This window comes from Phaeobacter sp. S60 (assembly GCF_000826845.1).
In the GTDB taxonomy this organism is placed as follows: Bacteria; Pseudomonadota; Alphaproteobacteria; order Rhodobacterales; family Rhodobacteraceae; genus Phaeobacter; species Phaeobacter piscinae.
The window spans coordinates 1-86,324 of sequence record NZ_JSWJ01000018.1 but is presented as its reverse complement, the minus strand read 5'-3'; the positions used below and the strand labels follow the sequence as shown (position 1 = coordinate 86,324).

Annotated in this window: 83 protein-coding genes and 4 pseudogenes; 36 read left to right on the top strand and 51 right to left on the bottom strand. The window is 61.6% G+C overall.

Annotation, left to right across the window (positions count from 1 at the left end; translation table 11 throughout):
• Positions 1-51: 51 nt before the first annotated feature.
• From OO25_RS16855 to istB, 5 genes and pseudogenes are all read left to right on the top strand, one after another.
• Positions 52-1,710 (top strand): Mu transposase C-terminal domain-containing protein, encoded by a 1,659-nt coding sequence (locus OO25_RS16855; protein WP_242407065.1) that lies wholly within the window; start codon positions 52-54, stop codon positions 1,708-1,710.
• Between the two features lies 1 nt (position 1,711).
• Entirely contained in the window at positions 1,712-2,593 is an 882-nt protein-coding gene (locus OO25_RS16850; protein ID WP_040181363.1) for a TniB family NTP-binding protein, read from the top strand.
• Positions 2,590-3,381 (top strand): TniQ family protein, encoded by a 792-nt coding sequence (locus OO25_RS16845; RefSeq protein WP_040181362.1) that lies wholly within the window; start codon positions 2,590-2,592, stop codon positions 3,379-3,381. Before OO25_RS16850 ends, OO25_RS16845 begins: the two co-directional genes overlap by 4 nt.
• 50 nt (positions 3,382-3,431) lie before the next feature.
• A pseudogene (istA, locus tag OO25_RS16840) lies at positions 3,432-4,916 on the top strand (IS21 family transposase); the annotation flags it as partial.
• 48 nt (positions 4,917-4,964) lie between these two features.
• Complete coding sequence (istB, locus tag OO25_RS16835; RefSeq protein WP_139044796.1) at positions 4,965-5,714, top strand: IS21-like element helper ATPase IstB; 750 nt, start codon at positions 4,965-4,967, stop codon at positions 5,712-5,714.
• A 278-nt stretch (positions 5,715-5,992) separates the two neighbouring features.
• Here the strand turns inward: istB and OO25_RS16830 are convergent, their stop codons facing one another.
• From OO25_RS16830 to OO25_RS16780, 11 genes are all read right to left on the bottom strand, one after another.
• On the bottom strand, positions 5,993-6,850 hold the full coding sequence (locus OO25_RS16830; protein ID WP_040181357.1) for an SMP-30/gluconolactonase/LRE family protein: 858 nt from the start codon (positions 6,848-6,850) through the stop codon (positions 5,993-5,995).
• Positions 6,847-7,455, bottom strand: a complete 609-nt coding sequence (locus tag OO25_RS16825; RefSeq protein ID WP_040181354.1) for a 2-dehydro-3-deoxy-6-phosphogalactonate aldolase — start codon at positions 7,453-7,455, stop codon at positions 6,847-6,849. Before OO25_RS16825 ends, OO25_RS16830 begins: the two co-directional genes overlap by 4 nt.
• Complete coding sequence (locus tag OO25_RS16820; RefSeq protein ID WP_040181352.1) at positions 7,452-8,357, bottom strand: 2-dehydro-3-deoxygalactonokinase; 906 nt, start codon at positions 8,355-8,357, stop codon at positions 7,452-7,454. Before OO25_RS16820 ends, OO25_RS16825 begins: the two co-directional genes overlap by 4 nt.
• A gap of 3 nt (positions 8,358-8,360) precedes the next feature.
• Entirely contained in the window at positions 8,361-9,131 is a 771-nt protein-coding gene (locus OO25_RS16815) for an SDR family NAD(P)-dependent oxidoreductase (RefSeq protein ID WP_040181347.1), read from the bottom strand.
• Positions 9,131-10,840 (bottom strand): IlvD/Edd family dehydratase, encoded by a 1,710-nt coding sequence (locus OO25_RS16810; protein ID WP_040181345.1) that lies wholly within the window; start codon positions 10,838-10,840, stop codon positions 9,131-9,133. Before OO25_RS16810 ends, OO25_RS16815 begins: the two co-directional genes overlap by 1 nt.
• 317 nt (positions 10,841-11,157) lie before the next feature.
• Positions 11,158-12,222, bottom strand: coding sequence for an ABC transporter ATP-binding protein (locus OO25_RS16805; protein WP_040181342.1), 1,065 nt, complete (start codon positions 12,220-12,222; stop codon positions 11,158-11,160).
• Positions 12,219-14,471 carry a glycoside hydrolase family 2 protein gene (locus OO25_RS16800; protein ID WP_040181339.1) on the bottom strand — a complete coding sequence of 751 codons (2,253 nt, stop codon included), beginning with the start codon at positions 14,469-14,471 and terminating at the stop codon, positions 12,219-12,221. The genes OO25_RS16805 and OO25_RS16800 overlap by 4 nt, the downstream gene beginning before the upstream one ends.
• A gap of 9 nt (positions 14,472-14,480) precedes the next feature.
• Positions 14,481-15,296 carry a carbohydrate ABC transporter permease gene (locus OO25_RS16795; protein WP_040181336.1) on the bottom strand — a complete coding sequence of 272 codons (816 nt, stop codon included), beginning with the start codon at positions 15,294-15,296 and terminating at the stop codon, positions 14,481-14,483.
• Positions 15,293-16,147, bottom strand: a complete 855-nt coding sequence (locus OO25_RS16790; RefSeq protein WP_139044795.1) for a carbohydrate ABC transporter permease — start codon at positions 16,145-16,147, stop codon at positions 15,293-15,295. Before OO25_RS16790 ends, OO25_RS16795 begins: the two co-directional genes overlap by 4 nt.
• A 79-nt stretch (positions 16,148-16,226) precedes the next feature.
• Positions 16,227-17,510 (bottom strand): ABC transporter substrate-binding protein, encoded by a 1,284-nt coding sequence (locus OO25_RS16785; RefSeq protein WP_040181333.1) that lies wholly within the window; start codon positions 17,508-17,510, stop codon positions 16,227-16,229.
• A gap of 399 nt (positions 17,511-17,909) precedes the next feature.
• Positions 17,910-18,926, bottom strand: coding sequence for a LacI family DNA-binding transcriptional regulator (locus OO25_RS16780; RefSeq protein WP_040181329.1), 1,017 nt, complete (start codon positions 18,924-18,926; stop codon positions 17,910-17,912).
• Positions 18,927-19,448: 522 nt separating this feature from the next.
• Between OO25_RS16780 and OO25_RS16775 the strand changes: the two are divergent.
• Both OO25_RS16775 and purU read left to right on the top strand, forming a co-directional pair.
• A pseudogene (locus OO25_RS16775) lies at positions 19,449-20,039 on the top strand (L-serine ammonia-lyase, iron-sulfur-dependent, subunit alpha); the annotation flags it as partial.
• The gene (purU, locus tag OO25_RS16770) at positions 20,017-20,913 is read left to right on the top strand and encodes a formyltetrahydrofolate deformylase (RefSeq protein ID WP_052465695.1); all 897 of its coding nucleotides are present in this window, start codon (positions 20,017-20,019) and stop codon (positions 20,911-20,913) included. The pseudogene OO25_RS16775 and the gene purU, both read left to right, overlap by 23 nt.
• Positions 20,914-21,021: 108 nt before the next feature.
• Here purU and OO25_RS16765 read toward each other — a convergent pair whose 3' ends face one another.
• Complete coding sequence (locus OO25_RS16765; protein ID WP_040181328.1) at positions 21,022-21,951, bottom strand: pseudouridine-5'-phosphate glycosidase; 930 nt, start codon at positions 21,949-21,951, stop codon at positions 21,022-21,024.
• 150 nt (positions 21,952-22,101) lie between these two features.
• Between OO25_RS16765 and OO25_RS16760 the strand changes: the two genes are divergently transcribed.
• The 3 genes from OO25_RS16760 (at position 22,102) to OO25_RS16750 (ending at position 24,078) form a co-directional block, all read left to right on the top strand.
• Complete coding sequence (locus tag OO25_RS16760; protein WP_040181325.1) at positions 22,102-23,244, top strand: DSD1 family PLP-dependent enzyme; 1,143 nt, start codon at positions 22,102-22,104, stop codon at positions 23,242-23,244.
• Between the two features lie 371 nt (positions 23,245-23,615).
• Positions 23,616-23,801, top strand: a complete 186-nt coding sequence (locus tag OO25_RS16755) for a helix-turn-helix transcriptional regulator (protein WP_227513933.1) — start codon at positions 23,616-23,618, stop codon at positions 23,799-23,801.
• A gap of 76 nt (positions 23,802-23,877) precedes the next feature.
• Entirely contained in the window at positions 23,878-24,078 is a 201-nt protein-coding gene (locus OO25_RS16750) for a hypothetical protein (RefSeq protein ID WP_037210192.1), read from the top strand.
• On the opposite strand, the gene OO25_RS16745 is transcribed toward OO25_RS16750, so the two are convergent.
• On the bottom strand, positions 24,072-24,650 hold the full coding sequence (locus tag OO25_RS16745) for a hypothetical protein (protein WP_040181322.1): 579 nt from the start codon (positions 24,648-24,650) through the stop codon (positions 24,072-24,074). The two genes, OO25_RS16750 and OO25_RS16745, sit on opposite strands and share 7 nt — an antisense overlap.
• 132 nt (positions 24,651-24,782) lie before the next feature.
• Here OO25_RS16745 and OO25_RS16740 point away from each other — a divergent pair, with 132 nt between their 5' ends.
• The 14 genes from OO25_RS16740 (at position 24,783) to OO25_RS16675 (ending at position 36,072) form a co-directional block, all read left to right on the top strand.
• A complete protein-coding gene (locus tag OO25_RS16740; protein ID WP_040181319.1) occupies positions 24,783-25,097 on the top strand; it encodes a hypothetical protein in 315 nt (104 codons plus the stop codon).
• Positions 25,098-25,200: 103 nt separating this feature from the next.
• Positions 25,201-25,734, top strand: a complete 534-nt coding sequence (locus tag OO25_RS16735; RefSeq protein ID WP_052465693.1) for a lytic transglycosylase domain-containing protein — start codon at positions 25,201-25,203, stop codon at positions 25,732-25,734.
• Positions 25,735-25,750: 16 nt separating this feature from the next.
• Complete coding sequence (locus OO25_RS16730) at positions 25,751-26,032, top strand: TrbC/VirB2 family protein (protein ID WP_040181317.1); 282 nt, start codon at positions 25,751-25,753, stop codon at positions 26,030-26,032.
• 15 nt (positions 26,033-26,047) lie between these two features.
• On the top strand, positions 26,048-26,326 hold the full coding sequence (locus OO25_RS16725; protein ID WP_040181315.1) for a type IV secretion system protein VirB3: 279 nt from the start codon (positions 26,048-26,050) through the stop codon (positions 26,324-26,326).
• Positions 26,316-28,694 (top strand): type IV secretion system protein B4, encoded by a 2,379-nt coding sequence (locus OO25_RS16720; RefSeq protein ID WP_040181314.1) that lies wholly within the window; start codon positions 26,316-26,318, stop codon positions 28,692-28,694. The genes OO25_RS16725 and OO25_RS16720 overlap by 11 nt, the downstream gene beginning before the upstream one ends.
• Entirely contained in the window at positions 28,691-28,900 is a 210-nt protein-coding gene (locus OO25_RS16715) for a hypothetical protein (protein ID WP_040181311.1), read from the top strand. Before OO25_RS16720 ends, OO25_RS16715 begins: the two co-directional genes overlap by 4 nt.
• Positions 28,897-30,009 carry a transglycosylase SLT domain-containing protein gene (locus OO25_RS16710; protein WP_040181309.1) on the top strand — a complete coding sequence of 371 codons (1,113 nt, stop codon included), beginning with the start codon at positions 28,897-28,899 and terminating at the stop codon, positions 30,007-30,009. Before OO25_RS16715 ends, OO25_RS16710 begins: the two co-directional genes overlap by 4 nt.
• The gene (locus OO25_RS16705) at positions 30,006-30,773 is read left to right on the top strand and encodes a type IV secretion system protein (protein ID WP_040181306.1); all 768 of its coding nucleotides are present in this window, start codon (positions 30,006-30,008) and stop codon (positions 30,771-30,773) included. Before OO25_RS16710 ends, OO25_RS16705 begins: the two co-directional genes overlap by 4 nt.
• An 8-nt stretch (positions 30,774-30,781) precedes the next feature.
• On the top strand, positions 30,782-31,207 hold the full coding sequence (locus tag OO25_RS16700) for a hypothetical protein (protein ID WP_081855478.1): 426 nt from the start codon (positions 30,782-30,784) through the stop codon (positions 31,205-31,207).
• Complete coding sequence (locus OO25_RS16695; protein WP_040181303.1) at positions 31,208-32,221, top strand: type IV secretion system protein; 1,014 nt, start codon at positions 31,208-31,210, stop codon at positions 32,219-32,221.
• Between the two features lie 17 nt (positions 32,222-32,238).
• Positions 32,239-32,919, top strand: coding sequence for a virB8 family protein (locus tag OO25_RS16690; RefSeq protein WP_040181300.1), 681 nt, complete (start codon positions 32,239-32,241; stop codon positions 32,917-32,919).
• 5 nt (positions 32,920-32,924) lie between these two features.
• Positions 32,925-33,647: a TrbG/VirB9 family P-type conjugative transfer protein gene (locus OO25_RS16685; RefSeq protein WP_040181297.1), complete on the top strand. Its 723-nt coding sequence runs from the start codon at positions 32,925-32,927 to the stop codon at positions 33,645-33,647.
• A 2-nt stretch (positions 33,648-33,649) separates the two neighbouring features.
• A complete protein-coding gene (locus tag OO25_RS16680) occupies positions 33,650-35,074 on the top strand; it encodes a TrbI/VirB10 family protein (protein ID WP_040181294.1) in 1,425 nt (474 codons plus the stop codon).
• Positions 35,074-36,072 carry an ATPase, T2SS/T4P/T4SS family gene (locus tag OO25_RS16675; RefSeq protein WP_040181292.1) on the top strand — a complete coding sequence of 333 codons (999 nt, stop codon included), beginning with the start codon at positions 35,074-35,076 and terminating at the stop codon, positions 36,070-36,072. The genes OO25_RS16680 and OO25_RS16675 overlap by 1 nt, the downstream gene beginning before the upstream one ends.
• Before the next feature lie 271 nt (positions 36,073-36,343).
• Here the strand turns inward: OO25_RS16675 and OO25_RS23465 are convergent.
• From OO25_RS23465 to OO25_RS16645, 6 genes and pseudogenes are all read right to left on the bottom strand, one after another.
• Positions 36,344-36,961, bottom strand: a pseudogene (locus OO25_RS23465) (uracil-DNA glycosylase family protein).
• Positions 36,942-37,331: a VOC family protein gene (locus OO25_RS16665; protein ID WP_040181290.1), complete on the bottom strand. Its 390-nt coding sequence runs from the start codon at positions 37,329-37,331 to the stop codon at positions 36,942-36,944. The pseudogene OO25_RS23465 and the gene OO25_RS16665 overlap by 20 nt, the downstream one beginning before the upstream one ends.
• Entirely contained in the window at positions 37,328-37,843 is a 516-nt protein-coding gene (locus OO25_RS16660) for a GNAT family N-acetyltransferase (protein ID WP_040181288.1), read from the bottom strand. Before OO25_RS16660 ends, OO25_RS16665 begins: the two co-directional genes overlap by 4 nt.
• The gene (locus OO25_RS16655; RefSeq protein ID WP_040181286.1) at positions 37,840-38,532 is read right to left on the bottom strand and encodes a glutathione S-transferase family protein; all 693 of its coding nucleotides are present in this window, start codon (positions 38,530-38,532) and stop codon (positions 37,840-37,842) included. The genes OO25_RS16660 and OO25_RS16655 overlap by 4 nt, the downstream gene beginning before the upstream one ends.
• 65 nt (positions 38,533-38,597) lie before the next feature.
• Positions 38,598-38,966, bottom strand: a complete 369-nt coding sequence (locus tag OO25_RS16650; protein WP_052465692.1) for a cupredoxin family copper-binding protein — start codon at positions 38,964-38,966, stop codon at positions 38,598-38,600.
• A complete protein-coding gene (locus OO25_RS16645) occupies positions 38,954-39,481 on the bottom strand; it encodes a DUF4142 domain-containing protein (RefSeq protein WP_040181284.1) in 528 nt (175 codons plus the stop codon). Before OO25_RS16645 ends, OO25_RS16650 begins: the two co-directional genes overlap by 13 nt.
• Positions 39,482-39,621: 140 nt before the next feature.
• Between OO25_RS16645 and OO25_RS16640 the strand changes: the two genes are divergently transcribed.
• From OO25_RS16640 to OO25_RS16630, 3 genes are all read left to right on the top strand, one after another.
• Complete coding sequence (locus OO25_RS16640; protein WP_040181367.1) at positions 39,622-40,578, top strand: AraC family transcriptional regulator; 957 nt, start codon at positions 39,622-39,624, stop codon at positions 40,576-40,578.
• Between the two features lie 137 nt (positions 40,579-40,715).
• A complete protein-coding gene (locus OO25_RS16635; RefSeq protein WP_027238656.1) occupies positions 40,716-41,078 on the top strand; it encodes a hypothetical protein in 363 nt (120 codons plus the stop codon).
• Between the two features lie 29 nt (positions 41,079-41,107).
• Positions 41,108-41,650, top strand: a complete 543-nt coding sequence (locus tag OO25_RS16630; protein WP_040181281.1) for a carboxymuconolactone decarboxylase family protein — start codon at positions 41,108-41,110, stop codon at positions 41,648-41,650.
• Positions 41,651-41,970: 320 nt separating this feature from the next.
• On the opposite strand, the gene merA is transcribed toward OO25_RS16630, so the two are convergent.
• The 4 genes from merA to OO25_RS16610 are packed head-to-tail and all read right to left on the bottom strand — an operon-like array spanning position 41,971 to position 44,351.
• The gene (gene merA, locus OO25_RS16625) at positions 41,971-43,395 is read right to left on the bottom strand and encodes a mercury(II) reductase (RefSeq protein WP_242407061.1); all 1,425 of its coding nucleotides are present in this window, start codon (positions 43,393-43,395) and stop codon (positions 41,971-41,973) included.
• 4 nt (positions 43,396-43,399) lie between these two features.
• Complete coding sequence (gene merF, locus OO25_RS16620) at positions 43,400-43,633, bottom strand: mercury resistance system transport protein MerF (RefSeq protein ID WP_082035345.1); 234 nt, start codon at positions 43,631-43,633, stop codon at positions 43,400-43,402.
• 4 nt (positions 43,634-43,637) lie between these two features.
• Positions 43,638-43,943 (bottom strand): heavy-metal-associated domain-containing protein, encoded by a 306-nt coding sequence (locus tag OO25_RS16615; RefSeq protein WP_040181275.1) that lies wholly within the window; start codon positions 43,941-43,943, stop codon positions 43,638-43,640.
• 18 nt (positions 43,944-43,961) lie between these two features.
• The gene (locus tag OO25_RS16610) at positions 43,962-44,351 is read right to left on the bottom strand and encodes a mercuric transporter MerT family protein (protein ID WP_040181274.1); all 390 of its coding nucleotides are present in this window, start codon (positions 44,349-44,351) and stop codon (positions 43,962-43,964) included.
• A gap of 76 nt (positions 44,352-44,427) precedes the next feature.
• On the opposite strand from OO25_RS16610, the gene OO25_RS16605 reads away from it, so the two are divergent.
• Entirely contained in the window at positions 44,428-44,844 is a 417-nt protein-coding gene (locus tag OO25_RS16605; RefSeq protein WP_040181272.1) for a helix-turn-helix domain-containing protein, read from the top strand.
• Positions 44,845-44,917: 73 nt separating this feature from the next.
• Here the strand turns inward: OO25_RS16605 and OO25_RS16600 are convergent, their stop codons facing one another.
• From OO25_RS16600 to OO25_RS16580, 5 genes are all read right to left on the bottom strand, one after another.
• Entirely contained in the window at positions 44,918-46,831 is a 1,914-nt protein-coding gene (locus tag OO25_RS16600) for a type IV secretory system conjugative DNA transfer family protein (RefSeq protein ID WP_040181365.1), read from the bottom strand.
• A gap of 15 nt (positions 46,832-46,846) precedes the next feature.
• A complete protein-coding gene (locus tag OO25_RS16595; RefSeq protein ID WP_040181271.1) occupies positions 46,847-48,787 on the bottom strand; it encodes a relaxase/mobilization nuclease domain-containing protein in 1,941 nt (646 codons plus the stop codon).
• Positions 48,780-49,400, bottom strand: a complete 621-nt coding sequence (locus OO25_RS16590) for a helix-turn-helix domain-containing protein (protein WP_040181269.1) — start codon at positions 49,398-49,400, stop codon at positions 48,780-48,782. The genes OO25_RS16595 and OO25_RS16590 overlap by 8 nt, the downstream gene beginning before the upstream one ends.
• A 411-nt stretch (positions 49,401-49,811) precedes the next feature.
• A complete protein-coding gene (locus OO25_RS23005) occupies positions 49,812-49,988 on the bottom strand; it encodes a hypothetical protein (RefSeq protein ID WP_169741859.1) in 177 nt (58 codons plus the stop codon).
• A gap of 633 nt (positions 49,989-50,621) precedes the next feature.
• A complete protein-coding gene (locus tag OO25_RS16580) occupies positions 50,622-50,960 on the bottom strand; it encodes a DUF736 family protein (RefSeq protein ID WP_008335621.1) in 339 nt (112 codons plus the stop codon).
• Between the two features lie 957 nt (positions 50,961-51,917).
• Between OO25_RS16580 and OO25_RS16575 the strand changes: the two genes are divergently transcribed.
• The 3 genes from OO25_RS16575 to OO25_RS16565 all read left to right on the top strand — a co-directional run bounded on the left by OO25_RS16575 (position 51,918) and on the right by OO25_RS16565 (position 57,677).
• Positions 51,918-53,438: a Fic family protein gene (locus OO25_RS16575; RefSeq protein WP_009827239.1), complete on the top strand. Its 1,521-nt coding sequence runs from the start codon at positions 51,918-51,920 to the stop codon at positions 53,436-53,438.
• Positions 53,439-53,731: 293 nt separating this feature from the next.
• Positions 53,732-54,385: a hypothetical protein gene (locus OO25_RS16570; protein WP_224769587.1), complete on the top strand. Its 654-nt coding sequence runs from the start codon at positions 53,732-53,734 to the stop codon at positions 54,383-54,385.
• A complete protein-coding gene (locus OO25_RS16565) occupies positions 54,378-57,677 on the top strand; it encodes a DEAD/DEAH box helicase (RefSeq protein WP_037930934.1) in 3,300 nt (1,099 codons plus the stop codon). Before OO25_RS16570 ends, OO25_RS16565 begins: the two co-directional genes overlap by 8 nt.
• Here OO25_RS16565 and OO25_RS16560 read toward each other — a convergent pair.
• Positions 57,674-58,288, bottom strand: coding sequence for an SMC-Scp complex subunit ScpB (locus tag OO25_RS16560; RefSeq protein WP_037930937.1), 615 nt, complete (start codon positions 58,286-58,288; stop codon positions 57,674-57,676). The two genes, OO25_RS16565 and OO25_RS16560, sit on opposite strands and share 4 nt — an antisense overlap.
• Entirely contained in the window at positions 58,285-59,229 is a 945-nt protein-coding gene (locus tag OO25_RS16555) for a DUF1403 family protein (protein ID WP_040181263.1), read from the bottom strand. Before OO25_RS16555 ends, OO25_RS16560 begins: the two co-directional genes overlap by 4 nt.
• Before the next feature lie 113 nt (positions 59,230-59,342).
• On the opposite strand from OO25_RS16555, the gene OO25_RS16550 reads away from it, so the two are divergent.
• Positions 59,343-60,452 carry a tyrosine-type recombinase/integrase gene (locus OO25_RS16550; protein ID WP_008335646.1) on the top strand — a complete coding sequence of 370 codons (1,110 nt, stop codon included), beginning with the start codon at positions 59,343-59,345 and terminating at the stop codon, positions 60,450-60,452.
• 12 nt (positions 60,453-60,464) lie between these two features.
• On the opposite strand, the gene repC is transcribed toward OO25_RS16550, so the two are convergent.
• From repC to OO25_RS16525, 5 genes are all read right to left on the bottom strand, one after another.
• Positions 60,465-61,745: a plasmid replication protein RepC gene (repC, locus tag OO25_RS16545; RefSeq protein ID WP_081940158.1), complete on the bottom strand. Its 1,281-nt coding sequence runs from the start codon at positions 61,743-61,745 to the stop codon at positions 60,465-60,467.
• A gap of 226 nt (positions 61,746-61,971) precedes the next feature.
• The gene (locus OO25_RS16540) at positions 61,972-62,994 is read right to left on the bottom strand and encodes a ParB N-terminal domain-containing protein (protein WP_037207731.1); all 1,023 of its coding nucleotides are present in this window, start codon (positions 62,992-62,994) and stop codon (positions 61,972-61,974) included.
• Entirely contained in the window at positions 62,991-64,346 is a 1,356-nt protein-coding gene (locus OO25_RS16535) for a ParA family protein (protein ID WP_009804235.1), read from the bottom strand. Before OO25_RS16535 ends, OO25_RS16540 begins: the two co-directional genes overlap by 4 nt.
• 209 nt (positions 64,347-64,555) lie before the next feature.
• Positions 64,556-64,894, bottom strand: a complete 339-nt coding sequence (locus OO25_RS16530; RefSeq protein ID WP_008335659.1) for a DUF736 family protein — start codon at positions 64,892-64,894, stop codon at positions 64,556-64,558.
• A 555-nt stretch (positions 64,895-65,449) separates the two neighbouring features.
• Positions 65,450-66,613, bottom strand: a complete 1,164-nt coding sequence (locus OO25_RS16525; protein WP_008335662.1) for an ATP-binding protein — start codon at positions 66,611-66,613, stop codon at positions 65,450-65,452.
• Between the two features lie 129 nt (positions 66,614-66,742).
• Here OO25_RS16525 and OO25_RS16520 point away from each other — a divergent pair, with 129 nt between their 5' ends.
• Entirely contained in the window at positions 66,743-67,036 is a 294-nt protein-coding gene (locus OO25_RS16520) for a DNA-binding transcriptional regulator (protein WP_008335665.1), read from the top strand.
• 8 nt (positions 67,037-67,044) lie between these two features.
• Here the strand turns inward: OO25_RS16520 and OO25_RS16515 are convergent, their stop codons facing one another.
• The 11 genes from OO25_RS16515 to OO25_RS16465 all read right to left on the bottom strand — a co-directional run bounded on the left by OO25_RS16515 (position 67,045) and on the right by OO25_RS16465 (position 79,197).
• On the bottom strand, positions 67,045-67,956 hold the full coding sequence (locus OO25_RS16515; RefSeq protein WP_008335666.1) for a DUF2493 domain-containing protein: 912 nt from the start codon (positions 67,954-67,956) through the stop codon (positions 67,045-67,047).
• 298 nt (positions 67,957-68,254) lie between these two features.
• A complete protein-coding gene (locus OO25_RS16510) occupies positions 68,255-69,301 on the bottom strand; it encodes a toprim domain-containing protein (RefSeq protein ID WP_008335668.1) in 1,047 nt (348 codons plus the stop codon).
• Complete coding sequence (locus OO25_RS16505) at positions 69,298-73,695, bottom strand: strawberry notch-like NTP hydrolase domain-containing protein (RefSeq protein WP_040181261.1); 4,398 nt, start codon at positions 73,693-73,695, stop codon at positions 69,298-69,300. Before OO25_RS16505 ends, OO25_RS16510 begins: the two co-directional genes overlap by 4 nt.
• 126 nt (positions 73,696-73,821) lie before the next feature.
• Entirely contained in the window at positions 73,822-74,121 is a 300-nt protein-coding gene (locus tag OO25_RS16500; RefSeq protein ID WP_008335672.1) for a type II toxin-antitoxin system RelE/ParE family toxin, read from the bottom strand.
• Positions 74,114-74,365 (bottom strand): type II toxin-antitoxin system ParD family antitoxin, encoded by a 252-nt coding sequence (locus OO25_RS16495; RefSeq protein WP_037207773.1) that lies wholly within the window; start codon positions 74,363-74,365, stop codon positions 74,114-74,116. The genes OO25_RS16500 and OO25_RS16495 overlap by 8 nt, the downstream gene beginning before the upstream one ends.
• Before the next feature lie 50 nt (positions 74,366-74,415).
• Positions 74,416-75,060, bottom strand: a complete 645-nt coding sequence (locus tag OO25_RS16490) for a hypothetical protein (protein ID WP_008335676.1) — start codon at positions 75,058-75,060, stop codon at positions 74,416-74,418.
• 106 nt (positions 75,061-75,166) lie between these two features.
• Positions 75,167-75,643, bottom strand: coding sequence for a hypothetical protein (locus OO25_RS16485; protein ID WP_008335678.1), 477 nt, complete (start codon positions 75,641-75,643; stop codon positions 75,167-75,169).
• 1 nt (position 75,644) lies between these two features.
• On the bottom strand, positions 75,645-76,028 hold the full coding sequence (locus OO25_RS16480) for a DUF6878 family protein (protein ID WP_008335679.1): 384 nt from the start codon (positions 76,026-76,028) through the stop codon (positions 75,645-75,647).
• 77 nt (positions 76,029-76,105) lie between these two features.
• The gene (locus OO25_RS16475; RefSeq protein ID WP_008335680.1) at positions 76,106-76,402 is read right to left on the bottom strand and encodes a hypothetical protein; all 297 of its coding nucleotides are present in this window, start codon (positions 76,400-76,402) and stop codon (positions 76,106-76,108) included.
• Between the two features lie 116 nt (positions 76,403-76,518).
• The gene (locus tag OO25_RS16470) at positions 76,519-76,899 is read right to left on the bottom strand and encodes a DUF3768 domain-containing protein (RefSeq protein WP_008335689.1); all 381 of its coding nucleotides are present in this window, start codon (positions 76,897-76,899) and stop codon (positions 76,519-76,521) included.
• A gap of 126 nt (positions 76,900-77,025) precedes the next feature.
• Positions 77,026-79,197, bottom strand: coding sequence for a ParB/RepB/Spo0J family partition protein (locus tag OO25_RS16465; protein WP_008335691.1), 2,172 nt, complete (start codon positions 79,195-79,197; stop codon positions 77,026-77,028).
• Positions 79,198-79,496: 299 nt separating this feature from the next.
• On the opposite strand from OO25_RS16465, the gene OO25_RS16460 reads away from it, so the two are divergent.
• Complete coding sequence (locus tag OO25_RS16460; RefSeq protein ID WP_040181256.1) at positions 79,497-80,564, top strand: hypothetical protein; 1,068 nt, start codon at positions 79,497-79,499, stop codon at positions 80,562-80,564.
• Between the two features lie 137 nt (positions 80,565-80,701).
• Here OO25_RS16460 and OO25_RS22835 read toward each other — a convergent pair whose 3' ends face one another.
• From OO25_RS22835 to OO25_RS16450, 3 genes are all read right to left on the bottom strand, one after another.
• The gene (locus tag OO25_RS22835; protein ID WP_139044791.1) at positions 80,702-80,869 is read right to left on the bottom strand and encodes an amidohydrolase; all 168 of its coding nucleotides are present in this window, start codon (positions 80,867-80,869) and stop codon (positions 80,702-80,704) included.
• A 6-nt stretch (positions 80,870-80,875) separates the two neighbouring features.
• Complete coding sequence (locus OO25_RS16455) at positions 80,876-81,628, bottom strand: alpha/beta hydrolase (protein WP_040181255.1); 753 nt, start codon at positions 81,626-81,628, stop codon at positions 80,876-80,878.
• Positions 81,629-81,779: 151 nt separating this feature from the next.
• Complete coding sequence (locus OO25_RS16450) at positions 81,780-82,577, bottom strand: phytanoyl-CoA dioxygenase family protein (protein ID WP_071233286.1); 798 nt, start codon at positions 82,575-82,577, stop codon at positions 81,780-81,782.
• 80 nt (positions 82,578-82,657) lie between these two features.
• Between OO25_RS16450 and OO25_RS16445 the strand changes: the two genes are divergently transcribed.
• Entirely contained in the window at positions 82,658-83,536 is an 879-nt protein-coding gene (locus OO25_RS16445; RefSeq protein WP_040181364.1) for a LysR family transcriptional regulator, read from the top strand.
• A gap of 154 nt (positions 83,537-83,690) precedes the next feature.
• Here OO25_RS16445 and OO25_RS16440 read toward each other — a convergent pair whose 3' ends face one another.
• Complete coding sequence (locus OO25_RS16440; protein WP_040181251.1) at positions 83,691-84,827, bottom strand: P1 family peptidase; 1,137 nt, start codon at positions 84,825-84,827, stop codon at positions 83,691-83,693.
• A 182-nt stretch (positions 84,828-85,009) separates the two neighbouring features.
• On the opposite strand from OO25_RS16440, the gene OO25_RS16435 reads away from it, so the two are divergent.
• Positions 85,010-85,876, top strand: a complete 867-nt coding sequence (locus OO25_RS16435; RefSeq protein WP_082035343.1) for a MurR/RpiR family transcriptional regulator — start codon at positions 85,010-85,012, stop codon at positions 85,874-85,876.
• A gap of 104 nt (positions 85,877-85,980) precedes the next feature.
• Here the strand turns inward: OO25_RS16435 and OO25_RS16430 are convergent.
• Positions 85,981-86,316, bottom strand: a pseudogene (locus OO25_RS16430) (transketolase); the annotation flags it as partial.
• Positions 86,317-86,324: the final 8 nt, after the last annotated feature.

Genomic DNA, 86,324 nt, shown 5'->3' with positions numbered 1-86,324 from the left:
CGTGGTTTTGAACGGTCCCTAGCCGAGACTTTTGCCCCTAAAGCTGAGACAGTGTTTGCAGCGCGGGCGGGACCGGTGGACAGGGCAGGGGAGCACGACGGGACAATCGGCGCGGAGGCCTCGCGCAGGCTTGCTGTTCTGCGTCCGCTCGTCGAGGCCCATCTTGCGGGCGCTGGCGGTCTGGAAAGCGGTATCCGCGACGCCGTCTGGGAACTCGGCGTCAGCAGGGCGACCGTCTGGCGCTGGATACGGAGACTGGCAGAGGAGGGCGGGCGCACCAGCGCGCTGGTGCCGCGGAAGCGCGGACGGCGCGAGGGCACAAGGGCAATTTCCGATGAGGTCGAGGCGCTGATCGCGGATCAGCTTCGCCGCTATTATCTGCGGCGGGAACGCGCCAGCCTGTCGCGCGTGGTGACGGAGATCCGCATCGCCTGCAGGGAACGCGGATGGCAGGCGCCGACGCGCCGGACAATTCAGCGCCGGCTTGATGCTCTGGATGAGCGAGAAGTCATGCTGGCCAGGGAGGGAGCGAAGGCGGCGGGACGACGGTTCGCTCCGGTGCCGGGCAGAAAGCAGGCGAAGCTTTCCCTCGATGTCGTGCAGATCGACCACACGCTCGCGGACATCATTCTTGTCGACAGTTTCGAGCGCAAACCGATCGGGCGGCCCTGGGTCACGCTGGCGATCGATATCGCCACGCGGATGGTGACCGGATATCATGTCAGCCTGGAGGCCCCGTCGCGCCTCTCCGTGGCGCTCTGTCTGACCCGGGCCGTTGCGCCGAAGGCGGAGCTTCTCGCCGATCTGGGCAGTAGCGCTCCCTGGCCCGCGCAGGGCAGGCCGCGCAGCATTCATGTCGACAACGGCCGGGATTTCCGGTCGCACTCCTTTCAGGAGGCCTGCGCGGAATGGGGGATCGATCTTGAGTACCGGCCGCCGGGACGCCCGCATTTCGGGGGCCATATCGAGCGGCTGATCGGCACGATGATGGGGGCGGTGCACCTCCTGCCCGGAACGACGCAATCTTCCGTCGCGGCCAAGGGCGCCTATGATGCCGAAGCCAGGGCCACGATGAGCCTGAGCGAGTTCGACCTCTGGTTCGCCCTGGAAATCTGCCGCTACAACAACAGCGTTCATTCGAGCCTCGGCTGCACGCCGGTTGCACGATGGGAGGCGTTGTCAGTGGAGATGTCCGGCGACATTCCCTTCGACATTGATGCGTTCCGGGTGAGCTTCCTTCCCAGCGAAAAGCGCCAGATCCGGCGGGACGGCATCCATCTGTTCGCCATCCGGTACTGGTCGGACGCCCTGGCGGGGCGGGTTGGCCGCAAGGATGACAAGGTGGTCGTGCGCTACGACCCGCGCGATCTTTCCGCGATCTGGGTCGAACTTGATGGCGGCCGCTGCGTCGAGGCGCGGTACCGCAACCTGGAGATTCCGCCCGTGTCGCTGTGGGACTATCGCGAGGCGATGAGGATGGCACGAGCCCTGGGCAAGACAGGGTCAAATGAACTGGTCCTTGCCGAGCTGATCCGGAGGCAGCGCCAGATCGAGGGGGAAAGCCGGGTGCTGACCAAAGCAGAACGCAGATCCCGGGAAAGGCGCAATGCCGGGAAAGACACTCTTCCTGCGGAGGAGCCTTCTGAGGGGCTGCGCCCGGTCGATACCGGTGATACATCGCGCCCGTTGTTCAAGGTGGAGAGATGGTGAATTGAGGGCAGGGGAAACCGAAAACGACGGCCGCGTCGCCCTCATTCAATCGGACATCTGGATCGGCTTTCCCCGCGCTGAGCGTGTGCTGGACAGGCTGCAAAGCCTGATCGACGCGCCGCGGCAGACCCGGATGCCCGGGCTTCTCGTGCACGGCGCATCAGGCATCGGCAAGACGATGATCGCCCGGAATCTCTCGCGCCGCTATGCGCCGGAATACGACCCGGTCGCGGGTATCACCCGCACGCCGCTGCTCCTCCTGCAGGCGCCGCCGGCCCCGGACGAGCGGCGGTTCTACCTGCACATTCTGGCGGCCGTCGGCGCGCCGTCCTCGACGCTGAGCCTGCGTGCGCAAAGTGTGGCGTCGCTCGAGGTCCGCGTTGTCGGGTTGCTTCGTGATCTTGGTTTGCGGATGATCATGATCGACGAGGTCCACAACCTGCTTGCCGGAACCCACCGCGAGCAGCGCCGCTTCCTCAATGTCCTGCGCTATCTCAGCAACGAGTTGGAGGCGTCGCTGGTCTGCTTCGGGGTCAGCGAGGCGGTCGATGCGATCCGTGGCGACGTCCAGCTTGCGCGGCGGCTGGACGAGCATCACCTTGCGAACTGGCGCGATGATGCCGAGTTCTCCGACATGATCCAGACCCTCATCGCCGCGATGCCGCTGGCGAAGAAATCCAACCTGCAGGTCAAATCGCTCCGGCAAATCCTGGCGTTGACGGGCGGGGTGACCTCGCGCATCTTCGCCCTGGTCAAGGACCTGGCCATCGATGCCATTCTCTCCGGTGAGGAGCGCATCACCGACGAGGCGGTCGCGAACTGGACACCGCTCTGGTCGCGCCACGCTCCGTCCCAGCGGCGCCTTGAAAAGTCGGGGGCGTGAGGCTGCGCCCTCTGCCCATAACCCTCGCACCTTACCCGGACGAGTTGCTCTCCGGCTGGCTGGCGCGGCTGGCGGCGGCCAATCATTGCGCGTTCACCGAACTGCTGGCGCATATCGGCATAGACGGCCGATATGCCGACATCCTCGACTTCGAACTCGAGACCGGCGCCGCGGACAGCATCGCGTCGGTCGCGCGCATGCCGACCGCGCTGGTGAAATCGCTGACCTTTCCGGCATTGTCCCCGATCGAAGCTGCGCTGACGGCACGAACCTCGTTCCAGTCGTGCCCCAACTGTTCCCGAAGCGGCCGCGCCCTGAAACATTGGCGGCAGGCCTGGGCGTTCGACTGCAAGAGTTGCGGGTCAAGACTTCGTCCCATCCTCACCAAATCCGATGATCCGCCTGTACCCGAAAAGCTGCTGCGCCGCGCCCGTGGCGGGGCAGGGCTGCTCGAGCAAGCCATCAAAGCCGACCGCTCCATGCACCTTCGTCGGGCCATGCGGGCGGTTACCTTCGCGATGGCGCTCCGCGCTGTCCGCGGCGATCCAGTGCACGCGCTTCAGAGTCCGAGACCAGAAGTGAGGCTGTTCAGCCTCGCCGCCATCGCGGTTGCCCAGTCACGTCCACTGCTCAAAGCAGCAATGTTCAGCACCGGCATCGACGACTTCGCGTATGCCGCCCTGCTTCGAACCTACGAAAAGGAGCCTCGACTCCTCGCCACGATTGGTCGGATCGCTGGCCGACATCGGAAAAGTGGATTCCCGTTGGCAATCGAATCTCATGATTAGAGGCAAGAAATACCGCTAAGCGCGCCGTGTCTCACCTATAAGGGCAACGCGACAAGGGGCTTTCCGTGCGCGAGATCGCCCTGCGTCTGAAGCTCAGCAAGACAACCGTGTCGACCTACCTGCTCCGGGCGCGGGAGGCCGGGCTGAACTGTTGGCCGCTGCCCGCCGATCGGGACGACGACACCACCCTGAAGCAGGCGCTGTTTCAACGCGTCGGGCGTCCGCCGAGAGACCTCACGGAGCCTGACTGGCCCAGGGTTTCCGCCGAGATGAAGCGCAAGGGCGTGACGCTGGTGCTGCTGTGGGAAGAATACCGTGCCGCCCATCCGGACGGCTATGGGTACACCTGGTTCTGTCAAAGTTACCGGGCGTTCGAAAGCCGCCTCAGCCCGCGCTATCGCAACCGGCACGAGGCCGGAGCGACGATGCAGACGGATTACGCCGGGCAGACGGTTCCGATCGTCGATCCGGCCACGGGCGCCGAGTACCGTGCGCAAATCTTCGTCGCGGTGCTTGGCGCGTCGAACTACACCTTCGCTTGGGCGAGCCTCAGCCAGAAGCTGCCCGACTGGATCGAGGCGCAGGCGCGCGCGCTGAAGTTTTTCCACGGGGTCCCCAAGGCAATTGTCTGCGACAATCTCCGGGCGGCCGTAGCCAAGCCGCTCTGGTTCGAGCCGTCGCTCACCCGAACCTTTTCCGACATGGCCACGCATTACGACACCACGGTGCTGCCCACCCGCCCGGCCAAGCCCCGCGACAAGGGCAAAGTGGAAGGGGCCGTGCTGATCGTGGAGCGCTGGATCCTGGCCCGTCTGCGCAACCGGCAGTTCTTTTCCATCGAGGCGCTGAACGTCGCCATCGCGGAGCTGGTCGATGATCTGAACGCCCGGACCATGCGGCGTGTCGGACGATCCCGCCGGGAGTTGTTCGAGGAGATCGAGCGCCCCGCGCTGCAGCCCTTGCCCGACGCCCCTTTCGAATACGCCGAATGGAAGCGCGCTAAGGTGCATCCCGACTATCACATCGAGGTGCTGCACAGCTTCTATTCCGTGCCGCACCGGTTGATCGGCCGGCAGGTCGATGTCCGGCTCACCCACCGCACCCTCGAGATTTTCTATAATCATGAAAGGGTTGCGGTCCACCATCGCCGGGGGCCGCGCGGCGGTCACACGACGATCAGGGAACACATGCCCAAGGCGCATCAGCGGTACGGCGGCATGACACCGGAAAGCCTGATCGAACGCGCCGCCAGAACCGGCTATCACACCGCCGCCCTCGTGGAGCGGCTGATGCGCGACCGGCCCCATCCCGAACAGGGCTACCGCTCCGCCCTCGGCGTCCTGAACCTCCGGCGGCAATTCACCCCGGACAGGCTGGAAGCCGCCTGCGAACGCGCGCTGACCACCGGCACCATCAGCTACGGATCGGTGCGCTCCATTCTTATCACCGGCCTCGACCGGGCCCCGGGTCCGCCGGAGCCCGTCACCGCCCCGCCGCGCCACGACAATATCCGTGGCCCCGGATACTACCAATAACCCCGGAAAGGAGAGAGACACGTGCTCACACATCCCACCCTCGATCAGATGGCCGCGCTCGGGCTCACCGGCATGGCCGATGCCTGGAAAGCGCTCAACGACCAGGACGCCGACCAGGGCCTCGACCGCAATGAATGGCTCGGGCTCATGCTCGACCGCGAGGCCACCTATCGGGCCGACAAGCGCTTTGCCAACCGGCTGAGAAACGCCAAGATGCGCTTCCCCAATGCCTGCATCGAAGATATCGACTTCCGCGCCAGCCGCGGCCTCGACCGGCGCCAGGTCCTGTCGCTCGCCCAGGGCGACTGGATCAAGGCCCACGAACAGATCGTTCTCACCGGCCAAACCGGCACCGGAAAGACATGGCTGTCCTGTGCCTTCGCGCACCAGGCCGCGCGCCTTGATCACTCCGTCTCCTATGTCCGCGTGCCCCGGCTGTTCGAGGACATGGCCATGGCCCGCCTGGACGGCCGGTTTCCCCGTCTGGTCGATAAGCTCGCCCGCGTCCAGCTGCTGGTCCTCGATGACTGGGGCACGCACGGGCTGAGCGACCAGCAACGCCTCGACCTGCTGGAGCTCTTCGAAGAACGCTACCAGCGCCGATCCACCATCATCACCGCCCAGCTTCCCGTGTCCGGGTGGCACGCCATGATCGGGGAACCCACCATCGCCGACGCGATCCTCGACCGGATCGTGCACAACGCCCATCGCATCGAACTCAAGGGAGACAGCATGCGCAGAAAAGACCGCACACCAGACTTGACCGAAAATCAAAAGACCGAAACCATGGCTTCCTGAACATGATTGCAGGCAGCTGACCAGTCGTGCCCGAACTGTCCGGGATTTACTGAAACGGCTGTCCGGGAATTAGCGGAATCGCTGTCCGGTATTTCTGAAATCCGCAGCCGATCACAAGATCAACCGCATCGACGAACTCGCACCCTGGCACTGGCACCAACGCTGAAAGTCAACGCCCGGTCACACCGGACGCATACGCAAGGGCACAGCAAGTCCCGGAAAAAAAGAGAAAAATCTGACACTATTCTCTTTAATTGGGGCATAAGGACAACGCTGTATCATACCAATTTCACACGATGCTCAGCTTGTCCGACTACGGCCACAGGCAGGCTAAGAACACGACCATCAGCGTCATTCGCTTCGGACAGGCTTTCTGTTGCCGATGTGACATAGAGATTGGTAAGGTCTTGGCCACCAAAGGCAGGACAGCTTGGTTGCGAAGCCGCTAAATTCACAGTGCTATCTACACGTCCTTCGGGCGCATATCGGGTCACGCGATGAGCCCCCCATTGCGCGTTCCAAAGGTAGCCCTCAGAATCCACAACGGCACCATCCGGGTTCAACCCTTCAGCGTTCAGATCAACAAACACCGTCGCTGGCCCCGTGGGCCACCCCTCGCTGTCCAGCGTCTGCCGCATGATCTGGCGCGTTGGAGTATCAGCATAATAGGCAAAATTGCGATCTGGAGAGAAACAGATGGCATTCGATATGGTAATGTCGTGATAGAGTGGCTCAAGCTTACCCTGATAGAAGCGATAAATCGCTCCTGCGCAATCTTCAGCCTGTTTCCCCATCGTCCCGATCCAGAACCCGCCCCAAGGGTCCGCACGGCCGTCGTTTGAGCGTGTGACCGGATTGTCAGCTTCCAAATCGATGACGTGTTCACTGGTACCCGTAGCAATATCGAACCTGAAGAGCGCCGTTTCAGAGGCGATCAAAAGCGTATCGTGATCCAGCCAGCCAGCGGCAGAGACGTGCTCGTCGAATTGCCACATCAACGGGCCCGATGCCTCGCGGGTCAGCAATTGTTTGGCGTTAATATCAAACCAGAAGAGCTGACCCCGCTCTGGATGCCAAAGTGGCCCCTCGCCCAGATGACAAACGCGCTCATCAATAATTTGAACGGCACCGCTCATATTTGGAATGCCTCGTCATAGGCTACGACGATCGCGTCAGCTTTGGCCCTAACGGCCGTGGCATCATCACCCGGCTTGTAAAGCGCTGACCCGATGCCAAACCCGTCAACGCCTGCCTGCTTCCATGCTGCAAAGTTGTCCGGTCCGGCTCCGCCCACCGCAAGCACCTTGGTTACCTTTGGCAAGACTGCCCGAATGGCTTTCAACCCGTCCGGTCCGATCGACAATCCCGGGAAAAGCTTCAGCCCGTCCGCGCCTGCTCGTAATGCAGCAAAACATTCAGTCGGCGTCATGACACCGGGATAGGATGCCATCCCCAACCGTTTCGTTTCCGAAATAACTTCGGGGTTGCAGTCTGGAGAAACGATCAAAGCGCCACCAGCAGCTTTGACGGCTTGCACGTCTTCTGTGGTCAAAACTGTCCCTGCTCCGATCAGCGCTTGCAGCCCAAGCGCCTTGGCCAAAACAGCAATGCTCTCAAGTGGATCGGGTGAGTTCAGCGGGACCTCGATCTTTGTGATACCGGCTGCAACAAGCGCTTCACCGATACCCTCAACCTCGTTCGGGGTCACGCCTCTAAGGATCGCGACTAAATTCCGGCTCATTCTGTGCCCCCTGTTTGGTATTTGTATGCTGCGCCCAATCCGGCCAGTGTCATAGCCGTTGCGTCTGCAAGCGTGGCTGCCATGCCCTGAGCTCCCAACCCTTTTTGGTAAAGCGCGCTTAGACGTGCATCGCCAATCAAGACAACCTGTTGGCCAAGCCAATAGGCTTTGGCGGACGCCAGCTCCAATCCGATCAGCATTCCCGAAAGTCGCGCTTTTGCGTCCGCTGCGGCCTGCCCCTGCAACAGGTCGGCTGCTCGCAATTCGAAAAGCCGCGCACCAAAAGATGCCGGGCGTGTCAGGCACTCTGACAAGGCGGCGTCGAAAGCATCGTCGCTCCAGCCGTCACCGCTCAAGCTATGACGCAGGACCGATTGCTTTGACAGCAGCGCGAAGAGTTCTCCGGTCATGCAGGTTTGAAAGCTGTCGACCTTTCCCGCGCTCACATTCACCCATTTGGTATGCGTTCCCGGCATGCAGATCACCCCGTCAAAACGGGGATTGGCAGCAAGGTAGCCTGCGATCTGCGTTTCCTCGCCACGCATGACATTTGCACTTGGGGTGATTTGGCTCAGCCCCGGCAGAATAGTGACCGACAGCCTTGGATCGGTGACAGGGGCTTGCACCCCATCGGTCTGTTCCGGTTTGCACGGCACCGCCGCATAAGGCGCCTCGATCCAGCCTTTTCGTGCTCCCACCATGCCACAAGCCACCGCTTGTGTGACCTCGCCTTCGCTAAGCCAGTCGTCGATCAGCGCGATGAGCGCAGGCTCAAAACCCGCAGGTTCAAGCTGTCCCATGCCCTTGTCGGACAGGCGATGATCCCGGACCTCTCCGCTCTCGCTGACAAGCCAAACCCGCAGGTTGCTGGTACCCCAGTCTATCGCGATCCAGTCAGACATTGCCTACCCCGTCACCACGACGCCGCCATCAATGACCATCGTCTGACCCGTCATCATACGACTGACATCCGAGGCCAGAAACAGGACGCCCCCGACGATATCTTCCGGCACCAGATGTTCTTTAAGGCACAGACGCTCAAGATGCGATGCTAAGGAAATCGGGTCTGCCCAAAGGTCCAGTTGCTTTTGCGTCAGAACCCATCCCGGCGCCAAGGCGTTGACGCGGATGTTCGACGCGCCCAAGTCGCGCGCAAGGCTTCGGGTCATGCCGTTCAGTCCGGCGTTGGCCGTCGTGTATAGCGGATAGCCTGCGTTCCCCATCATATAGCTGATCGAGGTGAAGTTAATGATCGTACCTTTACCGGCCGCCTTCATTGCCGGAACAACCGCCTGCGCCGCAAAGAAGTAGGCTTTCAGGTTGATCGCCTGCATCCAGTCCCAGAACTCTTCGGTGACGTCCTCGACTGCGTGGCGTTTGTCATTGGCGGCGTTGTTGACCAACACCTCAATCGCGCCATGCGTCTCAGCCGCATGGTCAATAGCAGACTTCAAAGCCGCCATATCGGTAATGTCACACGGTATGAACAAGGGTCGGACACCATGCTTGGCTTCCATCTCGTCGCAGAACTCTGATGCGTCCGAGCGCTGCACAAAGGCAACCTTCGCACCTTGCGCCAGGAATCCGTCTGTCAAAGACGCACCGATCCCCGAGCCGCCGCCGGTGATAAAAACGCTCTTGCCGTTCAGGTCGTGGAATGTTGCTGGAATACTCATCAGTGGCTTTCTCGTGTCACGGGGCGGGTGTCTTTGCCGACAAGGAAATCAAGGTCTGCGCCTTGATCCGCTTGCAGCACATGGTCGATATACATCTTGGCATAGCCACGTGTGTAATGCGGTGGCTCAGGCTGCCAGTTGGCGCGACGCGCCTCCAGCTCTTTGTCCGACACCAACAATTCCAACACACCGTTTGACGCAGAAACCTTGATCCGATCCCCCGTTTTGACCAGAGCTAAGGTGCCGCCATCATTGGCCTCGGGGCTGACATGCAGGATCACGGTCCCGAAGGCCGTGCCCGACATACGCGCGTCGCTGACGCGGATCATGTCGCGCACGCCCTCTTTCACCAACTTTGCAGGGATCGGCATGTTGCCCACTTCCGGCATGCCGGGATAGCCCTTGGGACCGCAGCCCTTGAGAACCAGAATGGTGTCCGGGGTTACGGGCAGATCATCGCGGTCAATATTGGCTTTCAGGTCTTCGATGCTTTCGAACACATAGGCCTCTGCCTCATGCTCAAGCAGCGCATCGGTTGCGGCCGACGGCTTCACGATGGCGCCACGTGGTGCAAGATTGCCCCGTAAAACGCGCAACCCTGCGGCCGGCTTGAGCGGTTCGTCGAATGAGCGGATCACGTCGCGGTTCCAGCACTCGGCCCCTTCGGCATAGGCTGAGATATCTCCGCCCAACACCGTTTTAGCCGCGCGCAGCTTGGCCGAAAGTTCTTTCAGCACCACCGGCATACCGCCCGCGTAGCAGAAGTCTTCCATGAGATATTTGCCGGATGGCATACAGTTCACCAGCAAAGGCACATCTGATCCGATCTCGAAATCACTGAGCGTCAGGTCCACCCCGACCCGTCCGGCCAAAGCCAGCAGGTGCACCACCGCGTTCGTCGATCCTCCAACCGCAGCATTGGCCAGAATGGCGTTCTCGAACGCTTCTTTGGTAAGGATATCGGACGGCTTCAGGTCTTCCTCGACCATTTCGACAATTCGTTTGCCGGTTAGATGCGCCAAGGCCATGCGGCGGGCATCTACAGCAGGCAAAGCCGCGTTTGTTGGCAAGCTCATCCCCATCGCTTCGACAAGCGAGGCCATGGTCGAGGCCGTGCCCATCGTCATGCAAACGCCCTTAGACCTGCTCATGCCGGATTCAGCCGCCATGAAGTCGTGAAGCGTCATTTCGCCCGCGCGCACGGCTTCCGAGAACTTCCACACATCCGTGCCAGAACCAATATCTTTGCCCTGCCATTTGCCGTTGAGCATCGGGCCAGAACTGACGACGATTGTCGGCAGGTCAACTGAAGCCGCGCCCATCAATTGCCCCGGCGTGGTCTTGTCGCAGCCACCCAGCAGGACGACTCCGTCCATTCCGTAAGCACGGATTGACTCTTCGACGTCCATTGCCAGCAGGTTGCGAAACAACATGGCGGTCGGCTTCATCTGTGTCTCGCCAAGCGACATCACAGGGAACTCAACCGGAAAGCCACCCGCCTCCCAAACGCCGCGCTTCACACCCTCGGCCAGTTCGCGCAGGCCCGAATTGCATGGGGTCAATTCGGACCATGTATTACAAATCCCGATCACCGGTCTCCCGTCAAAGGCGTGATCCGGGAACCCCTGGTTTTTCATCCAACTGCGATGGATAAAGCCGTCCTTGTCCAACTTGCCATACCAGGCCCGATTGCGTCTGTCGTTCGCCATGTCTTTGTTTCCAGTGCCGAAAGTGGTATAAATGTTAATCCGCTAAGTGGCTGCAAGCTCTTCTAGCCACTCGCGATGCGGCAGCGCTTTTGAGGCCACCTTGCGCGTCTGCCTTAACTATCGCTTTCAATCTCCGATGATCGCTGGACGAAGCGGCAAAACGGATGCCACTTCGCGTGATCGCAGATACATGCGACGGCGGGAACCCCGAAGCGGACGTGTCCGTTGCACTCAATTCAACCAGGCCGCAGTTGAAAACACGATTGCGCGTGGGCCAAACTCACGATTTTCCGGCAGCAGACCCAGTCCCCCGCATCTCATCGAAGACGAACTCCGTTGTCGTCAAACAGGAGCGCCGACGCCGTCGAGAAACTGGCGCTGCGGCGCTGTCCCTGTGCAAAGCTGCGGTCGTCGGATTTGATCGTCACCAGCGGACCCCCGTTGCTGCGACCATAGACGAAAACCTCGCCGCCAAGGTTTTCGACCATCTCGACGTCGACCTGCAGTTCGGCGTCGCCGTCGGCCGCGAAATGCTCCGGCCTCAGGCCGACCGTCACTCCGGTTCCGACTTCGGGCGAGGCAGCAAGCCGCGGCAGCGGAATGACCTGATCGCCGTGTTCGGTCAGTTTCACGCCGTCGGCGGTGACCTCGCCGGTGAGAAAGTTCATCTTCGGGGATCCGATGAACCCGGCGACGAAGACGTTGTCAGGGTCGTCGTAGAGCGCCAGCGGACTGCCGACCTGCTCCACCAGACCTGCGCGCAGCACGACGATCTTGTCGGCAAGGGTCATCGCCTCGACCTGGTCATGGGTGACATAGATCATTGTCGACGCCAGTGATTTGTGCAGGCCCGCGATCTCGAGCCGGGTCTGGACACGCAGCTCCGCGTCCAGGTTGGACAGCGGCTCGTCGAACAGGAAGACCTCGGGATGGCGGACGATCGCGCGACCGATCGCCACCCGCTGGCGCTGGCCGCCCGACAGCTGGCCGGGCTTGCGGTCGAGCAACCGATCGAGCTCGAGGATGCGCGCGGCCTCCTTGACCTGGCTGTCGATCTCCGCCTTCGACGTTCCCGAATACTTGAGCGCGAAACCCATGTTCTCGGCGACCGTGAGATGCGGGTAAAGCGCATAGGTCTGGAAGACCATCGCGATTCCGCGTTGCGCCGGATCGAGTTTCTCGACCCGCCTGTTTCCGATCTCGATCATGCCGTCGCTGATGTCTTCCAGCCCGGCGATCAGGCGCAGCAAGGTGGATTTGCCGCAACCCGACGGGCCGACGAAGACCACGAATTCCCCGGGCTCGATGTCGAGATCGATCCCCTTGATCACATTCGCAACGCCAAAAGACTTCTTGACGCCGCGCAGTTTGAGCCCACTCATCCCGCATCCTCCTTCGAAAGCAGCCCGACCGATTGCCGGCCGAAACGCTGGCTGGTGATCTGAAGTTCGACCGGTCCCTCCCGGCCGCTTGATTCGATCCAGAACCCGACGCTGCCGCCCTGCATGGCAAGCAGGGCCGGCCCGAGACGGCGTGCCGCGCCCGAGACCTCGACCTCGATCGGTTCGGAGAAATACGGCAGTTTCCGCCCGGCCTGATCCAGGGCGCGGACCATGACGCGCAGGCAGTCGCCTTTCGGCGCCATGGCGGTCCGGTCGGGGGCGATCTCCAGCGCGCTGGGGATCTTCCTCTCCGGCAGCAGACACTCCGCAACCGCAGCGCCGTCCAGATACCCGGTCAGCGCGGTCGTCTCCCAGCGTTCGCCCCATTCGCCGAGTTCCGCGTCGGTGAAATGTTTGCGATCGATGATCACCGGCGGGTGCGGCAGATGCGGGAAGGCTTCCCGGTCCGGCTTGATCCGCCGCGGCGCGGTGCCGGCATAGCGGATCTCGACCTCGTCGCAATTGGTCAGGACGATCAGGGGAAAGATCCCGCCGATATTGCGTTCGCCCCGGGCGTAGTGGGTCACCGGTTCCATGACCACCCGTTCCGACGGCTCCGTCTGGCTGGCATAGGCATAGGCCGCGAATTTCGGTTCGCGGTACATGTCCATCACGCCGTGATAGCAGATGCCGTCGCCCGAGCCGAAATCCGCATGTGTGTTGTAGTCGAAGGCGCACCATCCGATGCAGCCCGCGACCGCGCTGTCGCCATAGGCCGCGTCCATGACCTCGAGATGGCGCAGGACATGTTCGTTCTGGCGCAATTCGTTGTCGGTGCTCTTGGTCGGGAACATGTGGCCGTTGTATTCCGTCACCAGATAGGGGACGTCGTGCCCCAGCCCGGTCACTTCCCGTTGCGGCCGCAACGGCGTCCGGCCGCGGTTGCCACCGAGTTCATGCGACCCCAGGACGAAGTCGTTCATCGTATAGACGTCTTCCAGAAACTCGCTTTCGGCGATGCAGCGGATCCCGCCGGTGGGCCGGGTGGTGTCGAGAGCGCGCGCCACGCGGTTTGTTTTGGCGTAGAACGCGTGATCGTCCGGGCTTTCATTGATCCGCACACCCCACATGATGACCGAGGGATGGTTCCAGTCGCGACGGATCATGCGTTCGACATTGCGCACCGATTCCGCCTTCCATACGCTGCCGCCGATGTGTTGCCAGCCAGGGATCTCCTCGAGCACCAGCAAGCCGATGCGATCGCAATGGTCGAGAAACCAGGGCGACGGCGGATAGTGCGAGCTGCGCACGGTATTGCAGCCGAGCTCGTACCTGAGGATCTCCGCGTCGCGCTCCTGGGCGGCGCGGGGCAGCGCATAGCCGACATGGGGAAAGGACTGGTGCCGGTTCAATCCACGAATTTTCAGGGGCTTGCCGTTCAACCGGAAGCCGTCGGTGGTGAAATCGACGCTGCGAAACCCGAACTGCGTCGACCAGCCATCCCGGCCATGCGCCGTTTCAAGGACCAGGGACAGCGTGTAGAGCGCGGGGTCCTTGACATCCCACAGCGCGATGTCCTTCAGGCCGGCAAGGTCGATGGCAACCCGGGCCTCGGACACCGGCACCGTGGCGGTTGCGACGGTCCTGCCGCCGCGGTCGATCAGCTCCGCGGTGATCCGCCCCTCGATCTCCTGGTCGCAAGCATTGGCCAGCGTGACGACGGCATGTACAGTTTTTTCCGCCGCCAGGACATCGGGCGTTTCGACCTTGGCGCCCGCGATCGAGAGGGCCGGCGCGACCTCGATCCAGGCGTCCCGGTAGATGCCGGCATAGGTCAGATAGTCGATCTGCCCTCCGAAGGGCGGGATTTCGGGGTTTTCCGTCCCGTCCAGAACGACCGTCAACAGGTTGTCACCGGGGCGGAGCCGGTCGGTCAGCCGGGCGTGGATCGGCGTATATCCGTCCTTGTGGGCGGCAATTTCCGTGCCGTTCAGGTAGATCCGGGCATCCGCCATCACCGCGTCGAACCGCAGCGTCACCTCCTGGCCGTCCCAGGCGGGATCGGGGCGGATCAGCTTCTGATAGGTGTACCGGCGCTGGTAGGCCGTTTGATCCGCATGGTTGTAGGGCAGATCGACCGCGTTATGGGGCAGAGTGACCGCCCGCCCGCGGCGGGCCTGCTGCCTCAGTTCGGGCGCATCGCCCTCGTGGAACTGCCAGTCGGTATTGATGTTCGTTGTGTGCGGCATCGTGCTTTCCTATTTGACTGCACCCAGCATGCCCTGGACGAATTGGCGCTGGAGGACGAAGAAGATGAGAAGCGTGGGCAGGGTGGCCAGGATCGTCGCGACCATCAGAGCGCCATAGTCGGGCAATTGCTGCGTCCCCAGAGACGAGATGGCGAGCGTGATGGTTTTCTTGTCGTTGGTCTGCAAGACGATCAACGGCCAGAGGTAGCTGTTCCATTGCGCCATGAACACGATGATCGTCGCGGCGGCATAGGTTGATTTCATCACCGGCATGTAGATGAACGCGAAGATCTGCCATTCTTTCAGCCCGTCGACGCGGGCGGCATCGCGCAGCTCGCTCGGAAAAGCGATGGTCGCCTGGCGAAAATAGAACATGATGAACAACAGCGAGAGCGCGGCGACCGAGGGAAGGATGACGCCGATATGGGTGTTGATCAGCCCGATCTTGCCGGTCAGGACGAAGAGCGGAACCATCAGCGCGGCGAAGGGGATCGACATCAGAAGCAGCAGGCCGCCGAATACCCTGTCCTTGAACCTGGACTTGAAGACCTCGAAACCGTAGCCCGCCATCGACGCCACCAGCAGCGTCAGGGCCGTGCCGATGATCGCGACCTTGAAGGAATTGTAGAGGATCTCCGGGACATTGTTCGTGGTGACGAGGGTCGAGAGGTTCTCGGCCAGGGCCGATCCCGGCCAGCTTCTGCCCTTGATGATATCGGCGGACGTATTGGTGGCACCGATGATCATCCAGGCGAAGGGGAAGACGGAGACGAAGGCCATGACTCCGAGGAAGCCATAGGTCGCCAGGGTTCTGAACGATCTCATTTCCGGTCCCTCGCAACGTAGAATTGGATGAAGCTGAGGATCGCCACGAGAACCACGATGACGTAGGACACCGTCGCGGCGTATCCGAAGCTCGGCATGAACTTGAAGGTCAGATTGTAGATGTACATGGACAGCGTGAGCGTCGCATCGCCCGGCCCGCCTTCGGTCAGGTTCACCACCTCGTCGAACAGTTGCAGCGTGCCGATCGTCGACATGACGCAGGTGAACAGGATCACCGGTTTCAGCATCGGAATGGTCAGTCGGAAGAAGACCGCTCTGGGTGGCACCCCGTCCACGCGCGCGGCCTCGTAGATCGAGCGGTCGATGTTCTGCAGGGCCGCAAGGTAGAAGATCATGTTATACCCGGTCCAACGCCAGGTGATCCCGATGATGACAAGAACCTTGGCCCAGAACGGATCGCTCAGCCAGGGGATCGGCTGGTCGATCAGGTAGAGCCCGATGAGCGTCTGGTTCACCACCCCGTCGAGTGCGAACATCGACTTGAAGAGAATGGCATATGCGACAAGCGACGTGACGCAGGGCAGGAAGATCGCGGTTCGCAGCAAGCCGCGAAATTTCAGATCGGGATTGTTCAGCAAAGTGGCCATGAGCAGAGCCAGAACGATCATGATCGGCACCTGCACCACCAGAAAGGTGCCGGTGTTCAGCAGGGCTTGCAGGAAGACAGGATCCTCCGTCAAGCGCAGGAGGTTGTCGAAGCCGCCGAAGGACAGATTCATCCCCCTGCCGGTCTGAAAGCTCATCCACAAGGAGGACAGGATCGGGTAGATCATGAAGAGCCCGATCATGACCATCGCGGGCATGATGAATGCCCAGCCGTTCGATTTCATAGATTTCACCGCATGACCTCCTTCGATTCAGCCGCGGCCAAGGCAGGGCAGCCGCCGCGGCCGCCGCCCCGTCTCGGGATTACCGGATGGCCTGGGTCAGGCGCCGCTCGTAGGTTTCGAGCGCGTCGTCAAGCGCGGCATCGCCGCGGATCACGTCTGGCACATAGGCGAGGAAGGCCGCTTCCGCCTCGAAGGTAAAAACGCCGAAATTGACCTCCGGAACCACGCCGAGCCAATCCGCGAAGTCGGCCCAGATCTTCTGGTCGGCAAAAAACGGATCCGGCGCGTCGTAGGCGGCGGTGTGACGCGCCGCCAGCAGCGAACCGACCGCGCCCTTGTCGGCGAGGATATCGGCGTAGAAGTCGCTGTCGCCGGCCCAGACATCGTTCAGGAAATCCAGCGCCACTTCGGTGTTCGGCCCCTCGGCCATGACGTACCAGCTGGAACCGCCGACGTTCGAGGCATGCACCGCACCTTCGATACCGTCGATGCGCGGGATCGGCGCCACGGCCCATTCCCCGGCCTGATCGGCGTTGGCCTTGATGGCGGCGGTGATCCATGCGCCGGTGGCGACGCCGCTCACGTCATGCGAGGTGAAGGCCCCGACATATTCGGTCCAACCCGCGGCATCCTGCACAATGCCGGATGTCATGACCTTGATGTATTCCTCGACAACCTTGCGGAACCGCGGATCGGCCCCCAGCGATACCGCACCGTCCGGCGTGGTGTACCAGGTGCCCGCCGATTGCAGCATGAGCCGGAGCAGGTCGGTGCGGTTGAACGGCTGAACCAGGAAATCCTTGCCGGTCACGGCCTCCACCGACTGGCCGATCTCGATGAACCTGTCCCAGGTGATACCCACCAGGTCATCCTGCGCGAATCCCGCCGCTTCCAGATCGGCGCGATGATAGAATACGCCGGTGACACCGGAATCGAAGGGCATCGAATAGGCCGTCCCGTCCACCGTTGCCAAGGCGACCTTGTAGGGCGCCATGCCGGACAGGTCGACATGCTCGCCCACCGGTTCGAATGCCTGCGGGAAGGTGAGCAGAAATCGTTGGGCGGCATAATCCTCGATCAGCACGATGTCCGGCAGGCCCTGGTTGCTGCCCGAGGCAAGCTGCGATTGCAGTTTCTGCTCCAGCGCATCCTTGCCGAAATCGGCAACCACCAGGCTCACGTCGGGATGTTCGGCCTGATAGCGCGCCATGGCCCTTTGCATCGAGTCACCGTTGAAATTCGGATCCCAGCTCCAGACCGTGAGCATGGTCTCGGCCGATGCCGTTCCGGCAGCAAGGCTCAGGGCGCCGGCGGTGAGCATGGCGCCAAGGCTGCCGGTCGATTTCAGTGAATTTAGTCTCATTCTCTCTCCTCCTTGAGATCGGACAACGCTGCCCGAGATCGGACATAGCACGATTCGGAAAAAAATTTAGTAAAAATTTACTTCAACAATCAGACGGTCTGTCTGCAGTTGCGCGGTATCAGTCTCTAGCAACGCCGACGCGAGATGGAGTCTGTTGCTTGCTGTGTCGAGTTCTGAAATGACCTGGCCCGGTGGCTGCCAATCGGGCGGCATGCTTCCACTCAGCCTGTTGAGCAAACTCTACGTGCGCACAAGCGCCGCCACCGCAACAAGCTTCGGCTTCAATGAGGGGCCCAAATGCTCGGTAGAGCCAAATGAAGCTTGCTTTGCGCGACCGCCCAAGACATCGCTGCCACAGATGTGAGCCCGGCAACGACCGTTGCCGCCTCCGGGCCGATTTTACAGACCGGTTGAACGTCGGCTACTTTCACGCCAGACGATGTCCGTCTCCAGCGTAACATGCTTGGTCACACGCCGTCCGCGAAGACGTTCCACAAGAAGATCAACAGCAGTTTCACCAATCGTTTCCACGGGGATGCGGACCGTCGAAAGCGGTGGTGTCAAAAATTGAGCGACCGAAACGTCGTTGAAGCTGACCACTGATACATCTTGCGGAATCGAACGACCGGTTTCCTGAAGGGCACGGTATACCCCTACGGCCACGCCATCATTGAAGGCCACGATTGCATCCGGCTGCACGACGTTGTCCAGCAAATCCACCGTCAAACCGTAGCCGAGCCGCTCCCAATGCCGGTCACCGCCGTCATTTGAGACCTTGCACATAGAGGCGTCGAACCGGTTGGCCTCCCGCATCCACTCGCAGTATGCCGCATAGCGGACTTCGTCGCGGTGTTCGGAATTCAGTTCCTTGCCCAGACCGACAAAGGCAATCCGCTTTGCGCCATTTGAGTCCAGGCAAGTCAGCGTTTCACGCATCGCATCGCGCAGATTTGTTTCCACGGTATCAAATTTCCTGTTGGGCGCGGTGCAATCTGCAAACACGATATTTTGGCCGAAGGGTGCCATCCAGGAGCTGTCGTCCGAGGGTTCTGCGGCTATGGCAATCGCTGCCCGCACGGATGGTCCCGGCGAGTTCTGATCCCCGATCTGATCGCGACGCACAGTAACCGCGTTGATACGCTGTTCCTTGCACCGCCTTTCAATCCCGAGACGCAGGCCAACGTAATACGGATCGCCCAGTTCTTCTGCCGGGTCCAAAAAGTGCACGATGGCGATCGCTCCAAGTCTCTTGCCAAGCCGGTTTCTAGGGGTTTGATAGTTCAGCGATTCCGCTGTCTCAATAATGAGTTTGCGCTTCACGTCACCCACGGAAAGGGTTGGGTCCCCGTTAAGAACCCGCGAAACTGTCGCCGCAGAGACGCCAGCACGATCGGCAATATCTTTTATCGTGACCAAACCATCGCCCCAAGTTTAGAGTGTTTCGGGAAAGCCTTGAATCACCAAAACCCTGCCACGCCTTCGGCGCTCTCGGGCTTTTGGTGATGCTTGATGGCTCAAGTATCCCCCGAAACGTTTTAGTAAATAATTTATCATACCGCGATGCCCGTCATACATCAACGCCCCTGCAGCAGCATTTGGTGCGCGAGTTGAACCAAAGCGGCCCTGCCGGAGGCTCCGGGTTCTCGAGAGCTTGAGGAGCCATTCACAAGAACAGGGATGATGACAAGACTTTTGCGCCCTGATCCGTCATCCCGCCGGTGGCCGATTGGGGACGATTTGCGACTGCCGCAATTCAACGCCGGTCCAGCTCTTGCAGCCAGAGGAAAATGACCGGATAGTGTCGGCACGATGGCATGTCGCGCGATGATGTCCGGGGAACGACTTGGATGGGATGCGCCCGATCGTGAAGCGGCTCAGCCGATTTAGGGGTGCAACAAAGGGACACGTGAGCAAACCTTGGGCGAAGCAAAAACAATTGTCTCCAACGACTGGTTGTCGGTCTACGCAATGGCGGTAAATGAGGAAAACGCCGCCGGTGGACGGGTCGTTACATCGCCCACGAACGGCGCGGCGGGCGTCGTACCTTCGGTCATCCGCTACTATCGGGACCACTGCATCGGTGCGACAGAACAGGGTGTCGAGACACTCCTTCTGACCGCTTCTGCCATCGGCGGCCTTATCAAGCACCGCGCGTTGATCTCGGGGGCGGAATGTGGCTGTCAAGCCGAAGTCGGTAGCGCATCGGCGATGGCCTCGGCAGGCTTGTGTGCCGCATTGGGCGGCACCAACGAGCAGATCGAGAACGCCGCCGAAATCGCGCTGGAACATCACCTTGGCATGACCTGTGATCCTGCGGCTGGGCTGGTACAGGTGCCCTGCATCGAGCGCAACGGATTGGGGGCCATCAAGGCCGTCAGCGCCGCAAGCCTCGCTCTGCGAGGTGATGGCACGCATTTCATGCCGCTGGATAATTGTATCGAGACCATGCGGCAGACCGGCGAAGACATGAACACCAAATACAAGGAGACGAGCCTTGGAGGCCTTGCTGTCAACTTGCCCGAGTGCTGAACCCAAGTCAGGTCCTGGAACGAAGTCAGAGCCGCAGTACATCTTGAAACTGTCCTGCGCTGCGGCGCCGGGGATCGTGGCAGCTGTCACCACTGCGCTTGCGGAGCAGGGCGCTAATCTTGTCGAAACCACACAGTTCTGGGATCGCCAGAGTAACCGCTTTTTCCTTCGCGTGGCGTTTCTGGCAAGCGCAGACGATGAGGGGCGAATCTTCGATGCGCTTGCTCCGATCAAAGCGCGGTTCGAGATGGAGATGATCCTGAGTCACACCGGACGTAAGCCGCGCATTCTCATAATGGTGTCGCGCTTCGATCACGCATTGCTGCACCTTCTTTACCAGGTGCGTGTCGGCTGGCTCGACGCGGAGGTGGTCGGCATTGTGTCGAACCATCCGGATGCTCAGCGTGTCGCCGAACAGGAGGGTTTGCCTTTTCACCACATTCCGGTCAACCGAGACACCAAGCCGGAGGCCGAGGCGAGACTGCTAGCGCTGGTTGAAGATGTGGATGCGGATCTCGTGGTGTTGGCGCGCTATATGCAAGTTCTGTCCGACGAGATGTCGCGCGCGCTCTCCGGGCGGGTGATCAACATCCACCATTCCTTCCTGCCCAGCTTCAAGGGGGCCAAGCCCTATCACCAGGCCCATGAACGAGGGGTGAAGCTCATCGGGGCCACTGCCCATTATGTGACCGCCGATCTGGACGAGGGCCCGATCATCGAACAGGAGGCCGAACGCGTGGTCCATTCCATGACGCCCGACGATCTTGTTGCCGTGGGTCGTGACATCGAATCCCGCGTGCTGGCCCGCGCGGTCAAGATGCACCTTGAGGGTCGCGTCATGCTGAACGGGCAAAGGACGGTCGTCTTCAACTAGTGCACACTATCACTCGGTGAAATCGTTACGTCATCATCATTGCTCGAGACAATGGCGGCGGACGGCGCGGGCCAAAACTGGATCGCCACTTCACCGCTCTCAAGCGTATCAAGGGCGGGACGGTGCGTGGAATGCAACGGCAATGTCGGCGGCCAGCCGTGCATTGTTCTTCACCAGCGCGATATTTGCCTTGAGGCTCCGCCCCTCTGACAGCTCGAATATGCGTTGTAGCAGAAAGGGCGTTACCGCCTTGCCGGAAATGCCTTGCGCCGCCATCTCGGATTGCGCCGTTTCGATATAGCCGTCGATGATATTGGATGGGATTTCGTCATCCGCCGGGATCGGGTTCGCAACAAGGAGCCCTGCCTCGAGGCGAAGGTCGTCGCGGACCTTCTGAAATTCGGCGATCTCGTTTGCACTGTCGAGCCGCAGCGGTATCTCGAGGTCAGACTCCGCAGTCCAAAACGCCGGAAGCGTGTCCGTCCGATACCCCACGACCGCGACGCCTTGGGTTTCCAAAACTTCCAGTGTCTTCGGCACGTCCAGAATAGCCTTCGCTCCAGCGGCGACGACCATAACATCGGTCTTTCCCAATTCCGTTAGATCCGCTGAGATGTCGAAGCTTGTTTCGGCCCCGGCATGCACACCGCCAATACCGCCCGTGGCGAACACCCGGATGCCGGCCATTCGCGCAACGATCATCGTGGCTGCAACGGTAGTTCCGGCTGATTTCTTCTGAGAGATCGCAAACGCAATGTCCGCACGCGAGATTTTTAGGGCGTCCGATACTTTCGCCAAGCGACTCAGCTCTTCTGCATCGAGGCCGATTTTCAGGCGTCCATCCAGAACGGCAATGGTGGCGGGAACAGCACCGCGATGGCGGATTTCCTCTTCGACGGATATCGCCATGTCCATGTTTTCAGGAAACGGCATGCCATGCGTGATGATCGTGCTCTCAAGGGCAACGACCGGTTTTTGGTTGTTCAAAGCGTCCAGTACATCCGCGTGGACATCAACAAAATGGGGCAGGGCGTTCATGGCAGTCTGTCGTCCTTGAAAAATTTAGAAGCGGCTTCATTCCTGTTCTCTTCAAGCATTCTCTATTTCAATTTTCGCCCGAACTCGAGAGGTTTACTAACGCAAAATCAAACTCTTATGGTGTGTGCTTCAGTGCGCTAGACTGCTCGCATGTCTGATTCATACCTCTCCGTTCTTCCCACCCCCTGCTTGCTGGTCGACGAGGCCCGCATGAAACGCAACGTTGACCGATTATCGCGCCATGCAACGTCTCTTGGGGTAACGTTGCGGCCCCATCTGAAGACGATCAAAAGCGTCGATGCAGCGCGTTATGTGCTGGAAAACGGCAATGGGCCTGCCACGGTTTCGACGCTGGCAGAGGCTGAGGTTTTTGCGAGGGCAGGGATCACGGATATTCTCTATGCTGTGGGGATCAGCCCGGACAAACTGGACCGTGTCGTAGCGCTGCACCGGCAAGGGTGCAGGCTGACGGTGCTGCTCGATTGTGCAGCGCAAGCCAAGGCGGTAGCCGCAGCTTCCAAAACCTCTGGAATAACTATCCCGGCAATGATCGAGATCGATAGCGACGGGCATCGCAGCGGATTAACGGCAGACGATCCCGCTTTGATCGAAGTTGGGCGGATCCTGCACGAAGGCGGCGCAGAGTTGAGTGGCGTCTTGTGCCATGCAGGCGAAAGCTATGGCGCTGTCGGCCGAACGCAGCAGGCGATATGCGCAGAAGAGGAACGGCTTGCCGTGGTCAATTCTGCGGCCATGTTGCGAAAATCTGGTTTGCCCTGTCCCGTAGTCAGCGTTGGATCCACCCCAACCGCCCACGCCGCGCAAGACCTGACGGACGTGACCGAACTTCGCGCGGGCGTCTATGTCTTTTTCGATCTGGTGATGGCAGGGATCGACGTGTGTGACATAGGCGATATCGCGTTGAGTGTTCTGACAACGGTCATCGGACACCAGGCGGCCAAGGGTTGGACCATTTGCGACGCAGGCTGGATGGCTATGTCGCGGGACCGAGGCACAGCCAATCAGCGCGTCGATCAGGGTTATGGGATTGTCTGCGATGTAGCCGGCACGGTGATACCTGGTTTGATCATGATCCAAGCCAATCAGGAACACGGCGTGATCGCCCGTCGGCCTGATTTTGGTGGTGCGGTCCCTGAGCTTCCAGTGGGCACCCGCTTGCGCATCTTGCCTAACCACGCGTGTGCAACAGCTGCGCAACATCAGCGGTACCATGTCATTCCTGAAACCGCTGGCGCAGATCTTATGACATGGGCGCGGTTTGGTGGCTGGTAGCCAACGCTTCCACGCTTCTCGCTCCATCCGGCCTCGCCAGCGTCGGAGTCTTTCAGATTGCGTATCAGCGGAAGTAATTAGAATAAGATAGAGTCTCGGAAACTAGGCGGAGTGCAACATTATTTAACATAAACTTCATTATGCGTGACTGACGCTGTTTCGTGTCATGGTGTATTGACGGTCATCGCTACTCGCCCTAGTAGCATTTGCAACACCAAGTACCCGGAACTGCATGCACATTGGTCCTCTGTCTCTAAGCACCGATTTTCGATTTTTCTGCTCCCTCATCTTCGAATGTAACATATATCGCGTGGCGATATTTCGTGCACCGTGTCCGTTTCGCGGGCATGAACTTGCGGGACCGTGTAGCATTGAACATCCAGGACTTGAGACGCGCCCGCGGCCTCAGCCAGGAAGCGCTTGCTCATCAGGCCAACGTAAGCCGCGGTCACATGGGCAGGCTCGAGAACTCGAAGTTCGCAGCCTCCCTCGATCTTCTCGAACGCATCGCCCGGGCGCTAAACGTCGATCCCGAAGAGCTTTTCGCGAAGCGCTAATCCGCTTCCCGAGGCTTTGATCCCGCCCCGATTACGAAAGACAGAACGGCAAGAACGGTACGAGTGGCGCGGTTACATGGCGAAGAGAAAGACAGGCTGGCCTTTCCAGGAAGGGTTTCTGAACGACGGTGCGCAGGAGATTCACCTGTTCACCGATTACCGTTGGAATGATGGCTCGGTGAGCCGCCGCTGGCATGTCGATCCTGATGGCTATGATACCTGCCTTGCCGAGCTTCGCCCCATTTCGCTGAAGGCATCGGGCGATCCGAATCAGTAGGAGAACCACTCCGAGTGGCCCATGTTGCCCTCGTAGTCGCCGTATTCGACCATGATGCTGCGGGAATAGAAGTGCCATAGGCCTCCGCTGGTCGGGTAGGCGATTTCCTGCCCGCTTTCGGAGACGAATGTCGCGGGCCAGGGCGTGTGGGAACCGTAGACCCGCTGGATGTAGCGGCAGGTCCGGTTTTCGCGATCGCAGGAGCGGATCGACCAGTCCCACTGGCGCGGTTCGTCGCGCGGCTCGTAGGAGCGCCCGGTGAACCAGATCACATGAGTGCGGTTCAGCCATTCATACTCCGGCAAGTTTGTATCGAGCTCGCCCTCTCCGCCGGGCCCACCCAGCTCGACCGGCACATGGGCAAAGGTGCAGACCCCGAAAGGCGGCAGGCTCGGCCAGGGTGTGATCCGACGAATCATCGTGCGATAGGCCCGCGCGCAGACGGCACTCGGTGGGAAACCACCCGCCATGCAGAGCATGATGGCGCAGTCGATATCATAGGCCTGCGCCTTCACCGGCACCCCAAGAGCACCAAACACCCCGATTATCGCCGCCATCGCCTGCCGTTTCATGTCACTCTCCCGCAAAAGTTGCGGCAACTATCGTGCAATTTGTTTTTTTCTGCAATATGTCGTATTGACTCTATATGTCTTTATGGCCTTAGTGTCGTGAAGTAGAAGGGCTCTCGTGGGGAGAGTCCGAACATGCCGATAGCGCGCAACCAGATCCTGATCACCATCGATGGTGTGAAAGACCTTCAAGAAGAAGGCATCGCGTTCCGCTGCCGGTATGAACTCGTAGGGTTCACGGACGATGGCAAGCCGCGCTACCAGTGCATCTACCTGCGCGCGGGCGAGCCGGAAGCCATTCTGGTCTCGACCCGGATCACCCCACACGGACCTGAGCCGCGGTATTTCAACATATGGCCGGGGCTCTTCAAACATCATCTCGAGTTCGGTGACGGGCGCGATCTGCGCTTTGGTCCTGACTACAGCATCACCCTCGAGGAGCGCGGCTGACGTCATCGCCTTCGGTCGCGACGGCACGGCCCGGACCTCGGGCTGGACTTTCCACGGCGCGAGGCCTGCCTGGGCGGGGCTGGATGATAGCGCTGAGGCCGAAGTGGTTCTGGCCTCGCTGGTCGCCACGCCGCCGTCCGGACGCGACGACATCCTCTCCCTGATCCGGACGACTGCTGATCGCCATCAGGGGAACCGTGCCCTGCGCCAGGTTAATCTGCGCGCCAACGACTGGCAGGTCCTGTTCCGAGCACTGGTCGAGGCCGAAAGCAGCTACAACCCAACTGCCGTCAGCCCCAAGGGCGCCTATGGTCTCGGCCAGCTGATGCCAGACACGGCCCGCGGCCTCGGAGTCGATCCGCGCGATCCCTCCCAGAACCTCGATGGCGCGGCGCGCTATCTGCTCGCGCAGCTCGCCACGTTCAAGGACATCGACCTGGCGCTCGCAGCCTATAATGCCGGGCCGCACCGCGTGATCGAGTATTCAGGCGTCCCGCCTTTCACCGAGACCCGCGACTATATCGCGCGCATCCATCGGATCCGGTCCCGGCTGGCAGGTAAGCCTGTTTCCGCTCCGGACATCCGCGTCGCAGACGGTGTTCCAGCCCGCGCGCCCGTCCTCATCGATCTTCAGTAAAACAAGGAAACTTCGCATGCTCCGACATCGCCTCAGCCGCCTCTTGCCTGTCGCCACAACCTTGGCGGCTTTCGCAACGCCAGCCCTCGCGCAAGACTTGTCACCGATCCAGACCATGCTGGAAACCGTTGAGGCTGCCCTGACCGGTCCGATCGGGATCGCGGTCGCCACGCTCGCGGTCATCGGCACCGGTTTCATGTGCATGATGGGGCGGCTCAACTGGGGCTGGTTTGCCTCGGTCATCATCGGGATCGTGCTGATCTTCTCGGCCGGCACCATCGTTGACGGCTTCTCCTGAGATCCGAGTAAAGCAGTGGCAGAACGATCCCCCCTTTTTCTGGGCCTCGCCCGTCCGCCCAAGTATCTGGGCCTCCCCGTCGGATACCTCGTGGTGCTGGCGACCGGGGTCGTTCTGCCGTTCATCTGGACGAAGTCGATGATCTTCTTCCTGATCGGGCTCGTCGCCTATCCGATCCTCTGGTTCGTCGCCGACCGCGAGCCACATTTCTTCGAAGTGCTGCGCGTTTCCTACGGCTCGGTGCGCCCAACGAAGAACCGCCAGCTTCACGGAGGTGACAGCTTTGGCGCTTGATGCAGGCACTCTTTCCACTCACGGAACAGCCCTGCATCAAGCGGGCGGCGGGGCGTTCGCGCGGGAGAGCTATCTCGCCGAACACCTGCCGTATTTTGCCCTCGCCGATGACGATGTCATGGTCCTGCGCGAGGGCGATCTCCTGGCGACCCTGCGCCTCGACGGGCTGAACCCGATGACCACCGAGGATGCCCGGCTCGATGCGCTCAAACGCGCGGTCGCAGCCATCGTCGCCCAGACCGGCAACGCCTTCGGTTTCTACGTCCACCGGATCTCCGTGCCGCAGGATCTCGGCATGCGCCCTATCGAGGGAGACAGTTTCGCAGCCGCGATCGACGCGCGCTGGCAGGCCCATGTCAAAGACCTGCGACCGGCCAAGCGCCAGCTCTATCTCAGCGTCATCAGGCGGCCCGACATTTCGGCGCGCATTCCGCTCCTGCGCGCGCTGGCCCGCAAGGCTTGGGTCAAGGACCGCGCGACACGGATGCAGGAATTGAACGAGGTCATGGGCTTCTTCGAGGTTGCGCTTGCCTCGGCCAACCCCGTCAGGCTCACGAAATCGGGCGGCGAGTGGCTGGGCTACCTCAACACGCTGAACGCAGGCAGCTTCTCCCCCATCGCCTTCGGGCAAAGCGCCCTGCCCCTCTCGCATACCTTGAGCAATTGCCGCGCGACCTTCGACGGCGACGTTGTCACCCTCACCGACGCCGTGACCGGTCAGGTCAAATACGGCGCGCTCTTTTCGATGAAGACCTACCCGGCATTGACCGATGTGACGCTGCTCGACGCGCTCGACCTGCCGCTCGACATCGTGCTGACGAATTCCTTCAGCCCGATCCCGAACAATATTATGGCCGAGCGGATACAGCGGATCATCCGCCAGATGCAGGCTTCCGACGATGCCGCCGTCTCCCTGCGCGAACAGCTGGGTCAGGCCGCCGATGACCAGGAGGCGGGGCGCATCGCCTTTGGCGATCATCACCTCTCGATCGCCGTCTATGCCCCAGACCGCGACACGCTCGAACGCGCCGCCGCCCAGATCAAACGCGTGGGCCAGGAGATCATGTCTGTCATCGTGCGCGAGAACATGGCGCTGAAAGCCACCTACTTCGCGCAATCGCCCGGCAACTTCGGCTACCGGGCGCGCAAGACGCCGATCTCCTCGATCAATTTCGCGGATTTCGCGGCGCTTCATGGCAGCGTCGAGGGACGCGGACGTGACCAGTCGCCCTGGGGTCATACCATTTCGGTCCTGCCGACGGTCGGCACCTCCGGTTATCGCTTCAATTTCCACGAGGCGGGCAGCCCCGGCAAGGAACCGACCGTCGGCCATACGCTGGTTCTGGGACGCACCGGCACCGGCAAGACACTGACCACGGCTTTCCTCGCAGCCCAAGCGCAACGGGTCGGCGCGCGGCTTTTCTTCTTCGACAAGGATCGCGGCCTCGAGATGGCGGTCCGCGCCCTTGGCGGCCGCTACAACGAAATCCGCGCGGGCGTGCCGACTGGTCTGAACCCGCTCGCCACCGAGACCGACGAGCGCGGCCGCGCCTGGCTCTCGGACTGGCTTGCGACCCTTCTCACGCGCAACGGCACGCTCTCGGGAGAGCAATCGCGCCATATCCAGAGCGCGGTCGGCCAGAACGCCGACGCGGGGGCAGGCCTGCAACGCTTTGTCAGTTTCGAGACCCTGTTCCAGTCGCTTGATGACGATGGCGAGTTGCAAAGCCGCGTCGCCGAATGGGCGCCGGGTGGGCGCTACGGTTGGGTCTTCGACGAGCCCGAGCGCGGCACAGGCCTCAAGCTCACGGGCGATATCGTCGGGTTTGACATGACCGAGATCCTCGACATGACCACCGAGCGGATGGCGGTGCTCTCCTATATCTTCCGGCAGATCGAACGTGTGGTCGAGGATCGCCGCCCGACCATCATCGTGCTCGACGAGGCCTGGAAGCTCTTGGACGATCCCTACTTCGGGGCACGGCTGGAAAACTGGCTTGTGACGCTCAGGAAGATGAACTGCGTCGTGATCATGATGACGCAATATCCGAGCCAGCTGCGCGACAGCCGCGTCGGCAAGACCATCGTCGAGACGGTGCCGACGCAGATCCTCTTTCCGAACGACCGCGCCACCATCTCGGATTACGACTTCCTGCGCGTGAACGCCAAGGAGGCCGCCCTCCTCGTCCAGCCCACCATCGGCCAGCGCATCGCGCTCGTGCGCTCGGCGGGCGACAGCGTCTTCGTCGATGCGGACCTCTCTGCGCTTGGCGACCTCCTTCCCATCCTTGGCGGCGGCGCCACTGGCGAGGCCCGTGTGCCCGCCGATTGGCGCGCCAATCCCGATTTCTGGAGACATGTACTATGAGTTCGAAACCCTTCCTTGCGCTCTGCGCCGCCGCAAGCCTTCTCTCTGCTTGCGAGAAGTACACCGAGAAAACCTCGCCCTGCTTCGGACGCAATGGCGAGCCGCAGGTGACGCGGTCCGCGTTTTCGGTCTCGACCATGGGCGCAGCGGCTCACGCAACGGCCAAGCCCGACTGCACATTCGAACCCCTGCCCCGTCCGGAATGAGCCGTGTCGCGATCATATCTGCGGGGCTCTGCCTTGGCCTCGGCGCCCTGCCCGCGCTCGCCCAGGGCGTGCCGACGCAGGATAATTCTGCGATCGGACGCGCCATCGCGCGGGTGACGGCATTGGCCGAAGATCTGGGCGTCCAGCAGGACATGGACCGCACCGAGTCCACTCTGGCCGATGTGCAGGCCGACCAGCTGCGCGTCCTCGAGGAGATGACGGCGGCCATCACCGGTCCCGGCTTCGACATCCGCGCGCTCGAAGGGAATGCGGATTTCGGGGTGGCGGCGGTCTACCCGAACACCGATCCAAGCCCGATGAACAGCCGCCTTTTCGGCGAGGGCCGCGAGACGGTCGAGATGATGATCGTCGAGGTCGCGGGCGAGTTCGCAGGCGCCCCCGGTGTGGCCCGCGCCGGTCTCTCGGCCACCCAGTGGCGCTGTCTCTTCCAGGCCCTGATCAAGCAGGAGAGTCGCTTCAACGTCGCCGCACAGAGTCCGGTCGGGGCCTATGGCCTGACCCAGCTCATGCCCGGCACCGCCTCCGATCTCGGCGTCAACCGCTATGACGTGAAGGACAACCTGCGCGGCGGCGCGCGCTATATCACGACCCAGCTCAACCGCTTCGGCAATATCCCCCATGCGCTGGCGGCCTATAACGCAGGGCCGGGACGCGTGATCGAATATGGCGGCGTGCCGCCCTTCGCCGAGACCCAAGGCTACGTCCGCAACATCTCCAAATTCTACAATGAATACCTGGCCGTGGTGGGGGGCGCCGACGCACTTGGCACGCTCTCGCCCTCGGATTTTGCCCTCGCCGAATATGCCAGCATCTCGGAGGCCGGCGTCTATTACGGCGCCGACAGTTCGGCGACCACTGAGCAGGTCATCAACCGCCTCCGCGCGATCATCCTGCAGATCGATGCCCAACCCAATGCCAAGGCGGCCTGGGAGCTCAACACCTACGCCAAGGCCGAGATCGGCCGCATCCTCACTCTTCGTGTCCGGCTGATGGCCGCCAACCAGCAACGCGAGGCGGCTTACGCGCAGCACCTCGTCGCCGACCGGTTGGCGGAGCGCGACTTCATGCAGATGGGAGTTCCCGAATGAGACAGCTTCTCCTGACCGTGGCCGCCGTCACAACACTTGGGCTCGCCTCGCCCGCCGCGGCTCAAGGTGTCCCGACTTTCGATGGATCGCAGCTTGGTCAGCTTGTGGCCCAGCTCGAGCACATGGCCGAGGACCTGAACGTCCAGATGCAGCAGCTCGCCACCATGCGGCTGGAGTTGGAAACCCAGCTGTCGCAGCTTACCAACCTCGAGGCGCAACTGACCTCGCTGATCGAGGGCAGCGGGTTAGGTGAACTTTTCGCCACTGTCGAAGAGTTCCGCGCGCTGCGCGGCAAGCTGGTCGCGCCCCTCAATACCGCGCAGTCTTTGGCCAGCGGCGATTTCCTGAGCGGCTTCAATCCGGGCGCGGAACTCTCGGCCTCGGTCGAGCGGGTGCTCTCTGGCAGCGGTTTCACGTCGGAACGCCTGGGGACACTCTCAGGCTCCGACCAGCCTACCGACAACCGGATTGCCGCCTCGGCCGGGGCCAGCGCCATGTTGTCGGTCGCCGCGCAGGAAAGTCATGAAGAGGCCGGTCAAAGCCTCGAGCGGCTCGAGACCATGGTCGGGCTGATCGATGATCAGGACGGCCTCAAAGCCGCGGTTGATCTCAACACCCGCGTCACCGCCGAGCTTGGCATCATCCTGACCCAGATCTGGCGGCTGGAAGCGGCGCAAGGCGTCAGCGCTGGCCAGCTCGGCGTCGTCGATGCTGCGACCCTCGCCGATGAGCGCAAGTTCCGCTCGATGGCGGTGGATCCATGAGAATGTCCATGACCCACAAGTTGGCTTCAGTTCGGGCTCTTGGTCTTGCCGCTCTTGTCTTGGCCGCACTTCACAGTGCCGCACTGGCCAAGACCCCGAACACCGAACCATCCGGCGACACGCCCTTCAGCTCGATGGTCGTCGCGCGGGACGAGGCCGACGACTGCCGCGTCCCGAAACCGCCCGCCGATCTGGCCGAGACCGCGTACCTGCGCAATGGCTACCGCGCCATCCTGCGCATCCTGATCGCCGAAGAAGCGCTCGTTTCGGAAACCTGCACCTGCCTGCTGAGTCAGTTCACCTGGCATCAGGCGCTCACCGCCCTGCCCCGGTTCCAGACCTCGAACAACCCACGCCTGCCGTTCAAAGTGCTGGATCTCTACGCCAAAGCCGATGCGCTGGAAGCCCAGGTTACGGAGGCATGTGCCGAGTAAATGGGGGTCATTCGCGACATCCTCGGCCAGGTCGACGCTGCGGTGAACACCGTGGCGCAGGACGGCTTTGTCTCCTCGGCGGCCTCGGTCGGCAATGTCATCTCGGCGGGCGCGACCCTCCTTGTCGTCCTTCTCGGGATCAACGCGGTGATGCAGCTCCGCCCCCTGCCCTTCGGCACCGGTTTTGCCTTCGGGATCAAGGTGGCACTCGTAGGGATCTTCGCGCAGAGCTGGGACAACTTCAGCGTCATCTATGGCATCGTCACAGAAGTCCCCGACTCCGTCGGCGCCTCGATCCTCGCGCTCACCGGCTCGGGCGACGAAGCCGGGGTCTATGAGAGCCTCGACAACATGGTTGCCCGCATCACCGCCTATGGCGATACGATCGGCGACCGCGCAGGCTGGGTCTTCGGCGCGGTCCTCGGTGCCATCTTCTTCGTCCTTTCCGCCGTCTTTGCCGCCGTAACCGCCGGGATCATCGCCTTCGCCCGCATCGTTTTCGCGCTGATGATCGTGATCGCCCCCTTCATGATCGTGACTTCGCTCTTCAAACCGACCCAGTCCCTCTTCGAGGCCTGGACCCGCGCCACCATCGGCTACGCGCTCATGCCCGTCGCCGCCGCCGGGGCCGCGGGCATCATCGTCGCCATCGCCGAGGCCATAGGCGACGCCTCCGCCGATCCGGGCGATGTCGAGACCGTCAGCCTCATTCTGCCCTTTCTCGTGATCCTAATCCTCAGCGCCGGGATCATGGCCTCGGTGCCCAACATCGCCTCAAACCTCACCGGTGTCGTCGGCATTGCCTCCAACGCCGCGGGTCTGACCGGTCTCGCCCGCCAGGGTTTTGTGAACACGCGGGAGTATGGCACTGGCGCAACCTCACGTCTTGTCACCGGCAAATCCCCACATGAGCTGAACCAGATGGCCAATGCGGGCGTGGTGAAGACCGGCGAGATGATTCGCCAAAGCCCCGGCGCGCTCCTCTCCGCCGCCAAATCCTTCCGCAAACCCTGATGTGAAAGACGACTGACGTGAAGAAGCTTGTGACCAGTTCCACCTCGCCTGACCGCGACGCTTTCGAGGCGGATTTCATCTACGGGCCAAGGCGACGCGAGCGCTTTGCATGGTTTGTCGCGGCAGCAGGGGTGCTGGTCGGCGTGGCCGGCATGGTCGCGGGCGCGAGTCTTTTTCCCCTCAAATCGACTGAAACCTTCGTGGTCGTGGTCGACAAGGAGACCGGCGAGATGGACCGGGTCGCGGCGGTGCAGGCACTGACGCTCTCTGAGAGCGACGCCATCATCCAGGCCAATCTCGTATCTTACGTCGACGATCGCGAGACCTATGACCTGACCGATGGCGAGCAGCGCATCAACTCGGTGCTCGACCGCTCCGACGGCGATGCCGCGCGCACGCTACGCGATCTCTGGTCGTCCACCAATGAAGACTACCCGATCACCGTCTACGGGCGCGACGCCAAGATCGAGGTGGTCATCAAGTCCGTGAACCAGATCGAGCGCGGCGTGGCCCAGGTCCGCTTCACCCGCACGCTGCGCCGTCCCCGCGACACCCGCACCGTCACCCGGTCTTACGTGGCCACCGTCGGCTACGACTTCCAACCCGAAACCCGCCAGCGCCTTCAGGACGTCTGGGCCAACCCCTTGGGCTTCGTGGTGACCTCCTACCGCGTCGACGCCGAGACCCTGGAGAACTGACCAAGATGAAATCCCTGCCCGCGCTCCTCCTGGCGCTTGCCCTTCCTGTTGCCGCCCTCGCCGAGGCCACGCCGCAAGGCGGTCCGCTCGACATCCGCATCCGCACCGCCGTTTATAATGAAAACCAGGTCTACCGGATCGAAACCGATCTTCGACATTCGACGACGATTCATTTCGGGGCGGGCGAGCGGTTCGAGGCGGTGATCGTCGGCGACACCGAGAGCTTCCAGGTCGATCCGATCCCCGAACTTGGCAATGTGCTGACGATCAAACCACATGTGGCGCAGGCCTCGACCAACATGACGGTCATCACCAACCGACGCACCTACTCTTTCCATCTGCGCGAGGGTTCGATTCCGAACCGCACCGGAATGTTCTTCGAGGTGCGCTTCCGTTACCCCGACGAGGAACGCCGCGCGACGGCGGCTACCCAGCCCAAGGGCATTGAGGCGCCGCGCAACTACAACTACCGCGTCTCGGGCGAGGGCGACTTCCGCCCCAGCCATATCTATGACGACGGGCGCTATACGTATTTCGTCTTCCCGGAGAACGGTCGCCAACCCGCCCTCTTCAAGGCCGATGACCAGGGCCGTGAGCGCACCGTCAACTGGACCCAACAAGGCAACACCGTCCGGGTGCTCGGGGTGAACACCTACTGGACGCTGCGCATCGGCGACGAGGCGATCTGTGCTATGCGCGACGAGAGCGCCATCTACGTGAGCAACTGACCATGGCCGATCAAACCCCTCCCGATCTGCAGGACCGTCTCGATCAATTCAGCCAGCGCGGTAAATCCAAACGCCGTGGCAACAGCCTCGGGGTCGGTGCCTTCGCCGCCGCCCTCGCCCTTGGCGGTGCCGGGGTCGCGTATTTCCTGGCCACCGGCCTGCAGGAGGGCGACAGCGCACTCGAGACCTCCGATGTCGAGACCTTCCAGGACCGCCGCCCCGGCACCGGCGGGCGGCTGGAGTTTCCACCCGACGAGACCGAGCAACGGGTCAATGACGCGCTGATCGCCGTCGAGGAAGCACTCGACGTGCCCGCGGCCCCTGCCCCGGAACCGAACGCCGAAGTGCTGGCCGAGATCGCCAAACTCCGCGAAGCTCTCGCCGCCAGCCAGGCCGCCCGCAACTCGGAAATCCAATCCGCCGTCGCGGACCTGCGCGAAGCCTTCGACGAGCAGAAGGCAGCACTCGAAGCAACGCTTGCCGCAAAAGAAGTTGAGCTTGCCAACCTGCAGCGCCAGACCGAGTCCCGTATCGCCGGGTTGCAAGCCATGCTAGATGCCGAACGGGCGCAGCGGGAAGGGCTCGAGGCCGAGCTCGACCGTGAGGGGCTGATTGCTGACCAGCGCCTGCTCGAGGAACGCCGCAGGCAAGAAGAGGAACAGCGTCAGCGCGAGGCCGAGCGGATCGCCGAAGAGCTTCTGACCGCGCAGATCAAATCCCCCGCCGTGGTCTATGCCGACGGTCCGCGTGGCGGCCAAAGTGGCGCGGCGGTGGCCGATCCGGCGGCCGCAGGCACCGGGGGACCCGTGCTTTCGGGCAATGAGCAATTCCTGCAGACCGCCCGCCCGCTCGAGGTGCAGGAAGCCACCCGCCTCGCTTACCCTGAGCGCACCCTGACCCAAGGGTCCGTCATCCAGGCGGCGCTCCAGACCGCCATCAACAGCGATCTGCCCGGGTCTGTCGTCGCGGTCGTCTCTGAGCCGGTTCCGGCGTTTTCCGGTGACCGGATCCTGATCCCCCGAGGCTCCCGCCTTTTTGGCCAATACCGCTCGGGGATCGAGATGCATCAGAAACGTATCCTCATCCTTTGGACCCGCGTCCTGACCCCGGACGGCACCTCGATGGAAATTGCCGCCGTGGGCGGGGACCAGCTTGGCCGCTCGGGACTAACCGGTCTTGTCGACACCAAATTCGCTGAGCGTTTCGGCGGGGCAGCGCTGATTTCCGTGATCGGGGCGGCACCGGCCGTTGCTGCGGAGAGTGCCAATAATGAAACCACAAGCATCGTCCTGGGCGATGTCGGCAGCGATCTTCAGGACGCGGTCGGGTCCGTCATTGCCGATCAGGTCTCGATTGCGCCGACGATCTATGTCGATCAGGGCGCCTCGGTCACTGTGCTCGTGGATAGAGACGTGGTGATTTACTGATGGATCAGGCCTCGCCAGCCTCCTACCTCGAGCGCTATCTCGACCCGTTCCGCGACCTCCTGAGACGGGACGACGTGGTCGAGATCGCGATCAACCCGGACGGAAAGGTCTGGCTGGAGGTCGCGGGCGACGCCACCATGCGCCACGAAGGCCAGACCGTGGATCGTATCACCGCTCTCAACATGGCCCAGACCATCGTCGGCGACGCCAAGGCCCGCGTCTCTGAAAAGAACCCCCTCGTCTCCGGCAAGGTAGAATATGCAGGCCGCCCCCTCCGGGTCCAGGTCGCCGTTCCGCCCGCCATCGATCGCGGCGCCTCGATCACCATCCGCCTCTTTGCCTCGGGCAGCGTCCGGGATTACGCCCCCGCCTATCTCTTCGGCAAAGCCGTCTCGCTCGATGCCCTCCGCGCCGAGAAGATGAAAAACATCGCCTCCCTCGCCGAAGAGAACCTTGAGGCCGCGCTGCAAACCCTGGTCGAGGCACGGCTCAACGTCCTGATCAGCGGCGGCACCTCAACCGGCAAGACCACGTTCGCTCGTCACCTCCTGACGCATGTCAGTGAGCACGAACGGCTGATCACCATTGAGGACGCCTTCGAACTCTTCCCCGGCCAGCCGAACACGGTCGCCCTCCTGGCCGACCGCGGTGCCGGCTCGCAACGCAGCGCCAACGCCCTCCTGCAGGCCTCCCTCCGTATGCGCCCCGATCGGATCATCGTCGGCGAGTTGCGCGGGGCCGAGGCCCTGACCTATCTCGAGGCGATCAACACCGGCCATGGTGGGTCGGTTTCAACCATCCACGCTGAAACCGCAGAACTCGCCATCGACCGGCTGGCGATCATGGTGCTGCAGGCTGGCACACCGCTGACCTTCGCCGAAGTGCGCGAATACATCCGGAAATCCATCGATGTGATCGTCCAGCTTGGGCGGGCTGAGGGGAAGCGCGGGATTACGGAGTTCTATTTGCCGGTGGGTGGATTGGTGCGCCAATCCTGACAGGCGCTTGCACTGCAAGAGATTTAACAGCCCCTAACTAAAACCAAACCATATCTTGGGATGATTCGAAATCTCACTTACCGAATGTATTGAGAAACTTGAATATCCAAGACCTGCGTACTTGCGGTGATGGGTGAACACTATGTCCGTCTCACCAGACCTAAGCTCTTTATGCAAAGAGAAAAATTTGGAACGGATGTTCCAATATCCAGACCATGATGTGATGCACCAGTTCAATACTGAACCAGAAGCCTTCAGCTTCGAATCCCCATCATGGCGACGGATCGCGAAGAAGCTTAGCAATATGCTGACGCAAGACTTGCACCACTTCGTCCTCAAACCAGACATTGCCCCGGAACCAACTTGCGTTGCGCGGGCTTGGGTGGGGCAGCAGGATCACCTCGGGCCAGCGCGCACGCCAGTCCCGCATCGCATTCCCAAGCGACAGCTTAATGGTTTCAGGCAGGTGCCATGCTTGCGCATAGCGTCCGATCACCACGGTGAGGCGCACATTAGTAAGAGCGTCGAGCAATGGCTGCCGCCAGCGGAGCGCGCATTCGGGGCGCGGAGGCAGGTCGCCCTATCGTCCGGTTCCGGGATAGCAAAACCCCATAGGCAGGATGGCAACCTTCGCAGGATCCCGAAAGGTGGCCGCGTCGAGGCCGAGCCAATGTCTCAGCCGCACCCCTGAAGCGTCATCGAATGGGCGCCTGGCCAGATGCGTCCGCCGCCCCGGTGCCTGGCCCGCGATCAGAATGCGCGCGCTGTCGCCGATCTGGACGAGTGGACGCGGCCCGAGGGGCAGGTCCGCGCATGCCGTGCAGGCGGCGACTTGCGTGCGCAGCCGCTCGATCTCGGCTGGGCCGCGATCAGGCGCCGAATCCGCCATGGACCAGTTCGATCTTGTTGCCCCAGGGGTCGCGCAGATAGGCGGCGAAGACGCCGGGCATCGGATAGGCGGCACGCACACCCGGAGCTCCCTCGTCGATTGCCCCGGCGTCGAGGCCCGCGGCATGGGCCCTTGCGACCGCCTCGCGATCCGGCGCTGCGAAGGCGACGTGAGCGCCGTTGCCCGCCGAGGCAGGTCCGCCATCGAAGGGGCGCAGCAGCAGAAAGGCGACGCGGTCGCGGCCGAAGGCGGCGAAGCCCTCTCCCTCGGCCAGACAGCGGATGCCGAGTTCATCCAGAACACGGCTGTAGAAGGCGCGCGCCGCAGGCACGTGGGGAACGCCGAGGCTGAGATGGTCGATGGTCGTCACAGGTTGTCTCCTTTGGGCATGTCGTCCGTCGAAGGGGTGTCGAGGCGGAATTTCAGGAATGTCGCGCCGGAGTGGTAATGCCGACCGGCAGACTGTGCTCCCATCCGGTGCAGCGCACCGAGGTTGCGGCGCGAGGGCGGCAGGAGGAAGGTGACGAAGGGAATGCGCGGATCGGCCCGCGCGAAGTCGAGCGCCGCCCGCGTGATCCGCTGGCCAAGCCCGAAATCCTGCGGCCGCAGCACGAGGCCGAAGTCCCATTCCGCGCTTTCCTTCTGGAACCCGCCCCAGCCGACATAGCGGCCATCGGCCAGAAAGGCCCAGTGACCGAGACCGTCGCGCGCCCAGGCCGCCTCCTTGGCCGCCACGAAGGCCCGCGCCTCGGCCTCGCCCCAGGCGCCCGTCAGCAGCGGCATGTGTTCGCGCAGGCGCGGGTCGGACATGTGCGCCAGCAGTTCGGCCAGCGGCACCTCGGTCAGCCGCGCGAAGCGGAGGGCGGGGACGACGCCGGTCACGCTGTTTGCCGCAGCGCGATGCGGGGGTGCTCCATCAACCGGGACAGCGCGCTGTCTTTCCGGCGCAGGAAGTCGGCAAGCCTGTCGTCATGGTCGGGCGCGACTGCGGTCCGCACCGACGGCCGCTCGGCAAGTTCGCGACGCCAGGCCTGCATCCAGGTCAGACCATCTAAGACGCCGAAATCGCCGATCCGGTCGAAGGTGTCGAAGTAGCGGAATACCGGCGCGAAGACCGCATCGACCAGGCTGAAATGGTCGTCGGCGAACCAGGGGCCGGGGCCAAGCTGGCCCTCCATCACCCGGAACCGCGCGTGGAGCGCCGCAGCCTTCCGCTCGAGCGTCCCGGACTCGGGGGCGGTGTAGAAACCGGCGATGTCGTTCAGGCATTCCGAGCCGAAGCCGATCCAGGCGCGGTGCCGCGCGCGTTCGACTGGGTCGGCGGGGTGGAGCGGGTTGGGCTGCGTCTCCTCAAGGAATTCCAGGATCGCGGCGGATTCGAACAGCGCCGCCTGGCCGACCTTCAGGATCGGCGTCCGCCCGAGCGGCGACAGCGCGAGGAACCAGCCGGGCTTGTTCGCCAGATCGACGGTGATGCGATCATGCGGCACGCCCTTTTCGTCCAGCGCGATGGCGATGCGCTGGACGTAGGGGCAAAGTGCATGGCTGACGAGGGTGATGGCAGGTGACATGGTAAGCTCTCCTGGGAATGGTGCGGGCCGGCCGAAGGGGATTGGAACAGGGCAGCCCGCGCGCGTCATGCGCCGGACCGGGTCCGGACGGTGACGGTTCCTTTCATGTGGGGATGATGGGCGCAGAAGTAGGGATAGTCGCCGGGCGCGTCGAAGGTGATGCGTGCGCGGCCGTCGCGCTCGAGCGTGCCGGTGTCCCAGGCGCCGTCCTCGGCCGTGGCGGTGTGCGGGGCAAAGTCGGTGTTGGTCCAGGTGATGCTGTCCCCGACCAGCAGTTCGACCTGCGCGGGATCAAAGGCGAAGCGGGCAATGCCCACCTCGACCTCGTGCGTGCCGTCATGGGCCCGCGCAAGCCCCGGCAGCCCGGCCAGGGACAGGGCCGCGCCCAGCCCCCGGCCGAACCCGCGCCGGGTCAGGGGCGTCAGCCCGCGCACGTCAGCCCCGCGACCATGTTCTCCGCGTGCTGCTCGTGCGCCTTGAAGGTCACCAGCGCGTCCTCGAGCAGCGCCTTCAGCGGCGCCACCGTGACGGCGGGGATGAAGCTTTCGGCGACGGTCTTGTTGACGACCTGATGGTAGCCAAGCTCATTCTCCGCATAGGCGCAGTCGAAGGCGTTGCCGCTCAGCGCCATCAGTTCCGCGCGCTTGGCGGCGGCACCCTCGACGAGGGCCTGCGAAAGCGCGTTGTCCTGCGGCGTCACGTTCAGTTCGGCGATCAGCGCGCCGGCCGCCTCGTTCACCGCCGTGTGGTCGCGGATCATCGTCTGGGCGAAGTCGCGGACCGCCTCGTTCTCGGAAATCGCCAGCGCCAGATGCGCATAGCGGATGTCGAGCCCGCCTGCGGTATAGGCGGTGTGGGCGATCTCGAGGTCGTTCATCGGCTCGTCCGCCTGAGCGGCGAGGCCGGTCGTGGCGAGGGCGAGGCCGAGGGCAAGAGTCAGGGTCTTCATGGGAGTGTCTCCGGGTTGGTTGTTTCAACGCCACCGGTTTGCCCCAGGTGATCCGGCGTTTGAATGCCGGAAAGTCCGGAATTCATGCCGGATCGTCCGACACGCTGGACGCGCCTGAAATTGCTGATAAACTCTCCGCCATGTTGGACCTTCTCAGTGACATCCTCACCCGCCTTTCGCTTCGTGGCTCGCTCTACTTCCGGACGAGCTTCACCGAGCCCTGGGGCGTCCGCGTGCCCGCCTTCCGCGACGTGGCACGTTTCCACTTTGCCCATCGGGGCGAGGCGCTGGTGCGTGTCGCGGGGGTGCCGGTTCCTGTGCACCTCGCGCAGGGCGACCTGATCGTGATTCCCCACGGCGCGGCCCATGTCCTGTGCTGCCGTCACACCGGCCCCGACGAGGCCCTGCCGCTCGACGATGTGCTGTCCCGGTCCGGGTTTCCGGGTCATGGGACGCTGGTCTGGGGCGGCGACGAGAGCCCGCGCGACACGCAACTGATCTGCGGGCATTTCGCCCTGGCGGAGGGGTCGCGCCACATCCTGTTCGACCGCCTGCCCCCGTTCATCCACCTGCGCGGCTATGGCGAGGAGGCAGGACCCTGGCTTGAAGCCACGCTCAAGGTCATCGGGGCCGAGGCCGGCGGCGCACGTCTCGGCGGCGATCTGATCGCGCTGAAGATGTCCGAGGCGATCTTCGCGCAGGCGGTCCGCGCCCATATCGAGGCGGAGCACGAGGCCGACTGTGGCGTGGCCGGTTTTGCCGACCCCCATCTTGCAAGGGCACTGACCGCCTTTCACCGCGCGCCGACAGCAGACTGGACGGTCGCGAGCCTCGCCCGCGAGGCGGGGCTATCGCGGACGGGCTTTGCCGAGCGGTTCTCGGACCGACTCGGCGTGACGCCGATGGCCTATGTCACCTCCTGGCGGATGCAGATCGCGCGCGAGGCGCTCGCAGCGCGGGGGCTCTCGGTGGCCGAGGCGGCGGAGGTTTCGGGATATGCCTCGGAGTCCGCCTTCAGCCGGGTCTTCAAGAAGGAGATCGGCATATCGCCCGCCGCCTTCCGGCAATCCGGCGTGGCGCGTCACGAGGCAGCTTAGAGCCGCGTCCGAGCTCTCGGACGATCTGCAATACTATATGGACTATCTGAAATTCATCGTCCGCACCGGTACCCTTAGGTTGGAGGCCACGGCGGCGTCGCTCGTCGTTTCATCTCCAACCGAAAGGACCCTGCGCCATGCGCTTCGTCACCAAGACCATCCATGCCTGGCTCGACTACCCCGTCGCGCTCGCCCTCATCGCCCTGCCGTTCCTGCTCGGGCTCGGTGCCTCAAATCCGCTCGCCCTCACGATCTCGCCGATCGTGGGCGTCGCGGCCTTCCTGCTGACCGTGTTCACCGACCACCACCTCGGCGTGATCCGCGTGCTGCCCTACAAGCTGCACCTCGCCGTCGATCTGGCGGTCGGCGTCCTGTTCCTGATCCTGCCCTTCGCGCTCGGCTTTTCCGGGCTCGATGCCGCCTACTACTGGCTGAACGGCGCCGCCGTGGTCGCGGTCATCGGACTCTCGAAACCCGAAACCGCGATGGTCGCGGCCTGATCCCTCTGCATATCGAAAGGACCTATCCAATGGCTCGTATCACCCAGATTTCCGACGCCGCCGCCACCCCCGAGGCCGCCGCACTCTTCACCGCCATCAAGGGCAAGATCGGCATGGTGCCGAACCTCTACCGCGTCGCCGCGAACCAGCCCGCGGTGCTTGCCGGGCTTCTCGGACTCGGCGAAACGCTTGGACGCGGCAGCTTCGACGCCCGCACCCGCGAGGCGATCGCGCTGGCCGTTGCCGGCGCCAATGCCTGCGACTACTGCGCCTCGGCGCATTCCGCGATCTCGGCCGGCCTGCAAGTCGCGCCAGAGACGATCGATGCGCATCTTGCCGGGCGCTCCGAGGATCCGCGCACCGCGGCGATCTTGCGGCTCGCCGTGGCCATCGTGCAGGCGCGGGGCATGGTGGCGGATGGCGACCTTGCCGCGGCCCGCGACGCCGGACTGACACAGGCCGATATCGTCGAGACGGTCGGCAACGTGGTGGCGAACATCTTCACCAACTACCTCAACCACGTTGCCGAGACCGACATCGACTTCCCCGCCCGCAAGGCCCGCGCGGCTTGACGTCCTTGGCCCGGCGGTCCGTCCGCCGGGCCATGGCCCTATATCCGTCGGCCTCCTCGTCATTGCCGTTCGCGCTACACATGCGCCGAGCATGATCGGCTGCATCGGTCGTGCAGATCGTTATCCTCTTCGAGTCACATCCCTTTGGCGCCCAGCTCCCGCCGAACGCAAGGAAGTTGACGACTTCCACGCTTGGGCCACCGGCCCTTACCCGCGTCGCGGCGACTATGCCGCCTTGCCGGTTCCAAGAGGCGGCAGATCGTGTTTGTGGCTCATGATCTATTTCGGAGACTGTGAAACTGATGTGTGCCGGGACCCGCTCACCCCGCGCAGCACGACAGCTTTGCGACATCCTTGTCGAAGGTTTGCGCGGCGAGCTTCAATCCCTCGACCGTCGTGAGATAGGGGAAGATCGTCTCGCCGAGCGCCTTTGTCGTCATGCCGAACTTCAGCGCCATGGCGAGCGTCTGGACAGTGTCTGCCCCCTCCGGCGCCATGATCACGCCGCCGAGAAGTCGGTCGGTCGCCCGGTCCGCGACGAGCTTGATCAGGCCGCGCGTGTCGCGGGCGGCGAGCGCGCGGGGCACGTTGTCGAGGGTCAGCACGCTGGTCTTGACGTCATGACCCGCCGCGCGCGCCTGCGCCTCGGTCAGGCCGACGCCGGCGACCTGCGGATCGGTGAACACCACCCAGGGCATCGCGGCGTTGTCGTAGCGCTCCGCCCCGCCCAGAACGGCGTTGCGGGACGCGAGCTTGGCGCCATAGGCGGCCATGTAGACGAACTGGTCGCGATCGGTGACGTCACCGGCGGCGAAGATGCCGGGCTTCGCGGTCTGCATGTCGTCGCCAACCCGGATCGCACCGTGTGCGTCGGTCTCGACGCCCATCTCGGTCAGGCCCAGCCCCTCGGTGTTGGGCGCGCGTCCCGTCGTCAGGACGAGGCGGTCGGCTGTCAGTTCGCGCTCCGCGCCGTCCACCGTCACGGTCAGCACCGCAAGGTCCCCGTCGCGCCGCGCGGCGTGATAGGTCGCGCCATCGAGGATGGTAAGACCTTCGGCGCGCAAAGCCTCGGTCAGAGCCTCGGACACCTCCGGCTCGGTGCGCGGCAACAGGCGCGAGCGGCAGACGATCGTAACGCGGGTGCCCATTCGCGCCATCATCTGCGCGAGTTCCACGCCGATATAGCCGCCGCCGAGGAAGATCAGGCTTGCGGGCAACCGGTCCAGTTCCAGCAGCGACGTGCTATCGAGCGTTGGTGCGTCCTGGATCCCAGGGATGTCGGGCACGGCGGGTCGGCCACCGGTCGCGACGATCACCTTGGGAGCCGTGATCCTGCGCCCGCCGACCTCGACCCCGCCGGGGACGATCCGCGCCGGACCCTCGTCGAGATAGCTGACGCCCTCGTAGCCCGGCAGCAGGTCGGCGTACTTCTTCTGGCGCAGTGTCGCGACAAGATCGTCCTTGGCCGCAACCAGCGCCGACCAGTCGGCGACCTGCGCCTCGCCGTTCAGGCCCGGGAACCGATGTGCTGTCTGCGCACCGTGCAGGGCTTCCGCGGCCCGGATCATCGTCTTGGAGGGCACGCAGCCCACGTTCACGCAGGTCCCGCCGATGGTTCCATGGCCGATCAACGCGACGCGCTTGCCTCCCTCGGCGGCGGTGATCGCGGCCGAGAAGCCGGCCGATCCGGCGCCGATCACGGCAAGGTCGAAATCGCCCTTGGGCGCGCAGCAATCGTCTTTCATCAGGTCATCCATCCGTTCGAGTGGTCTGGCGCCGCTGCCGTCTCCAGACCGCGTACACGGTCTGTGCGACGAAAAAGGCGAGCGCGGGCAGCAGCACATAGTCGAGCCAACCAAGCCAGGCCGACAGGCCCACGGCGCCGAGAAGAACGACCAGGATCGGCGTGAAGCAGCAGAGCGCTGCGATGACGGTGCCGACGACAGCTGTCGCGATCAGCTTGTGGTCGGTCTGCTCGGTCATCCCGTTAGCCTGCGACACGCGCCGGGTAGCCCGCATTGGCAGATGCCGTTGCTATGACGGCGGCGCTGGTCGCGGCGGTGTCGAAGATAACCGTGGCCGTGCGGGCCTCGAAGTCGATCTCGACGGCGCGCACGCCATCGACGCCTTCCATCGCGCGCTTCACGGTGATCGGGCAGAGCGCGCAGGTCATGTTGTCGACCGCGAATGTAACGGTCTGCTCGGCGGCGACGGTCTGCGCGGCAACAGGGATGGCGGTGATCGGCACAACGGCGGTCAGGCCGAACAAGGCGAGTGCAAGGATCTTCTTCATGTGGATGTCCTTTCAGGATCAGTAGAGAAGCGGGGCCCACCAGTCGATGGTGAGCGCGGCGACGACGAGGATCAGGGAAGCCCAGAGCGCGGTCTTGGTGATGCGCGCCGAGGCTGGCCTTGCGCAGTAGGAGCCGGGTTCGCAGACGGTCGGCTTGCGGAAATAGACCTGCCAGAAACCCGCCCCGATGAAGCCGAGCGCGATCACGGCGAAGATCGGCTTGTAGGGTTCCAGCGCCGTGAGGTTGCCGATCCAGGCCCCCGAGATGCCAAGGGTCAGCAACACCAGCGGCCCGATGCAGCAGGCCGAGGCGAGGAACGCGCCGAGCATCCCACCTGCCGCCAACCAACCCTTTCGGGCCGGGCGATCCCCGTCCGCGCTGTCCGTTCTTTCGTCTGTCAGCGCCATGTCGCGCACCTCTCGTCTGTGATTGACGATGGGTGTAGGGTCTGTAGTAACTACAGGCTCAAGAGGAAACTTGCCCATGACCGATCACGAGCGCGAGAGCGGCTTTACACGCGGCGATCTTGCCCGGGCGACTGGCTGCAACATCGAGACGATCCGCTATTACGAAAAGACCGGCCTGCTGCCTGACCCGCCCCGCACCGCCGCTGGCTACCGAATCTACTCCGTCGCGCACGCCACACGCCTGCGCTTCATCCTGCGTGCCCGCGAACTCGGGTTCTCGATGGAGGACATTCGCGGGCTGATGGGGCTCGAAGACGGCACGGCGCCGACCTGCGCCGAGGTCAAGGAACGGACGGAGCGGCACCTTGCGGACGTACGGGCGAAGATCGCAGACCTCAGACGTATAGAGAAAGTGCTCTCAGTGACGGCGGCTCGATGTTCGGGAGAGAGTGTACCGGACTGCCCGGTGCTTGACGCGATTTCGCAACCATAAATAGTACATGTGCGGTCACTGAGAAGATTGGCGGTCGAACGGCAGATCTGTTCCATTGGCGACGGAGCCTTCCTCACCCACCCAACAACTCCTCGATGAAATCCTCCTGACGGTCGAGCGCAGCTTCCCACTCCTTCGGCACAGCTGCTTCCCGCTCGAGCGTCCCGGACTCAGGCCGCCCGCGCCCGGCCTCCATCGCCATCACACTCATCGTGCGCGCTTCGCGACGCTGCGAGCGATCCCGGACAGGCGCGCGTTCGGCTGGTTTCGCCTGCTCGTCTGCATCGGCCTCGTCACGACCATCGCCACCCCAAGGCCCGACGCCCTGAACGCTCGGCGGATAGGGGAACGGCTTGTCCTCCTGGCGGGCGAGCATATCCTGGAAGAAGGGATCGTCGTAATATTTGATCCGGCTCGCCTTGATCGGGTGCTGGGGCGAGGCGAGGATGATCACCTCGTCGGGATCCATGAGGCGCGCTTCGGTCTCGGAAAGCAGCGGTCGCTCTTCCAGCCGCGCCGAAGTCGAGGTTGCGCCCAGGAAGCCCTTATTGCGGCCATACATCCGGGTAACCGCCTCGCGAGTGGTGCTGCCGACGGCGGCAGAGACCTCTTTCACGGTGCGCTGATCGCGCGGGGTGATGTAGAGCTTGAGCCCTGCCCCGTTCTCGAGGCTTTCACGGCCTTCAGGCCCGTAGATCCGATCAAGCGAGGCCAGCGACTGCGCGATCATCGCGACGCGGCCACCGTAACTCGCCAGCGAATGAATCGCGCGTTCGAGATAGGGCATGGCCCCCATCTGCTGGAATTCGTCGATCATCATCATGACCGGCCAAGGCTCGTCCGGACCCGGTTCATTCAGGCGGATCGACGCGATGAGATCGGCGAACATCAGACGCAGGAGCGGCGCCAGCGTCGCGATGTGATCCTCGGACACCGCGATGTAGAGCGACTGCGGTTGCTTCCGAAAAGTCGAGAAATCGAAGTCGCTAGCTTTGGTGGCCGAGCGCACCGCTGGGTTGTCCCATTGCTTGAGGCCGGCCGTCATCAGCGCCTGGATGTTCGAGGTCAGAAGCCGCGAGGAGGCTGAGGCCGCGTTGGTCCAAAGCTCGCGCAGGATGTCTTCCTCGGCCTCGTCGGCATAGGTCTTGTACTGGGCGTTCTTGTATTCGCCCCCGGCGACGATCTTGTTCACCTCGCCAAGGTTCGGCGTGCCGCGCTGGATCGCCAGCAGGCAGGCCGCGACAAAGATCGACTTGCCGGCCTCGGAGAATGTGTCGAGTTGCTTGTTGTCCTTGTCGAGGAAGAGGTCCGCCAGGATTGAGACCTCGGTGAAGCGCTGCGCGAAGCTCGGTGCCTTGGCGATCCGGGAGAGCGGATTGTAGCGATGCGTGGCATTGGCCCAATCAAAGGGGCTGAAGCGATAAACCTCATCGCCGTTGAGCGCCCGGAGCCGCGCGGTCTTCTCGAAGTTCTCGCCCTTCACGTCGAGCACCACAACCGAACCCGCGAAGCTCAAGAGGTTCGGGATCACGAAACCCACACCCTTACCGGCACGGGTCGGGGCCACCATCATCACATGGGGGATGGAGGTCGAAGAGATGAACTCGGCCTTTGAGGTCGGCGCACCGAGCTTGCCGCAGACAAAGCCCTTACCCGGGGCCTGCAGCATGTCGTTCTTCTTCAGCTCCGCCTTGGTCTGCCAATGGGCCGAGCCATAGTCGTCCCGCTCCTTCTTCCAGGTCCAGGCAAGCGCCAGAGCGCCAAAACCGATGGCCCCAAAGCCGACGGCACCAAACCCCACCTTGAAAGCCTCGGGATGTGCCATGCGTGTTGCGGCGCTGGCCTTCCAGAGCGCCAGCATGTCGAAGCTGGCAAAGCCGGTTTTCAGGGCCAGGGTCAGGTAGAAGGCGGCAACGATGGTGCCGATGACAGCGCCGCAGATCACACCGAAGAGGAACGCGGCCCAGAGGGGAAGTGTCTTGGTCATGGTGGTCATCCCCCTTCAGAATTCCATCTCGTCATCGAGACCACGATCCAGTTCTCTGGCGCGACCAAGATCACGGCCTAGTTCCTGCACCTCCTGCTGGCCGCGCAACCGTGCCACTTCGGTCGCCTTGTCCCGCTGCAACCCGGCGGCACGGTCGGTGAAGACCTGGTCGCCAGTTTCTTCAAAAGTCATTTCGAGGAATTCCTGCGTGACGGTGATCTGGTCGAGCTTGCTCGGAAGGGCTGCGTCCAGCACCTCGTAGTTCCCGCGGCGGAGTTCGGCCAAGCCCTCTTCGCCCAGTTCCTTGAAGAGCTCGGACTGTAGGGTCCGTTCAATGGTCTCTTCCTGTTCCTCGGTAAGCTTGCCGTCGCGCAACATGTCAGCGAGGTCCTGCAGGTAGGGATTGGGCGTCCGGTCGTCTTCGTCGATGAGCGGTAGTGTTGCCTCTTCCTCATCCGCGAGGGTCCGGCCCATCTCGACGCCCAGTTCCTTCGCCCGTTCCATCAGCGCGTCCATCACGCCGTCGACCTTCTCGAGCGCGGCATCGAGCTGGTCGTCACTTGCGGTCTCGACGCTCAGACCGTCTTTTGCGAGCACCGCGTTCATGTCCCGCTCGACCCAGTCCTGCGCCATACCGTAGTTGCGCGTGCCGCCCGCCGCGATCCGGGCCACCAACTCCTCACTGTCCATGCCCACCTCCTCGGCGCGCTCGAGCACATCGCGCAGCCCTTCGTCATTGCCGGACTGCAGCGAGGCGATCAGCACTTCGCTGCCCGCCCCCGGCGGATAGGGTTCCTCGAGCTGCTTGCCAAACCGCGCGCGCAATTCCGGGTCGGGCACCATCTGCGAGAGGTCCGCGATGATCGGCGCAGCCTTGGCTTCAAAAGCGGCGCGCTCGGCCGGGTCCAGTTCCTCGGCCTTGAGCCGCAGCGCCTCGATCGTGCGCTCCGAATAGTCGATCGCATCACCGACGGTCTTGATGTCCTTCATGTCTATCTCTCCTTCGGTGAAGTTCCACGGCGTGCCCGAGCCAAGCCCGTCCGCCATGCCGCGTACGGCACGTGCCATGTGACGCTGGTCCATCCGATCCAGCAGGTCGGCGAGGTTCTTGTAGTCCTTGGCGAAGCCCACCACCTGCGCCTGCGCGATGGCGGATTCCTGGGCCGTCATGACGATCTCGCGCGGCAGGCGGGCCTCTTCCTTGGCGCGGTAGATCTCTTCGATTCCGGCGGGTTTCTCGAAAATACCGCGCTCAAGCCGGGTGGTGGCGTCGAGCATCACGCCGTAGCGTTCCGCGATCTCGGCCTGCTTCTCACGCATCAGCTGAGGCGACATCACGCCCTCGGCCCAGCAGGAAAACCAGGTACCCTTCTCGACGCCGCGATTATTCAGGATGATGTGCGCATGCTTGTGCGCCCGGTCGTCATGGACCGCGAGGACATAGTCCCACTGGTCGCCATATTCGCCGCTTTCGAAGAAATGCTCCGTCCAGTCCATCGCGATGTCGCGGACCTGGTCGACCGTCACGTCAGTCGGGAAGGACAGCAGCATGTGTGAGGTGAACCCGAGCTTGGTCGAGCCGCGCCAAGCCCCGGCCCAATCCTCGATGATGTCCTCTTTCTGCCCCTCGGAAAGCACCGCTGCATCGGTCAGCACGTTGGTCATCGTCGAGTAGGTATAGACCGCCTTGTCGTTGATATAAGAGAGCTGCGCTCCGAGCGAGGCGCGTGTCTTGCAGCCCCCCGCCCGGATCCGTTTGAAGACCGCCGCACGGCTCTGACCCGACGCCGCCTTCAGCGCGTTGCGCGCCGACATGGATCCGACGCGCGCGAAACTCCGACCCTGCCGACGCCCCGCCAGCCGCGCGTCGATCCGCGCGGCGGCCTGGCCGCGGATGCGCTCATCCTCCCAGAGCCGCCCCATGACCGAGGTATAGAGGGCGAGCGGATCAGCCATTCCTGACGAGCCTCAGGCCACTCCCAATCGTGCGCGGGCCATCCTCCAGAACCGCGCTCTCCGCCCCCTGCCCTTCTTCCTTTTCCGGCCACTCCTGATGACGCAGCGCCTGCGCCGCATCTTTCATTCGGCCCAGTTCACGGCTCATGGACTGCGCAAGATCGAGCAGTTCGATCAGCACCGCGCGGTCCGCCTCCGAGATCTCCAGCCGACCGCGATGCACCGCCTTGGCGAGCACCAGTCCGGCGTCGCTCACGTCCTTCGCCTGACGCCATGCGACGCAGAATTCCGAAACCAAATCACGCGGCACATCGAGGAACCCGCACCGCCCGCGCAGCACCGAATTGAGCGCCTGGGACCGATTGGCAAAACCCCGCGCGCGCCACTCCGCATCGAAGGCCTCCAGCTCGGATCGACTGGCCCGGAACGCCACCGTCTCGCTTGGATCGCGCACCGCGATCCCTTCGCCCGCCTCCTCTTTCGCGAGCCGGTTCACATGGCGCGGGGAGATGCCGAATGCCGCCGCCAGATCCTTCGCGCTCTCGCCCGCTGCAAAGCGCCGCGCCACTTCGATGCGCGCCTCTAGCGTCAGGTTTTTGCGGGCTCGGCCCATCTTCAGACCCCTCGGACAAAATGTGCAAACATTGGCTATATCCTGCCAACGTCTTCCTTCTCTCCTTCGCTTATAATTCAATACATCACATTGCGCAATATTACGTTTTGCATGTTGTGTCTTTTTGCAGGCATTGGACGCCATCAAGACCCCTCGCCGCGGCGCGACATGGAACGGGTCCCACCCTCATCGATGCAGGACATCCAGGTCGAGAAAGCTTCCGAAACTTGCGCCCGGGCGGCACGCGATGTCAGGCAATCCGAGCGCGCGAGCCAGTCACGGATCGGGCACCAGGCACACGAAAATGGCCCGCGCTGGATCGCGCGGGTCACACCCCCTGAGGGCGTCACGGAGCTTCTGAGAGACGACGTCAGACCCCTGCGGATCCGAAGACCCGCAGGGGTGTCTGGGTCAGTGACCCAGTCCCTGAGAGCACAGGTCGTCGTAGCGGCTGCGCGCGATCAGAGCCTCGGTCTCGAGGCTGTCGAGGGTCTCTGGATGGGCGTCTTCATCAAAGGCGGCGAGGTAGGCCTCGAAGGCCATGTCGGCTTGCATTTCGGCGAGGTCGATGGATTGTTCGAGTGTCATGATATGATCCTTTCCGTTGATCGTCGTTGGACGGATCGTGGAAAAGACCGGGGGCATGAGAGCGGGCTGCACCCGGCACGGGGCGGAATGAAATGGAGCACGACGGGGGCAGGTTTGTTGTGAGCGATGCCCCGCAGCGCTCAAGGCGTCAGCCGCCCAGAAACCTGCCCCCGGCGTTGCCGACCGCTCGACCCCGGGCTAGCGATCTGAAAGGCCAACAGGTCGACGGAAAGGCGCGCGGCGGTGGCCCTGACGTGATACTTCGTCCCCCGGACACATGACGTTGATCTGCGGCTACACCCACGCGGCACAGGGTGAGTTCGCCGCCCCTGGCAGCTTCGCCAAGACGACCCAGGCGCGGATTGCTCGACCGGCGGAAGGGGAGCGCTTGTCTCGCCCAGCGGGCCGCCAGTTCTTCCTGCGGACATTCGGTTCCGACTCGGGTTCGCGCGATGCACGTTGTCACTGAACAGAAAGATCAAAGCCGCATCTGCGACCTATCCAGCTTCCTACCCGCCACGGCGACGTCGTCCGGAATATGCCGCAACCTTCAGACACGGGTTTCGGACCCGAACCATTGTCGTTTCTTGAAACGAGAAAAAGCCAGACCGCCGGAGCGGTCTGGCTGTTGGCTTAGGCGGCGTCCTTTGGCCCCCAGGGGATGACGGCCTGCAGGGACAGATCGTCCTGGTTCGCGGCCTTGCCGAGGTTGGCGTTGAAGCCGTGGTCGCGAATGGTCAGCGTGTAGTAGTCGGCGCCGGTCTCCTTGTTCTGTTTCTTCCAGATGCCGCCGCACTCGACCAGCTTGCCGCGCGGGGAGCGGCCGAGGACGCGGTGCGTGGGGGCCATCGGGTTCGCGCTTGCGACGGGTTCGACCGTGATGTCGAGGTCGAAGGTCAGGGTCGAGATGGAGCCGACCCCCTTGGCGGTTTCGATGTCGGCGCTGGTGAATTTGATGCAGTTCGTGGTCATTGCTCTTCTCCTTGTTTGCGTTGCAATGATGGTCACCTTGCAGCTGGCCAAGGCCCGGCCACACCGCAGGCGGAGCGCAGCGGAGAGGGGCAGGCGCCGGTCTTTTTGCTCCGCGAGGAATGGCCCGCAGGGGCAAGGGAAAAAGATCGGCGACAACCTTTGTGGACGGGGCGACAGCTGCGACCAGCATGTCATGCAACTCAGACAAAAGGAGAAGAGCGGTGGCGGCGAAGGAAGGTAGGGGAACGGCCGAGGGAGGCGCTGCAGGGCGGGCGATGTCTTCTCTGTCCTCTTGCCCCGATCCGAATCCCGACCAGTCAGAGCTTTGCTGTCCCTGCCTCACGTGCCACGACGGCTGGTTTCCGTGGCAACCCGATGTGTGTTGTCTTGAAGCGCAGCATGGAGAACGTCGAAGCTTCGACAACCTGTTCGGATCACCGGGATTTCGAACTGACCCTCTACGGCAACCCGATAGCTTGGGTTTGCACAGCACGACCATCACCGGCCTTCTGCCAGCTTCGGTCAATGCAATCCGGCGGTCGTCGGACATCGTTTGCGACCCATGATCGCGGCGCGGAGCTGCGTGTCCGGCAAAGCGAGGACCAACAGCGGCCGAGACGCGAGGTACGTGATCACTGATGTCACACGCCCGCCCCAGCGACCGTTACCGAATGGCCGAGATGAAGCGTTACCACGACCGTGCGACGGCTGGTCGGGCTGGCTCCGGAGGAGACGGCGCGGCCAGCGGCACGTCGCAGGGAGAGGCGGCGTTTCAGCTCGGGGAGGGCGGCTGCGCGCAGCCGACCGAGTAGGGCGCGGTCCTGACCAAAGGGCAGGAGGGGCCAATAACACTAAAACCTAAGATTTGCGCATCACAAAACCCTAAAGATCGTTCGACACATACACCTAAATCATGTACGACGCTAAAACCTAAATCTCGAACGGAGCCGAATAATTATGCCGAGTGCCGCAGAGAAGCTTGCAAGCTCCTTGGAAGAGCTCGAGACACTACAGTCTGGTGGTTCGATTGCCATTCGCTCCAAAGACATGTCACGCACTCACCGCGAACGGCTGCTGAAGGCAGGCTTCCTGAAGGAAGTCATGAAGGGCTGGTACATCCCATCACGCCCCGATGAAAACGCCGGTGAGAGCACAGCATGGTACACATCGTTTTGGGGATTCTGCGCACAATACCTGTCAGATCGGTTTGGCACTGACTGGTCTCTGTCTCCTGAACAGTCCCTCATCATACATGCTGGAAACACGACAGTTCCTGCTCAGCTATTGGTAAGAGCGGTCAAGGGCGGAAACTCTAAGACCGATCTGCCCCACAACACGTCGCTTTTTGAGACGCGCGCAACGATCGCGTCAGATGAGGCGCTCGAAATCGTCGACAATTTACGCCTATTCTCCGTCGAGGATGCCCTAATCCTCGTTCCCGAGGTCTTCTTCCAAAACCATCCGACAGAAGCGCGCACTGTGCTTGCTATGATGCCGGATGCCTCACGGCTGCTTGGCAAGCTGTTGGACGGGGGGCACACGCGAGCGGCCGGCAGGCTTGCTGGTGCTTTTAGAAGCATCGGGTCCGAAAAGGTCGCAGACGAAATCCTTGCGGCGATGAAAGCCGCTTCGCATGACGTTCGCGAGATCAACCCCTTTGAGCAGTCGATTCTTGTGCCAAACGCCGGGCGGATCACCTCGCCCCACGTGCATCGCATCCGCTTGAAGTGGGAGAGCATGCGCGACGATGTTATTGATCTCTTTCCAAAGGCCCAACCCATCACCAATGACATCGACGCCTATCTCAAGCAGATCGACGAAATCTATGTCACGGATGCGTATCATTCGCTCTCCATTGAGGGCTATCGTGTCTCGCCGGAACTGATTGACAAAGTGCGTTCGGGGACCTGGAACCCAGAAACAGATGAGCAAGACCGAGCGCTGAAAGACGCCCTTGCAGCGCGTGGATATTGGGAAGCATTTCAGAGAGTGAAGGAAAGCATTCGGGCAGTTCTGGAAGGTGCTGACGCGGGTGAGGTTGTTGAGCGCGATCTGAGTGATTGGTATCGCAACCTATTCGCACCGTCTGTCACAGCGGGCATCCTGAAGGCCTCTCAACTTGCAGGCTACCGATCGTCCCCTGTGTACATTCGGCAATCCCAGCATGTCCCAATGAGTCCTGAGGCAGTTCGAGACTGCATGCCGGTCTTCTTCGACCTACTCAAGGCGGAAGATGACCCGACTGTTCGGATCGTCCTTGGACATTTCATCTTCGTATTTATCCATCCGTTCCTGGACGGGAACGGTCGAATAGCGCGCTTTCTGATGAACGTCATGATGGCCGCTGCCGGGCAACCATGGACAGTCATCAAGCTCGAACAGCGCGCGGCTTACATGGCCGCTTTAGAGACAGCGAGCGTGAGGGAAGATATTCGACCGTTTGCAGCTTTTCTGGCCGAGACAAGGGCAGCGCAATGACAAATAAATATGTTCTGGTCATGGGAAGCGCCAATGACGCCGAACGCCAGCCATTCAAGTTCTACATTTGAGCGAGTCCGACGATGAGAAACACTCATTCTGCAGCTACCGTTAAGACGCCAAGCCTGATCGACATCGCTGAGTTGCGCGTCTAGCTCATGCCAGTAACCCTAACCCCAATACGGCAGAAAGATTGTTGGTCGGGCTCCACTTGGACGATTGAGGACGAGGACCAGCTTGCTGAGCTCCTGGCCCGCGTCGCAATAGGTCAGTCGCGAACAGTGGAGCGCATATTGCGCGCCACAGGCGATTTGCCCGCGCGCTATCCCAAAGGCGGTTTCGAAGGTGCGCGAAAGCTTTTGACCGTCGGCACTGGCGACAAGACCTACCATCGGGATGGTTGGGTTTTTCAGGTCATTGCGTGGATCGCCGCTCACCGTTTCGACGATGAGGCTCTCATACGGGCTCCACAGATGATTAAAGCGGACAAAGGGTTGGATGGCCTCATTATTGAGTTCGACAGCGACGGCATTGCCCATGTTGTCATCTGCGAAGAGAAGGCGACCAAGAACCCTCGGAACCAAGTTAAATCAAAGGTCTGGCCGGAGTTTGAGCAGTTTGAAACAGGCGGACGAGACAACGAACTCATTGCGTCGGTAACTTCGCTACTTGAGGTATCCAGAGACCCAGACCCCGACGGGACTGTTGCCGATATTCTATGGAATGAAAAACGGGCATACCGCGTGGCGGTGACCGTTGGTGGCAAATATGCATCGGCAAAGGGACGCAAGGGCTTGTTCGAAGGGTATGAGAAGTCTGTACTGGGTGACGTAGCACGCCGGCGCGCCGAAACCTTAGTTTTGGAAGACGTTCGCGACTGGATAGATTGTGTAGCGGAGAAAGCGCTCGTCAAGATCGACAGTGCCGAGGCGGCAGCCAATGTATGATCCCGCAACGTCCGAACTCATCAGGTCCACCCCAGACTTGCCCGACCTGGACCGCGAAGGTTTGCCTGACCGACTTGCACGTGCTTTCGCCGAGATCGTATCGGCAAGGGTACTGCTTCGCGAGAGTGAAAATGGGGAAGAGCTTCTCGAGGACACAATTCGATTTGCACGCCGGTTGGCGCAGACCAATGAAGCATTGGTAGCCATTAATCCCGATAGAGAAAACCGGGCAGCGGCAGGCTTTGTTGCCGCAACGGCTTATCAGTTGGTTCATCAAGCGATCGCTCTACGGGACTCGGACCAGCCAGTTTCATTTGTATCGCCGAATGCGATCAGTCCGGATGTTTCGGCAATGCTCCTGTTCTTGGTAGCCGGGGCATCGGCTGATGCTGCTGAGGTGGCAGACTCTATCCGCATCCCGAGCGGCGATTGGCTGCAGTCGGAACTGATTCTTCACTTGATCATGCTCGCAAAAGGACAAGTTGGTCGTATTCGGAATCGAAAGCGACCGCCCCAAGACCGACTCGTCTCGGGTACCGGTGGCGAGCGAGCCAATGCAGCGCTCTACTATCGACTCTTGCGAGGTGTGCGAGCCTTGGCCTTCGTGCTGCAAGGGCGTCGAGTGAGGGGGATGGTCGATCCAATTGCAGTCTTCTCTGAAGTAAAGTCGCTCGCCGCCGGCGCATCAGATCTGGAGGATACATTCCCCGAAGGTGCAATCGCTGTCTTTCCCGGACCGTTCCATTTGGCCAGTCTCTTGATCGCTGCAGGCTCCGCCCTGATGGAAAGCGCCGTCGTTAACCTACCGCCTCCGGATGGCGTACCTGAGGATCGTTGGACCGAGGCCATGAAAACGGTTGCCGAGACGCGCCCGTATCTGTGGCGTAATCACAAGGACGCCGTCGCCCAAGGGTACCTCAAGATTGGCACATCTGCTGCGATAGGGTTCCCCACTGGAGCCGGGAAGTCGACGACCGCACAACTCAAAATTCATGCAACTTTGTTATCCGGGCGCAAGGCGGTATTCCTAGCTCCTACGCACGCTCTCGTTGATCAGACAGCACGGGACCTGCGCGGTGCATTTCCGCGGGCAACCGTTCGCGGTGAACGTATGGACGAATTCGGGTTTTCTGGGGATAGCGACGAGTTGCCGGACGTCATGGTGATGACTCCAGAAGCCTGTCTCCTTACCAGTCATATGGAACCAGAGCGGTTTGATGACGTCGGTCTTTTGATCTTCGATGAATGTCATCTGATGCATCCGAGCACTGACGGAGACCGGAGAGCAATCGACGCGATGCTATGCATCTTGGGGTTTACCCGCGTTGTACCGGACGCCGATATCGTCCTGATGTCGGCTATGATGAAGAACACATATGAACTGAGCGGTTGGCTGGCGGAGCTGACAGGTAGAAACTCTCTTGCTCTCGACAATGCATGGAAACCAACCCGGCAACTAAGGGGATGCGTCGTTTACGATGAAAAGAGACTTGCTGACCTGCGAAAACTCTTGCGGAATGCTCGCGCAAAAAGCTCCACTGCGGGGGTTCCTGCTGCGGTAAAGCGCAAGCTGACGGCAAAACCAAACGCGTTCTTCAGCGTGAAGCAGACATGGGCGTCACAGGTTCGCCGCGACTATGCTCTTGTACCACTCTTGAACGAAACACTTCAGCTTTCGACAAACAAGTTCTGGAAAGTGACGCCCAACTCCGGTGTCGTTGCATCTTCAGTCGCTGCTGCAGCCGCTGGAGCAGGGCTACGAACTCTCGTCTTTTCTCAATCCATACCGAATGCCTTTTCTATATCAGAAAAGGCTGGGGCAGCACTTGATGAGTGTAGTGTCGAACTGACTGAAACTGAGCAGCGTCTGTATGAGATTTCCGTCGATGAAATGGGTGGTGCTGATCAGCTGTACTTGACTCTAGTGGATGGAAAATTGGCATCCCAGGCTGCGACCCACCATGGACAATTGCTTCCTGAGGAGCGCCAATTGGTGGAGGCACTGTACAAGCGCCAGGGTACGTTGGCGGTGCTCGCAGCAACCCCGACGCTCGGCCAGGGTATGAACTTGCCTGCGGACCTGGTCATCATTGCGGAGGACAGCCAGTTCGACGCATCTTCCGGTCGGAAGGACCTTTTGAATCCAGAGGACCTGCTGAACGCAGCCGGCCGTGCCGGGCGGGCCGGTGAAAGCGCAACCGGTATCGTTCTAGTCATTCCAGGCCAGGTCGTTGGCCTGGACGATGCAGAGAACAGGATCGGTTCAAGATGGAGTAGGCTGCGAGACATATTTGGGCAAACCGATCAGTGTTTGGTATTGGACGATCCATTCACGGCCCTGATGGACCGCATCCACGACAGCGCAACAGACATCGGTGACCTGGAGCGCTACGTCGTCGCGCGCTTGGCTGAAACTGATCAAGGCGACGATGGAAAAGTGGACATACGACTTGGCCTCGCTAGGAGCTTCGCGGCTTATCGTAAACGTCAAGATGCGGATGAAGACTGGGTTGAGAGCAGAACCTCCGCAGCCCTTTCACTGCTGAAGAGTGATGACGGAGACTTGCCCGTCGAGCAGCTGTCTTTGCGCAACACTGCATCCATGTTGGGGTTGCCGGAGGATATCCTGGACGACATGTCAAAGGCGCTCGACATGCACGGTTTTCGAAACTTCGAAACAGTCGACAGCCTGTGCGATTGGGTCTTTGAGTGGCTGATGGTTAAACCGCAATACCTCGTTCGCTTGGTTAAGTTGGAAACCCTAGAGTATCTCTTCGGAACGGAAATCAAGAAGCTCAAAGATGATCGTTCCCGTGCATCCTTTTCTCTTCCGAAGCTTCGCGCAGCCTTGCAGGACTGGATGAACGGCGCACCTCTCATGCAAATTCAGAAGCGGCTTTCAGACAAAACACGCGACAAAAAACGTTCTACCAGTGCCCGAAAATTCGTGATTAGGCTTGTTCCTGATCTCGCCCATCTCATGGGGGCGCCGCTTCAAATCCTTCAGGGTCATGTCAACGTGCATTCCGAGGAAAAGACGGAACCGTGTACAGCGATGGCGTTCGCCAATCGTTGCGTGAGGCGGGGATTTTCAAATGCTGAGATGGCCTCGTTTGGATCACTTATGTGGTCAGCCAAATGGTCGCGGCGTGAAGTCCATCGACAATTCGCAGATATCGTACCCTATCTCAAACCGGCTGCGGTCGGTGAATCTCAAGAGGCATTGGAAGCACGCGTGGAGTCCGCTTCTGAAAGCGAACTAAATAATCGAGATCTGGACGACCTCATCTAACCAGCAAGATTGGACGGCTCGACAACTTCCAGCTCCGGCAGATCCCGCAGGCTCTGCAGATCGAAGGTCACCAGGAAGGTCTCCGTGGTTACGAAGGTATGCGGCGCGCCCGGCCGCGGCGAGCGCGGTCCGCTGGCGATCAGGTCCTTGTAGCGCAGCCGGGCCAACAGGTCGCGGCTGACCTCCTTGCCGAAGATGTCGGCCAGGCCCGCCCGGTCGATCGGCTGATGATAGGCGATGGCGCAAAGTAAACCCATCTCCATCTCGGTGAAGGCAAGCGACTGCTCGCCCAGATCGGCAGCAGCCTTGATCGCGTCCGCGAACTGCGTCCTCGTTCGGAACATCCAACCGCCGGCCACCTGCGCGAGTTCGTAGGGACGACCGGTCAGCTCGGCCTGGATGTCGTCGATCACCATCTCGACCGAGGCTCCCTGCCCTACCACGCGGGCCAGCTCGTCGCGGCCGACCGGCGACGCACTGGCGAAGAGCACCGCCTCGACCCGACCCATCCATTCGCGCCAGCGGAGCTCCTGCGGGAGGTCGTCGAGCTCCCGGTCAAAGACAGCGCCGCCCTCCTTCGCCGGTTTCCGTTTCCTGGTCGTGGTCGTCATGATGCGATCCCGTAGAGCCGGAAGGTCGGTCGTCCAGTCAGTTCCCGTGCAACTCCGAGCTCGACCAGCCGGTCGCAAAACCGCCGCGCGGCGCGGTCAGTCATGGGGATCGAGGTGCCGCGAATGCAAGGAGACAGCATCGACGCAGGCGCCACGGCATCCTCGGTCAGGAACAGCGCGACCGCCGCGTCCGATCCTTTGGCCCGTAGCTTCGGCGCAACGGCGCGAAGGGTCTCGGCGCGTCGGGCCAGATCCCGCGCCACCCGGATCGACTCTTCGATAGCCTCGAGGACCCGCACCTCGACCGCCAGATCGGCCCCCTGCCCTTCTGCAGTCAGGTCGCGCAGAACGGCCTTTGTCAAACGCTGCGCAGTCACAGGCAGCACCTGCTTCCAGTTCAGCGCCCGCGCAAGGACGACGTCCGAGAACAGGCAGGCGGTGCGCTCTGCCCGGTCGTCGGCCTCGAGCACGGCGCCCAGGGCTGCGACGCAACCCGACAACGGACCATGGGTCCGTGCGCGTTCCAATCCCACGTCAAGCCAGACACCCACCTCGCCCGCATACTCCGCTCCAACCAAGTCAGCGATCTCACCCGGGCGCGCCCGCGAACTCTCGCGCCAGAACACCAGAAGATCGCCGTCGGGCCCCCGCGCCTCGCCGGGTGGCGTCAGATGGTAGGCGTCGCGGATATCGGCCTCCCGCGCCAGGCGACCTTCCAGTTTCGAGGTGGCGGTTGCGGCTCTCAGCGCCAGTCGATTGGCGAGCAGCTTCACCGGCACGCCATACCGCGGATCGGAAACCAGCTGATCGAGCACCGTCAGCGCGGCTCCCGACCGAAAGGCCACAGTTTCAAGGGTTTCGACAGGACCGGAGGTGACCCAGCCGGGTAGCTGCGGTAGGGTGCTCAGGTCGTCAGAGATGGTGGCGGGCTGATATGTCATGCCACTACACTAGTCTCGCGCGGCGCTTTCGTCCACAATATGATGTGCAAACCGCCCCGCCTTGTATCATTATGTTATGTCCAATAAGTTTGCATTATCGGACACCAAAGAATATGCTCAGCGACATGTCAGAAAACAACGAGAAATCGATCTCAAAGCCGCCAAATGGGCCTTCGGTCAGCGAGAACAACGAGAGAGATCATCCCAGCAGCGAGGCTTTGAGCCTTCCTTCCTTTGTGGCTGGTTCAGGCACGCTCGATCGGCTGGTGGATACCGCGCGCGACTATGCGCGCGCCGCGGCCTCGGACAATACGCTGAAGGCCTATGCGAAAGACTGGGCGCATTTCGCGCGCTGGTGCCGGATGAAGGGCGCGGAGACTCTGCCCCCGTCGCCCGAAATGATCGGGCTCTACCTTGCGGACCTGGCGTCCGGAGCGGGCCCCTCCCCTGCCCTATCGGTCAGCACCATCGACCGCCGCCTGTCGGGCCTCGCCTGGAACTATGCGCAGCGCGGCTTTGCCCTCGATCGCAAGAACCGCCATATCGCCACCGTGCTGGCCGGGATCAAACGCAAACACGCCCGTCCGCCGGTGCAAAAGGAAGCGATCCTGGCCGATGACATCCTTGCGATGGTGGCCACCCTGCCTTTTGACCTGCGCGGCCTCAGGGATCGCGCGATCCTGCTGCTGGGCTACGCCGGCGGCCTTCGTCGCTCGGAAATCGTCAGCCTCGATGTCCACAAGGACGACACGCCGGACTCGGGCGGCTGGGTTGAAGTGTTCGACAAGGGCACCCTGCTCACCCTCAATGCCAAGACCGGCTGGCGCGAGGTCGAGATCGGCCGCGGCTCCAAGGATCAGACCTGCCCTGTCCATGCGCTCGAACAATGGCTGCACTTCGCCAAGATCGACTTTGGCCCAATCTTTGTCGGCACCTCGCGGGACGGCAAGAAGGCGCTGGAGACACGCCTCAACGACAAACACGTCGCGCGCCTGATCAAGCGCACCGTGCTCGACGCCGGCATCCGGTCGGACCTGCCTGAGAAAGACCGCCTGGCGCTGTTCTCCGGCCATTCGTTGCGCGCCGGTCTCGCCAGCTCCGCCGAAGTCGACGAGCGCTACGTCCAGAAACACCTCGGCCACGCTTCCGCCGAGATGACCCGCCGCTATCAGCGCCGCCGGGACCGGTTCCGGGTGAACCTGACCAAAGCCGCCGGTCTCTGAGCCCCTGCCCTATCACGCCGCCTGCCCACTGAGCCTACCATAGAAGCTGCGCTCGAGATGCAGCTCCCCTGCCCCGGCCTTCTCGACCATGCCCCGCAGATAGCCGCCCGGCGAGGCAACCTCGCCCGCACTGTGCTTCTCGAAGACGAGGGCAAACGCGGCCGTGGCCACCTGGGTGCCCATTCGGTCCTGCGCCACGTTCCAGGCATGCTCAGAGATCCCGATCATCGGCCTGAGTTGACCGGCAACCCGGTGCAGATCGCCCCAATCTTTCAGGAATCCACCCAAATTCCGCGCCCAGGATGCGAATTCCGGACAGGCCTGCATGATTGTCGGCAGATCGAGCGCTGTCCGCTTCTTGCGTACCTCGGCAACCCAGTCTTCCAGCTCCCTATCAACCCGCTCTTCGGGTTGGGCATTAGGCACCACACCCGCCGCTTCCTCTTTTTCAGAGGAATTACTAGTTACAGGATTAAGTTGGTTTGTAATTAGTATATGAGGTTCAGAAATGACCTCCCTGGGGTTCATTTCTTGAGTCTTCTTCGTGACTTGGGCGTGTTTATCATCGGTGTTTTCCACAGGTTTTGTCGCAACAGTCGCCTTAAGATAAGCCGCCTCGACCCGTTCTTGGAGTTCCTTGAACCATGCCAATAGCCGCTCCAACTGCTCTGAAGCTTCATGACGGCGCGGAAGTCGTTCCAGAAGCTCCTCAAAAAGCCCCGTGAATTGCCTCCAGGGCCCACGCAGAGCGCTGCTGAGAGCTGCCTCGATCCGGGCTCGGATCATCCGGCGCGCCACAGTGATCTGGCGCTTCAGGCGTAGGCAGAGCTCGCGTTCAGCCTGCAACTCAGCATGAAGCTCCTCGAACTCCTCGACACGGGCTGAGAGCGGCGACAGATCGAAGCCATAGGCCTCGACGATGCGGCCATCGACGTCTCTGCGGCCCCACCGCTTGCCATTGGGGCTATCCTGGAAGGAGATCACGCCGATCTCAGCAAGGCGCCGCGCGTGGCGCTTGAGGGCAGACAGCGAAAAACCCGTTTGCTCCATCAGATAGGCGTTCGACGCCCAGACGATCGGACGCTGCCCCTCCTCCCAGTCCTGGGCCTGGGTAAAGGCCCCGAGCGTGTCGAGGAGCAACATGTCTCCGGCCTTCAAGCCGATATGTGCCCCCACGCGCTTAAGTGCCACGAATGCCCGTGTTTTGGGTACTGCTACCCGTTCACCGGCTTGGGCAAGTTGCTCAGCAACCCCAAGACCCGGTGTCGGCTTGCGCCAACCTGTATGTTTCATGCCTGTATCTCACCTCCGTTTATGTGGAGGCAAAAGAAAGCCGTTCGCTCAGGAGCGTTCGTCGTTGACAGTGAATCCTGCGAGACTTATCTTGAAGGTGACCAAACCATTAAGATCAGCTCTCAGGCCACACCGCTTGGGGGCTTTTCTTTTGCCTTTATTTCGATTGTCGTTCCTTTTTGCTCCTTGCCTCGTCGTTCTGGAGGATATGTCGCTGACATTGTCGTCAGTCGGTTTCCTTCCCCGAACCTTCGGCGCTCAAGTAGTCGGCGACTAAATCTCCGAGCTTCTCGAGACGCTCTTGGTCTATCGGCACACCTGCAACCTTGATGGATAGGTTTCCATCGACTGAAGTCGCCGAAAGATTTCGGTTGCCCACCTTGCGTTTGACCGTGAGCTTTCTGGGCTTTGCCTTCGGTTTGAGCTTGGGTTTGTTCACCCTCTCCAAGCTCGCTAAGGCTCCCTGCAAATCACGAAAGCTCATGTCGTAGACATTCTTGAACGCGTTCAAGATCTGATCCTGCGCAGCGAAAACAGACCTCGCTCGTGAGACTAGGCTCTCATGCACGCCAATTTTCTTTGCGAAGGCCACAGCTGTCAGCTTGTCTGCCCCAGAAGCCAACGTTTCATACATTTCACCAATCGAAACCAAACGCTCAAATGGGCTAAGATTCTCGCGTTCCTCATTCTCGCGGAACCGCAGAAACAACATCTCAAACTTGCTGTTCTCGGCGTTTCGCGCTTCCGGCGAAGCGAGGATTGCACGAAGAGGTAAACCCAACTCCGACGCGGCCGCCAGTCGGCGGCGTCCTGTAAGCATGACAAATGGAACACCAGTGACGTTCGACGGCTCCAACGGATCCGGCTCCCAATCCGGATCCTCGGGCCACACCAGAATGGGTGTGTCCTGCCCGTTCGAGGCAATGCTGTTTACCAGAGACCTGAATGCTTCCTGGGACATCCAGTCTTGACGGCGGTCTGTCCCCATCGGATCTGATATCTGGTCTGGCGACAGGCTTATTTCGTGGCGGCCGTTTAAGATATCCGAACAAAGCTCAGCTCTGCTTCGCTCCACAGCGGCTTGCGATTGCGCAAGCGCCCCTGATTTCCAAGCACTGCCGGCCCCCTTGAAAGGAGTAGAAACAGCGTCGCCCGTTTCTGCCCGGCCTTCGGGACCGGGCGTGCGCTCCTTGGATGTGTCGGGACTAGTAGCCTTGCTGACCAGCGACCTTGGAATACTGCGTTTCATGCTTCACCCTCGCCGTCATCTTCATAGAACTCGTCCATCCATGTATTGGCATAACCGCGTTCGAAGCCCGGCCAGAGTCGCGATACTATGGCGTCGTTAACCGCATCGGCATTCGTGATGAACCGGTTGATCCCCTTGCGTTTTCCCGGCGTGTCCGGCTCATATTCGTATACGGATTGATAGACGTCCGACGCATTCGAGATTGCGTCGGAACGCAGATAAAACACCGGCAGAATTTCCGTGGGGCAGTGTTCCAGCAGGTTTCCGATGTGGTTTAGATCCTGCGCATTGGATCGTTGGACGATCGTCGGCAACAGCATGTTGGCACCAGTTCCTATTTCGATCCGTTCATGGGCCAGAATATGCTGAAGCATCCCCAGCAGGCCGGTCACAAAGGTCGACAGCGTTGCGATGTCAAACCCCTTCATGGTTTGCGGGATGACCAGCGAAGTCGACGCAATCACGTTATTCAGCTGGAAAAGTGTCAACGCAGGCTGATAGTCGATGATGATGACATCGAGGGTCTCGGTCAGCGCAGCGTTCAGTCGCTGCTGATCGACCTTGCCCTCGACTACCAATTCGTTGGGCAGCGTTTTTGGCGGGTGGCCCGCTTTCCAGCGATCAAGGGCATCGCGCAGGTAGCGATAGAAGCTCTTTCCGGCGGGGGCCTCTCGCACAAGGCGCGCAATCTGGATCTCTCCCTCAGACGTTTCGCCATGTGCCGGCAGCAGACGCAGCCCCGGCCAGGAGGTCTTTAGAAAGAAGCTGTCGAGCGTCTGCGCATCGTGATCAGTGTATGGCGCATCTTCCGACTGGAAGAGGCCGGCAAAGTCCACCATGGAGGCGGTGTTTTCGTCGGGCATCTGGGGAAGACCTTCACCCCCGACAAAGTAGAGCGTTATCGTGCTTTGCGGGTCTGCATCCATGACACCAACGCGCATGCCGTAATGCAAGCTGAGATACTGCGCAAAATGCGCGGCGCTCAGGCTCTTAGCCGTGCCCCCTTTCTGGCTGGCAAACGAGATGACGGGTAAGGGGGCGTCGGGTTTGCGCCAGGCTAGGTAGTCGTAGGGCCGCTTTGCCGAGGCCGCCAGAAGGGCCCGCATGTGCATCAATTCGGAAAGCGTGAAAACACGCTCTCTTCCAACATATTCGCCCGCGGGAAAGTCGTCGCTCGAATTGGCGAACTTGGTTAGATACTGAATACTGACGTTCATAAACCTTGCGCACTGGCGCATTGACCACGTGCGCTTGATGCGCTGACGCAAGGTGAGTTCCTTGTTCACTGCCACCATCGTGCGCTCAAGCCCACGTGACAGGTCCGTCAAAAACTGTTCTAGACTACCGCTCATTCCTAAGCCCTGACTTCGGTTGGGTCCGAGTTCGACTCGATTCTGCTTCTATGGTAGCACGGTTTTGGAGGAAAAATAAAGATACCACGCGCCTATGAGTTTCAGGCGCTTATTTAGAAGCTCCACCACCCCTAAAACTCCAATCTTGAACGCGTTCAAGATTGGAGTCTTGATGGGCCGGTCGGTGGAGAACCGACCGGCCTTAGCCGTCACGCGGCGTCTTTGGGACCCCAGGGGATGACGGCCTGCAGGGACAGATCGTCCTGGTTCGCGGCCTTGCCGAGGTTGGCGTTGAAGCCGTGGTCGCGGATGGTCAGCGTGTAGTAGTCAGCGCCGGTCTCCTTGTTCTGCTTCTTCCAGATGCCGCCGCACTCGACCAACTTGCCGCGCGGGGAGCGGCCGAGGACGCGGTGCGTGGGGGCCATCGGGTTCGAGCTCGCGACGGGTTCGACCGTGATGTCGAGGTCGAAGGTCAGGGTCGAGATGGAGCCGACGCCCTTGGCGGTTTCGATGTCGGCGCTGGTGAATTTGATGCAGTTCGTGGTCATTGCTCTTCTCCTTGTTTGCGTTGCAATGATGGTCACCTTGCAGCTGGCCAAGGCCCGGCCACACCGAAGGCGGAGCGCAGCGGAGAGGGGCAGGCGCCGGTCTTTTTGGTCCGCGCGGAATGACCCGCAGGGTCAGGGGAAAAAGATCGGCGACAACCTTTGTGGACGGGACGACAGCTGCGACCAGCATGTCATGCAACTCAGACAAAGGGAGAAGTGCGGTGGCCATGAAGGAAAGTAGGGGAACAGACGAGAGAGATGCCGCAAGGAGTAGGGATTGTCTTCTCGTCCATCCAAACTTCAAGACTCTTCGAAGACCAAAGCCGTCAGATCACAAATCGATGGCAACGGCAGAGCATTCGCCCATCCTTCCGTGGCATCACAGGGGCGTTTGCGTTCGCATTCGGAGATGCAGGCGTCCAGATACCATCGAGTTGCCAGACACTCATCCGCTCTGGTGCCCGACTAATGGCCAGACCTGGCTCTGAGATTCTTCGCGTGTCGCTGTTATCCTCAGACCAATGGAAGTGTCCTGAGCCAGAGATAAAAACGAGGTCATAGCGCGCTCAACAACTCGATTGCATGTGCCAGTGGTAACGCTCGAATGTCCTTCGCGACGGGGACCTCATGCTCACCGGCATAGACCAGGAGCTTTCGGTTGGCTCCAATGTCCTCGGCCCCTGTGTGAAATCCTCTCGAAACCTTTGGTGCAGTCGTCCGTTTGATCTCAACAGCCCAGATGTCGCCGCTTGGCAAACGCAAAACCAAGTCGAGTTCAGCACCGGCCGAAGTGCGATAGAAGAAAGGTTCGGTGCCTAAAGGGGCGGCAGCAAGAAGCGCCTCGATACAGAACCCCTCCCAACTGCCACCGACGACCGGGTGCCCGAGCAAGCCTTCTGTCGTGCCGATGCCCAACAGCGCATGCACGATGCCGCTGTCTCTCACATAGACCTTTGGCGATTTCACCAGACGCTTGCCGACATTCTCGTGCCAGGGCTGCAGGCGTCTCACCAGCATGAGATCGACGAGCAGATCGAGGTAGCGCCCAACGGTCTGGCCGGACACGCCCAATCCCTCGGCAAGGGCCGCGGCGTTCAGAAGGCCGCCCTGGACATGCGCAAGCATCGTCCAGAACCGCCGCAAGGTCGCTGCCGGAATCCGAGGTCCGAGGGCAGGGATGTCTCGCTCCAGATAGGTGCGCAGGAAATCCAGACGCCAGTCCATACTTGCCCGATCGCTCGCGGCCTGAAAGCTGTCGGGAAAGCCGCCGCGCAGCCAGAGCAAGTTCAACTGATCGGCCCCCACCTCGTCAGGCTGCAAGGGGGGCATTTCAACATATCGAACACGACCGGCGAGGGATTCCGCCGTTTGGTGCAAGAGGATATTGGAAGCCGATCCCAATAGCAGGAACTGTCCCGTCCGAAACCCGGCCCGCCGACGCTGATCGATCTGGCCGCGCAAGGTTCTGAAGAGGTCAGGCATCTGCTGCACCTCGTCGAGGATGACGAGTTTGCCCGCCTGTTCGTCCAGATAGAGATCTGGTTCAGTCAGGATTTGCCTGTCCGCCTCACGCTCAAGGTCGAGATAGACAGATGGGCGCTCTGATGCGATGTCGAGTGCAAGTGTTGTCTTTCCGACCTGTCGGGGGCCGAGAAGGACCACAGCCGCTTGGCTCTCCAAGGAAGACTGAACGAATTGTTGGGTCTTGCGTTTGTACATACCTTGCAATTACTCCACGATACGGAAGATTTGCAAGGTTAATCTTACCTACGGCCATAGCTAGTTGCTCAAGCCGAAGTATCTTACTGCCCCAGCAAAACAGCCGTGGCCAAGGAGCATCGACGCAAAATGAGTGCATTCAAATCTGTATCCAAGGGCCTCGAAGAGGCTCTGGCCTTCGCGAATGGCGATTTGGCCGACGCCAAAGTGCATGAAGTGTCCGTGGCGGAGGTCGATGTCGCCGAAGTCCGGCAACGGACGGGCCTGTCCCAGGCCGAGTTCGCCAAGAGCATTGGCGTCGCGAAAGGTACGCTCCTGAACTGGGAACACGGGCGCCGGCACCCGACAGGCCCAGCACAGGTTCTGCTGGCATTGATCGCCAAGAAGCCTTCCGTCGTACAGGACCTCTTGCGCGGGGCGTGAACCGGGGCCTAAGCCCCGATCCTCTTGATGCGGATTCCGAGCTTGCGGGCCTTGTCGACGATGTTCTCGGTGATGCCCGAACCGGGCGTGGCAATCAGACCCTGTGGCATGGTTTCGAGCATCTTGTCGTTGCGCTTGAAGGGGGCGGCCTTGCCGTGGCTCTTCCAGTCGGGCTTGAAGACCACTTGGGTAACGCCACGGGTATCTGCCCAGCGGGCCGCGATCATCTCGGCACCTTTGGGCGTACCGCCGTGCAGCAGCACCATGTCGGGATATTTCGTATGGGTGGCATCGAGGACGGACCAGATCAGATCGTAGGCGTGATAATCCCCGCCCGAGAAAGCGATCCGCGTGCCTTCGGGGCAGTGCACCTCGGTCTCTTTGCGGCGCTTGGCCGAGAGATAGGCCCGGCTGTCCACCACGGCGGAAGTCAGGCCGCGATGCGAGACCTTGGAACCGGTGCGGGGCAGCCAAGGAGACCCGGTGGCGGCCGAGAAGTGGTCCACGGCCAGATCGCGCATCTGTTCGAAGGCGTCGCGATGGTCCCAGAGCTTAAGCCCGATCAACTGGAGGCGTTCCAGTTCAACCGAAGCGACCTCGGAACCGTCCTGGATGGCCAAACTTTCCCGGACCTCGAATTCGTTATCGTCGAGAAGCTTCTGGATATGGGCAAGCCGGCGATGGAAGATCGAGGTGAGGGACCAGAGCATCTCTTCGAGATTGTCTTCCAACTGGCTGCCGGTGAGGAGGCCGATAGTGGTGTCGAAAAGTGTCGCCATGGCGAGCTCGACCTCGTCAGGCTGGGGCAGGGGGCGATGATCGGTCTCGCCGGGTCCTGGTGTTGCGCCATGAAGTGCGAGGTGGTCGAGGATGGCGGAGGTTACGCCGGTTTCCTCGGGGATGTCTGTCTGATGGGGCATTGTCTGGTTCCTCTGATTGATCTGACCCGATTTGGATGGGGCGATAACAGGACCGGCGGCGACCGGGCCGCATCCGTCAGGATCGGAGCGCAGCGGAGAATGCGCCCAGGGCCGGAAAATTGCTCCCGCGAGGAATGAGCCGAAGGCTCAGGGGAATTTTCTGGTGCGGGGCGCATTGCTGTCCGGGCGAGGAGCACTCTGCTCCGACCCGCCGGTCCATCGCTCCTCTTTTCCAAACGGGTTCAGATCGAACCCGCGGAACCTTTGCCCTGTCGGACGTCACTTATGGGGCTGGCGCTCACCCGTCCTCGATCTCCAGACCTTGTACTTTCATGGCCTCAAGCAACGACCGGCGCAGCGCATCTTTGCCAAATGCCCGCAGATCGTCGTTGAAATCGCCCATGTTTGGCACGAGACCACCACAGGCAATACCAAGCGATTCCAGTTGGTTACGCAGTCTCAGTGATGCGGTTCGTCCCGCTTCGTCATTGTCCCGCGCGATCCAGATACGCTTGATCCCCGGCGGCGGGATGAAGAGGCCGAGATGGGTGGCAGTGAGACAGGAGGCGAGGTCAAACTCGGAGAGAGCCGTGCCGACCGAGAGGGTGTTCTCGAGACCTTCACCGACGATGAGATCGCTGCGCGCCTTGCCGGACCAGAAGCGGATGGCATGGCCGTGCAGCTGTCCGAGGATCCGCTTCGGGCTCTCGATCTCGGCCAAACCGCCGGTGGACGGGTCGAGATAGAAGCGTGCGCAGCCGGTGATCTGGCCCCGATTGTCGGTGATCTTCGCGAGCAGGGCAGGGGCCCTTTGCGGCGGATCGGCGTCGTCCTCGCCCTGCCGCAGGAAAACCCGCGGGTGATAACGCAGCGCCGGACCCAGCCGTGTGATCCCGCGCCCCTGCAGATAGGTGGCAGCCAAGGTGCCGAGAACCGGCTTGCCAGCGGCAAAGAGCTTCCGCGCCCGCGCAATGCGTTTGCTAGAGGCAGCATCGGGGCACTCAGCCCTTTGGGTGTCACAAGGTAAGGAAGGGCAGGGGGCCTCGCCGAGAAAGGACCGGGCCTCCCTCAGCGTTTCCTTGAGCGTGACCGAACCAAGCCGTTCATGCATCAGGTCAATCAGATCGCCATACTCACCGGTCGCGAAATCGGTCCAAGATCCGGCTTTGCGCCCACCCTGAGCTTGCAGCCGGATGGCGAGGCTCTGACCCTTTGCGCCCGAAGTGTCGCCAACCTGCCAATAGTTGCCCTGCTTGGACCCCTCGGGGAAATACTGGCGGCAGAAACTCTCGGCGCGGTCTGCAAGATCAGCCGAGAGGTCTGCGATGCTGCGCCGCGCGCTCATGCGGCTGCATCCGCTGCGCTTGCGCCAACCGGATGCGCGGCAAGGACCCGCGCCAGCACCTCGGTGCAATCCACCGGGATGAACACCCGCGTCTTCCACTGGATCACCTCGGTGAAACAGCCCAAGGCCTTCAATGCGGGCAGTGCCGCGCCCGACGCTCCGATCAGCTCGAGCCTCGGCTGTCCCATGACCAGAGAGCGACGCAACTGGTAGCCCCCAAGCAGGCTGAGGGTCGTCTTCGCGTCCATGACCGCGCCGAACACCTCCTGCGGCGTCATCTCAATCTGGCAGTCGAGACCAAGGCGCGCATAGACATTGAGAAGCTGTTCCTGGCTGACCAAGCGGCCGATGGCGCGCTCCCCGTCCTCGGTCTGCAGACGATAGATCCGCATGTTGTCGGCGGGCAGCCGGTCCCAGATCGGCAGGAGGAGGCCGCAGATCAGCGTGATCTTCGATGTAGTGAACTCCGGCACCGCGTCGACCTCGGCCTGCCAGAGCTGCTCGAACATCGCATCATCGATCTCTTCCCAGTGCGACTTCGAGAACTCGGTCAGCGCGAGGATTTCGGTCGCCATGGGCCGCAGGAGCTTCACCCGCAAGATCGGCACGCCATCCTCGTCCATGAAGGCCGGCGCTTTCACCATCAGGGCCGCGCGTTTGGAGGTCTTGTTCCAGCACAGCGTCGCGCCTCTTGTGTCGGCGCAGATGGCTTTGACGCGGGGCAGAGTGAGCGGATCGTTGCGATCGATACGCTCCACGGTCAGCGCAGTTGCCGTCGCGCCCGTCGCCTCATGCTCGAAGATGACCTTGCGATCAACGATCTCAAACTTCTCGGCGCGCAGGGTCTCTAGCCCGACATCGAGGGTGCCTGCCTGACGCGCGTCCTCAATTATCGCCGAAAGAAACCCGCCGAAGGCCTCGAAGATCGCGTCCTGCATGTCGATGCGGAGCGCGAGGCAGCGGTTCAGGAACTGCTGGATCGGCGGCAGGGTTTCCTTCATCGTGCCATCCGCCTCATCGAGCGTCAGCCCGGTCATCTCCTGGAACCTGGAGTAGGAGCAGGCGTCGATCTTGCCCGCGCGCAGCTTGTAGAAGAACTGCCGCAACGCCGCTCGTGCATAAGGGCTCTCGAGGTTGTCCTCGGCGCGGAACATGTTCTGCCCACCCGTCTCGCGTTGCCCCTTGGTGATGGCCCCGAGCGTATCGAGGCGGCGGGCGATGGTGGAGAGGAACCGCTTCTCACCCTTCACGTCTGTGGCAACGGGGCGAAAGAGCGGCGGCTGCGCTTGGTTCGTGCGGTTGGTACGCCCCAGCCCCTGAATCGCATTGTCGGCTTTCCAGCCAGGCTCAAGCAAGTAATGCACCCGGAGGCGCTGGTTCTTTGCACCAAGATCGGCGTGGTAGCTGCGCCCCGTGCCACCGGCGTCAGAAAAGATCAGGATGCGCTTGGCGTCATCCATGAAGGCCTGGGTTTCGCCGAGGTTGGAGGAGGCGGCTCGGTTCTCGACCTTGAGCCGCCCTTCACGCGTCCTCGCGATGCGCCGCTTGCGCCCCGTGACCTCGGCCACCGCATCGCCCCCGAAATGCCACAGGATCTGATCGAGCGCGCCCTGCACCGGGGCAAGGGCACCGAGATGCTCGACAAGCTCATCCCGCCGCCGCTCCGCCTCACGGCAGATAATCGGATTGCCATCACCATCGAGGGCGGGACGCGAGCGTAGGTCGCCGTTCTCGTCGGAGTAGGGCTCGAAGAGCTGCGTCGGGAAGCTGTGCATGAGGTAGTCCATGATGTTCTCGCGCGGCGTAAAATCGACCTGCAGGTCGTCCCACTCCGAGGGCGGGATCTCTTCGAGGCGCCGTTCCATCACCGCCTCGCTGGTCGAGACCACCTGAATCACGGCCGAATGCCCCGCGGCCAGGTCCGCTTCGATCGCATGGATGAGCGAAGGGCATTTCATGGCGGTGATGAGATGATTGAAGAAACGCTGCTTGTTGCTCTCGAAGGCCGAGCGCGCAGCGGATTTCGCCTGGGGGTTCAGCGTACCGGTCTCGGAGGAAATACCCGAGGCCTGAAGGGCGGCCTCCAAGTTGGTGTGGATGATCTGGTAGGCATCGGCATAGCTGTCATAGATCGCGATCTGTGCGGGCGTCAGCTCATGCACCAGCATTTCGTATTCGACCCCGGCATAGGAGAGGGACCGCGCAAGATAGAGCCCGAGCGCCTTCAGATCGCGCGAGATCATCTCCATGGCAGCAATGCCCCCGGCCTCCATCGCGGCAACGAACTCGGCCCGCGTCACGAAAGGGAAATCACCCGTGCCCCAGAGCCCGAGACGGGAGGCATAGGCGAGATTGCCGACCACCGTCGCGCCGGTCGCTGAGACGTAGAGCACCCGGGCATCGGGAACGGCATTTTGCAGCGCGAGGCCAGCAAGGCCTTGTTGGGATGCCTTCTTGTCGCCGCGGTCGGACTTTTCGCCGGCGGCATTCGCCATGGCGTGGCTTTCGTCGAAAGCGATGACCCCGTTGAACCCCTCGCCAAGCCAGGACGTCACCTGATCGAGGCGGGAGGCTTTCCCGTCGCGTTCAGCAGAACGCAGGGTGGCATAGGTGACGAAGAGGATGCCCTCTGGGAGACGGATATCGCTCCCCTGGCGGAATTTCGAGAGCGGCACGATATCGCTTTCACGCCCCCCAAGCGCCATCCAGTCGCGGCGCGCATCCTCGATGAGCTTGTCGCTCTTCGAGACCCAGACCGCGCGGCGTCGTCCTTGCAGCCAATTGTCGAGGATGATGCCCGCGACCTGCCGGCCCTTGCCGCAGCCCGTGCCATCGCCGAGGAACCAGCCCTTGCGCAGGCGAAAGGCACCTTCGTCATCCTCAGACGCTGCCATCAGCTGACCTTCGATCTCGCCGCGCTTGAACCAGCCCTTGAGATGCGTCTCGTGGGCATTGCCCGCATAGATGACGCTTTCAAGCTGCGGCGCGGAGAGGAGACCGTCCGCGACGAGGGTCTTCGGCAGCATTGGGCGGTAGGTCGGGACAGGCGGCGGGACAGAGGCCATGGCCGCGGATTGCACGAGTGCGGTCGGATGAGCGGCCGCGCCGTCGATCCGGATCGATTGCAGGTCATAGGCTTCGTAGACCGTATCCTGCAGCGCGCCCTCGGGTTCGCTCCAGGCTTTCGGCAGGTAGTCGAGCGGGGCCGTGTCGATGTCGTCGAACGGGTGCTTCGCGCGTTCCTCGGCGAGGGCGCGGGTTTCTTTGCGTGCTGCGTTGCGCAGGGCGTGGAGGTTGGTGCGGGTCGGGCGAGGTGGCACCGAAAGAGCCGCGCCAGTGGGGCAGGGCAGGGGGTTGCGGCGCGCGGGACAATGGGTGAGTACTACGGAGAGAAGATCACTCGTGGTCGCGCAGATCGGATGATAGGCGGCGTCAATATCAGCCGGTGCGGTCTCTTCAGCACCAGCCACGCGCTTGTCGATCACCGTCAGCCTCGTGTCGATCGTGGTGCCATGCCGCGCGAAGACCTTGCCGTCGATGGCTGCGGAAAACACCACGTCAGCGCTTTGCCTGATCCGCTGAAACGTAGGCTGGAAACTCTTGGTGGAGGGACGGAAACTCTCGCCGGTGATGACAACGAGACGCCCACCGGGCGCGAGGCGAGCAAGGGAAGACAGAACATGTTGGCTGGTGGCCTGCCGGAACCGGCCTTCGACGTGGCTAGCGGCCGAGAACGGTGGGTTCATCACGATGACCGAGGGCGTGATCGACCGATCCAAACGGTCGTCGATCGAGGCGGCATCGTGTTCCGAGACTGCAGCGTTGGAGAAAAGCTGCTCCAGCAACGCGCGGCGGGTCTCAGCGAGCTCGTTCAGCGCCAGGCGAGCGCCTGCGATCCGGGCGAAGATCGCCAGCATGCCGGTGCCGGCCGAGGGCTCGAGCACGAGTTCGTCGGCCCGAAACCCCGCCGCCTGCGCGACGATGGCTGCGAGCGGCAGAGGGGTCGAAAACTGTTGCAGACGGATGCTGTCTTCCGAGCGCCGCGTGTGAGAGGGCGCCAAACCGGCGAGGCGTTCGATCATGGAAAGAAAGGCGTGCGGCGTAGCCGCCTGCCGCTGTATCAGCGCACCGTAGCGCGAGAGCATCAGGATCTGGGCGACCTCTGCGGCCTCATAGACGTCCTTCCAGACCCAGGCACCACTGGTGTCGCTGGCACCGGAAGCTTCTTCCATCGCGGCGCGCAGGGCAGCGGCGTCGATGGGCTTGCCCGCCTCGAACTGGGGGACGAGGGTTTTCGCAGCCAGCAAAAGGTTTTGGGCGAAGCGCGAGGCTTCCGAGCGGGCAGGGGTCTCGGCCTCGGGCGCAAGCGGGACGGAATGGGGGTGAGCGTTCATCGGCAATCTCCGGGGTTGAGGGTTGGCCCCAAGCCCCGCGCGCACTCTCTCACCCGGGAGGGGTCACCCCTCCCGCCCTGTCTCTCGCTCTTTCATGGCAAAGCCCCGGTGCAAATTTGCCCGTTATCAGGACGACCGCAGATGCCTCGGCACGTCCATGGACTGATGCAGGACCCGGATCACGAATATCCTGTCCGGGTCCACCTCGTAGAACACGAGGTGCCGACCCGTGATCAGTTTACGCGCACCCTGCTGGAGGTCGGAGCAGTCCGATCCCATTTGCGGGTTGGCGATGAGCCCCTTCAGGGCACGATCGATGTCGTCGAGATAGCGGTCCGCCTGCGCCGCGCCCCACTGTCGATCTGTCTCGACCCAGATGTCGACGAGATCGGATTTTGCCGCCTGGGAGTGATGGATTTCACGCATCAGAAGCGCCAGAGCGGCTCCGCGCCTCGCGCTTGATCTCATCCATGTCAAGCGGACCGGCGTCACCGGATTGTTTGCCCTCCATCAGCGCAACGCGAAGCCGCGCCCGCTGACCTTCCTGCTCCTCCATCAGGCGCAGAGAGGCGCGGATCAACTCGCTGGTTGACCCGTAACGCCCCTCTTTAAGCATCAGGGCGATGAATTCGTCCCAATGGGGGCCAAGTGTGACGCTTGTGCTTGCCATGCTCATCTCCAGAATACGCATGAATAAGATATATGAGTATGTCGGGCATTTCAACTCGGGGGTGGGCTTGCGCCCTGTTCGGCGCCGGCAGGTCTGTGCAGCTCTCGCAAAGTCAGGTGATCTACAAATGCTCGTGCCTCGGACAGGCAGTCCAACTCATAGTGCCCGAAGAACCCCCAGCAGGCATCGACCTCCTCGCCGTCACGCTCGACGACATAGCCATAAACCTGGCCGCCGAGGTAGGCATCGAAGGTGACGATCTCAGCGCGCAGAATGTTTTTGGCCTTTTCGCGCATCGCCTTGGTGACGCGTTTCACGCCGAACTCTTCCCGGACCGCGTCGAGCGTCACGTAGACATAGCCGACTTGGCTGGAATCCCACGGGCAGTGAAACCCGATCGTGTTCATCGCGAGACCGGAATGATCGTAGAGAAACACGGGCAATAAGATCGCCTTGCGCTCGGCGCGCTCGCGCAGCTGCTCAATCGAGAGGTCGCTCTGGTCTGTGACGCCCGAGAGATCGCGCAGGAGCGCATCTGGGCTGTCGAAGGGATGGCTGTCGCCCAGCCGATAGCGCCGGTGCCAGCAGATCAGTTTCCCGAGGTTGGACCACTCCCTCGGGCTCTCAGTATCCGGGTCATGGTAGATCTTGATGGTATGGCCTTGGTAGGCCTCCTCGTAGACAGGGTCTTGCATTTCGATATCCTTTCTTGAAACGCAATCGACCCGCCGAGCCGGTTGAGGCCGCAGGCGGGTCGATTTGGACGTGGTCAGGTGGTCGGCGAGTTTGCCGTCCGGTGGATCAGGCAGCAGCGCGGTTCTGACGATCTTGGATGTGCTCAACCGAAACCTTCAGCAGCCAGTCCTCGAAGCCGAGAATGGTCTGGTGATTGACCACCGCCGCGACCCAAACTGCGCGCGGATCGCCAACAATCTGTGTCGGGTCGTTGTCGATCCGGCCATTGGCCATCCACGGCTCTGGCTGGATGCGCCCGAGCCAGTCCGCCAGCGACGGGATGCGTCCTTGGCAGTCTTCGCGCACATGCTGCTCGCCGATCCAGCGGATGGGAACAACCCGGCCCGCGCTGTTGGTCAGGCTGCGACCGAAGTGGCGTTCAGCATCATAGATCCCAACGGTATGATGTTTTTGGGCTCTGTGAACAAAGAGACCTAGGTGCTCTTTGGATGAGTCAAACCAGTCATGCACATGCTGGTAATCGTTTGGCACACCGCCAAACTTTCGGGCTGAGCTTTCAGCGTGATGGAGGGGGTGTGCCATGTCAGAGCCCCTCGTGTTCAGTGGTGTTGGTCTCGATGTAACGGTTCGAATGACTGACATCGATCTTGTCAGTCTCAAGCGACCAAGTCAGTTCACCATAGCCGCCCTCGTTGTTCTCGAACCCGGGGCACAGGGCATAGGCGAAGTCCCAGCCGAAATCTTCGGCCCGGCGCCGCAGGTCTTCCGTCAGGATGATCGTGTCAGGGGTCACCACGACATCCTCGACATTGCCGGAATCGCCGTAGCCTTCGTATTGCACCTCGATGTTCGTTACGCCGAGGGTGCGCAGTTCGGAAAGAAGCGTCGCGCGGGTTTCTACCCGCTGTTCGGCAGCACGCCTCTGGGATTCGAGTATCTGCGCGTAGAAATCAGTCTCTTGTGTCATGTCTTTGATCCTTTGGAATTGAGGAAATGGGAGGGCGACCATTACGCGGGGTCGCCCAGGAAGTTTCCTGCGGGGCTTCAGGCCGCAGCGTCGCCGCGGTCTTCAGCCGTCCGATCTACCAGGTTGAAATAGAGGTTCTCGGTCGCGCGCTTGAACCCCGGCGGTTTGCGCGGGGCGAGACAACGCACCGAAGCGCTGCAGCTCTCGCCGTGCTCCATTGCGAACTGCGTCACCTTGTCGATCAGGTCATCCATTCCCGCGGCCTGGATGCGCTTTTCGGGGTAGCTCGCCATCATCTGGAACTGAGTGACAACGAAGGCGCCATCGCGATGCGCGGGATAGAGGGTAATCTGGTAGTCGAGTGTCTTGGCCATCTCTGGTCTCCTGTGGCGGGCCGGACGCGGGTATCGCGCCCTTTGGAACCCGCCAGCCTGAAAGGACCGCCCTTTGTGCAAGGGCGGTCCGGGGCGGTGACTAGGGATGGGGGGCGTCAGTATTCCGACGGCAGCAGCAGGGTCAGGACCCGACGCGTTTGCGCAAGGTCAGAGGGCTCGGGGGAGCCGTATTGGTAGTCGACATCGTACAGGTCGAGTTTGAACCAGACCGTCGTGTCCTCAAGCTCAATGACACCCATCTCGTGCCAGCCATGGGGGTCGCTGTCGGCAATGAAGGTGTCGAAAGCGGCGACGCGGCGGGTGAGTTCCAGCTGCACATCGAGCCCAAGCGCCGCGACGCCGCGTGTCATTACGAACTGGCCCTGCGGGGCATCGGCAACTGGGGCATTGCCAAGGATGGTACGGCGAAAGGCGTCATTCTGCGCAGCGATAAGTGCGGCTTCCTGAACGGGGTCGAGGTCGAGTGTGGTGGTCATAGGAATTCTCCGGGACGGGCCAGCTGATCCGTTATCGGCTGTGGTCAACCCGCCAGCCGGAAAGGGCCGCCCTCGATGTGAGGACGGCCCAGAGATCATGTCAGGTTCAGGTCGGTGGTCGCTTCGTCAGGCAGCATCCCCACTGAGGAAGGCTGGCAAGGACGACGGTTCGTCGTTCTCGGCATCGATCTGAGTATCTGAGGCGGGCTGGTCGCCTTCTTCGGCCTCGGGCACATCGTCACCCATGTCGGCGTCAGCGTCCATCGCACCGGCAAACGCCATCCCGTCGGGCAGCCAGCGCGTCGTCTTCGCAACCGTCGCCGCGCCGAACCCTTCCGTCTCGCCGGCGGTTTCCGCGAAAGCCCGCTCCATCGCGGCCGCGATATCGCCCTTGCGCTCGCGATTGCGATCTTCGGCGTAGTCCTCGCTGATCAGCTTGAGCGCAGTCGCGACTGCATGGCCCTTGTTGACTCGACCCCAGTAGTTTTGCGCGGTCGGGCGCCAGCAGGCCGCCACATCGACATCAAGCCGCGCGCCAATCTCCTCGATGATTGGGGAGGGGCGATTGTCGGAGGAGAGCTGCGGCTTTACCGCCAGACCCGTCGCCCAGGCGAAAAGCGCCTGCTTATCGGCAAGAGGCAGCGCCGACATCACCCGGAAGTCCTCTGGTTTCTCGAGCTTCATCCAGTCGGTGGCGAGGTCCTGTTCCAGTGCCTCGAGCATTTTCTGGGCGACAGTATCCGCATGCAGCACCTCGCGGTCTTGCGCCTGGAAAGGCCGGATCGAGATGTCGAGCGCTTCGTTGTTGTAGGACCGCCCCAAAGCCTGTTCGCAGAGCGCGTAGAGCATCGCATCGAACGCCACCTCGAAATCCGCCGCCAGATGCGCCCGCAGGATGTGCTGACGCGTCGCGCGCAGATCGTCGGCGAGGCTCGCCGAAATCCCATCCGCCTTGCGCAAGGTCGCCGCCGGATCGGAGGTTGGCACCGGCGTCGAGGAGGTTGGCGGCGTCACGTGCGGGCGGGCAGGGGATGGGGCATCACCCGCTTCAGCACTATCCTCGCCCGGCTCGGTCGCAGCGGGGATATCTTCTGGTCGCACGAGGCCTTTCTCGACACGTAGCGCCCCGTCATGACCGATGGTCAGAACCACGCCCGCGATGGCACGATCTTCGTCCGCGTACGGTTGCCGTTCGCGCTGCAGGGCTTCGATCTCGCGCAAACGCGGCTCGATTGCGTAGTATTCCTCCGTCTCCGCCTCAGACCAATCCTCGCCGTCGTTCTGCGCCGCCAATTCCTCTTCGCGGGCGATGAGACGTTCCTCCTCGGCGAGCAAGTCCGGATCGGGATCGACATCCTGCGGATAGACCCGCCCGAAACTGCGAAACGCGCCGTAGTCGACCGAGAGGTGAACCTCGACCCATTTCCACATCCCCTCAAAAGTCTTGGCCGCAGCCTGCAGCCTCTCGATGGCGAGGCGCTCCAGGAGCTCGGGGTTTTCCATATGGGCGCTGGCACGATCGTCGAAGAGATCGCGCAGCAGAACGCCGCCTGCCGCCTCATACGCCTCGATGCCGACAAAGCGCCCGAGGGCCGAGTTCGCCGAATGCGCGGTCTCAGTCAGCTGGCGTTTGATGCTCTGTGGGTGGATGTGATAGCCGCCCTTCACCGCGTTCCAAACTGCCAGTTGGCGGTCATGGTCGTCGGTCAGCGTGAAAGCCATCACGCATTCGAGGGTCAGATCGCCCGCACGGAATTGTTCGATGATCTCGGGCGCGACACGGGCGAGTTTGAGACGACGTCGCACCAGGTCGACCGAGACGCCGAACTTCAGCGCGATCTCGTCCTCGCTGCGCCCCTCGGCGATCATCGCCTCAAAAGCTTCGAACTGGTCGGCCGGGTGCATCGCCGCGCGCTGGAGGTTTTCCGTGGTAGATGTGAGGATGGCGTTGCGCTCGTCCTCGACGAGGCAGGGCACGGGGTGATCAACTGGGATCACGCCGTCATCGGCGAGCTGCTTCAGCGCCTTGAGGCGGCGACCGCCGGCATCAACCGCAAAACGTGTCTCAGACAGCGCATGAACCACCAGGTTCTGCTTGATGCCGGTTTCGCGAATGCTTGCGAGAAGCTCGGCTTCGACGCTGGCGCTCGGCGCCACCTTGCGAACGTTGAGCGGGCTGGGCTCCAGCTGGTCGAGCGGGATCAGACGAATGTCGGTCGCTCCGTCAGCCGTTGCCGATGCGGCGGCTTCTGTCTTCTTCACGGTGGCGGGTTTCGGGCGGGTTGAGGTCTTGGCCATGGTCAGGGTCCTTGTTACGCCGGACCCGGATGAGACTCTCTCTATCCTATCAAGCCCGGCACCCGGGCTTCCCTTTCTCTGGCTTTTTCCAATTGCGGATCACGTCACCAATCGACCGTTTGTAAACGAATGCAAGTAAGTGCGCTCTCGTCGCGCACGTCCAAAAACCCTTGGTTTCCTTGCACAGAGCGCGATCTGAGAGGTTTCACCGTCAGTCGCGCGCGCATACTAAATAAAGAGCGCGGGCAACTGCCACAAAATCACTTGGGTAATGTGCAAAAGAACAGTATTTTGCACATATGAAGACCCAAGCATCCGCTTTGACTGATGATTTCAATGACCCCCTCATCACCATCGAGGAGGATGGAGAGGTTCACGAAGGGGATCTCTGGTTTCTGCCGGGACCACTCGAAGAAGAACCGGATGATTTGCCTCCCGGGCCACGGGCAGAACCGCCCGACACTGCTGTCATCGAAGATTGGGCAAAGGCAGAAGGCGTTCACGCTGCGCGACTGGCACGGGTTGCTGGACGCCTGGGTGCTCTGGATGACCGGCTGCTGCGCGGTCCTGAAGGCTGGCGGCACCGCCTCGCTCTTATCGAGGCAGCGGAACTCAGCTGGTTTGCAGGGGATAGGGTGAGTTCTGATCGTCTGGCGCTCTGGATATCGATGCGGCTCTCGGGCGCACAGGATGACCAAAATGCCTTGACTCGGATTGGATGGGCTGTTCGGCGCCTGACAGGCGGTCCTGGACCGAAAGTAGACTTGGCCGCCTTCCTGGATCGCCGCGATCCCGAGAATATTAAAAACTGCGCTGAGCGCTTCGAGGATCGCGCGGGCGGATGGTTGGACGTAATGGCTGCCGCGGCCGATCTCCACCCAATCACGCGGGCTTGCATGGGCTTTCATCTCTGGAGCCTGGCTGGCCTCGGTGGGCAGGGCGACCTGATGGAAGCCGCCGTCACCGCGTCCAGGGTCGCGGCCAGCGACGGAAGCGGCGGCATCTTCGCACCGCTCGCCATGGGCGGGGCAGGCGGGCTGCGTGTCTCGGGTTCGCCAACCGAACGCTTGGCACGCTGGTTGGATGGTTTGAACAGCGCAATTCTAACGGCGATGCGCCATCTAGATGGTACCCACACATGGAGTGTTCGGGCGGAAGGAGCCATGTCTCAGCTTTCGGGCAGAACTCCGGCCGCTCTTCGGTCTGTGTTGACAGAGTGGCCTTTGGTGTCGGCCCCGATGGCGGAGGCCCTAACAGGCGCAAGTCGCGCGGCTGTTCAAAGGAACCTAGCATGGATGGAAGAGCGAGGCCTGATCCGAGAAGTGACGCAACAAGGACGATTCAGGATGTGGCGGATCAAGGATTAGACCGATTTGATCAGATGGGACTGCCGCATTAACTGAACGCAAAGTAATTTTTGCTTCTATTCAGATCAACATTTCGACAGCCTCCTGGAAACTTTCACCAAATATTGTGTGGAGGTCATGCCTAAATTGATCCAGTTTCAGCCGTTTCGAATTAATGCAACAATCCCCGTCCAGGATATCGATAAATGCACGGCTCCACCCGCAAAACCGATCATGTATTCAGCGGCGTCGGGCGGCGCACCTTGTTCATAGAAGCTCAGTTCGGGGATCAAGCTCCAAGAGCCGACGTATCTAAGCTTTGCCATCCGCGCTTACTCCGCAAGCTGGTCTTCGAGCCATGCGGCTATGGCCGAGTGCGTTTCACAATCGTTCAGAAGGCTGTCGTGGCTATGTTTGGGCAAGATCCGAACGCCGCCGCTCGCAAATTTACCGGTCAGTTCCGCATAACCTTCCGCACGGACATGGATGTCGTCAGCCCCCGCGAGGATTAGGAAGGGAGATTTCATGGCACGCAGCCCGTCCTCGGTCGATTTGGGCGGCGTCGGCCAACCCGACGCCATGGCGCTGAATGAATAGGCCGGATAGTCTGGTGGTTGATTTAGGTAGGTTACCGGAAGATGATTGAAGGCACGAATGCCGAGGAGGTTGAGCAAGAAAAGACTCATGATCCGCAACCTGTCGATCTTTATGGCAGACGGCGCCAGTGAGGGCTTCGGAACCAAAGGACCCGATGCGAAAACTGGCGCGATCAGCACGTAGCCAGCGATATCCGGTCGTGCCGTTTTGAGTGCGAAACGCAGGACGATCCCACCACCCATTGAATGCCCGGCAAGCCAGAGTCTCGCATCAGGCCGCTCTGTTTGAAGCGCGGAAGCGATCTGAACCAAATCGTCTTCGTACTGCCCAATCCGGTCAAGATCGTAGGAGCCCCGACCAGAAGTGCTGAGTTTTTGTCGCGAGCACACGCAGCAATATCCGCGCTGTCGCGCTGCGGAGATTTGCGCCGCACCGCAGCTACTTGCGCGGCCGTTCATGCGAGCCGCAGCGAAATCGACGATTGTCATGGCCGGCCCGGGACATAGCGAGAATTCACCTCAGTGGCACCAGTGACCGCTATTCTGTACTTCGCGGTTGTTGTGGAACTTTCGCGGTCTCCTGATGCCATCAGGAGGCCGCGAACAGTAGTTGTCGAATGATCCTCTGCGTTCCCGCAGATCAGCGTTGATAGATGATCGGGAACCAGTCCTCTCTCAACATTTGTCCGGGTTGCATGTTGTGGCCAGGAAAGGGAGGCGAGGTCGGGCCGGGACGCTCCACAAAGCGGGCGTCATCACCAACCAGTCTCAATGAGAACGCGCGGCGGCGCACATCTGTCGTATTTCCGCGCGCACCATGCAGGGTGTCGTAGTTGAAAGCGACGGCGTCACCGGGCTCCATCTCCCATTCCCTGACATCCATGCCCTCGACATCCGGATCGGGTACCGGCATATAGGTGTCCTCGTCGGGATAGAAGTTGGTTTCGGCGAGCCAACGGGTCGGTAGAACGGGTTTTTCCCAGGCGTGGCTGCCGGCAACGCACCGAAGGCTTGCCCCTTTAACCACATCCATCGGCGACCAGAAGCTGACATTCTGCTTTCCGCCAACGAAGTAATAGGGGCCGTCCTGATGCCATGGCGTCGGTTTTGATGTTCCAGGCTCTTTCACCAGCACATGATCGTGAAACACCTGCACCTTATTTGACTGCATCAGATCCGCCGCCACCTCGGCTGCTGGCGAATTGCGAATGGCATCTTCGAACTCGGGGATACGGGTCCAGTTGCAGTAATCGTCAAAAAAGCGCCCACCTTCGCCCTCCTTGAGATTTTCGGCAGCATAGGGGCCTGGCTCTGCCATGTTGCGCTCGATTCCTTTGCGGATTTTCTCAACATGGTCCTTGAAAAGCCCTTTGATCAGGACGACTCCATCGCGCTGAAAGGTGTCAATGTCGTCTTGGGTCAAAAGTGTGTGCATCACGTTTCTCCTCTGTCTCAGTGTAATGTAAATCCCCTCATAATTAATTCCCAATAATGTCTAGTCATAGTATGTATAGTTTCATGCTATACATTACCCTACGCCAGTACGAATACATCGTGACCGTTGCCGAAACATGCAGCCTGACCGACGCAGCTGCCCGTTTGCATGTCTCGCAACCCTCATTATCGGTTGCGATTACCCGCGTGGAAGAGCGGATCGGACGAAAGATCTTCGACCGGCGCAAAGGTGCCGGCATCATGATGACGCCGTTCGGGCACCGGTTCGTGGAAAAAGCGCATGCACTTCTTGGCATGGCGAGCGATATCGAGTTGGGGCGCGACACAACGCGCCCCTTTGTGTTGGGTTGTTTCGAGGACATCGCGCCTTGGTATCTTGCGCCAGTGATGGAAAAGCTGAAATCACGCTTCCCTGCAATCACCTTCCAAGGCCTTGAGGGACGTTTTTCTGGCCTTGCATCCGATGTCGCTGAGGGGCGCGTGGACGTGGCGATAACCTATGACATTGGATTTGAAGGGAGATTTAGGCGCAAGAAACTACGAGAGGTTGCCCCGGTCGCATTTCTCTCGTGCGATCACCCCTTGGCGAAACAACGCTCTGTCGATCTAGCACAGTTGGTCGATCATCCGATTATCCTCTTCGCCGAAGATTTGTCGGAAGGGTATTTGCGAAACCTGTTCAATGAGCTTCGCGTGTTGCCCCAGGTAGCCCATCGGGCGACGTCTTTGGAGATGATGCGCTCCCTGGCCGCGCATGGAAGCGGCGTCGGTATCAGCTACTCGCGCCCACCAGGCAATATCAGCTATGACGGGAAACCATTGGTGACAATTCCTGTTTCGACGCCCAATGCAACGGCCGGCATCATTCTACTCTGGTCGGCTTTGCGCGAAGAGGACTCGCAGTTCAGGGAAATCCTGGAGACAGTTGCACAACATTTGTGATGTCCGTTTTGGGCAGAGCTCGCCTTCGCGGACGGTCAGCGAGAGGCCCTTCAAAACCTCGAGTTGTCCGAAACGCTTTTGCAAGCCGTACACGACCGGGGTTGGAGCAATAGTTTCGGCGCTCATCTCGATCTTCTCTGCCTTCCTCTCGAAATCACTCCTCTGCCCGCGCCGGTTCGGCGGTATCGGCCAATTGCCGCAGGACGTTATGCGGGATGGCGGGGACGGTGTTACCGTCGCGTCCGACCATTGTTTCAGCGGCCACCATGCTGTTTATGATCGCCTCTTCAACCCCTTGAACCACCGCTTCGAAAAGCTGGTCGAGATGCGGGTCCGGGATGAATGCCGCACGTTGCGCGCTGGCTTCCTTCGCCGCCAGTGCTGTTTCGTTTGCGGTGGAGAAGGCGAGAAAAAGATCGCCTGAAGAGTGGTTTCCGATTGTACCAAGCCGCCCCATCCCCAAGGTCGCGCGACGCGACAGGCGTTTCAGCTGATGCGGCATCAGCGGCGCGTCAGTGGCAATCACCACGATGATCGAACTCAGATCTGTCGGCGGTGTGTGCGTCACGATCGCGGGTTCCGGCAGCCCGGCACCGATGTTTATGCCGCAGATAGTCAGATGCTCGCGCGTGCCGAAATTCGCCTGGACGAAAACACCAACCATGTAGCTTTCGTCGCCATAGCGGACCACCCGCGAGGCGCTCCCGGACCCAGCCTTGAATCCAAAACACTTCATGCCCGTCCCACCGCCGACGCTGCCTTCTTCGATAGCCCCGGAAGAAGCCGTTTCGATGGCTTCGAACACATGATCTTCGGTGACATGAAACCCGTTGATGTCATTGAGAAACCCGTCATAGGTTTCCGCCGAAACGGGCAAACCGAAGGCATCAGTCAGAGAGCCCGGATGCGCACGGCTCGCCCATTTCAGCGTGGCGTCGCGGGTGACGCCGCAGGAATGTGTGTTCGTGATGGTGACCGGAAAGGTCAGTTGGCCAACTTCGTCGAGGTAGTGCGCGCCAGACATTTCGCCGTTGCCGTTGAAATTGTGGTAGCCGGCGAAAACCGGGATAGAGAGGTTTTTGGGGCGTCTCGGTAAAATCGCAGTTACTCCGGTTCGAACGGGACCGTCACCAACGCGCAGCGCACCATCACCCTCGACGATCGTGGAGTACCCAACTGATACGCCGTCAACATCCGTGATGTTGTTGCTTGGACCTGGTTTTCCCTCGAAGTTCAAGCCCAGTGCGCGGGCCCTCGGTTTTCCCGAGCGAGTTATGTGTGTACTTGCCATAGATCGCCGCTCCTCCCCAGAACCTGTGGTTACGCTTGTAACGCCATAGAGTTCTAGTTACAAGAATAACATGGTTAGACATAACATACCCCGTTATTGCACAGGCGTTTGCGGCGGGTCACGGTTCGGACGGCCTTGGCCACCGGGAACTCCGAAGATCAGCACCGCAGTAAGATAATCGGATGAGCGCCTCATTAACGCAACGAATTCAGGAGCATTTGCCCAGCCTCTCGAAGGCAGAGCGGTCGCTGGCGAACTATCTGAAAACCAACCCCGAAGGTCTGATGGTCGAAACCAATGCCTCTCTTGCCGCCAAGGTCGGCGTCAGCGCGATGACGGTCAGCCGATTTGTCCGCAAGATCGGCTTCCGAGATTTTTCCGAAGCCAAGTCGTTCGAGCAAAGCCGAATATTCGTGACTGCCCTGTCGGAGGAGGGCAGCCTTGGTCAGCGCCTCGAACGCTACGGTCAGTCCGGCCGGTTGGAGGAATGGGCCAGCCAGAACTTGCGGCTTGAGATCGCCGCCATTGAGCAAGTGCACGGGTTGCGCAACGATCCGAACTGGCATCAGTGCGTCGAACTTTTGGCCGCCTCCGAGGCGGTCTATATGACCAGCTTCCAGATCATCCGGCACATCGCCATCGGCTTTGCGGCGATGCTCGAAAACGTGCGACCGAGAGTATCCTATCTCGACGGGCAGGACGAAGCCTACGGTGCGCTCTTCACCGATCCGGCGGAGAAAAAAACACTGGTGATCGTTGATACTTACCCCTACAGTGTACAGGCAGAGACCCTCGCCGGGCTGTCAGTTGAGGCCGGGATCGACATGATCGTGATCTGTGATGAATCCTGCCATTGGGCCTTGAAATACAGCCAGCACGTCCTGTCGGCGACGACCAACACCGGCCTCGTCTTCCGCTCCAAGGGGGCACTCAGCATCCTGACAAATCTGCTGACACATGACGTTGCCGGAGCCTTGGGCCAGCAGGCCGCCGATACGATCGAGACCGTCGCGGCCGCCCAGTCGCGCTTCAGCCGGACCACGAGGTAAGCCGAAGAGAGGATTGCGGTGGTTCGCGGTCTACAGTGCCAATCACCGGTCTGGTGTAACCCAAAGATGCTTAGGACCCTCCGAGCAGGCCAGGACGTCGGCTGTCAGTTGTAGATCAGCGACCCCAGAACGCCCTGGCTCACATGTTTCCCCGCCGTCAGTCCATTCACCTTTTCCACGATGGCGACGGCATCAATGCCGTGATGGCGGTAAAGCTCGCCGATGGTGCCGGTCTGGCCGAAGTGCTCGACGCCCATCGGGATGGTCTGGTGCCCGGCGACCGATCCGAGCCATGAAAGTGTGGCGGGGTGGCCGTCGATCGCCGTGATGATTTTGCAATGAGCGGGCAGCGCGGACATGAGTGTTTCGATATGCGCGCGGGCAGTCTGGTTGCCGCGAGACCGTGCCCTTTGGGCAGCGGTCCAGCCGGTGTTGTCACGTTAACCCG

Coding starts and splice junctions, on each gene's coding strand:
- istB (WP_139044796.1), top strand. CDS start 4,965: ATGGCCGCGCTCGGGCTCACCGGCATGGCCGATGCCTGGAAAGCGCTC.
- OO25_RS16830 (WP_040181357.1), bottom strand. CDS start 6,850: ATGAGCGGTGCCGTTCAAATTATTGATGAGCGCGTTTGTCATCTGGGC.
- OO25_RS16825 (WP_040181354.1), bottom strand. CDS start 7,455: ATGAGCCGGAATTTAGTCGCGATCCTTAGAGGCGTGACCCCGAACGAG.
- OO25_RS16820 (WP_040181352.1), bottom strand. CDS start 8,357: ATGTCTGACTGGATCGCGATAGACTGGGGTACCAGCAACCTGCGGGTT.
- OO25_RS16815 (WP_040181347.1), bottom strand. CDS start 9,131: ATGAGTATTCCAGCAACATTCCACGACCTGAACGGCAAGAGCGTTTTT.
- OO25_RS16810 (WP_040181345.1), bottom strand. CDS start 10,840: ATGGCGAACGACAGACGCAATCGGGCCTGGTATGGCAAGTTGGACAAG.
- OO25_RS16805 (WP_040181342.1), bottom strand. CDS start 12,222: ATGAGTGGGCTCAAACTGCGCGGCGTCAAGAAGTCTTTTGGCGTTGCG.
- OO25_RS16800 (WP_040181339.1), bottom strand. CDS start 14,471: ATGCCGCACACAACGAACATCAATACCGACTGGCAGTTCCACGAGGGC.
- OO25_RS16795 (WP_040181336.1), bottom strand. CDS start 15,296: ATGAGATCGTTCAGAACCCTGGCGACCTATGGCTTCCTCGGAGTCATG.
- OO25_RS16790 (WP_139044795.1), bottom strand. CDS start 16,147: ATGAAATCGAACGGCTGGGCATTCATCATGCCCGCGATGGTCATGATC.
- OO25_RS16785 (WP_040181333.1), bottom strand. CDS start 17,510: ATGAGACTAAATTCACTGAAATCGACCGGCAGCCTTGGCGCCATGCTC.
- OO25_RS16765 (WP_040181328.1), bottom strand. CDS start 21,951: ATGAACGCCCTGCCCCATTTTGTTGATGTCCACGCGGATGTACTGGAC.
- OO25_RS16760 (WP_040181325.1), top strand. CDS start 22,102: ATGTCTGATTCATACCTCTCCGTTCTTCCCACCCCCTGCTTGCTGGTC.
- OO25_RS16750 (WP_037210192.1), top strand. CDS start 23,878: ATGGCGAAGAGAAAGACAGGCTGGCCTTTCCAGGAAGGGTTTCTGAAC.
- OO25_RS16745 (WP_040181322.1), bottom strand. CDS start 24,650: ATGAAACGGCAGGCGATGGCGGCGATAATCGGGGTGTTTGGTGCTCTT.
- OO25_RS16740 (WP_040181319.1), top strand. CDS start 24,783: ATGCCGATAGCGCGCAACCAGATCCTGATCACCATCGATGGTGTGAAA.
- OO25_RS16730 (WP_040181317.1), top strand. CDS start 25,751: ATGCTCCGACATCGCCTCAGCCGCCTCTTGCCTGTCGCCACAACCTTG.
- OO25_RS16715 (WP_040181311.1), top strand. CDS start 28,691: ATGAGTTCGAAACCCTTCCTTGCGCTCTGCGCCGCCGCAAGCCTTCTC.
- OO25_RS16710 (WP_040181309.1), top strand. CDS start 28,897: ATGAGCCGTGTCGCGATCATATCTGCGGGGCTCTGCCTTGGCCTCGGC.
- OO25_RS16705 (WP_040181306.1), top strand. CDS start 30,006: ATGAGACAGCTTCTCCTGACCGTGGCCGCCGTCACAACACTTGGGCTC.
- OO25_RS16700 (WP_081855478.1), top strand. CDS start 30,782: ATGACCCACAAGTTGGCTTCAGTTCGGGCTCTTGGTCTTGCCGCTCTT.
- OO25_RS16695 (WP_040181303.1), top strand. CDS start 31,208: ATGGGGGTCATTCGCGACATCCTCGGCCAGGTCGACGCTGCGGTGAAC.
- OO25_RS16685 (WP_040181297.1), top strand. CDS start 32,925: ATGAAATCCCTGCCCGCGCTCCTCCTGGCGCTTGCCCTTCCTGTTGCC.
- OO25_RS16680 (WP_040181294.1), top strand. CDS start 33,650: ATGGCCGATCAAACCCCTCCCGATCTGCAGGACCGTCTCGATCAATTC.
- OO25_RS16675 (WP_040181292.1), top strand. CDS start 35,074: ATGGATCAGGCCTCGCCAGCCTCCTACCTCGAGCGCTATCTCGACCCG.
- OO25_RS16655 (WP_040181286.1), bottom strand. CDS start 38,532: ATGTCACCTGCCATCACCCTCGTCAGCCATGCACTTTGCCCCTACGTC.
- OO25_RS16645 (WP_040181284.1), bottom strand. CDS start 39,481: ATGAAGACCCTGACTCTTGCCCTCGGCCTCGCCCTCGCCACGACCGGC.
- OO25_RS16640 (WP_040181367.1), top strand. CDS start 39,622: ATGTTGGACCTTCTCAGTGACATCCTCACCCGCCTTTCGCTTCGTGGC.
- OO25_RS16635 (WP_027238656.1), top strand. CDS start 40,716: ATGCGCTTCGTCACCAAGACCATCCATGCCTGGCTCGACTACCCCGTC.
- OO25_RS16630 (WP_040181281.1), top strand. CDS start 41,108: ATGGCTCGTATCACCCAGATTTCCGACGCCGCCGCCACCCCCGAGGCC.
- merA (WP_242407061.1), bottom strand. CDS start 43,395: ATGAAAGACGATTGCTGCGCGCCCAAGGGCGATTTCGACCTTGCCGTG.
- merF (WP_082035345.1), bottom strand. CDS start 43,633: ATGACCGAGCAGACCGACCACAAGCTGATCGCGACAGCTGTCGTCGGC.
- OO25_RS16615 (WP_040181275.1), bottom strand. CDS start 43,943: ATGAAGAAGATCCTTGCACTCGCCTTGTTCGGCCTGACCGCCGTTGTG.
- OO25_RS16610 (WP_040181274.1), bottom strand. CDS start 44,351: ATGGCGCTGACAGACGAAAGAACGGACAGCGCGGACGGGGATCGCCCG.
- OO25_RS16605 (WP_040181272.1), top strand. CDS start 44,428: ATGACCGATCACGAGCGCGAGAGCGGCTTTACACGCGGCGATCTTGCC.
- OO25_RS16600 (WP_040181365.1), bottom strand. CDS start 46,831: ATGACCAAGACACTTCCCCTCTGGGCCGCGTTCCTCTTCGGTGTGATC.
- OO25_RS16595 (WP_040181271.1), bottom strand. CDS start 48,787: ATGGCTGATCCGCTCGCCCTCTATACCTCGGTCATGGGGCGGCTCTGG.
- OO25_RS16590 (WP_040181269.1), bottom strand. CDS start 49,400: ATGGGCCGAGCCCGCAAAAACCTGACGCTAGAGGCGCGCATCGAAGTG.
- OO25_RS23005 (WP_169741859.1), bottom strand. CDS start 49,988: ATGACACTCGAACAATCCATCGACCTCGCCGAAATGCAAGCCGACATG.
- OO25_RS16580 (WP_008335621.1), bottom strand. CDS start 50,960: ATGACCACGAACTGCATCAAATTCACCAGCGCCGACATCGAAACCGCC.
- OO25_RS16575 (WP_009827239.1), top strand. CDS start 51,918: ATGCCGAGTGCCGCAGAGAAGCTTGCAAGCTCCTTGGAAGAGCTCGAG.
- OO25_RS16565 (WP_037930934.1), top strand. CDS start 54,378: ATGTATGATCCCGCAACGTCCGAACTCATCAGGTCCACCCCAGACTTG.
- OO25_RS16560 (WP_037930937.1), bottom strand. CDS start 58,288: ATGACGACCACGACCAGGAAACGGAAACCGGCGAAGGAGGGCGGCGCT.
- OO25_RS16555 (WP_040181263.1), bottom strand. CDS start 59,229: ATGACATATCAGCCCGCCACCATCTCTGACGACCTGAGCACCCTACCG.
- OO25_RS16550 (WP_008335646.1), top strand. CDS start 59,343: ATGCTCAGCGACATGTCAGAAAACAACGAGAAATCGATCTCAAAGCCG.
- repC (WP_081940158.1), bottom strand. CDS start 61,745: ATGAAACATACAGGTTGGCGCAAGCCGACACCGGGTCTTGGGGTTGCT.
- OO25_RS16540 (WP_037207731.1), bottom strand. CDS start 62,994: ATGAAACGCAGTATTCCAAGGTCGCTGGTCAGCAAGGCTACTAGTCCC.
- OO25_RS16535 (WP_009804235.1), bottom strand. CDS start 64,346: ATGAGCGGTAGTCTAGAACAGTTTTTGACGGACCTGTCACGTGGGCTT.
- OO25_RS16530 (WP_008335659.1), bottom strand. CDS start 64,894: ATGACCACGAACTGCATCAAATTCACCAGCGCCGACATCGAAACCGCC.
- OO25_RS16525 (WP_008335662.1), bottom strand. CDS start 66,613: ATGTACAAACGCAAGACCCAACAATTCGTTCAGTCTTCCTTGGAGAGC.
- OO25_RS16520 (WP_008335665.1), top strand. CDS start 66,743: ATGAGTGCATTCAAATCTGTATCCAAGGGCCTCGAAGAGGCTCTGGCC.
- OO25_RS16515 (WP_008335666.1), bottom strand. CDS start 67,956: ATGCCCCATCAGACAGACATCCCCGAGGAAACCGGCGTAACCTCCGCC.
- OO25_RS16510 (WP_008335668.1), bottom strand. CDS start 69,301: ATGAGCGCGCGGCGCAGCATCGCAGACCTCTCGGCTGATCTTGCAGAC.
- OO25_RS16505 (WP_040181261.1), bottom strand. CDS start 73,695: ATGAACGCTCACCCCCATTCCGTCCCGCTTGCGCCCGAGGCCGAGACC.
- OO25_RS16500 (WP_008335672.1), bottom strand. CDS start 74,121: ATGCGTGAAATCCATCACTCCCAGGCGGCAAAATCCGATCTCGTCGAC.
- OO25_RS16495 (WP_037207773.1), bottom strand. CDS start 74,365: ATGGCAAGCACAAGCGTCACACTTGGCCCCCATTGGGACGAATTCATC.
- OO25_RS16490 (WP_008335676.1), bottom strand. CDS start 75,060: ATGCAAGACCCTGTCTACGAGGAGGCCTACCAAGGCCATACCATCAAG.
- OO25_RS16485 (WP_008335678.1), bottom strand. CDS start 75,643: ATGGCACACCCCCTCCATCACGCTGAAAGCTCAGCCCGAAAGTTTGGC.
- OO25_RS16480 (WP_008335679.1), bottom strand. CDS start 76,028: ATGACACAAGAGACTGATTTCTACGCGCAGATACTCGAATCCCAGAGG.
- OO25_RS16475 (WP_008335680.1), bottom strand. CDS start 76,402: ATGGCCAAGACACTCGACTACCAGATTACCCTCTATCCCGCGCATCGC.
- OO25_RS16470 (WP_008335689.1), bottom strand. CDS start 76,899: ATGACCACCACACTCGACCTCGACCCCGTTCAGGAAGCCGCACTTATC.
- OO25_RS16465 (WP_008335691.1), bottom strand. CDS start 79,197: ATGGCCAAGACCTCAACCCGCCCGAAACCCGCCACCGTGAAGAAGACA.
- OO25_RS16460 (WP_040181256.1), top strand. CDS start 79,497: ATGAAGACCCAAGCATCCGCTTTGACTGATGATTTCAATGACCCCCTC.
- OO25_RS22835 (WP_139044791.1), bottom strand. CDS start 80,869: ATGGCAAAGCTTAGATACGTCGGCTCTTGGAGCTTGATCCCCGAACTG.
- OO25_RS16455 (WP_040181255.1), bottom strand. CDS start 81,628: ATGACAATCGTCGATTTCGCTGCGGCTCGCATGAACGGCCGCGCAAGT.
- OO25_RS16445 (WP_040181364.1), top strand. CDS start 82,658: ATGCTATACATTACCCTACGCCAGTACGAATACATCGTGACCGTTGCC.
- OO25_RS16440 (WP_040181251.1), bottom strand. CDS start 84,827: ATGGCAAGTACACACATAACTCGCTCGGGAAAACCGAGGGCCCGCGCA.
- OO25_RS16435 (WP_082035343.1), top strand. CDS start 85,010: ATGAGCGCCTCATTAACGCAACGAATTCAGGAGCATTTGCCCAGCCTC.